This is a genomic window from Methylobacterium longum (assembly GCF_022179385.1).
GTDB classification, from domain to species: Bacteria; Pseudomonadota; Alphaproteobacteria; order Rhizobiales; family Beijerinckiaceae; genus Methylobacterium; species Methylobacterium longum.
Window position 1 is genome coordinate 1 of record NZ_BPQS01000014.1, and the last position, 111,327, is coordinate 111,327.

Annotated in this window: 105 protein-coding genes, 1 tRNA gene and 1 pseudogene (1 of these 107 only partly in view); 53 read left to right on the forward strand and 54 right to left on the reverse strand. The window is 70.0% G+C overall.

Going from position 1 to position 111,327, the window contains the following annotated elements; translation table 11 throughout:
* The 8 genes and pseudogenes from MFF58_RS14340 to MFF58_RS14375 form a co-directional block, all read right to left on the reverse strand.
* Window positions 1–111, reverse strand: a pseudogene (locus tag MFF58_RS14340) (electron transfer flavoprotein subunit beta/FixA family protein); the annotation flags it as partial.
* A 163-nt stretch (window positions 112–274) separates the two neighbouring features.
* Window positions 275–847 carry a cob(I)yrinic acid a,c-diamide adenosyltransferase gene (locus MFF58_RS14345; protein WP_238289069.1) on the reverse strand — a complete coding sequence of 191 codons (573 nt, stop codon included), beginning with the start codon at window positions 845–847 and terminating at the stop codon, window positions 275–277.
* Between the two features lie 11 nt (window positions 848–858).
* Entirely contained in the window at window positions 859–1,485 is a 627-nt protein-coding gene (locus MFF58_RS14350; protein WP_238289071.1) for an acyloxyacyl hydrolase, read from the reverse strand.
* A gap of 139 nt (window positions 1,486–1,624) precedes the next feature.
* On the reverse strand, window positions 1,625–1,810 hold the full coding sequence (locus MFF58_RS14355; protein ID WP_238289073.1) for a twin transmembrane helix small protein: 186 nt from the start codon (window positions 1,808–1,810) through the stop codon (window positions 1,625–1,627).
* A gap of 69 nt (window positions 1,811–1,879) precedes the next feature.
* Window positions 1,880–4,510: a TIGR02302 family protein gene (locus MFF58_RS14360; RefSeq protein WP_373323344.1), complete on the reverse strand. Its 2,631-nt coding sequence runs from the start codon at window positions 4,508–4,510 to the stop codon at window positions 1,880–1,882.
* Between the two features lie 124 nt (window positions 4,511–4,634).
* The gene (locus tag MFF58_RS14365; protein WP_238289076.1) at window positions 4,635–5,843 is read right to left on the reverse strand and encodes a polyhydroxyalkanoate depolymerase; all 1,209 of its coding nucleotides are present in this window, start codon (window positions 5,841–5,843) and stop codon (window positions 4,635–4,637) included.
* A 323-nt stretch (window positions 5,844–6,166) separates the two neighbouring features.
* A complete protein-coding gene (locus MFF58_RS14370; RefSeq protein ID WP_238289078.1) occupies window positions 6,167–6,412 on the reverse strand; it encodes a hypothetical protein in 246 nt (81 codons plus the stop codon).
* Between the two features lie 170 nt (window positions 6,413–6,582).
* Window positions 6,583–6,792, reverse strand: coding sequence for a hypothetical protein (locus MFF58_RS14375; RefSeq protein WP_238289079.1), 210 nt, complete (start codon window positions 6,790–6,792; stop codon window positions 6,583–6,585).
* A gap of 365 nt (window positions 6,793–7,157) precedes the next feature.
* Between MFF58_RS14375 and MFF58_RS14380 the strand changes: the two genes are divergently transcribed.
* From MFF58_RS14380 to MFF58_RS14390, 3 genes are all read left to right on the forward strand, one after another.
* Window positions 7,158–7,811 (forward strand): Maf-like protein, encoded by a 654-nt coding sequence (locus MFF58_RS14380; protein WP_238289081.1) that lies wholly within the window; start codon window positions 7,158–7,160, stop codon window positions 7,809–7,811.
* Between the two features lie 8 nt (window positions 7,812–7,819).
* Window positions 7,820–7,990 carry a DNA gyrase inhibitor YacG gene (locus MFF58_RS14385; protein ID WP_238289278.1) on the forward strand — a complete coding sequence of 57 codons (171 nt, stop codon included), beginning with the start codon at window positions 7,820–7,822 and terminating at the stop codon, window positions 7,988–7,990.
* A 107-nt stretch (window positions 7,991–8,097) separates the two neighbouring features.
* Window positions 8,098–8,173 (forward strand) — tRNA-Phe (locus MFF58_RS14390).
* A 368-nt stretch (window positions 8,174–8,541) separates the two neighbouring features.
* Here the strand turns inward: MFF58_RS14390 and MFF58_RS14395 are convergent.
* A complete protein-coding gene (locus MFF58_RS14395; RefSeq protein WP_238289083.1) occupies window positions 8,542–9,045 on the reverse strand; it encodes a cache domain-containing protein in 504 nt (167 codons plus the stop codon).
* 10 nt (window positions 9,046–9,055) lie between these two features.
* On the reverse strand, window positions 9,056–9,424 hold the full coding sequence (locus tag MFF58_RS14400; RefSeq protein ID WP_238289085.1) for a hypothetical protein: 369 nt from the start codon (window positions 9,422–9,424) through the stop codon (window positions 9,056–9,058).
* Between the two features lie 280 nt (window positions 9,425–9,704).
* On the opposite strand from MFF58_RS14400, the gene MFF58_RS14405 reads away from it, so the two are divergent.
* A complete protein-coding gene (locus MFF58_RS14405) occupies window positions 9,705–10,319 on the forward strand; it encodes a PAS domain-containing protein (protein ID WP_238289087.1) in 615 nt (204 codons plus the stop codon).
* A gap of 34 nt (window positions 10,320–10,353) precedes the next feature.
* Here the strand turns inward: MFF58_RS14405 and MFF58_RS14410 are convergent, their stop codons facing one another.
* Entirely contained in the window at window positions 10,354–11,106 is a 753-nt protein-coding gene (locus MFF58_RS14410) for a Crp/Fnr family transcriptional regulator (RefSeq protein ID WP_238289089.1), read from the reverse strand.
* A 354-nt stretch (window positions 11,107–11,460) separates the two neighbouring features.
* On the opposite strand from MFF58_RS14410, the gene MFF58_RS14415 reads away from it, so the two are divergent.
* Window positions 11,461–12,450 (forward strand): phosphoribosylaminoimidazolesuccinocarboxamide synthase, encoded by a 990-nt coding sequence (locus MFF58_RS14415; protein ID WP_238289090.1) that lies wholly within the window; start codon window positions 11,461–11,463, stop codon window positions 12,448–12,450.
* A gap of 84 nt (window positions 12,451–12,534) precedes the next feature.
* Here the strand turns inward: MFF58_RS14415 and MFF58_RS14420 are convergent, their stop codons facing one another.
* The 3 genes from MFF58_RS14420 to MFF58_RS14430 form a co-directional block, all read right to left on the reverse strand.
* A complete protein-coding gene (locus MFF58_RS14420; protein ID WP_238289092.1) occupies window positions 12,535–12,816 on the reverse strand; it encodes a DUF2312 domain-containing protein in 282 nt (93 codons plus the stop codon).
* Window positions 12,817–12,912: 96 nt separating this feature from the next.
* Window positions 12,913–14,067, reverse strand: a complete 1,155-nt coding sequence (locus tag MFF58_RS14425) for an alpha/beta hydrolase (protein ID WP_238289094.1) — start codon at window positions 14,065–14,067, stop codon at window positions 12,913–12,915.
* Window positions 14,068–14,166: 99 nt separating this feature from the next.
* A complete protein-coding gene (locus MFF58_RS14430) occupies window positions 14,167–15,531 on the reverse strand; it encodes an MFS family transporter (RefSeq protein WP_238289095.1) in 1,365 nt (454 codons plus the stop codon).
* Window positions 15,532–15,764: 233 nt separating this feature from the next.
* Between MFF58_RS14430 and MFF58_RS14435 the strand changes: the two genes are divergently transcribed.
* Window positions 15,765–16,538, forward strand: a complete 774-nt coding sequence (locus MFF58_RS14435; RefSeq protein WP_238289098.1) for a DUF1236 domain-containing protein — start codon at window positions 15,765–15,767, stop codon at window positions 16,536–16,538.
* A gap of 48 nt (window positions 16,539–16,586) precedes the next feature.
* Here the strand turns inward: MFF58_RS14435 and hrcA are convergent, their stop codons facing one another.
* On the reverse strand, window positions 16,587–17,642 hold the full coding sequence (gene hrcA, locus MFF58_RS14440; protein WP_238289280.1) for a heat-inducible transcriptional repressor HrcA: 1,056 nt from the start codon (window positions 17,640–17,642) through the stop codon (window positions 16,587–16,589).
* A gap of 167 nt (window positions 17,643–17,809) precedes the next feature.
* Here hrcA and rph point away from each other — a divergent pair, with 167 nt between their 5' ends.
* From rph to hemW, 3 genes are read left to right on the forward strand one after another with little or no spacing between them, the layout of a single operon-like run.
* Window positions 17,810–18,523: a ribonuclease PH gene (gene rph, locus MFF58_RS14445; RefSeq protein ID WP_238289100.1), complete on the forward strand. Its 714-nt coding sequence runs from the start codon at window positions 17,810–17,812 to the stop codon at window positions 18,521–18,523.
* A complete protein-coding gene (rdgB, locus tag MFF58_RS14450) occupies window positions 18,520–19,149 on the forward strand; it encodes an RdgB/HAM1 family non-canonical purine NTP pyrophosphatase (protein WP_238289101.1) in 630 nt (209 codons plus the stop codon). Before rph ends, rdgB begins: the two co-directional genes overlap by 4 nt.
* Window positions 19,150–19,187: 38 nt before the next feature.
* The gene (hemW, locus tag MFF58_RS14455; protein WP_238289104.1) at window positions 19,188–20,363 is read left to right on the forward strand and encodes a radical SAM family heme chaperone HemW; all 1,176 of its coding nucleotides are present in this window, start codon (window positions 19,188–19,190) and stop codon (window positions 20,361–20,363) included.
* A 39-nt stretch (window positions 20,364–20,402) separates the two neighbouring features.
* Here hemW and MFF58_RS14460 read toward each other — a convergent pair whose 3' ends face one another.
* Entirely contained in the window at window positions 20,403–21,674 is a 1,272-nt protein-coding gene (locus MFF58_RS14460) for a penicillin-binding protein activator (protein ID WP_238289106.1), read from the reverse strand.
* A gap of 136 nt (window positions 21,675–21,810) precedes the next feature.
* On the opposite strand from MFF58_RS14460, the gene rsmI reads away from it, so the two are divergent.
* Window positions 21,811–22,782, forward strand: coding sequence for a 16S rRNA (cytidine(1402)-2'-O)-methyltransferase (rsmI, locus tag MFF58_RS14465; RefSeq protein WP_238289108.1), 972 nt, complete (start codon window positions 21,811–21,813; stop codon window positions 22,780–22,782).
* Window positions 22,779–23,168: a YraN family protein gene (locus MFF58_RS14470; RefSeq protein WP_238289110.1), complete on the forward strand. Its 390-nt coding sequence runs from the start codon at window positions 22,779–22,781 to the stop codon at window positions 23,166–23,168. Before rsmI ends, MFF58_RS14470 begins: the two co-directional genes overlap by 4 nt.
* 34 nt (window positions 23,169–23,202) lie before the next feature.
* On the opposite strand, the gene MFF58_RS14475 is transcribed toward MFF58_RS14470, so the two are convergent.
* The 3 genes from MFF58_RS14475 to MFF58_RS14485 all read right to left on the reverse strand — a co-directional run bounded on the left by MFF58_RS14475 (window position 23,203) and on the right by MFF58_RS14485 (window position 25,909).
* Window positions 23,203–23,592: a response regulator gene (locus tag MFF58_RS14475; protein ID WP_238289112.1), complete on the reverse strand. Its 390-nt coding sequence runs from the start codon at window positions 23,590–23,592 to the stop codon at window positions 23,203–23,205.
* Window positions 23,593–23,842: 250 nt separating this feature from the next.
* Complete coding sequence (locus tag MFF58_RS14480) at window positions 23,843–24,952, reverse strand: L,D-transpeptidase family protein (protein ID WP_238289114.1); 1,110 nt, start codon at window positions 24,950–24,952, stop codon at window positions 23,843–23,845.
* Window positions 24,953–25,027: 75 nt separating this feature from the next.
* Complete coding sequence (locus tag MFF58_RS14485) at window positions 25,028–25,909, reverse strand: extensin-like domain-containing protein (protein ID WP_238289119.1); 882 nt, start codon at window positions 25,907–25,909, stop codon at window positions 25,028–25,030.
* Between the two features lie 181 nt (window positions 25,910–26,090).
* On the opposite strand from MFF58_RS14485, the gene MFF58_RS14490 reads away from it, so the two are divergent.
* The gene (locus MFF58_RS14490; protein ID WP_238289120.1) at window positions 26,091–28,160 is read left to right on the forward strand and encodes a M3 family metallopeptidase; all 2,070 of its coding nucleotides are present in this window, start codon (window positions 26,091–26,093) and stop codon (window positions 28,158–28,160) included.
* A gap of 84 nt (window positions 28,161–28,244) precedes the next feature.
* Complete coding sequence (locus MFF58_RS14495; RefSeq protein ID WP_238289122.1) at window positions 28,245–29,252, forward strand: hypothetical protein; 1,008 nt, start codon at window positions 28,245–28,247, stop codon at window positions 29,250–29,252.
* Window positions 29,253–29,280: 28 nt separating this feature from the next.
* Here the strand turns inward: MFF58_RS14495 and MFF58_RS14500 are convergent, their stop codons facing one another.
* Window positions 29,281–29,499: a hypothetical protein gene (locus MFF58_RS14500; protein WP_238289124.1), complete on the reverse strand. Its 219-nt coding sequence runs from the start codon at window positions 29,497–29,499 to the stop codon at window positions 29,281–29,283.
* Window positions 29,500–29,675: 176 nt separating this feature from the next.
* The gene (locus MFF58_RS14505; protein WP_238289126.1) at window positions 29,676–30,068 is read right to left on the reverse strand and encodes a DUF2267 domain-containing protein; all 393 of its coding nucleotides are present in this window, start codon (window positions 30,066–30,068) and stop codon (window positions 29,676–29,678) included.
* A gap of 135 nt (window positions 30,069–30,203) precedes the next feature.
* On the opposite strand from MFF58_RS14505, the gene MFF58_RS14510 reads away from it, so the two are divergent.
* From MFF58_RS14510 to MFF58_RS14555, 10 genes are all read left to right on the forward strand, one after another.
* Window positions 30,204–31,730, forward strand: coding sequence for a helicase HerA-like domain-containing protein (locus MFF58_RS14510; RefSeq protein WP_238289129.1), 1,527 nt, complete (start codon window positions 30,204–30,206; stop codon window positions 31,728–31,730).
* 401 nt (window positions 31,731–32,131) lie between these two features.
* On the forward strand, window positions 32,132–33,862 hold the full coding sequence (gene poxB, locus MFF58_RS14515; RefSeq protein WP_238289130.1) for a ubiquinone-dependent pyruvate dehydrogenase: 1,731 nt from the start codon (window positions 32,132–32,134) through the stop codon (window positions 33,860–33,862).
* A gap of 65 nt (window positions 33,863–33,927) precedes the next feature.
* Window positions 33,928–34,671 (forward strand): (Fe-S)-binding protein, encoded by a 744-nt coding sequence (locus MFF58_RS14520; protein WP_238289132.1) that lies wholly within the window; start codon window positions 33,928–33,930, stop codon window positions 34,669–34,671.
* The gene (locus MFF58_RS14525) at window positions 34,668–36,239 is read left to right on the forward strand and encodes a lactate utilization protein B (protein WP_238289134.1); all 1,572 of its coding nucleotides are present in this window, start codon (window positions 34,668–34,670) and stop codon (window positions 36,237–36,239) included. Before MFF58_RS14520 ends, MFF58_RS14525 begins: the two co-directional genes overlap by 4 nt.
* Window positions 36,236–36,829, forward strand: a complete 594-nt coding sequence (locus tag MFF58_RS14530; RefSeq protein ID WP_238289137.1) for a LutC/YkgG family protein — start codon at window positions 36,236–36,238, stop codon at window positions 36,827–36,829. The genes MFF58_RS14525 and MFF58_RS14530 overlap by 4 nt, the downstream gene beginning before the upstream one ends.
* 70 nt (window positions 36,830–36,899) lie before the next feature.
* Window positions 36,900–37,760, forward strand: coding sequence for a transglutaminase-like domain-containing protein (locus MFF58_RS14535; protein ID WP_238289139.1), 861 nt, complete (start codon window positions 36,900–36,902; stop codon window positions 37,758–37,760).
* Window positions 37,761–37,823: 63 nt separating this feature from the next.
* A complete protein-coding gene (locus tag MFF58_RS14540) occupies window positions 37,824–39,203 on the forward strand; it encodes an ethanolamine ammonia-lyase subunit EutB (protein WP_238289141.1) in 1,380 nt (459 codons plus the stop codon).
* Window positions 39,200–40,003: an ethanolamine ammonia-lyase subunit EutC gene (eutC, locus tag MFF58_RS14545; RefSeq protein ID WP_238289142.1), complete on the forward strand. Its 804-nt coding sequence runs from the start codon at window positions 39,200–39,202 to the stop codon at window positions 40,001–40,003. The genes MFF58_RS14540 and eutC overlap by 4 nt, the downstream gene beginning before the upstream one ends.
* Window positions 40,004–40,500: 497 nt before the next feature.
* The gene (gene ilvD, locus MFF58_RS14550; protein ID WP_238289144.1) at window positions 40,501–42,231 is read left to right on the forward strand and encodes a dihydroxy-acid dehydratase; all 1,731 of its coding nucleotides are present in this window, start codon (window positions 40,501–40,503) and stop codon (window positions 42,229–42,231) included.
* A complete protein-coding gene (locus MFF58_RS14555; RefSeq protein ID WP_238289146.1) occupies window positions 42,218–43,138 on the forward strand; it encodes a tetratricopeptide repeat protein in 921 nt (306 codons plus the stop codon). Before ilvD ends, MFF58_RS14555 begins: the two co-directional genes overlap by 14 nt.
* A 21-nt stretch (window positions 43,139–43,159) precedes the next feature.
* Here the strand turns inward: MFF58_RS14555 and MFF58_RS14560 are convergent, their stop codons facing one another.
* Window positions 43,160–43,783 carry a glutathione S-transferase family protein gene (locus tag MFF58_RS14560; protein ID WP_238289148.1) on the reverse strand — a complete coding sequence of 208 codons (624 nt, stop codon included), beginning with the start codon at window positions 43,781–43,783 and terminating at the stop codon, window positions 43,160–43,162.
* A gap of 71 nt (window positions 43,784–43,854) precedes the next feature.
* Complete coding sequence (gene xth, locus MFF58_RS14565; RefSeq protein ID WP_238289150.1) at window positions 43,855–44,655, reverse strand: exodeoxyribonuclease III; 801 nt, start codon at window positions 44,653–44,655, stop codon at window positions 43,855–43,857.
* Between the two features lie 95 nt (window positions 44,656–44,750).
* On the opposite strand from xth, the gene MFF58_RS14570 reads away from it, so the two are divergent.
* The 3 genes from MFF58_RS14570 (at window position 44,751) to glpX (ending at window position 47,987) form a co-directional block, all read left to right on the forward strand.
* Window positions 44,751–45,437 carry a ceramidase domain-containing protein gene (locus MFF58_RS14570; protein WP_238289152.1) on the forward strand — a complete coding sequence of 229 codons (687 nt, stop codon included), beginning with the start codon at window positions 44,751–44,753 and terminating at the stop codon, window positions 45,435–45,437.
* Between the two features lie 109 nt (window positions 45,438–45,546).
* A complete protein-coding gene (locus MFF58_RS14575; protein ID WP_238289154.1) occupies window positions 45,547–46,863 on the forward strand; it encodes a homoserine dehydrogenase in 1,317 nt (438 codons plus the stop codon).
* A gap of 140 nt (window positions 46,864–47,003) precedes the next feature.
* Window positions 47,004–47,987 carry a class II fructose-bisphosphatase gene (gene glpX / locus MFF58_RS14580; RefSeq protein WP_238289155.1) on the forward strand — a complete coding sequence of 328 codons (984 nt, stop codon included), beginning with the start codon at window positions 47,004–47,006 and terminating at the stop codon, window positions 47,985–47,987.
* 28 nt (window positions 47,988–48,015) lie between these two features.
* Here glpX and MFF58_RS14585 read toward each other — a convergent pair whose 3' ends face one another.
* Complete coding sequence (locus MFF58_RS14585) at window positions 48,016–48,951, reverse strand: L,D-transpeptidase (RefSeq protein WP_238289157.1); 936 nt, start codon at window positions 48,949–48,951, stop codon at window positions 48,016–48,018.
* Window positions 48,952–49,419: 468 nt separating this feature from the next.
* On the opposite strand from MFF58_RS14585, the gene MFF58_RS14590 reads away from it, so the two are divergent.
* The 4 genes from MFF58_RS14590 (at window position 49,420) to MFF58_RS14605 (ending at window position 54,243) form a co-directional block, all read left to right on the forward strand.
* Window positions 49,420–50,670, forward strand: coding sequence for a nitrate/nitrite transporter (locus MFF58_RS14590; RefSeq protein WP_238289159.1), 1,251 nt, complete (start codon window positions 49,420–49,422; stop codon window positions 50,668–50,670).
* Window positions 50,671–50,888: 218 nt separating this feature from the next.
* Window positions 50,889–52,181, forward strand: a complete 1,293-nt coding sequence (locus MFF58_RS14595; protein ID WP_238289161.1) for an MFS transporter — start codon at window positions 50,889–50,891, stop codon at window positions 52,179–52,181.
* A gap of 5 nt (window positions 52,182–52,186) precedes the next feature.
* Window positions 52,187–53,407 (forward strand): CaiB/BaiF CoA transferase family protein, encoded by a 1,221-nt coding sequence (locus MFF58_RS14600; protein WP_238289163.1) that lies wholly within the window; start codon window positions 52,187–52,189, stop codon window positions 53,405–53,407.
* Between the two features lie 23 nt (window positions 53,408–53,430).
* Window positions 53,431–54,243 carry an enoyl-CoA hydratase/isomerase family protein gene (locus MFF58_RS14605; protein WP_238289164.1) on the forward strand — a complete coding sequence of 271 codons (813 nt, stop codon included), beginning with the start codon at window positions 53,431–53,433 and terminating at the stop codon, window positions 54,241–54,243.
* 9 nt (window positions 54,244–54,252) lie between these two features.
* Here MFF58_RS14605 and MFF58_RS14610 read toward each other — a convergent pair whose 3' ends face one another.
* From MFF58_RS14610 to dctP, 4 genes are all read right to left on the reverse strand, one after another.
* Window positions 54,253–54,720: a YbaK/EbsC family protein gene (locus MFF58_RS14610; RefSeq protein ID WP_238289167.1), complete on the reverse strand. Its 468-nt coding sequence runs from the start codon at window positions 54,718–54,720 to the stop codon at window positions 54,253–54,255.
* A gap of 359 nt (window positions 54,721–55,079) precedes the next feature.
* On the reverse strand, window positions 55,080–56,432 hold the full coding sequence (locus MFF58_RS14615) for a TRAP transporter large permease (protein WP_238289169.1): 1,353 nt from the start codon (window positions 56,430–56,432) through the stop codon (window positions 55,080–55,082).
* Window positions 56,429–57,103 carry a TRAP transporter small permease gene (locus tag MFF58_RS14620; protein ID WP_238289170.1) on the reverse strand — a complete coding sequence of 225 codons (675 nt, stop codon included), beginning with the start codon at window positions 57,101–57,103 and terminating at the stop codon, window positions 56,429–56,431. Before MFF58_RS14620 ends, MFF58_RS14615 begins: the two co-directional genes overlap by 4 nt.
* Window positions 57,100–58,122: a TRAP transporter substrate-binding protein DctP gene (dctP, locus tag MFF58_RS14625; protein ID WP_238289172.1), complete on the reverse strand. Its 1,023-nt coding sequence runs from the start codon at window positions 58,120–58,122 to the stop codon at window positions 57,100–57,102. Before dctP ends, MFF58_RS14620 begins: the two co-directional genes overlap by 4 nt.
* Window positions 58,123–58,316: 194 nt before the next feature.
* Between dctP and MFF58_RS14630 the strand changes: the two genes are divergently transcribed.
* Complete coding sequence (locus MFF58_RS14630) at window positions 58,317–58,970, forward strand: GntR family transcriptional regulator (RefSeq protein ID WP_238289174.1); 654 nt, start codon at window positions 58,317–58,319, stop codon at window positions 58,968–58,970.
* A 21-nt stretch (window positions 58,971–58,991) separates the two neighbouring features.
* Here MFF58_RS14630 and MFF58_RS14635 read toward each other — a convergent pair whose 3' ends face one another.
* The 5 genes from MFF58_RS14635 to MFF58_RS14655 form a co-directional block, all read right to left on the reverse strand.
* On the reverse strand, window positions 58,992–59,672 hold the full coding sequence (locus tag MFF58_RS14635) for a GntR family transcriptional regulator (protein WP_238289176.1): 681 nt from the start codon (window positions 59,670–59,672) through the stop codon (window positions 58,992–58,994).
* 60 nt (window positions 59,673–59,732) lie between these two features.
* On the reverse strand, window positions 59,733–62,681 hold the full coding sequence (locus tag MFF58_RS14640) for an FAD-binding and (Fe-S)-binding domain-containing protein (protein ID WP_238289178.1): 2,949 nt from the start codon (window positions 62,679–62,681) through the stop codon (window positions 59,733–59,735).
* 180 nt (window positions 62,682–62,861) lie between these two features.
* Window positions 62,862–64,667 carry an IlvD/Edd family dehydratase gene (locus MFF58_RS14645; protein ID WP_238289180.1) on the reverse strand — a complete coding sequence of 602 codons (1,806 nt, stop codon included), beginning with the start codon at window positions 64,665–64,667 and terminating at the stop codon, window positions 62,862–62,864.
* Window positions 64,668–64,801: 134 nt separating this feature from the next.
* A complete protein-coding gene (locus MFF58_RS14650; RefSeq protein WP_238289182.1) occupies window positions 64,802–65,569 on the reverse strand; it encodes an SDR family oxidoreductase in 768 nt (255 codons plus the stop codon).
* Between the two features lie 14 nt (window positions 65,570–65,583).
* The gene (locus MFF58_RS14655) at window positions 65,584–66,285 is read right to left on the reverse strand and encodes a GntR family transcriptional regulator (RefSeq protein ID WP_238289184.1); all 702 of its coding nucleotides are present in this window, start codon (window positions 66,283–66,285) and stop codon (window positions 65,584–65,586) included.
* A gap of 119 nt (window positions 66,286–66,404) precedes the next feature.
* Here MFF58_RS14655 and MFF58_RS14660 point away from each other — a divergent pair, with 119 nt between their 5' ends.
* Genes MFF58_RS14660 through kce form a run of 5 tightly spaced genes read left to right on the forward strand, consistent with a single transcriptional unit; the run spans window position 66,405 to window position 72,972 of the window.
* Window positions 66,405–67,664 carry an ABC transporter substrate-binding protein gene (locus MFF58_RS14660; RefSeq protein ID WP_238289185.1) on the forward strand — a complete coding sequence of 420 codons (1,260 nt, stop codon included), beginning with the start codon at window positions 66,405–66,407 and terminating at the stop codon, window positions 67,662–67,664.
* A 7-nt stretch (window positions 67,665–67,671) separates the two neighbouring features.
* Window positions 67,672–68,547 carry a branched-chain amino acid ABC transporter permease gene (locus tag MFF58_RS14665; protein ID WP_238289187.1) on the forward strand — a complete coding sequence of 292 codons (876 nt, stop codon included), beginning with the start codon at window positions 67,672–67,674 and terminating at the stop codon, window positions 68,545–68,547.
* Window positions 68,548–68,561: 14 nt separating this feature from the next.
* Window positions 68,562–71,120: a branched-chain amino acid ABC transporter ATP-binding protein/permease gene (locus MFF58_RS14670; protein ID WP_238289189.1), complete on the forward strand. Its 2,559-nt coding sequence runs from the start codon at window positions 68,562–68,564 to the stop codon at window positions 71,118–71,120.
* Window positions 71,117–72,040, forward strand: a complete 924-nt coding sequence (locus MFF58_RS14675; protein WP_238289191.1) for a 3-hydroxyacyl-CoA dehydrogenase — start codon at window positions 71,117–71,119, stop codon at window positions 72,038–72,040. Before MFF58_RS14670 ends, MFF58_RS14675 begins: the two co-directional genes overlap by 4 nt.
* A gap of 2 nt (window positions 72,041–72,042) precedes the next feature.
* Window positions 72,043–72,972, forward strand: coding sequence for a 3,5-dioxohexanoate:acetyl-CoA acetone transferase (kce, locus tag MFF58_RS14680; RefSeq protein WP_238289193.1), 930 nt, complete (start codon window positions 72,043–72,045; stop codon window positions 72,970–72,972).
* A gap of 195 nt (window positions 72,973–73,167) precedes the next feature.
* Here kce and MFF58_RS14685 read toward each other — a convergent pair whose 3' ends face one another.
* From MFF58_RS14685 to MFF58_RS14695, 3 genes are read right to left on the reverse strand one after another with little or no spacing between them, the layout of a single operon-like run.
* Window positions 73,168–73,449, reverse strand: coding sequence for a DUF167 family protein (locus MFF58_RS14685; RefSeq protein WP_238289195.1), 282 nt, complete (start codon window positions 73,447–73,449; stop codon window positions 73,168–73,170).
* A gap of 11 nt (window positions 73,450–73,460) precedes the next feature.
* Window positions 73,461–74,828, reverse strand: a complete 1,368-nt coding sequence (locus MFF58_RS14690; RefSeq protein WP_238289197.1) for an FAD-binding oxidoreductase — start codon at window positions 74,826–74,828, stop codon at window positions 73,461–73,463.
* A gap of 60 nt (window positions 74,829–74,888) precedes the next feature.
* Window positions 74,889–76,082 (reverse strand): fumarylacetoacetate hydrolase family protein, encoded by a 1,194-nt coding sequence (locus MFF58_RS14695; protein ID WP_238289199.1) that lies wholly within the window; start codon window positions 76,080–76,082, stop codon window positions 74,889–74,891.
* Between the two features lie 317 nt (window positions 76,083–76,399).
* On the opposite strand from MFF58_RS14695, the gene MFF58_RS14700 reads away from it, so the two are divergent.
* The 6 genes from MFF58_RS14700 (at window position 76,400) to MFF58_RS14725 (ending at window position 83,829) form a co-directional block, all read left to right on the forward strand.
* Window positions 76,400–77,461 carry an ABC transporter ATP-binding protein gene (locus MFF58_RS14700; RefSeq protein ID WP_238289201.1) on the forward strand — a complete coding sequence of 354 codons (1,062 nt, stop codon included), beginning with the start codon at window positions 76,400–76,402 and terminating at the stop codon, window positions 77,459–77,461.
* A 69-nt stretch (window positions 77,462–77,530) separates the two neighbouring features.
* Window positions 77,531–78,841, forward strand: coding sequence for an ABC transporter substrate-binding protein (locus MFF58_RS14705; protein WP_149308077.1), 1,311 nt, complete (start codon window positions 77,531–77,533; stop codon window positions 78,839–78,841).
* A gap of 23 nt (window positions 78,842–78,864) precedes the next feature.
* The gene (locus tag MFF58_RS14710) at window positions 78,865–79,821 is read left to right on the forward strand and encodes a carbohydrate ABC transporter permease (RefSeq protein ID WP_238289204.1); all 957 of its coding nucleotides are present in this window, start codon (window positions 78,865–78,867) and stop codon (window positions 79,819–79,821) included.
* Window positions 79,822–79,868: 47 nt separating this feature from the next.
* Window positions 79,869–80,756, forward strand: coding sequence for a carbohydrate ABC transporter permease (locus MFF58_RS14715; protein ID WP_149308615.1), 888 nt, complete (start codon window positions 79,869–79,871; stop codon window positions 80,754–80,756).
* Between the two features lie 111 nt (window positions 80,757–80,867).
* Window positions 80,868–82,496, forward strand: a complete 1,629-nt coding sequence (locus MFF58_RS14720; protein WP_238289206.1) for a dihydroxyacetone kinase subunit DhaK — start codon at window positions 80,868–80,870, stop codon at window positions 82,494–82,496.
* A gap of 376 nt (window positions 82,497–82,872) precedes the next feature.
* Window positions 82,873–83,829, forward strand: a complete 957-nt coding sequence (locus tag MFF58_RS14725) for a D-2-hydroxyacid dehydrogenase family protein (RefSeq protein WP_238289282.1) — start codon at window positions 82,873–82,875, stop codon at window positions 83,827–83,829.
* 2 nt (window positions 83,830–83,831) lie between these two features.
* On the opposite strand, the gene MFF58_RS14730 is transcribed toward MFF58_RS14725, so the two are convergent.
* The 6 genes from MFF58_RS14730 to MFF58_RS14755 form a co-directional block, all read right to left on the reverse strand.
* Complete coding sequence (locus tag MFF58_RS14730; RefSeq protein ID WP_238289208.1) at window positions 83,832–84,917, reverse strand: ABC transporter permease; 1,086 nt, start codon at window positions 84,915–84,917, stop codon at window positions 83,832–83,834.
* Window positions 84,918–84,931: 14 nt separating this feature from the next.
* Window positions 84,932–85,855: an ABC transporter permease gene (locus MFF58_RS14735; protein WP_238289209.1), complete on the reverse strand. Its 924-nt coding sequence runs from the start codon at window positions 85,853–85,855 to the stop codon at window positions 84,932–84,934.
* Window positions 85,852–87,438 (reverse strand): peptide ABC transporter substrate-binding protein, encoded by a 1,587-nt coding sequence (locus tag MFF58_RS14740; RefSeq protein WP_238289211.1) that lies wholly within the window; start codon window positions 87,436–87,438, stop codon window positions 85,852–85,854. The genes MFF58_RS14735 and MFF58_RS14740 overlap by 4 nt, the downstream gene beginning before the upstream one ends.
* Before the next feature lie 2 nt (window positions 87,439–87,440).
* The gene (locus MFF58_RS14745) at window positions 87,441–87,878 is read right to left on the reverse strand and encodes a GlcG/HbpS family heme-binding protein (protein ID WP_238289213.1); all 438 of its coding nucleotides are present in this window, start codon (window positions 87,876–87,878) and stop codon (window positions 87,441–87,443) included.
* Between the two features lie 294 nt (window positions 87,879–88,172).
* The gene (locus tag MFF58_RS14750) at window positions 88,173–89,201 is read right to left on the reverse strand and encodes an alpha/beta fold hydrolase (protein ID WP_238289215.1); all 1,029 of its coding nucleotides are present in this window, start codon (window positions 89,199–89,201) and stop codon (window positions 88,173–88,175) included.
* Between the two features lie 96 nt (window positions 89,202–89,297).
* The gene (locus MFF58_RS14755; RefSeq protein ID WP_238289217.1) at window positions 89,298–90,362 is read right to left on the reverse strand and encodes a WcbI family polysaccharide biosynthesis putative acetyltransferase; all 1,065 of its coding nucleotides are present in this window, start codon (window positions 90,360–90,362) and stop codon (window positions 89,298–89,300) included.
* An 847-nt stretch (window positions 90,363–91,209) separates the two neighbouring features.
* On the opposite strand from MFF58_RS14755, the gene MFF58_RS14760 reads away from it, so the two are divergent.
* Window positions 91,210–91,872 (forward strand): hypothetical protein, encoded by a 663-nt coding sequence (locus MFF58_RS14760; RefSeq protein ID WP_238289219.1) that lies wholly within the window; start codon window positions 91,210–91,212, stop codon window positions 91,870–91,872.
* Window positions 91,873–91,928: 56 nt separating this feature from the next.
* Here the strand turns inward: MFF58_RS14760 and MFF58_RS14765 are convergent, their stop codons facing one another.
* The gene (locus tag MFF58_RS14765; RefSeq protein WP_238289221.1) at window positions 91,929–92,783 is read right to left on the reverse strand and encodes a LysR family transcriptional regulator; all 855 of its coding nucleotides are present in this window, start codon (window positions 92,781–92,783) and stop codon (window positions 91,929–91,931) included.
* 95 nt (window positions 92,784–92,878) lie between these two features.
* On the opposite strand from MFF58_RS14765, the gene MFF58_RS14770 reads away from it, so the two are divergent.
* Window positions 92,879–94,180 (forward strand): aspartate aminotransferase family protein, encoded by a 1,302-nt coding sequence (locus MFF58_RS14770; protein WP_238289223.1) that lies wholly within the window; start codon window positions 92,879–92,881, stop codon window positions 94,178–94,180.
* A 56-nt stretch (window positions 94,181–94,236) separates the two neighbouring features.
* Here MFF58_RS14770 and MFF58_RS14775 read toward each other — a convergent pair whose 3' ends face one another.
* The gene (locus MFF58_RS14775) at window positions 94,237–96,102 is read right to left on the reverse strand and encodes an ABC-F family ATP-binding cassette domain-containing protein (protein WP_238289225.1); all 1,866 of its coding nucleotides are present in this window, start codon (window positions 96,100–96,102) and stop codon (window positions 94,237–94,239) included.
* Between the two features lie 323 nt (window positions 96,103–96,425).
* On the opposite strand from MFF58_RS14775, the gene MFF58_RS14780 reads away from it, so the two are divergent.
* A complete protein-coding gene (locus MFF58_RS14780) occupies window positions 96,426–97,505 on the forward strand; it encodes an HD-GYP domain-containing protein (protein ID WP_238289227.1) in 1,080 nt (359 codons plus the stop codon).
* 16 nt (window positions 97,506–97,521) lie between these two features.
* Here the strand turns inward: MFF58_RS14780 and MFF58_RS14785 are convergent, their stop codons facing one another.
* The gene (locus MFF58_RS14785; protein ID WP_238289230.1) at window positions 97,522–98,433 is read right to left on the reverse strand and encodes a UDP-3-O-acyl-N-acetylglucosamine deacetylase; all 912 of its coding nucleotides are present in this window, start codon (window positions 98,431–98,433) and stop codon (window positions 97,522–97,524) included.
* A gap of 245 nt (window positions 98,434–98,678) precedes the next feature.
* On the opposite strand from MFF58_RS14785, the gene MFF58_RS14790 reads away from it, so the two are divergent.
* From MFF58_RS14790 to MFF58_RS14810, 5 genes are all read left to right on the forward strand, one after another.
* On the forward strand, window positions 98,679–99,365 hold the full coding sequence (locus MFF58_RS14790; protein WP_238289231.1) for a Crp/Fnr family transcriptional regulator: 687 nt from the start codon (window positions 98,679–98,681) through the stop codon (window positions 99,363–99,365).
* 3 nt (window positions 99,366–99,368) lie between these two features.
* Window positions 99,369–100,427 (forward strand): ABC transporter ATP-binding protein, encoded by a 1,059-nt coding sequence (locus MFF58_RS14795; protein WP_238289233.1) that lies wholly within the window; start codon window positions 99,369–99,371, stop codon window positions 100,425–100,427.
* Between the two features lie 352 nt (window positions 100,428–100,779).
* Complete coding sequence (locus tag MFF58_RS14800; RefSeq protein ID WP_238289236.1) at window positions 100,780–101,700, forward strand: ABC transporter permease; 921 nt, start codon at window positions 100,780–100,782, stop codon at window positions 101,698–101,700.
* The gene (locus tag MFF58_RS14805) at window positions 101,697–102,470 is read left to right on the forward strand and encodes an ABC transporter permease (protein WP_238289238.1); all 774 of its coding nucleotides are present in this window, start codon (window positions 101,697–101,699) and stop codon (window positions 102,468–102,470) included. Before MFF58_RS14800 ends, MFF58_RS14805 begins: the two co-directional genes overlap by 4 nt.
* 106 nt (window positions 102,471–102,576) lie before the next feature.
* Complete coding sequence (locus MFF58_RS14810) at window positions 102,577–102,801, forward strand: hypothetical protein (protein WP_238289240.1); 225 nt, start codon at window positions 102,577–102,579, stop codon at window positions 102,799–102,801.
* Window positions 102,802–102,822: 21 nt separating this feature from the next.
* Here MFF58_RS14810 and ureG read toward each other — a convergent pair whose 3' ends face one another.
* The 6 genes from ureG to MFF58_RS14840 form a co-directional block, all read right to left on the reverse strand.
* The gene (ureG, locus tag MFF58_RS14815) at window positions 102,823–103,440 is read right to left on the reverse strand and encodes an urease accessory protein UreG (RefSeq protein ID WP_238289242.1); all 618 of its coding nucleotides are present in this window, start codon (window positions 103,438–103,440) and stop codon (window positions 102,823–102,825) included.
* A 9-nt stretch (window positions 103,441–103,449) separates the two neighbouring features.
* On the reverse strand, window positions 103,450–104,157 hold the full coding sequence (locus MFF58_RS14820; protein ID WP_238289244.1) for an urease accessory protein UreF: 708 nt from the start codon (window positions 104,155–104,157) through the stop codon (window positions 103,450–103,452).
* Window positions 104,123–104,611 (reverse strand): urease accessory protein UreE, encoded by a 489-nt coding sequence (locus MFF58_RS14825; protein ID WP_238289284.1) that lies wholly within the window; start codon window positions 104,609–104,611, stop codon window positions 104,123–104,125. Before MFF58_RS14825 ends, MFF58_RS14820 begins: the two co-directional genes overlap by 35 nt.
* Window positions 104,612–104,748: 137 nt before the next feature.
* Window positions 104,749–106,476 (reverse strand): urease subunit alpha, encoded by a 1,728-nt coding sequence (ureC, locus tag MFF58_RS14830; protein WP_238289246.1) that lies wholly within the window; start codon window positions 106,474–106,476, stop codon window positions 104,749–104,751.
* Between the two features lie 2 nt (window positions 106,477–106,478).
* Window positions 106,479–107,099 carry an urease subunit gamma gene (locus tag MFF58_RS14835; protein WP_238289248.1) on the reverse strand — a complete coding sequence of 207 codons (621 nt, stop codon included), beginning with the start codon at window positions 107,097–107,099 and terminating at the stop codon, window positions 106,479–106,481.
* 71 nt (window positions 107,100–107,170) lie between these two features.
* Window positions 107,171–108,184 (reverse strand): LysR family transcriptional regulator, encoded by a 1,014-nt coding sequence (locus tag MFF58_RS14840; RefSeq protein WP_238289250.1) that lies wholly within the window; start codon window positions 108,182–108,184, stop codon window positions 107,171–107,173.
* Between the two features lie 95 nt (window positions 108,185–108,279).
* Here MFF58_RS14840 and MFF58_RS32470 point away from each other — a divergent pair, with 95 nt between their 5' ends.
* The 3 genes from MFF58_RS32470 to MFF58_RS14855 are packed head-to-tail and all read left to right on the forward strand — an operon-like array spanning window position 108,280 to window position 110,340.
* Window positions 108,280–109,521 carry a GNAT family N-acetyltransferase gene (locus MFF58_RS32470; protein ID WP_308445447.1) on the forward strand — a complete coding sequence of 414 codons (1,242 nt, stop codon included), beginning with the start codon at window positions 108,280–108,282 and terminating at the stop codon, window positions 109,519–109,521.
* Entirely contained in the window at window positions 109,518–110,132 is a 615-nt protein-coding gene (locus tag MFF58_RS14850; protein ID WP_238289252.1) for a cysteine hydrolase family protein, read from the forward strand. The genes MFF58_RS32470 and MFF58_RS14850 overlap by 4 nt, the downstream gene beginning before the upstream one ends.
* 52 nt (window positions 110,133–110,184) lie before the next feature.
* The gene (locus MFF58_RS14855) at window positions 110,185–110,340 is read left to right on the forward strand and encodes a hypothetical protein (RefSeq protein WP_238289254.1); all 156 of its coding nucleotides are present in this window, start codon (window positions 110,185–110,187) and stop codon (window positions 110,338–110,340) included.
* Here MFF58_RS14855 and MFF58_RS14860 read toward each other — a convergent pair whose 3' ends face one another.
* The 3 genes from MFF58_RS14860 to MFF58_RS14870 form a co-directional block, all read right to left on the reverse strand.
* Window positions 110,341–110,520, reverse strand: coding sequence for a hypothetical protein (locus tag MFF58_RS14860; RefSeq protein ID WP_238289256.1), 180 nt, complete (start codon window positions 110,518–110,520; stop codon window positions 110,341–110,343).
* Window positions 110,521–110,608: 88 nt separating this feature from the next.
* Window positions 110,609–111,004, reverse strand: a complete 396-nt coding sequence (locus tag MFF58_RS14865; RefSeq protein WP_279602686.1) for a MucR family transcriptional regulator — start codon at window positions 111,002–111,004, stop codon at window positions 110,609–110,611.
* A 267-nt stretch (window positions 111,005–111,271) separates the two neighbouring features.
* Window positions 111,272–111,327: the 3' portion of an HOOK family protein gene (locus tag MFF58_RS14870; RefSeq protein WP_238289259.1), read on the reverse strand. It continues 181 nt past the right edge of the window; only the last 56 of its 237 coding nucleotides appear in the window; the start codon falls outside the window, past its right edge; it ends in the stop codon at window positions 111,272–111,274.

A 111,327-nucleotide genomic window follows, 5' to 3' on the forward strand; every position in this document is an offset into this window, starting at 1 on the left:
CGGGTTCATCGACATCTTCACGTTCGCCAGCTCGACCCCGGAGCCGTCCGCCTTCACACGGATCTTGACGTTGTAGTCCACCACCCGCTTCACAGGCACCAGAACCTTCATGGCGGCTTCGATCCTTCCCCGGAGGATTCTTGTCGTCGTGCACGCCTCTCCCGCTGTCACCGGGACTGCGGGGGCGGGGCACGCAAGGTGCCGGACCGTAACGGCCACATTTCCGCCTTGTCAACGCGGCGCGTTGGAGGCCGACGAAAACGGGACGGGTGGATCAGCGGTTGGCGCCGGGCACCCAGAGGACATCGTCGGCGCCGTCGGCGTTGGCCGCGCGGCTGGCGACGAACAGGAAGTCGGACAGCCGGTTCAGGTATCGCAGCGACTCGGGCGACACGCTTTCGTCCGCGCGGGCGGCGAGACTCACCGCCAGACGTTCGGCCCGCCGGCACACGGTGCGGGCGAGGTGAAGGGCCGCGGAGGCCGGGGATCCACCGGGCAGGACGAAGGATTTCAGGGGCGCGATCGGCTCGTTCAGAGCGTCGATGTCGCGCTCCAGGCGCTCGACTTGGCTCGCCACGATCCGCAGCGGCTCGTACGGCAGCGGCTCGGGCGTCGGGGGAGTCGCCAGATCGGCGCCGAGATCGAAGAGGTCGTTCTGGATGGCGCCCAGCATGGCGTCCAGGCGGCCCTCCGTGTGGAGGCGCGCCATGCCGATACAGGCGTTGGTCTCGTCGACAGTGCCGTAGGTCTCGATCCGCAGGTCCGCTTTGGAACGGCGCTGCCCGTCCGCCAGCGCGGTCGTGCCCTTGTCGCCGGTGCGCGTGTAGATGCGGTTGAGCTTGACCACGGGATCCGGTCTCAGAAAGTGTAGCCGATCTTGCCGCCGAAATTGGTCAAACCGCGATTGTTCGCGCAGAGCCCGGCATTCGACATGTGTTCGACCGTCGCCATGATGCTCCAATGCTCGGTGAGGCGATAGCCCAGCGCCGCGGCTTCGCGGAACATCGGAGAGCAGCCGAGCGTGTTGAAGCCGTAGGGCGTCTCGGCCTTCGGGCCGGTATAGCCGTTATGGGCAACCCCGCCGAAGAACCCGTCGAGGAAGATTCGGCGGTTGAAGGTCTCGGGGAAGATCTCCACCGTCCAGGTCGCGCCGAGATAGGCGTAGCTCGTCCGGCCGCCGGTGTTGTAGCTGCCGCCCACCGTGGGGCGCGGCACGAAGGCCTGCCAGAACGGATCGGCGCTGATCTGCGGCTTGGCGAAGAGGATCTCGCCGTTGACGTTCGCCTTGCTGAAGCCGGGGAGCTTGCCCTCGGCGCTGCCCGGATCCTGTACCGCTCCGCCGATCCGCACCTCCGACACGATGCTGAGCGGCTGAGCCGGAGCCGCGTAGGCCGCCGGCAGCGGCGGCGCGTCCGCGGCCGACACGGGCAGGATCGCCGCACCGGTGAGGAGGCCGATAAGGCAGGTACGGAAAGGGGTGGTCATGCGGTCTCGGCCGGGAAGGCTTGGCAGTTCTTCTCTACCGAGCGTAGCACGAGGTCTGCGGGCTCAGGCGCTGAATTCATCCGACGCGGCGGCGAAAGGCACCGGGTGCGGCGGCGCGGTCACACCCGGTCGCGTGCGCTCAGGCCGAGCGCCACCAGACGACGCCCATGATGATCACGATCGCCACGAATTGGAGCAGGACCCGCAGGCGCATCAACTTCTGCGAGATGTTGGCGCTCCCGCCCCGCATCATGTTGGCCAAGCCGAAGAACAGCACGAAGGCCACGGCCAAGCAGGCGAGGAGGACGAGGGTGTTGGACGACATGGGGCGTTGATCCGGGCCGAACCGGTGCCGTGAGCCGGCACCGCGTGGCGTCTTGGGGTTGTCGGGGGTTCAGTTGCGGCGGAGCAGGCGCTCGAAATAATCGAGCTCCTCGCGGGGACGGGTCGGGTCGCCCAGCTTGCGACGCAGCTCTTCCATGATGCGGCGGGCCCGCTGAACCGCCGATTCGTCCGCGGTCGGCACACGTACCCGTCCGTCGCTCATGTCGCGACCGCGCGTCGGGCGGCCGAGGGGATCGTCGTCCCGGGCGCCGGCCTGACCCTGCTGGCCGGGCTGCTGACCGCCCTCCTGCTGGCCTTCGCCCTGACCCTCCGCCATGTCCTGCATCTGCTGCGCCATGCCCTCGGCGCCGCGCTTGAGGCCATCGAGGGCCCGGCCCTGGGCATCCACCGCCTCGCCGGAATCGCCCTGCTTCAGGGCGTTCTCGGCGTCCCGCATCGCGTTCTCGGCGTCGGCCAGACCCTGCTCGCCGCGCATGCCGTTCTCCTTCATGCGCTGCTCAAGCTCTTCCAGCTTCTGCCGAAGCGCCTGCTGGCGCTCGCCGACATCGCCCTGCTGGCCCTGTCCCCGCTGGCCTTGTTGACCCTGCTGTCCCTGGCCCTGCTGGCCCTGCTGTCCTTGGCCCTGCTGCTTCTGCCCCTGGCCACCCTGCTGTCCCTGCTGCTGCTGGCCGCGGTTCTGCGGCTTCTGGCCGCCGCGCTGCTCCTGCCCATCCTTGAAGGTCTCGTCGCGCAGGCCCTGCTGCTCCTTCGCCATCTCGTCGAGATTGCGCATCTGCTTCTGCATCTCGCGGGCCGCCTGATCGGTGCGGCTGCCCCGCTCCGCGGACTGGAGATTTTCCAGGGTGTTGCGCAACTGCTCCATGAGGCGCTGCGCCTCCGCGGTATCGCCGCGCTTCATGGCCTCGGCCATGTCCTGGATCATCTTGTCGAGATCCTGGGGCGTGACGGTCTTCGATTGCTGATTGCCCTGGCTCCGCTCGCTCTGCTCGCGGGGTTCCCGGCCCTGCTTCTGAGCCATCTCGGAGAGGAACTTGTCGAGGGCCTGCTTCAGGTCCTGGGTCAGGCGCTTGATTTCGTCGTCGGGCGCATTGCGCTCCATGGCCTCCTTCAGCCGGTCCTGCGCCTGGCGCAGCTGCTTCTCGGCATCCGACAGGTCGCCGTCCTCGATCTTGAGCGCCATCTCCCAGAGAAGATCGGCCACTTCGATCAGATCGGGATCGGTCTTGGCGCTGCGCAGCCGTTCCGTGGCGGTCCGGAGACCGAGGAAGATCGCGGGCTGCGGCGTGAACGTGTCGGGCGCGACCAGGAGCGCGTCCAGGGCGCTCTGCACCCAGCGGCGATCCGTGTCCGGTGCCGTGACAAGGCGGCGGCGTCCCTCAGCCAGCGCTCGCGCCAGGGGCTCGCGGAACGGCCGCGACGGTAGCGTGATCTCGGTGTCCGGCGTGCGCCCTTCCTGACCGGCCTCGTCCTTCACCACGATATGGTAGCGCACGCGCGCGCCGGACCAGGCATTGTCGGTGAGGTCGACGAGGGTCTTGGTATCGGTCTCGCCCGCGGCGTCGGCCGGCAGGGCGAGACCGATGCGCGGCACGGAGACCAGGGACCGCCCGGGCTTGAGCGGCTCGATCAGTCCCTCGGCTGCGCTGATCCCGTAATCGTCCTTAGCCCTGTAGCTCAGGTTGAAGGTGCCGCGCCCGTTCACCTCGGGCCCGCCGGTCGCGGTCACCTCCGGCGGGCGGTCCGGTATCGCGTCCACGGTCAGACGCTGCCGACCGGCCGGCGTGACGATGACGAGCTCGGCACCGCCGACGATGCGGTAGCGTTCCTCTCGCAGATCCGGCCGCGCCTCCTGGCCGGGCACCGGAACGAGGCCGGCATTGGGCGTCAGCGTCGTGTTTGCCGCGGCCTTGCCCTGGCCGGCGATGCGCACGATCAGCTGCGCGTTGACCGGCGCGCGCAGGTGCTGGTCGCTCCCGTCCATCGCGATCAGCAGCGGTGGCAGGCGGGTGTAGAGTGGCGGATCGATCCAGCCGTCCACGCGGAAGTTCGGACCGGGCGCAGCCGGCTCCTGCCAGTCGAACGCCGCACCGATGCGCTCGCGCCATTCCGGTCCCGCCGCGAACAGGCTCGCCACGGCGGCGACGATCAGACCGGCCCGCAGCGCGAAGGGGTCGAGCCGGGTCATGCCCGGGCGGGGCAAGCCGACGCGCAGGGCAGCCACGGCCCGTGCGGCGCGCCTCTGGTGCAGGTCCCAGAGGGCGCGGCTGCCTGCATCCGCGGCGCCGACAATCAGGGTATCCTGCGCCGCGGAGGCGGGCCCGTGGCGCAGGGACGGATCACGCGACGCGGCTTCGCGATCGATCCGGGCGAGTGCCGCGCGGCGGTCAGGCCGGGCGAGGTGAACGAGCGGCATGAGCGCGGTGACCAGGAGAGCCGCGACCACGCCGAGGCCGATCTGCCGCCCCAGCGGCGGCAGGTCCAGCCACAGGCCCGTCCATGAGAGGACCAGGAACAGGAGGCCGACGCCCAATCCGCGCCACAGAACCGGCCAGGCCTGCTCCCACAGGACGGCCGCCCGCGCCTGGGCCACCAGCCGGTCGAGGCGCGTGGCCGCCACGGGCCGTTTTGATGCGCGGCCGGTCTTGCCGTCGTCGCTGCCGAAACCGTCCCTGTCGATCACGCCGACCGTTCCGCCCCACGCCTATGAGCCCGGCAGGGGCCCGGCTCTGTCCGAAGAGGCTATCATGGTGAGCCGCGGCCGTCGGCGGGTCAAATCGGCGCGACGTCGGCCGTACGATCCGGCGTCAGTTGTGGGACTGGATGAAGTTGCGCACCTGGGGGTAGATCTGGGTTTCCCAGCGCCGTCCCGCGAAAACGCCGTAATGGCCGACCCCGGCCTGCAGATAATGGGTCCGCATGTAAGGCGCGAGACCCGTGCAGAGTTCGTGCGCCGCCATGGTCTGGCCGACGGCGCAGATGTCGTCCCGCTCGCCCTCCACGGTCATCAGGGCGGTCCGCCGGATGGCTCCGAGGTCGATCGGATCGCCGCGATAGCGCACCGCGTTCCTGGCCAGGGCGTGATCCTGGAAGACGGTCTTGACCGTTTCCAGATAGAAATCGGCCGCGAGATCCAGAACGGCGAAGTACTCGTCGTAGAACGTCTCGATGGCCTCCGCCTGCGCGTGTTCGCCGTTCGCCATGTGCCAGAACAGGTCGGTATGGCCCTGGATGTGGCGCTTGGCGTTCATCGCCATGAAGGCCGAGACCTGCACGAAACCCGGATAGACCTTGCGGCCGGCTCCCTTGTGGCGCGCAGGAACGGTGGCGATCAGGTTCTGCTCGAACCATTCGATCGGCTTCGAGGTGGCGAGTTCGTTCACGCCCGTGGGGTTGACGCGGCAATCCACCGGGCCGGCCATCAGGGTCATGCTGCGCGGAGCCGCCGCGTCCTTGGTCTGCGCCATGACGGCCGCAGCCACCAGCGCCTGCACGGCCGGCTGGCAGACCGCCACCATGTGGGCGCCTTCACCGATCGTCTGCAGGAAGTGGACGAGGTGGCCGACATAGTCGTCGAACCCGAACCGACCCTCCGACAGCGGCACGTCGCGGGCGTTGTGCCAATCGGTGATGTAGACGTCGTGGTCCGGCAGCATCGTGCGCACCGTGGCGCGCAGGAGCGTCGCGAAGTGCCCCGACATCGGCGCGACCATGAGCACCTTGGGCTGGTCGGTGTGGATGTCCTTCCGGAAGTGCAGCAGGGTGCCGAACGGTGTGACCGCGACGGGCTCCTCGACGACCGGAACGCTGCGGTTGCCGACCTTCACCGCGTCGATGCCATAGGCCGGTCGGGCGAAGGTCAGCCCCGTGCGCATCATCATCCGGGCGCCGGCGGACATCCACGTGATCGGCTGGCCCCATGCGCGCCACGGTGACCAGACGTCGTTCAGCAGCCGTCCCCAGGCCCGGGTCTGGGCTGCGATGTCGGTCTGCAGGTCGAACGCATGGTAGATCATGGGGTCGGGCACTCGCGGAACCCGGCCCAGCACGGGGCCTTCGGGACGGCTCGGTCGGCAGATGCCGGGATCAGGCTTGCATCAGCGTGGCCAAGCAGGATGGGTCCGGTGCCGTACGGCCGCAACTGTTCTAAAGCCCTAGTGAAGCAGGAATTGTACTGACGTGTCTTTGGTGCACCATTCAATTCTCCTCCGTCGAATCGGGGCAGGTCACGCGGTGGAGTCTCGGCGGATCGCCGGCAGACCTTGCCGAGAATTTCGGCACGCCGGCCAACAACGGCGTCGGCCGGCGGGATTGCGGTGGTGTGCCCGGCATATAGGGCTCACGATGCCCGTCGGATCACCCGGCCGGGATCGCCTTCCAGGCGCCGATGCTCGCAGGCGATCTTGAGATAGCGGTCGCTGCCGCCGGGAAGTCCGGCCTGCGCGGCCATTGTCTGGGCGTGCATCAGGCATTCCATCGGCGAGTGGGCCGGGGCGACGATGACGTCGAGTGCGGTGACGCGGGAGCAATCCTGCGCGAGCAGAGTACCGGCGCAGACAAGGGCGACAGAGAGCAGTTCTGACATGACGGACCTCCACTCCGTGTGAACGAAAGGTCCGCGGGGTGCTCCGGCGTGAGAGCCACCGCGTTGTCGTTGCCTGAGTGCTTCCTCCGGTTATCGATCACTCTTTGACCGCGATCTTTGCATGTCGCGTGCCAAGGGCGGGCACCCGTGACGGTCTGGAAGAAGACGCGTCAGTCGCGGGCGGGCAGCCAGTGCGTCTCAGGCTCGGTCGCGGGCAGCAGCGCCGCGACGGCGTCGAGATCCACGACGTACTGGTCGGTGAGCTTCTGCCAGATCTCAACCGGCGAGCTCACCTTCGGCCGCAATCCGTCGAGGGCACGGGTGAGGAGCGCTGCGGTGACGAGCTTGGGGCGTCGCAGGAGCGGATCGGCGTTGAGCATCGGGGTCCACCTCTTCCGATGTCTGCATTCTCCGCCCGTCTTGGTTAACACTCGGTTACGGTTCGGTGCGACGTCTGCGGCTTGACTTGCCGAATATTAAAACCGGTCCCGACGCCCGAATTTTGATCATGAACGTGTCTTCAATCGGGAATGCCGGGCACCAGGGCAGGCTGGGAACGTCTTCGTGCCAGCACGTCGCGGGCGGCGATCGGAGATCGAGGATCCATTGCCGCCCGCTGCCGGCTCCGGTTCACAACCCGGACCCCTTCGCTTATCAGGCTGCCGGATCAAGGCTGTCCTGGCCGATGATGGCGCTCTGGATCAGGAGCCCCGTCGCCCCCGGCCGCCCGTGCGAGTGGAACACCATGGACGCCACACCTGAAGCGGTCGGTGCGACGCAGGGAGCGAAGACCCGCCTCGTGCTGGCTTCCGCCTCGCCTCGACGCCTCGCGCTCCTGCAGCAGATCGGGATCGAGCCGGACGCGCTGCTGCCCGCCGAGGTCGACGAGACGCCGCGCAAGGCCGAGCCCCCGCGTGAACTCGCTCGGCGCCTCGCTCGGACAAAGCTCGCGACCGCCGAGGCGGCGCTGCACCTGGACGCCACGACGACGCCGACTTGGCTGGTATCGGCCGACACGGTCGTGGCGGTCGGACGGCGCGTCCTTCCGAAGGCCGAGGTCCCGGACGAGGCGGCGGATTGCCTGCGTCTGCTGTCCGGGCGCCAGCACCGGGTCTTCACGGCCGTCTGCGTGCTCTCGCCGCGCGGGCGGCGGGAGCGGATCGTGGAGAGCCGCGTGCGGTTCAAGCGCCTTTCGGGCCGGGACATCCAAGGCTACCTCGCCTCCGGCGAGTGGCGTGGTAAGGCCGGCGGCTACGCCATCCAGGGGCTGGCGGGCGCGTTCGTGGTGAAACTCGTGGGGTCCTACAGCGCGGTGGTCGGCCTCCCGCTCTACGAGACGATGAGCCTGCTCGACGGCGAGGGGTATCCGATCCGGGCCGGGTGGGGCGGCCTCGCGTGAGCCGCGCGATGCGTCCCGCCTGTCCGATCTGCCGACGGCCCGAGTCGGCGGAATTCCGGCCGTTCTGCTCTCAGCGCTGCGCTGACGTCGACCTGGGGCGCTGGTTGAACGAGCGTTACGCCATACCCGAGGAGCTCGACTCCGATGAGCCGCCCCGCGAGCCGGATCCGGACGCCTGACGATTTTTCCGGCCGTTCGGTCACGCCGGTGTCACGGCAAGGCTGGACAGGCCGCGCAGCCTTCACTATACCCCGCGGCGTCCGAGGCCGACAGCGGCGCGGGCGACGCCCAGGTAGCTCAGTTGGTAGAGCATGCGACTGAAAATCGCAGTGTCGGCGGTTCGACTCCGTCCCTGGGCACCATCCGCCTCCTGACAGCGGACCGAGGCCTAGCGCCTCTCCAATCCGCGGTATCGGGTTCGCTGTGTCGCGTCCAGCGCGGCTCCGTCCCCCGAGGGCTTGTCGTCTGATCGACCCCGCTGGCCCGCACCCAGCTTCCCGGCTGAGATCATCGGCGGTACCGACCGTCCATGGAACCGCGCGGGCGGCGCGATGCGGCGGCGAATGGAAAACCGCTTCCGTGCCTGCGTTGCTACGATCCGATACTGTTCGTGGCGCGAGCATGACGCTTTCGACGCGGCGCTCGTCGAACCAGATGCAGAGAACAAGCCATCGGTGAGAAGGCTCGCCGTCCTGGCGGGTACCGCCTGCCGCGGTCGTGCACGGCGGTCTCAGCGCCCATCGACGTAGACGCCGGCGCCCACCAGCGCCTCGACGCCGTCGACGCGCGTGCCGCAAACGTAACTCCACTTCACGGCTGCGGCAGCCTCGCCAGGCTTGGGAAACATGTAGTCGACCCAGCCGGATCCGAAGCGTATGACCACGTCGACGAAGTCCCTGTGAAACCGTTTTCCATCGGCGTCGCGCTCGTCGAGCAGATCCCGTCCTTCGCGGTTCGGGCGGGCGGCATTGAGAAGCACGATGCCCTGCATGTCGACGACGAACAGGTAGACATCGCCGTAGCGCCACCCGCTGCCTTTCCTCCGGAAGGCCGAGAAGGCCGCGGAACCCTGTTGCTCCAGAGCCTCGGCCGCCCGGTTGACCAAGGCTTCGATCTCGGCGGCTTGGTGGGAGGGCGGGGGGTGTCGCTCGCCAAACGCATTGAAGGGCGCGCAGAAGAGCAGCGGCGCGACTAGCCAAGTTGCGAGCCTGACGTTGCCGCGCCCCGAGGGCATCACGGCACCATCACCGGCCCGATCGGAGCGTAGTCTCGGCTCCGCCGGTTTGTCCGCCAACGGGGAGATCCGACGGGCGGGATGTCCAGTTGCCTGAATACCCCCGTCCTGGCCGCAACGGCACGATCCACCAGACGCGCTTGCGGGCAGCCGGCCGGCCCGCCGTCGCGGGCAGGGGCAGCGTCGCGCGCTCGGGGTGATGGCAGTGGTGCTCGATGATGCGGCTCAGATGCCTGACCGCCGCCAGGATCTGCGCGGCCATCAACAGATGACCCTCGCGCGCGCCGTCCCGCTCGAGGCGGAGCATGTCGGTCTCGGCGCGTGACACGATGTCCCGGGCCTCCCAATAGAAGAGTTCGAGCTGCGCGAGATTTGTCATCCACGCCTCCGCGTCAACACGGTTCTCGCATTCAGGAGACGTTGAATAGCGCTTCGATCAGTCGAAGCGCATCATCCATTTAGAGGTTTTGCCACGATCCTTTGCGTGGAGCGCCGAACCTCTGCCGGCTGAGATTCGACGGTGGGCGACGGTCTCGTGTCGGGGCGTAGAATGGTACCGGTCGCGCGGCCACCGCAGCGATCTCAATCCGAATCTTTCTTGCGGAGACCTGATTTCACTATAACGTGGATCAGCTTTTGTTCAACCGGCTCGACATCCCATGCCGAAACTGAACGCGCCCGGCGGCTGGCACCTCGGTAACACGCTCCGGTATGCGCGCGACTCCCGCGACGAGATCGGAGCGTGGTCGTGGGACGCCGCGTCCGATCGCGCGTTCGCCGATACCTATGTGGCGCATCTTTTCAATGTCGATCCGGTCGACGCCGAGGTCGGTCTGCCGGTCGCCGCGTACGTCGCCAGCATCCACCCGGCGGATCGACGGCAGGTGCTGGCGGCGTTCCGGAAGGACGCCCAGGAGGGCAGACCCTATCTTTTCGAGTACCGCGTCCGCTCCGCGGACGGCGTCACGCGCTGGGTGCTCACCCGCGGCCGGTTCTTCTGTAATCACCGCGGCCAACCGGTCAGCGGCCGCGGCATCATCGTGGACATCACCCGCCTTCGTGCGAACCGCGACGGCGACGGACTCTCCGACACGGGGTCGGATCGCTCTACCTCGTCGCTGGATCAGGCCGCCGCGGCGGCGATCGCGGCCTATCAGACGCTGGGCGCACTGAACGACCGTGAGCTGACGTCGCGTGCCGAGGCACTCCTGAACCAGATCGGGCGCAGGCTCGCCGCGCAGGAACTCACGGAGCGGCGCCGCCGGCTGAGCTGACGGTCGACGCGGATGACGCCGCGACGCGGACCGGCTACGGCGCATCCTGGTCGCGAAGATGCAGATACGTCGGATCGAACTCGGCGGCCGATTTCAGGCCGTCCCAGTCGTCGACGGAGAGGCGCCGGCTGCGCAGGGTGATCAGGCCCGCGGCCTTCAGATCCCGGATGGTCCGGTTGACGTGAACCGGTGTAATCCCGAGGGCGTCCGCGAGCTCCGGCTGCGTCATCGGCAACTCGCAGCTCCGGTCCGGCGCGAGCCCGACCGCGCCGAGGCGCGTCACCAGCTCGCAGAACAGATGGGCCATGCGGGCATACGCGTCGCGCCGGCCCGTATTGAGCATCCACTCCCGCACGATGGCGGCGTCGATCAGGGTCCCCCGCCAGAAGAGGTCGTTGAGCCGCGGGTGCGCCCGGAGCAATGCGCGCGCCGCCTCGTGCTGCACGAAGCCGAGGCGGCACGGACTGATGGTGGCGATGCTGACGTCCAGGACTTCCAGGTGGAGGCTCTGGAAGTCCGGGATGTCGCCGGGAACGTGGTAGCTCATGACCTGCCGCTTGCCGGCCCGGGTCGATTTGTACGTGCAGGCTATACCGTCCAGCAGGGCGAAGCACCGGGACGGACGGTCACCCTCACGCACGATGTCCTGGTAGGCCTCGACGGTCGCCATCTGCATGGGCAGGGCGTGCAGGGCCGCGCGCTCCTCGTCGGTCGGTTTGAACAGGGCGATGCTGTCGAGCTTGCGCAGGAATGGATGCCTGCCCGGCTGGTGCGTGGATTCGATCATCGCGCCTCGGCTGTCCGGCGGCGTCGCGCGTCCTCGCGGCCACCAACACCCTCACCACACGCTCTGGCGGACTAGGATAGGGCCGGCGATCGATCGCGACCAGAGCCATCGCCCGCGGCCGAGGTCGATATCCGGCCGGTCGCCGGCCCCGGCGCGGCGGCCGCGTCGTCGCTCGACGCGGTGCGCCGTGGTCCGACGGCAGGTGAGGATGGATCGGGCCGGTCGCCGAGCTGCGGGCGGTAAGCCCGGCCCCGCGCGCGGGCGAGGCCGGGGGCCTGGGACTGGAAATCTCCCGTCCGTCCGCGCACACAGGGATCGCGGCGGGATCGCCGCGCAGCCTGACGGGAAGCTCCGATGAACCCGGCCGACCTCGCTCCGCACGCGCACCAAGTCCTGAGCGAGGCGACTTTGCCCGAGTTGCCGAACCATTATCGCGGCAAGGTCCGGGACAATTACGACCTGCCGGACGGACGGCGCGTGCTGATCACCTCCGACCGGATCAGCGCCTTCGATCGCGCCCTCGCGGCGATCCCCTTCAAGGGACAGGTCCTCACGCAGACGGCGCGCTACTGGTTCGAGAGGACGGCCGACATCTGCCCGAACCACGTGATCGCCTATCCCGACCCGAACGTCGTCGTCGGCCAGCGCCTGGAGATCCTCCCCGTCGAGGTCGTGGTGCGGGGCTACCTCGCGGGCACGACCTCCACGTCGATCCTGACGCGCTACCGCGCCGGCGAGCGGGCGATGTACGGACACCGCTTCCCGGATGGATTGCAGCCGAATGCGCGCCTGCCGCAGGCCATCATCACGCCGACCACGAAGGCGTTCGACGGCGGCCATGACGAGCCCCTGACCGAGGGCGAGATCCTGGAGCGCGGTCTGCTCACGCCGGATCAGTGGCGGACGGTTTCCGAGGCGGCGCTGGCGCTCTTCGCCCGCGGCCAGTCGCTGGCCGCCGAGCGCGGGCTGATCCTGGCGGACACGAAATACGAGTTCGGCACCGACGGTCAGGGCCGCATCGTCCTCGCCGACGAGATCCACACGCCCGACAGCAGCCGCTACTGGTTCGCCCAGAGCTTCCCCGAGCGCTTTGCCGCCGGGGCGGCGCCGGAGAGCTTCGACAAGGATTTCGTGCGCAATTGGGTGGTGGCCCGGTGCGATCCCTATACGGATCCGATCCCCGAGATCCCGGCCGAAATCGTGCTGGAGACGGCGGCCGTCTATATCCGCGCCTACGAGACCATCACCGGTGAACGCTTCGTGCTGCCGGATCCCGCCGAGGATCCCCTCGACCGGATCCGGCGCAACATCGCCGCCTACCTGGGCGCGGACGCGCGACGCTGAGGATCGGGGCGGCCCCGCGGGGGAGGGACCTGGGTCTCTCCTCCGCCGAAGTTCGGCTGCGCGATCGTCACCGCGATCGGGCCCTCAGGCGGCCGCGGCCATCGGGGCCGGGGTGGGGGCATCCATCGCGCGCAGGTACACGTCGAGCAGCGTCTCCTGCTCGTCCCGCTCGTCCTTGTCCTGCTTGCGGATCTTCAGGATCTCCTTGAGAACCTTGACGTCCAGGCCCTCGCCCTTCGCCTCGGCGAGGACCTCCTTCTTGGCCTCCATCAGGTCCTTGATCTCTTCCTCCAGCCGCTCCACGCGCTCGATGATCGAGCGGATGCGATCGCCCGCGATGCCCACGGTATCGGTCATGTCCGTCATGCAAACCCTCGCTGCAAACCCTCGCTGGATGACCGGCGGACCCTCGCCGGGACGGGGTTAGCGGCGGGTTAAACGCGGCGCGCGCGTCGCGGCCGGTCAGCGCGTCCGCTGCTCGATCCAGCCGATGATCGCGTCAGCCACCTGATCGCTGTTCGATTCCAGCATCATCATGTGGCCGTTGCCGCGGATGCCGTGCTCGGCGAGGGCCAGCCGGTCCGGCTTTGCCCCGGCCTGCGTGAGGAAGGCGGCCGTGCAGTCGTCCATCGTCGCGCGGAACGATGCCTCCGCGGTCACGATCACGGCCGGCACCTTGGCGAGGTTCGGGAGCGTCCGGGCCGGGGCCGCCTGGAGCCAGCAGCGGATCTGGTCCGGCCGGGCCGGGGTGTCGGCCTGGACGACGGTGAGGTCGGCGGGGCTGCTCACGGGCGGCTCGAAATGCAGGGGAACCCGGGTGATGCCGTAAGGCCGTGCGCGGGCCTCGCTCACGCGCTCGTACCAGTCCGTCCCGCCCTTGAATCGGATGTCGTAGAAGGTCGGACCGTTGGGCTCGACCGCGACGTGGGCCTTCACTAGGTCGGGCCTCTGGTCCGACACGGCCCAGCCGAAGACGCCGGCCTGGGAATGGGTGAGCAGGATCGCGGGCCCGATCTTTTCCAGGAGCGCGATCAGCGCCGGATCGACCAGTTCCTCGCTCTTCAGGGCGCTCGCGATGTAGGGGACCTGCGACAGGTAGAACTGGTCGAAGGCGGCGTTGCCGCGCACGCCCGGTCCGCCCGGCCACTGCGTGTGCAGCTTGGCCTGCGGATACAGCGTGGACCGCTCCTGCCCGGTGAAGACGGTCTCGAGATCCTCGACCGGAAGGCGGGCATAGGGACCGTAGGCCTCCGCGTCTCCGCCCGCGCGACCGCGTCCCACCTGATCGATCACGTAGGTGGCGAAACCCTTGGCCGCGAAGCGGTCCGCCCAACCCGGCCGGCCGTCGGGCGTACCGAGGAAGTTGGTCCCGGTCTGCGCGGTGCCGTGGACGAGGACGATCGGGTAGGGTTGCGTGATCTGCGCGGGCGCGCGGTATTCGACGAACATCTGCCCGGCCGCGACGGTCTTGTCCTTGGCCGCCTGGTAGTGCCCGCCGACGAAGAAGTAGCCGGCGGGCTGCGTCGGTCTGAACGGCGCGGTGTCGTCCGCGTGTCCGGGGCAGGCCGCAGCGAGACCCAGGAGAGCCAGGGCTCCGGCAGCAGCGAACGTGCGCATCGTGTCCTCCCGGGCGTGGGTTCCCCGCGGACGTCCGGCGCCCGGCGGAATGTCAGTTGGCGGAAGGAGCCGGACCGCTCCGGACGTCCGGCTCCCCGATCAGGCGTGGGCGAGGCGCGGCTTCTTGCCGAGCGCCTCCTCGACGGTGCCGGCGCCGTCGAGATAGCCGTGGACCTTGGGGTTCGGCATGATCAGCGAGGCCACGAAGGCGATCGCCATCAGCACGGTCACGTACCAGAAGAACGTGCTCTCCATGCCGTTGTCCTTGAACCACAGGGCCACGAACTCCGCGGTGCCGCCGAAGGTGGCGTTGGCCAGCGCGTAGGACAGGCCGACGCCCAGGGCGCGCACGTTGGTGGGGAACAGCTCGGCTTTCACGATGCCGCTGATGCCCGTGTAGAACGACACCACGGCGAGCCCCAGCGTGATCAGCGCGAAGGCGAGGTAGGGGTCCTTGTTGGTCCCCAGCGCGGTCATCAGCGGCACGACCATGAGCGTGCCGAGCCCGCTGTAGAGCAGCATGTTGGCCTTGCGGCCGATCCTGTCGGAGAGCGCGCCGAAGAGCGGCTGGATGATCATGTAGACGAACAGCACCACCGTCATCGTCTGGGATGCCGAGGTCTTCGGCATGCCGGCGGTGTTGACGAGGTACTTCTGCATGTAGGTCGTAAAGGTGTAGAAGCTGAGCGAGCCCCCGGCCGTGTAGGCGATCACGACCAGGAACGCCCGCCAGTGCTTGGCCAGCGCGGAGAAGGTTCCGGCGGTCTCCTTGTCGCTGCTGTCTCGGGTCTCCGCCAGCGAGCGCCGGAGGTAGAGCGCGACGATCGCCAGGCCGGCGCCGATGAAGAACGGAATGCGCCAGCCCCAGGCCGTCAGCTCCGGACCGGTCATCACCGTCTGCAGCAGCACCAGGACCAGGGACGCGAGGAGCTGGCCGCCAATCAGCGTGACGTACTGGAACGAGGCGAAGAAGCCGCGCTGCCCTTTGATCGCCACCTCGCTCATGTAGGTCGCGGAGGTGCCGTACTCGCCGCCCACCGACAGGCCCTGGAGCATGCGGGCCAGCAGCAACAGCACCGGTGCCAGGGTGCCGACATGCTCGTAGGTCGGCAGGATGCCGATCAGCAGCGAACCGAAGCACATCATCAGCACCGAGATGACCATCGAGGTCCGGCGTCCGACCCGGTCGGCGATGCGCCCGAACAGCCAGCCACCGATCGGCCGCATGAAGAAGCCCACCGCGAAGATGCCGGCGGTCTGGAGAAGCTGGCTGGTGGAATCGCCCTTCGGGAAGAACGCGGGCGCGAAGTACAGGGCGAAGAAGGCGTAGCAGTAGAAGTCGTACCACTCGACGAGGTTGCCCGAGGACGAGCCGACGATCGCCCAGATGCGGCGCTTCCGGTCCGCGGCGTCGTCGAGGGCGCCCGGTGCGATACCGATGGTATCGTCTCTCGAAGCGGACATGGCGTCTCCGTCGATCAATCTTTGTGCCGGCCCGCGCCGGACTCTTCTTCGTGCGGCGCGACGTTACAGGTGACGATCCTGATCGCAAGTCCGTGATGGGTCTTTGCCGAGGACAGGGCGATGCCGTGTCACGTCCCGCCTGTCCCGCACCGGAAGGAACGGTTTGGCACGAGGGGTCGTTGCGGCCGGACGCGGGCGTCGACGGCGCGCCCTCAGCGGCGGGAGGACAGGCCATGAAGCGGATTCTGAGGGACACGGTGGCGGCCGTGATCGTGGTGGCCGGGGCGGCGACGGCGTTCGCGCAGGGCGGACCCGGCGGCGGCGCGGGCGGCGCAGGAGGCGGCCCCGGCGGCGGAGCGGGCGGTGCCGGGCCGGCCGCCGGCGGCGGCGCGGGAGTGGGCGGCGCGGGACCGGGTGGTGCTGGCGGCGGCATGCGGGGCGGCGCCGGCGGTGCCGAAGGCGGCGGTGCGATGCGGGGACCGGGCGGCGCCGAGCCGGGAGCCCCGGCCGGCCGCGGAGCCGAAGGGCCCGGCCGTCCCGGCGGCGCAGCCGAGCGCAATGGGGCCCCGGAACGTCCGGGCGCGGGCGCCAATCCCGGAGCCGGCGACCGTGGCGACCGGGGTGACCGGGGCGACCGGGGGGATCGTGGCGGCCGGGATGGCGCCGGTCCGAACCAGGGTGGCCGCGGTCCGGCCGGCGAGCGGGGCGGTCGTGGGGGTGTCCGCGAGGGCGGTTCCGTCCGCGGCGCGGTCGGCAGGCTCGACACCCGGCAGCGCACCGAGTTTCGCAGCTCAGTCACCCGCCTGGGCGTCTCGCCCCTGAGGGACGTGGCCTTCGGGCTGGCGGTCGGCACCGCGATCCCGCGCTCGGTGACGCTGCACCGGCTGCCGCCGGCCATCGTGTCGATCGTCCCGGAATACGAGGGCTACGAGTTCATCCTCGTGCGCGACGACATCGTGATCATCGATCCCGACACCTACGAGATCGTGGATGTGATCCCCGCCTGAGCGTTCCCCTCGGTCAAGCCGGGCAGGTTCGCGCCTGCCCGGCGCCTCTCACCGGCCTCCGTCGAGGAGCTTCGACACGACGCGGGCCGTATAATCGACCATCGGCACGATGCGCGCGTAGTTCAGGCGGGTCGGCCCGATCACGCCGACGACGCCGACGATGGTCTGCGACCCGTCGCGGAAGGGGGCCGCAATCAGCGACGAGCCCGAGAGCGAGAACAGCTTGTTCTCCGAACCGATGAAGATCCGCACGCCCTCGCCGCCCTCGGCGCGCGCGAGCAGGTCGATGACGTCCTTCTGGGTCTCCAGGTCGTTGAACAGCAGCCGGATGCGTTCGAGATCCTCCACGGCGCGCAGGTCGTCGAGCAGGTTGGCCTGACCGCGCACGATCAGCTGCCGCGCTTCCGTCGGTCCGACCGGGGTGGCCAGCCCGGCATCCACCAGCCGCTCGGTGATCGCGTCGAGCTCGCGCTTCATCGCCTTGCGGCCGGCTTCGATCTCCGCGCGAAGCGAGCCGAGGGTGCGGCCATGAAGCCGGGAGTTGAGGAAGTTCGTGGCCTCCTGGAGCGCTCCGGCCGGCAGGCCCGGCGGCAGGTCCACCAGCCGGTTCTCCACGGAGCCGTCGTCCGAGACCAGGATCACCAGGGCGCGGGCCGCATCGAGGCGGACGAACTCGATGTGCTTCAGGTTGACGTTCGCCTTGGTGGTCAGCACCACGCCGGCGCCGCGGGAGACGCCCGACAGCATCGTCGACGCCTCGGCGAGCGCCGACTCGAAGGTGTGGCCGGACGCGGCGGCGCGCATCTGCGCCTCGATGCGACCCTGCTCGTCCTGGCTGACGTCTCCGAGCTCGAGCATCGCGTCCACGAAGAACCGCAGGCCCAGCTCGGTGGGCAGCCGCCCCGCCGAGGTGTGGGGCGCGAAGATCAGGCCGGAATGCTCGAGATCCGCCATCACGTTGCGGATCGAGGCCGGCGACAGCGCCATCGGCAGAATGCGGGCGAGGTTTCGCGAGCCGACGGGCTCCCCCGTCGTGAGGTAGCTCTCGACGATCTGCCGGAAGATCTCGCGCGCCCGCTCGTTGAGCGCGGCGAGGGCCTGCATGGACTGGCCGTTGGTCACTCGAAGGTTCGGGTCTGTCACGCGGTCATCCTGTGGTCCGATCATGGCTAACCGACCCGCGCGGATCAATCCGCACGGAGATGCTTGCTCGCCGTGGCGCGGCGGCCTAAGAGCCCGGCCCTCGACTTCCTCGACAGAAAGGGCCCGCGATGCGGCCTTCCAAGCGTGCCGCCGACGAGTTGCGGCCCGTGAGCCTGGAGCGCGCGGTCTCGCGCTACGCGGAGGGCTCGTGCCTCGTGAGCTTCGGCAACACCCGGGTGCTCTGTACCGCATCCCTGGAAGAGCGCGGGCCCCCCTGGCTGCGCGGTTCGGGCAAGGGCTGGGTCACGGCCGAGTACGCCATGCTGCCGCGTGCGACGCACGAACGCACCCGGCGCGAGGTCGGTTCCGGCAAGCCCTCGGGGCGGACGCAGGAGATCCAGCGGCTGATCGGCCGCTCGCTCCGCGCCGTCACCAACCTGCCGGCGATCGGCGAGCGGCAGATCACGGTCGACTGCGACGTGATCCAGGCCGACGGCGGCACCCGGACCGCCGCCATCACCGGCGCCTGGGTGGCGCTGCACGACTGCTTCGCCTGGATGCGCACGCGCTCGATCATCTCGGTCGACCCGCTGCGCGACCACGTCGCGGCGGTCTCGTGCGGGCTCTACAAGGGGACGGCCGTCCTCGACCTCGACTACGCCGAGGACTCGGCCGCCGAGACCGACGCCAACTTCGTGCTCACCGGCCGGGGCGGCATCGTCGAGGTCCAGGGCACCGCCGAGATGGAGCCGTTCTCGGAGGGACAGCTCCTGGAGCTGCTGCGGCTCGCCCGCGCCGGTACCGACCGGCTGGTCGCCCTGCAGAAGGAGGCGATCGCGTGAGCCGCCGCCTCACCGGCAAGGTGGTGATCGCCACCCACAACGCCGGCAAGCTCACCGAGATGCGCGAATTGCTGGCACCCTTCGGGATCGAGGCGGTCTCCGCCGGGGAACTCGGCCTGCCGGAGCCGGAGGAGACCGGCACGATGTTCGCCGAGAACGCCGCCATCAAGGCGCGGGCCGCCGCCGACGCCACCGGCCTGCCGGCCTTCGCGGACGATTCCGGCCTGTGCGTGGACGCGCTGGACGGCGCGCCCGGCATCTTCTCGGCCCGCTGGGCCGGTCCGGCCAAGGATTTCGACGGCGCCATGGCGCGCATCTTCCACGAGCTGGAGCGGCGCGGGGCCCACAGCCGCCGGGCGCACTTCGTCTCGGCGCTGGTGCTCGCCTGGCCGGACGGCCACACGGAGCTGTTCGAGGGCCGGGTGTTCGGCGACCTCGTGGCGGCGAGGGGCTCGGCCGGCTTCGGCTACGACCCGATCTTCCGCCCCGAGGGACACGAGCGGACCTTCGGCGAGATGAGCGCGGACGAGAAGCACGGCGTCGACTGGCAGAAGGGCGAGGGGCTGTCGCACCGGGCGCGCGCCTTCGTGGATCTGAGCCGGGCCTGCCTCCCGCCCGGCGCCTGATTGCCAAACCGGCCGCGCGGCCTCACATCCGACCCATCATGAGCTTGCCCGGCCCCGACCATCCCACCCGCGACGCGGGCTTCGGGGTCTACCTGCACTGGCCCTTCTGCGCCGCGAAGTGCCCGTACTGCGACTTCAACAGCCACGTCCGGCACGGAGGCATCGACGAGCCGCGCTTCCTCGACGCCTTCCGGTCCGAGATCGCGCATTTCGCCGGCCGGACCCCCGGGCGGATCGTCACCAGCATCTTCCTCGGGGGCGGCACCCCGTCGCTGATGCGGCCGGCGACGGTCGCGGGCCTGCTCGACGCGGTGGCGGACCGGTGGAGCGTGGCGCCGGATGCGGAGATCACGCTGGAGGCCAACCCGTCCAGCGTCGAGGCCGGTCGTTTCCACGGTTACCGCGCCGCCGGGGTCAACCGGGTCTCCCTCGGCGTGCAGGCCCTCGACGACGCGTCGCTGAGGGCGTTGGGCCGGCTGCACGACGTCGCCCAGGCACTCGATGCCATCCGCGTCGCGCAGGCCGTCTTCGCGCGAACGTCCTTCGACCTGATCTACGCGCGGTCGGGGCAGACCCCCGAGATGTGGCGGGCGGAACTCGGCGCGGCGCTGACGCATGCCGCGGAACACCTCTCCCTGTACCAGCTCACGATCGAGCCCGGCACGCCGTTCCACGGGCTGGCGGCCGCCGGCAAGCTGGTGATCCCCGACGACGATACCGGTCGCGCCCTCTACGACGTGACGCAGGAGCTGTGCGGGCGCGCCGGCCTGCCGGCCTACGAGATATCGAACCACGCGCGGCCCGGGGCGGAGTCGCGCCACAACCTCCTGTACTGGCGCTACGGCGAGTATGCCGGGATCGGTCCCGGCGCGCATGGGCGGCTCGTCACCGCGGCCGGCCGGATCGGCACCGTCGTCGAGCGGTCGCCGGAGGCATGGCTCGCCCGGGTCGAGCGCGACGGTCACGGCATCGTCGAGACCGAAGCGCTGTCGGCGCCCGATCAGGCCGACGAATTCCTCGTGATGGGCCTGCGCCTCATGGAGGGCATCGATCCGGCACGGTACGCGGCCCTGAAGGGACGTCCGCTGAACGGCAACCGCATCGGCGTGCTGGTGGCCGACGGCCTGCTGGAGCGGCGGCCCGGCGGCCGCATCGCCGCGACGCCACGGGGGGCGCCGGTCCTCAATGCCCTCGTGGCCGAGCTGGCCGCCTGATCGGATCGCGGGCTCGGAGCGCGGGCTCGGATCGCGTCCTCAGATCGCGGGTTTCGACAGGAGCCGCGGAGCCGCGCTCGCCACGGTCGCGGCGTTGTTGCGGATCTCGTAGACGGCCAGATTCCGCTCGCTCTGCCCGTCCGACCGGAACCGGAAGGTGCCGTCGATACCGGCGAATCCCGATCCGTTCGTCAGGGTTGCCTCGACGAATCGCTGTGAGCCGTATTGCCGCGCCAGCGCGGCGGTGAGCATCACGGCGTCGTAGGCGAGGGAGGCCACGCGCGGCGGGACGCTGCCGAAGCGGGCTTGGTAGCGCCCGCTGAAATTCGAGAACCCGCTCCGGTCCGGTGCCGCGAACCGGCCCCCCTGGAGGACCGGCAGCGCGAACAGGGCGGGCTCGTTCCACAGCGCCGTCCCGATCGGGCGGACCCGGTCCGGCGAGAAGCCGGCCCGGGTCAGGGCCGTGGCGACGGCCGGCAGGCCCTCCGCGGTCTCCGGGATGAACAGCGCGTCGGCGGTCGCCCCGGGACCGGTGATGACCCGCGACAGCCGCTCCACGGCGGGACCCGGCGCACCGGCCGGATACCGCTCGACGGCCGCGACCCGGGCGCCCCGCCGCGCCACGACCTCGCGGAACTCCGCCTCGACCGCGTTGCCGTAGGCCGTGTCCGGGATCAGTGCCGCGAAGGAGCGCTTGCCTGCGGCAACGGATTCCTCGACCACCCGGTTGACCTCCGCCTGCGGCAGGAAGCTCAGGAGGTAGACGTTGCGGGCCGCCACGGTCGCATCCGTGGAGAAGCCGATGACCGGCTTGCCCGCCGTCCTCGCCACCGTGGAGGCAGCCTGCACGTTGCCGGCGAAGACGGGGCCGAGAATGATCTCGGCTCCCTGCCGCACGGCCTCCTGCGCGGCATCCCGGGCGCCGTCCGGGCTGCTCCGGTCATCCTCCACCAGGATGGTCAGGTCCGGCTGCTGCGCCTCCTCGAATGCGAGTTCGGCCGCGTTGCGCATGGCGGCGCCGACCGCGGCTCCCTGTCCGCTCAGCGGCAGCACCAGGGCGACCTTCACCGCGCCGGCACCGATGCGCCGCTGCGCACCGGAGGCGGCCGGCGTCGGGGCCTCGGCGGGCGACGCCGCCTGGGGCGCCTGCGGCACCTCGGCGGGCGGCGTGAGCGCGGCCTGCGGTGCCGTACGGCGTCGGCCGATATCGGTGCCGAGGCAGCCGCCGAGGAGCGGCAGCGCGACGCAGAGCGCGACGGTCAGGGCAGTGACGCGCGGGCGACCATCCCGCGCGCCGATCGGACGCGCCATCGCGCGGACTCCCTCGTGCAGGCGGGGCGAGCCTGACCGCGGCCCTCGGAAATGTAAACGCGCCGACCGGGACTTGCCCACGTTCGGGTACGTCTCGCCGCGACGAAGGGCGGCCAGTGTGGCAACATGGTCGACGATGACCCGACGATTCGATGCTCCGGGGGCCGCTTCCCCGACGAAAGCCCCATCCCACAGGCCGAGCGGCGACCGGCCCAGGACCCAGACGTTCACGGCCTTCGGGCTGGCGAGCGAGGCCGAGCCGCTCCCGCCCGGCCTGCACATCGTGGCGACGCCGATCGGCAACCTGCGCGACATCACCATCCGCGCGCTGGCGACCCTCGCGGCGGCGGACGCGGTGCTCGCCGAGGACACGCGCGTGACCCGCACGCTTCTGGCGCATTACGGCATCACGACGCCGCTGCTGGCCTACCATGAGCATTCCAACGACGCGGTGCGCGAGCGCATGGTCGGCCGCCTGCGCGCCGGCGAGGCCCTGGCCCTGGTTTCGGATGCCGGCACGCCGCTGGTCTCCGATCCCGGCTACAAGCTCGTTCAGGCCGCCATCGAAGCCGGCATCGCGATCACGCCGGTCCCCGGTCCGTCCGCCGTCATGACCGCCCTGGTCGCCGCGGGTCTGCCGACGGACCGCTTCTTCTTCGAAGGGTTCCTGCCCCAGAAGGCGGGGGCGCGGCGCAACCGGCTGGAGGCGCTGGTGCCGGTCCCGGGCACGCTGGTCCTGTTCGAGTCGCCGCATCGTCTCCCGGAGATGCTGGCGGACGCCGCCGCCGTCCTCGGCGCCGACCGTCCCGCTGCCGTGACCCGCGAACTGACGAAGTTCTACGAGACCGTCCGCCGGGACACGCTGGGGTCGCTGAGCGCGCGCTTCGCCGAGGAGGGCCCGCCGAAGGGCGAGATCGTCGTCATCATCGGTGCGGCCACGACGCCGGAGCGCACCGCCGACAGCGACGCCACCCTGGACGCCCTGGTCCGGACCGCCCTCGAACGCCACTCCATCAAGGATGCCGCCAGCCTCGTGGCCGACGAGACCGGGCAGCCGCGCCGCCTCGTCTATGCGCGGGCGCTGGTGCTGGCGCGGGGCGACGCTTGACCGGCCCGCTGCCCGACCGGGTTGCGCGGCGCAGGGCGGCCTACCGGCGCGGTCATCGCGCCGAGTGGCTGGCGCTGGCGGCGCTGATGCTCAAGGGTTACTGGCCGATCGGCCGTCGCGTCAGCATCGCCGGTGGCGAGATCGACCTGATCGTCCGGCGCTGGAGCACGATCGCGTTCGTGGAGGTGAAGGCGCGGCCCCGGCGGGAGGATGCCCGGGAGGCCATCGACGCCGCCAAGCGGCGCCGCTTCTCCCGTGCCGTCCGGGCCTGGATCGGTCGCAACGCCTGGTGCGCGGGCATGACGTTTCGGGCGGATGCCGTGTTCGTCGGCCTGCGGGAATGGCCGGCCCACGTCGCCGACGCCTTCGTGATCGAAGGGCTGTGACGGTGCCGGGCGTTCCGCGCGGCCCCGGCGTCCGTCAGGTGCGCACGGCTCGGATGGCACCGATCAGCGTCCGCTTCAGGTCGGCCTGACTGAAGGGCTTCTGGACGACCGGCCTGTCGCGGAACGGCTCACGGATGCCCGCGCCGCCGTAGCCCGTCGAGAAGACCAAGGGCAGGTCGCGCTTGGCGATCGCCTCGGCCACCGGGTAGATCGGTTCGCCCGCGACGTTCACGTCCAGGATCGCGACCTCGAAAGCCTCCTGCGACGCCATCTCGAGAGCCGACGACAGGCGCGCGGCCGGTCCCACGACGGCGCAGCCGAAATCGAGGAGCATGTCCTCGAGGAGCATCGAGATCGCTGCCTCATCCTCCACGACGAGTACGCGGATGCCGTTGAGGACGTCATCGTTGGGGTCAGCAGTCACGCCGGGCCGTCTTCCCTTCGAACGCCCCCGTCGCCGGGGATCTTGCCGTGCAGTTGGTCGCGCCGCGCGGGCCGCATGAGCCGCGCCCGGAAATACCGGTTCAGCCTCGACGGGTGGCCCGCGAGATGACCTTTGGCGTCGCCCGTAATGCGCAACGTGTCAAGCGTTCTCGGGTCGTTCCGCGGCCTTTCGAGCCCGGGATGTTAACCGATGATACATTTTTGACCGTGTCGCATCCCGACGCGGCCGGTCAGTCGTCCTTGAAGCTGACCTTGGCCCCGCGGGCCACGTGCATCGCGAGGTCGCGCACGTTCCAGTTGGTCAGGCGGATGCAGCCGTGGGACTCGGTCTTCCCCACCTTCTCGGGCTCCGGGGTGCCGTGGATGCCGTAGCTCGGGATGGCGAGATCGATCCAGACGAGACCGACGGGATTGTTCGGCCCCGCCTGAATCGAGAATTTGTGCTGCGCTTTCACGCCCTTGAATGCGTATTTGGGATTGTAGGTGTAGTCCGGGTCGAAGGCGATGCCCTTGACCTTGGTGTCGCCGCTCGGCGCGGGTTTCTCGGAACTCCCGATCGAGGCGGGGTAGTAGCTGATCAGCTTGTCATCGGCGCCGTAGGCACGCACGTCGCGGCTGCCCTTGTCGACCTCGATCCGCTCCACCTTGGGATCCTGCGGAAGCTCCTTGCCCTTGGGCTTGTCCAGGGTCATCGGATCGACCGCGGCCACGGCAATCGTGGTTCCGGCCTTGTCGAGCGGCTTGCCGGGATTGAGCGCGCTGACGAGGTCGCGGCTCATGTGGAACCGCTCGGCCAGCATCTCCCGGGGATTGGTGTAGCTGAGCGCCTTGAGCTCGGCCTGCTCCTCCATCTTGGGCGGGATCTGGTCGACGTAGGGGCCCGAGGCGTCCGCGTCCGTGAGCGTGTAGTCCGTCATGACCGGCTTGTCGCTCGTGGCCTGGAGCTTGTCCCAGACCTCCTGGGTGAGGTCCGTCGTCGCCGGAAGGCCCTGCGCCACCGCGAAGGCCGACAGGGCGTGCTGGTAGTTCTCGCCTTTCCGGCCGTCGATGGCACCGGGATAGAAGCGGGCCCGGTCGAGCAGCACCTGCGCCTTCAGGATCAGCGGATCGGTCTTCGCGGCCCGGTTCTTAGCGTCCCGCGACTTGGACCTGCGCGTCTTCGCATCGGCCTTGCCCGATTGCGGGGGCGTGAAGGTCGCGGCGTTGACGGCGTCCGCCGTCAAGGCCTCGGACTTGGCCGTGTCCCGGGGCGCGGATCTGTCGGGTGCCGCCAGGGCCTGCGCCGAGATGCCGCCCGCCAGGAGCGCCACGCTTGCCAGCCGCCAGGGTGTCGGGTTCATCGACGTCGTCGCCTCCGGGAGCGGTCGCACTCCGGTCGCAAAAGCATCGAGCCGCCCGGAACGTTCCACGTCGGCTCATTCGCAGAGGCGGTGCCCCGCCGTACGCTCGCGCTCGTCGAGGTGGAGGTGATTGGCGTGCGCGGCGTTCGTGCCCGGACCCAGCACCGTGCGGAAGAAACCGCAGGCCTTCGATCGCACCGAACCGAGGAACTGCGCCTCGTCGGACTGCTCCGGGAACACCTTGACCGGCATGCTCGCCCGGCCGCCGAACGCGAAGCCCATGACGTCGATGGCGTTCGCGAAGGCGTGCTCGCTGAGCTTGGCATCGATATCGTGGTTCTGGCCCCGGCACACGTAGGTGCCGCCGAGTTCCAGCCCGGTCAGGGGGTGCTTGAGCACCCGCTCGGCCTCGACCTGAGCCTCGGTGACCCAGCGCGCCAGGGCCTCGGCCGCCCGGCAGGTGAGCGTCGCCCCCTGGGGCAGCGCGATGCCGTCCGCGAGCTTCGTGACCTTCAGGGGGAGGGGCGCGGTGCACTGGCCCTCGGCGATCGGAGACAGCTCTTCGAACTCCGCACCGAGGCGTTTGAGCCGGATCCGGCAGGCGGTGTCGTCGGGGGGCACGACCTTGAGCGCCAGCGCGCCTGGACCGGACAATTCGGCGGGCCGGCCGGGTGGAACCGGGGGCGGCGTCGGCATCTCCGGCTTGCCCTGTTCCACGACGCCGTCCGCCCCCGATCCCTTGCCGGGCGCGGCCGGTGCCGCGGGCGCGGGTTCCGCGACGGCCGGGGGCTTCAGCGCGTCCGGCCGCACGGGCGGCACCGGCGGCGGAACCGGCACGGTGGCGACCGGCGCTTCCGCCGCGCTCGACGTGCGCGACGGCACCGTGCAGCCGAGGGCCAGCGCACCGCAGGCGAGCGCCGTCAACGGACGAAGGTAGGGCAGGCGACATCCCGGCATGGAGCCTCGAAGCGTGGGCGTTGGCCCTAGCTAACGGCCGAGACGCCGTTCGGATCGACGCCGAGCGGTTGACGGACGCGCCGAACCAACCACTGTCTCTCGGATCGCGGCCATCGACGCCTGGGCGTCGGGCCCTCTGCGGACGGCAATGGCCGTCGTACGAACGAATGTCGAGGATCGCATGCCGGATTCAGCGGATGCAGGGCTCCAGAGCCTGCCGCAGGACAATCCCTTCCACGAGGCACAGTGGACGACGCCGTTCGGCCTGCCGCCGTTCGAGCGGATCAGGCCCGCGCATTACGGGCCGGCCTTCGACGCGGCGCTCGCGGCACACGCTGCGGAGATCCGGGCCATCGCGGCCGATCCGGCCCCCGCGACCTTCGACAACACGGTGGCCGCGATGGAGCGGGCCGGCATCGCCCTCGATCGGGTGGCCGGCGTCTTCTACAACCTGACCGGCAGCCACACGAACCCTGACCTGCAGGCGATCGAGCGGGAGATCGGCCCGAAGCTCGCCCGGCACGGCAGCGCCATCTATCTCAACCCGCAACTCTGGGCGCGCATCTCGGCCGTCGAGGCCGAGGGACTGGACCCGGAGCAGCGGCGGGTCCTCGACCGCTACCGCATCCGCTTTCGTCGCTCCGGGGCCGATCTGGGCGCGGACGACAAGGCCCGCATCGCCGAGATCGCCGCGCGGATGTCGGAACTCGGCACCCGCTTCAGCCAGAACCTGCTGGCCGATGAGAGCAGCTTCACGCTGCCGCTCGAATCCGAGGACGACCTCGCCGGCCTGCCGCCGTTCCTGCGCGCCGCCGCGGCCAGCGCCGCGCGGGAGCGCGGGCTCGACGGCCACGTGATCACCCTGTCGCGCTCCCTGATCGAGCCGTTCCTGGTCTTCTCCACCCGCCGCGACCTGCGTGCGCGCGCCTACGCGGCCTGGACGCGCCGCGGCGAGACCGGGGGCGAGACCGACAACCGCGCCGTCAGCGCCGAGATCGTCAGCCTCCGCGCCGAGCGGGCGCGGCTCCTCGGCTACGAGAGCTTCGCGCATTTCGCCCTGGACGACACGATGGCGGCGAGCCCCGAGGCCGCCACCGGATTGCTGCGCGACGTCTGGACGCCGGCCCGCGCGCGCGCGGCCGACGAGCGCGACCGCCTCCAGGCGACGATCCGGGCGGAGGGCCACGACTTCGACCTCCAGGCCCATGACTGGCGGCACTACGCCGAGAAGGTCCGGCGCGCCGAGCACGACCTCGACGAGAGCGAGATCAAGGCGTACCTGCTCTTGGAGCGGATGATCCAGGCGGCCTTCGACACGGCCACGCGGCTGTTCGGGCTGACCTTCGAGGAGCTGTCCGACGTCCCCCGCTACCACCCCGACGTGCGGGTCTGGCGTGTCGCCAATCCGGACGGGTCCGAGATCGGGCTGTTCCTCGGCGACTACTTCGCCCGCGCCTCGAAGCGGTCGGGCGCCTGGATGAGCGCGTTCCGCTCGCAGGAACGCCTGAACGGGCCGATCACCCCGATCATCGTCAACGTGATGAACTTCGCCAAGGCGCCCGCCGGCGAGAGCACGCTGCTGTCGTTCGACGACGCCCGGACCCTCTTCCACGAGTTCGGCCACGCCCTGCACGGCCTCCTGTCGGACGTGACCTACCCGATCCTGTCGGGCACGGCCGTCTCGCGCGACTTCGTGGAATTGCCGTCGCAGCTCTACGAGCACTGGCTCGAGCAGCCGGAGGTCCTGCGCACGCACGCGCGGCACCACCAGACCGGCGCGGCGATGCCCGACGCGCTCCTGCACAAGCTCCTGGCGGCGCGCACCTTCAACCAGGGCTTCGCGACCGTGGAGTACACCGCCTCGGCGATTGTCGACATGACGCTGCATCTGTCCGCCGAGGGTGAGGCCGGCCTCGACGTGCCGGCCTTCGAGGCCGAAGCGCTGCGGCGGATCAGCATGCCGGCCGAGATCAGCATGCGGCACCGGACCCCGCACTTCGCCCACATCTTCTCGGGCGATGGCTACGCGGCCGGCTATTACAGCTATCTCTGGTCCGAGGTGCTCGACGCCGACGCGTTCGACGCCTTCCGCGAGGCCGGCGACATCTTCGATCCGGAGACGGCCAAGCGCCTGCGCACCTTCGTGTACGGCGCCGGGAACCTGCGCGACGCCCGGGAGGCCTACACGGCCTTCCGCGGGCGGATGCCGAGCCTCGCGCCGCTGCTCAAGAAGCGGGGCCTGGCGGCTTGAGCGGCGAACCCGCGGTAAGGGTTTCGTAAACAAACGTCCTTAACGAACGCTTGCAGCGACATCCTGCGTGCGGAGTTCGGGGCGATGACGAAGATCGAAGCCAAGCAGGCCGTATCCGCGGTCGACCTGCTGAAGGCTGCGGTGACCGGTACGACGGATCCGAAGCCCGCGACCGACACCGCGGCGAAGGCCTCGCCGGCCGCGAGGCGCTTCGCGCTCCCGCCGCTTCCGCGTCTCGACCGGCACCGTCTCGCCATCCCGGGCGCGGCCCTGGCAGTCGGCGCCCTGCTGGGCGGCGGCGTCATGGCGCTCACCAGATCGGCGCCGTCCAACGACGCTGTCATGGCCCTCACCACCACGCTCGATGCCGGCCGGACCGAGACCGCCCGCCTCGGCAGCGACATCGCGCAGCTTCATCAGGTCCTCGCCGACCTGAGGGCGTCCACCGACACGGCGCGCAAGGAGGCCGGCACCCGCAGCAGCGCCCTCGGTGAGCGCCTCGCCCAGCTCGACAAGACTCTGAACGCCAAGACCGCCGCCCTCGGCGAGCGCTTCGAGCAGGTCGAGCGCGAACAGAATGCGCGGATCGCCACCCTCGCCGCCCAGCTCGACCGCCGCGCCCCGGCGGCCGCCACGCAAGCCGCCCGCGGGGAGCCCACGCAGACGGGGAGCCTCGCCGACGCGACCCGGAATGCCGAAGCGAAGAGCATCGACGCCAAGGTCTCTGAAGCCAGGGTTCCGGACGCCAAGCTGCAGGAAGCCAGAATCTCCGAGGCCAAGGGCCCCGAGATCAAGGGCCCCGAGACCAAGTCCAGCGAATTCCGGGCGAGCGACGTGAAGATGGCCGACGCCAAGCCGGCCGACGTGCGACCGAAATCCGCCGCAGCGGAGAAGGCGCCGGTGATCGACGGTTGGGCGCTGCGCGACATCTTCGAGGGCGCGGCGATCCTGGAGAACCGGCGGCATCGTCTCGTCGAGGTCGGTCCAGGCGACGTCGTGCCGGGCGTCGGCCGCGTCGAGTCCGTCGAGCGGCGCGGACGTGAGTGGGTGGTGGTGACCCGTCAGGGCCTCGTCACGCCGCAACCCTGGTAGCCGGGCTCTCCAGCGGCGGACGACGCCGTCAGCGGGTCGAGCAGGCCGTCTGCGCGAGCACGTCGGGGGTGAGCGGGAAGCGCGACTCGATCGTCATGGGATCGGCCATCGCGGCTGCGCGCTCGGCGCGACGCCGCCCGTGCCGCAGGGCGCGGGTCTGGGCCGCCCGGGTCGGGTGGAGTATCGACGCCAGGAGCGCCTGCCCCTCGAACGCGCAGTCCAGATTCTTGGAGTCGAAGACGGGCATGGCCGGCCTGCTTGAGTGCGGTCCCGGATACCGCCGAAGGCAGCGTTCCGTACCACATCCTGAATAACGGGCATCGCGTGGACAGGTTCCGCCAAGCTTTCGCCGCGAAACCACTTTTTTACGATTGTCCAGGCGCTGCCCGAATGCGGTGCGCCGGCGCACACCGCAGCGGTGGATCAGACGAACTGGTTGAGCCCCGGGATCGAGCCGATGATCGGGCCCATCGCGTCCTCGCCGACCTTCTCGCGACCGTAGGCGAACAGCTCCTGACCGAGGGGCTGCATCTGGCCCATCGGCACGCCGGCCGACATCAGCTTCTGGCCGAGCGCCATGACGCCGCCGCCGCCCATCATGCCGCCGAGCATGCCCATCAGGCCGCCACCGCCGCCGTCGCCGGCATTCGCGTCGGTGATCAGCGTCTCGGAACCCGGCAGCGCGGCGAGCAGCTGACCGACTTCCGTCGCCGGCCCCTCCTTCTGCAGGAAGGCCAGGATGTGTCCGACTGCGGTCTGTGCCGTCGCGGCATCGAGCCCGGTGCGGGCGGTGACGCGGGCAAGCAATTCTTCCATGGTGATGATCTCTTCGGAACGCTTCGGGACGTCCTTCGACTCTGAGGCGCCGGAAATCAAGCGGCCGGGCGCGTCCCTGGAAAAGTCGGGACGCCTTGTCCATAACGGAACCCTGGCGCCTCGGGGGCAACGGCGATGGGCGACGGTTTGATCCTGGTCGGCAAGAGCGTTCAGCCCGCGGGCCCGGGCAAGCCGGAGGTGCTGGCCCTGCGCCTCGCCAACCGGCACGGGCTGGTTGCCGGTGCCACCGGGACCGGAAAGACCGTTACCCTCCAGGTTCTGGCGGAGGGCTTCTCCAATGCCGGCGTCCCGGTCTTCGCGGCCGACATCAAGGGCGATCTGTCGGGCATCGCGGCTGCGGGGGAAGCCAAGCCCGCCTTCGTCAAGCGTGCCGAGGAACTCGGCCTCACCTACGAGCCGGACCGCTTCCCCACGGTGTTCTGGGATCTGTTCGGCGAGCAGGGCCATCCCATCCGCTGCACGGTGACCGAGATGGGGCCGTTGCTGCTCGGCCGCCTCCTCGAACTCAACGACACGCAGGAGGGCGTGCTCAACATCGCCTTCCGGGTTGCGGACGAGAACCAGTGGCCGGTCATCGACCTGAAGGATCTGCGCGCGCTGCTGACCTTCTGCGCGGAGAACCTGAAGGACATTTCCGGCCGCTACGGCAACGTGTCGTCGGCCTCGGTGGGGGCGATCCAGCGCCAGTTGCTGGTCCTGGAGAACCAGGGTGCCGACGCGTTCTTCGGCGAACCGGCGCTGGACCTCGCCGATTTCATGCGCACTGACCGCGACGGTCGGGGCTTCGTGAACATCCTGGCCGCCGACAAGCTGATGCAGCGGCCGAAGCTCTACGCCTCTTTCCTGCTCTGGATGCTCTCGGAACTGTTCGAGCAGCTGCCGGAGGTCGGGGACCTCGACAAGCCGAAGCTCGTCTTCTTCTTCGACGAGGCGCACCTGCTGTTCAACGACGCGCCGAAGTCCCTCCTCGCGGCGGTGGAACAGGTGGTCCGCCTGATCCGCTCGAAGGGCGTCGGCGTCTACTTCGTGACGCAGAATCCCCTCGACGTGCCCGAGACCGTGCTCGGGCAACTCGGTAACCGCGTCCAGCACGCGCTGCGGGCGTTCACGCCGCGGGATCAGCGCGCCGTCCGTGCCGCGGCCGAGACGTTCCGGAAGAACCCGGCCTTCGACGTGGCCACGGCCATCACCGAGCTGGGGGTCGGAGAGGCGCTGGTGAGCTTCCTGGAGCCGAAGGGCACGCCATCCCTGGTCGAGCGGGCGCTGATCGCGCCGCCGCAGGGACGTGTCGGCCCGCTGACACCGCAGGAACGGGCGGTGCTGATCGCGCAGAGCCCCGTGCGGGGCAAGTACGACACCAGCGTCGACAACGAGAGCGCCTACGAGATGCTCGCCAGACGCAAGAACCTCGACGCGTCGCCGGACGGCGACGCCTCCGTGGGCGGGCTCGGTGGGATGCTCGGCGGTCTGTTCGGAAGCGTGTTCGGGACGCCCGCGAAGGCCAAGGGCGGCCGGCGTCCGCCGCAGAGCCTCGCCGAGCAGGTGGTCGGCAACGCGGCCCGGTCCATGGCCCGCAGCGTCGGGCGGGAGGTCGGCAACGCCATCCTGCGCAACGTGCTCGGCGGCCTGACCAAGCGCTAGGACGCGCCTCGGCCGCACGGTCTTGGCGGGGCGCCGGCGCCGCGGCCGTCAGAGGGACGGCTTGGCCCCGGGTCGGGGTCTCGCTCGGAGGCGGAAACCGATCCGCTCCTTGAACGACCTGCGACGGCCCGCGGAGCGGGCCGGAAGAGTGATCCGCCCTGCGTGGCGCCGCCCGCCGGCCATCGCCTCAGTGCGTCCGAAGCCGGGTCGCGCCGCGCAGCTTGCCGAACCGGCGCCGCTGCCCGCGCGCCGACCCGGCGGAACATCCCCCCGCGTCTTCAGTTCGGCCCCGGGAGCGGCGGTCCGGCATCGCCATCGCGGTCCGGTCTCCGGCGGCACGGGGTGACATCCGTGATCCCGGTGCCACATCCCTGCATCATGCCCGAACGCGGAGCCGGACCATGCGCATCAGCAACGTCGCCGACGTCGTCGCCGAAACCCTTCAGGAGGCCGGTGTCTCCCGCGTCTACGGCGTCGTCGGGGACAGCCTGAACGGCATCACCGAGGCGCTGCGGGCCCGCGGACGGATCAGCTGGGTCCATACGCGTCACGAGGAAGCCGCGGCCTTCGCGGCGGCCGGCGAGGCGCAGGTCACCGGGCAGCTCGCCGTCTGCGCCGGTTCCTGTGGTCCGGGCAACCTGCACCTGATCAACGGCCTCTACGACGCGCATCGCAGCCGCAGCCCGGTCCTGGCGATCGCCGCCCATATCCCGTCGGCGGAGATCGGCTCCGGCTACTTCCAGGAGACGAAGCCCACCGAGCTGTTCCGCGATTGCAGCCATTACTGCGAGATGGTCTCGGACCCGGCGCAGATGCCCTTCGTGCTGGAGAATGCGATCCGCGCCGCCGTGGGGGAAGGGGGCGTCGCGGTCATCGTCATCCCGGGCGACGTCGCGCTCCGCGAGGCGCCCAAGCGCTCCCTGGCGCCCCGCGCCGGGTTGATCCCGGCCAAGCCGGTGGTCCGGCCCGCGGATCCGGAACTCGACGCCCTGGCTGCCATGCTCAACGCCGGGAAGCGGATCACCCTGCTCTGCGGCCGTGGCTGCGCGGGCGCCCATTCCGAGCTGCTTCAGGTCGCCGAGGCGCTGAAGAGCCCGATCGTGCACGCGCTGGGCGGCAAGGAGTTCGTCGAGTTCGACAACCCCTACGACGTCGGCATGACCGGCCTGATCGGTTTCCCGTCGGGCTACGCGGCCATGATGGCCTGCGACACCCTGCTGATGCTCGGCACCGGCTTCCCCTACAAGCAGTTCTATCCGCAGGACGCCACGGTCGCACAGGTCGATCTGCGCCCGTCCGAGCTGGGCCGGCGCTGTCGGATCGATCTCGGCCTCGTGGGCGATGTCGGCGCCACGCTCCGGGCGCTGCTGCCGCGGCTCAAGCCGAAGGCCGAACGCGCCTTCCTGGATGCCAGCCTGAAGCACTACGCCAAGGCCCGCGCCGGCCTGGACGAGCTGGCGACCGGCAAGCCGGGTGGTCCGCTGCACCCGCAATACCTCGCCCGCACCATCAGCGAGGCGGCGGCGGACGATGCCGTGTTCACCGCGGATGTCGGCACGCCGACGATCTGGGCGGCGCGCTACCTCGCGATGAACGGCCGGCGGCGACTCCTCGGCTCGTGGGTGCACGGATCGATGGCCAATGCCCTCTCGCAGGGCATCGGCGCGCAGGCGTCCCAGCGCGACCGGCAGGTGATCGCGCTTTGCGGCGATGGCGGCTTCGCCATGCTCATGGGCGACTTCCTGACCCTGCGCCAGCACCGCCTGCCCCTCAAGGTGGTGGTGTTCAACAACGGCACGCTCGGCTTCGTCGAGCTGGAGATGAAGGCGGCCGGGTACCTTGAGACCGGGGTCGCCCTCGACAACCCGGACTTCGCCGCCCTGTCGCGCGCCGCCGGGATCTTCGCCCTGCGGGTCGAGGATCCGGCCGACCTGCCGGGCGCCATGCGCGAGTTCCTGGACTTCGACGGCCCCTCGCTCCTCGACGTCCGCACGGCCCGCAACGAGCTGTCGATGCCGCCCAAGATCGACGGGCAGCAGATGAAGGGGTTCAGCCTCTACGTGCTGCGGGCGGTGATGGATGGACGCGGTGACGCGGTCCTCGACCTCGCCAAGACCAACCTCATCCGGTAGACCCGTCCGATCAGTCTCGAACCGTTCCAGACCAGCGGAATGGCAATCCAGGGAGATGCCGGACCATGCGGGTCGGCCTGTTCGTGCCGTGCTACGTCGATGCCTTCGAACCCGAGGTCGGGATCGCCACCCTCGAGCTGCTGGAGCGGCTCGGCTGCACGGTGGAGTATCCTTTCGACCAGACCTGCTGCGGGCAGCCGATGACCAATACCGGCTGCCACGCCGAGGCGGCGGCCACGGAGGCGCTGTTCGTCAAGAACTTCTCCGGGTTCGACTACGTGGTCGCGCCCTCGGGATCCTGCGTGCATCAGGTGCGCGAGCACCTGACCGCGATCCCGCAGACCGAGGCGGTGCGGCATGTCCGCGCCAGCACCTACGAGCTGGTGGAGTTCCTGCACGACGTGCTGAAGGTCGAGGCGCTGCCCTGGGCGAACTTCCCCCATAAGGTCGCCTATCACGGCAACTGCAATGCCCTGCGCGGCATCCACCATGCGCGCCCGTCGGAGCTGGTGAAGCCGTACTTCTCCAAGCCGCTCGACCTGCTGCGCCTCGTGAACGGCGTCGAGCTGGTCGATCTCGCCCGGCCGGACGAGTGCTGCGGCTTCGGCGGCACCTTCTCGGTGTTCGAGCCGGCGGTCTCGGCCAAGATGGGCTACGACAAGGTGGCCGATCAGAACCGGGCCGGTGCCCAGTACGTCGTGTCGGCGGATTCCTCGTGCCTGATGCACCAGAAGGGTTGCGCCGAGCGCCTGGGCTTGCCGCTCAAGTACATCCACATCGCGCAGGTGCTGAACGGAGCCGCCGCATGAGCGTCGAGGATCTGAACCCGCGCGAGCGCGAGGGCGTCATCCACCCGGAAGTGCGGGCCCGCGACGACGAGAGCGAGCGTTCGCAGGACGGCGGCCGCCTCCAGCACGCCGAGGCCGCCTCGAAGCCGATCCGCGCGCCGAAGGTCCGCGAGCCCCAACCGCGGGGCGCCAAGATCCGCGGCGACCGGCCGATCGATCAGGCCGAGGCGGCCGAGCGCTTCCTCGCCGCGCCGCTGCATCAGGCCGCCCACGACGAGCGCCTCTGGGATCTGCGCAAGAAGCGCGACGTCTCCGCGCACGGCATCCCCGAATGGGAGGCGCTGCGGGACCTCGCGTCGCAGATCAAGACCCACACGCTCAGCCATCTCGACCGCTATCTCGAGCAGTTCGAGGCGGCCGCGAAGGCGAACGGCGTCCAGGTCCACTGGGCCCGGGACGGCGCCGACCACAACCGCATCGTCCTGGAAATCCTGCGCAGCCGCGGCGCCAGGACCCTGGTCAAGTCCAAGTCGATGCTCACAGAGGAGTGCGGCTTCCGCCACCACATGGCGGCCAACGGCATCGAGGTCATCGAGACCGATCTCGGCGAGCGCATTCAGCAGCTCGACAACGAGGAGCCGAGCCACGTCGTGGCTCCGGCGGTCCACAAGACCCGGATGGACGTGGCCGAGGTCTTCGCCAAGACGTTGGGCACCGATCCGGACAACGACGACGCCCACTACCTCGCCGAGAGCCAGCGCGAGACGACGCGGCCCTACATCCTGAAGGCCGATGCCGGCATGACCGGGTGCAACTTCGCCATCGCGGAGACCGGTTCGGTCGTCACCTGCACCAACGAGGGCAACGCCGACCTCTCCGGCAACGTGCCGCCGCTGCAGATCCACTCGATCGGCATCGAGAAGATCATCCCGAAGGTCGAGCATCTCGGCGTCTTCATCCGCCTGCTGTCGCGCTCGGCGCTGGGTTCGCCGATCACGCAGTACACATCGCATTTCCGCGGTCCCCGCGCGGGGACCGAGATGCACATGGTGCTGGTCGATAACGGCCGCTCGGAGCGGCTCGGCATGGAGGAGTTCTGGACCTCCCTGAAGTGCATCCGCTGCGGCGCCTGCATGAACACGTGCCCGGTCTACCGGCGCTCCGGCGGCCTCTCGTACGGGGCGACCTATTCCGGGCCGATCGGCCTGATCATCGACCCGACCTTCAACAAGCGGAAATATTCAACGCTGCCGTTCTCCTCGACGATGAACGGCTCCTGCACCAACGTCTGCCCGGTGAAGATCAACATTCACGAGCAGATCTTCGCGTGGCGCAAGGTGCTGGTGGAGGAGCACCAGATCCCCGCCCTCAAGCAGGGCATGATGAAGGCCGCGGGCGCGGTGCTGTCCCGGCCGGCGGCCTACCGGGCGGCGATTGGCGCCGCGGACTCCGCCCTCAAGGTTCTGCCGCGCTTCGCGGTCTACAATCCGCTGAACACCTGGGGGAAGAAGCGCGAGATGCCGGACGCGCCGCGCCAGACCTTCCACGCGTGGTACAAGCAGAACCGGATGAAGGACACGGCCCGATGAGCGCCCGCGACGCGATCCTGGCCGACATCCGCCGGAACCGCCCGGCGGGCGACTTCCCCCTCCCGGAGGTGCCGCTGTTCGCCCCGCTGGTCGGCGACGACCTCGTGGTCGAGTTCGGCGACCGGCTGAAGCGCATGGGTGGCCGGGTGGCCGAGCCCGGCACCGATGACGTCTTCGCGGGCGTGCGCGAGCGGCTCGATGCGGCGACGGTCATCGCGTCCGCGGTCCCGGAACTCGCCGGCAATCGCGACCTCCGGGCGGTGCGCTCTCCACAGGAGGTCGAGGACGTCGATGTGGCGGTGGTCCGGGCGGTGTTCGGCATCGCCGAGACGGGCTCGGTCCTGTTCACGGAAGATCAGCTGATCGTGAACGCGGTGGCCTATCTCGCGCAGCACCTCGTTGTGTTGCTCGACCCGGCCGACATACTGCCGAACGTGCAGGCGGCCTACCGGCGTCCGGAATTCGGTCGCTCCGCCTACGCCGTGCTGCATACCGGCCCGTCCGCCACCGCCGACATCGAGGGCGTGCTGATCCACGGCGCCCAGGGCGTCCGCTCGCTGACGGTGCTGATGCTGCCGCGAGCGGCCTGAGCCGGAACCGACGATCGGGCGCATCCCTTGCTTGGACGATGGCGAAGCCGTCGTCCGGCAAGGAGATCCGATGCGCTACATCCTGGGTTGCAGCCTGTCCTACAACATCCTGTCGGACACCACCTTCATCTTCAATCTGGAGGTGGCGAAGCTGAAGAGCGTCGAGATCCTGAGCGAGAGCTTGGTCCTGACACCGAACCTGAAGCGCGACCTGTACACGACGCCCGACCTTCAGAACCGCTATCTCGCGGTCAATGTGCCGACCGGCCAGTTCGCGCTGGAGTACAATGCCGAGGTCAATCTCACGGTCCACCGCGCCGACCCCGAAACCATCAACGAGACGCCGATCGGGCAACTGCCCCTCGATATCCTGCCGTTCCTCCTGCCGAGCCGGTTCGTCTCCTCGGACCGGCTCACGCCGTTCGCGCTGGCGGAGTTCGGGGCGCTGCCCAAGGGCTACGCCCGGGTGAACCAGATCTGCAACTGGATCCACGACCATATCGCCTATCAGCCCGGGACCAGCGACGGTGAGACGACGGCGGACGAATCCCTGCTCAAGCGGGCGGGCGTCTGCCGCGACTTCGCGCATATCGGCGCCGCCTTCTGCCGGGCGCTCGGCATCCCGGCCCGGTTCGTGAGCTGCTACGCCCACGGCCTCGTGCCCAGCGACTTCCACGCGGTCTTCGAGGCCTATCTCGACGGCCGCTGGTGGCTGTTCGACGCCACCCGGCAGGCCGACCTCGACGGTCTGGTGCGCATCGGCGTCGGGCGCGATGCCGCCGAGATCGCCTTCTCGACGCCGTTCGGCAACATGCAGCCGGTCAACCAGCAGGTGCGGATCCAGCGGGCGGACGGGCAGGGCAGCCCGATGCCCCGCACGGTGGACGCGATCTCCACGGAGATCCCGGCGCCGCATGCGGGGGCGGCCTGAGCGGACATCCGCATCGGATCGCCCTATCCTGTGATCGGGTGATCCTGTCCCCGGGGAGTCCGCATGGCCTACCGTCACGTCGTCGGCCCACGTACCCACGCCTTCGCCGACCTCGCCACGCTGATGGCGAAGGCGACGCCGGTCCGGTCCGGCGACCGGCTCGCCGGCATCGCGGCCGGATCCGCGGAGGAGAACGCGGCGGCCCGCTGGTGCCTCGCCGAGGTGCCCCTCGCCGAGATCCTGGCGCGGCCCCTGATCCCCTACGAGGCCGACGACGTCACCCGCCTCATCCTGGACACCCACGACGCAGCCGCCTTCGCGGAGATCAGCCACCTGACGGTCGGCGATTTCCGCGAGTTCCTGCTTACCGCCGCGCCCGAGACGCTGGCGCGGATCGCACCCGGCATCACCCCCGAGATCGCCGCCGCGGTCTCCAAGATCATGCGCAATCAGGACCTGATCTCGGTGGCGCGGAAGTGCCGGGTGGTGACCCGCTTCCGCAACACGATCGGCTTGCCGGGCACCCTGGCCGTGCGGCTGCAGCCGAACCACCCGACCGACGATGCGCAAGGCATCACGGCGGCGATCCTCGACGGGCTCGCGTATGGCTGCGGCGACGCGGTCATCGGCATCAACCCGGCATCGGATTCCGTCCAGGCGATCGGCGACCTCCTGCAACTCCTCGACGCGGTGATCCAGCGCCACGCGATCCCCACGCAGGCCTGCGTGCTCACCCACGTCACGACCACGCTCGCCGCCATGGAGCGGGGCCTGCCGGTGGATCTCGTCTTCCAGTCGATCGCCGGCACCGAGAAGGCCAATGCCAGTTTCGGGGTAACACTCTCGATGTTGAAGGAAGCCCATGCGGCGGCATCGGCGCTCAAGCGCGGCACGATTGGCGACAACTGCATGTACTTCGAGACCGGCCAGGGCTCGGCGCTGTCGGCGGATGCGCATCACGGCATCGACCAGCAGACCCTGGAGGCACGGGCCTACGCGGTGGCCCGCCCCTTCCGACCGCTGCTGGTGAACACGGTCGTGGGCTTCATCGGCCCCGAATACCTCTATGACGGCAAGGAGATCATCCGGGCCGGACTGGAAGACCATTTCTGCGGCAAGCTGATGGGCGTCCCCCTGGGCGTCGATGTCTGCTACACCAATCACGCCGAGGCCGATCAGGACGACATGGACACCCTGCTGACGCTGCTCGGCGCGGCCGGCTGCACCTACATCATGGGCGTACCGGGGGCCGATGACGTGATGCTGAACTATCAATCCACGTCGTTCCACGATTCGCTCTACCTGCGCGAGGTGCTCGGCCTCAGGCGCGCCCCGGAATTCGAGGCGTGGCTGCACGGGCTCGGGCTCACGGACGGCGCGGGAGCCCTGATCCAGGGCGCGGAGACGCCCCTCCTGTCCTCGGCGCCCGGTCTCGCCGCATGACAGACGGCGTGGGCGACAACCGCGCGATCTGGGCACGTCTCGCCGGACTGACACCGGCCCGGATCGGGCTCGGCCGCGCGGGCAGCGGGCTGCCCACCCGCGCGGTGCTGCGCTTCGGCCTCGATCACGCCCAGGCCCGCGACGCCGTGCACGCGCCGCTCGAGGCCGCGGCCCTCGCGGGCAGGATCGCGGATCTCGGTTTCCCCACGCTGACGGTCGCCTCGCAGGCGCCCGACCGGGCGACCTACCTGCGCAGGCCCGATCTCGGACGCCGGCTCGCGGCGGAGGATCGTGTCGCGCTCCAGGGTGAGGCCGACGGCGCCGATCTCGCCGTAGTGGTCGCGGACGGTCTGTCGGCCCGGGCGGTGCACGAGAACGCCGCGCCGGTCCTGGCGGCATTCGGGACCCATGCCGGGAAGGCGGGGTGGACGCTGGCGCCCGTCGTCATCGCCCGGCAGGCGCGGGTGGCCCTCGGGGACGATATCGGACAGGCGCTCGGCGTGCGCGCCGTCGCCGTCCTGATCGGCGAGCGACCCGGCCTGTCGTCACCCGACAGCCTGGGCATCTACCTCACCGTCGGCCCACGGCCGGGTCGCTCGGACGCCGAGCGCAACTGCATCTCGAACGTGCGGAGCGCCGGCCTCGCGCCCGATCTCGCGGCATTTAAGCTCGCTTGGCTGCTGGCGCGCGCGCTCTCCCTCGGTCTCACCGGCGTGACACTCAAGGACGAGAGCGACCGCGCCCTGGCGGCCCGGGGACCTGCGCGCCCGCTTCCCGACGCGGACGGAACGTCGGACTGAGTTCGGAGCGGGGCCGGCGTCGCTGGAGCCGGCCCGGACATGCTCCGGCGCGAGCCCCGTCCCGACATTTGCCTCAGGCTGCGGACCCGCGCACTGATCGGGGCGGCACGATCCCGGACCGGCCGCCATGGACGCCCGGCACCGGCTCCGGCCGAACGCGAACGCCGTGCCGCGGCCACCATGCGGTCTGTCCCAGCGTGATTGACCTTGGCCATTTCTGATCTCGCGAAATGGCCCCAAGCGTGGCTGTGGCGGGGTCGCAACACCGTAAAACGATCCCGGCTCCGCCCCGAGACCTGCCCGTAAACGCCGCGATCCCGCCATAGTCCGGGCCCACCTCAAGATCCGCGGTAAACGGCAATTTCGACAACGCTTTACCGTTCGGAAAAGAGGACTTCCCGAGCAGGCGGACGACCCATCCGGCGCATCGCGAACGGCGAGGCGCCACGGTCCTGCGCACCTTCGGGATTGGCTGTGCGAAGGCTTGGTCTGAAGTCATGGTGACGCGTTTGAACGACAAGTCGAAGCTGCCGAGCCGCCACGTCACGGAGGGGCCCGACCGCGCCCCGCACCGCTCCTACCTCTACGCCATGGGCCTGACCCGTGAGCAGATCCACCAGCCGCTCGTCGGCGTCGCCTCCTGCTGGAACGAGGCCGCGCCCTGCAACATCTCGCTGATGCGCCAGGCACAGGCGGTGAAGAAGGGGGTCGCCGCCGCCAACGGCACGCCGCGCGAGTTCTGCACCATCACGGTGACCGACGGCATCGCCATGGGCCATGGCGGCATGCGCGCCTCGCTGCCGTCCCGCGAAGTCATCGCGGATTCGGTCGAGCTGACCATGCGCGGCCACGCCTACGACGCCCTGGTGGGCCTCGCCGGATGCGACAAGTCGCTGCCGGGCATGATGATGGCGATGGTCCGGCTCAATGTGCCGTCGATCTTCATCTACGGCGGCTCGATCCTGCCGGGCTCGTTCCGCGGCAAGCCCGTGACCGTGCAGGATTTGTTCGAGGCGGTCGGCAAGGTCGCGGTCGGCGACATGAGCCTGGAGGATTTGGACGAGCTGGAGCAGGTCGCCTGCCCGTCGGCCGGCGCCTGCGGCGCGCAATTCACCGCCAACACCATGGCGACCGTCTCCGAGGCCATCGGCCTCGCGCTGCCCTACTCGGCCGGTGCCCCGGCGCCCTACGAGATCCGCGACAAGTTCTGCGCCACCGCCGGCGAGAAGGTGATGGAGCTGCTCGCCAAGCAGATCCGCCCGCGCGACATCGTCACCCGCAAGGCGCTGGAGAACGCCGCCACCGTGGTCGCCGCCTCCGGCGGCTCGACCAACGCGGCCCTGCACCTGCCGGCCATCGCCCACGAGTGCGGCATCGAGTTCACGCTGTTCGACGTCGCCGAGATCTTCCGGCGCACGCCCTACATCGCCGACCTGAAGCCCGGTGGCCGCTACGTCGCGAAGGACATGTTCGAGGTCGGCGGCATCCCACTGCTGATGAAGACGCTGCTCGATCACGGCTTCATGCACGGCGACTGCCTGACGGTCACCGGCCGCACCATCGCGGAGAACATGGACCGCGTGACCTGGAATCCCGACCAGGACGTCGTCTACCCCGCCAACAAGCCGATCACGGCGACCGGGGGCGTCGTCGGCCTGAAGGGCAACCTCGCGCCCGAGGGCGCGATCGTGAAGGTCGCCGGCATGGCCGCCGAGAAGCAGGTCTTCACCGGCCCGGCCCGCGTGTTCGACGGCGAGGAGGCCTGTTTCGAGGCCGTGCAGGCGCGCACCTACAAGGAAGGCGAGGTTCTGGTCATCCGCTACGAGGGGCCGCGCGGCGGTCCGGGGATGCGCGAGATGCTGTCCACCACTGCGGCCCTCTACGGTCAGGGCATGGGCGACAAGGTCGCGCTGATCACGGACGGGCGCTTCTCCGGCGCCACCCGCGGGTTCTGCGTGGGCCATGTCGGGCCGGAGGCTGCCGTCGGCGGTCCGATCGGCCTGATCCGCGACGGCGACATGATCACCCTCGATGCGATCCAGGGCACGCTCGACGTCGCTCTCTCGGACGAGGAACTCGCCGAACGTCGGAAAGCCTGGACGCCGCGGACCAACGCCGCGACCTCCGGCTATCTCTGGAAATACGCGCAGGGCGTCGGGCCGGCCTTGTACGGCGCCGTCACCCATCCGGGAGGGGCCAAGGAGACGCAGAGCTATGCGGACGTCTAGGACTGACCTCAGCCGGCGTCAGGCGCCGGCCGGGGTCGATCCCGGTCGGATCCGACTCAGGCGCGCGGGCAGGATCGCCGCCGGGGCCTGGGCATTGGCCCTGCTCGTCGTGCCGACGGCCGCGCCCCGGGCCCTCGATGCCAGCATCCGCACGCCGGTCCAGGTCCCGGCTCAGGTGCCCGTGGCCGACAAGGGCTACCGGTCGGCCAAGGACGCGCTCCGGGCGGGCGTGCGCGAGTACAATGCCGGCGACAAGCAGGGCGCCGCACGGGCGCTGGAATACGCCGCGGGCCAGGGTCATGCCCTGGCGCTGTGGAAGCTCGGCCGGATGTACGCCGAGGGCGACGGCGTGCCCCACGACGACCTGAAGGCGTTCGAGTTCTTCTCCCGGATCGCCGACGCCAGCACCGATGACGGCCCCGATCCGCAGAATTCCGCGGTCCTCGGCAGCGCCTTCACGGCGCTCGGCACCTACTTCCTGGAGGGGATCAAGGGCAGCTACGTGCGCCCTAACCCCGAGCGCGCCTACGACATGTTCAACTACGCGGCGTCGTATTACGGCGACCCCAACGCGCAGTACAATCTGGCCCGGCTCTACCTCGACGGCACCGGCGTCGAGTCCGATCCGCGGCAGGCGGCGCGCTGGTTCAACCTTGCGGCCGAGAAGGGGCATCACCCCGCGCAGGCGCTGCTCGGCGACATGCTGGTCAACGGCCTCGGCGGGATCCCCATCCAGCGCGTGAAGGGCCTGATGTGGCTGTCGCTGGCCCGCGAGGGCGCGGAGAGCCGCAAGGACGATTGGATCGTCGGGCTCTACGACAAGAACTGGGCGGCCGCCAACGACGACGACCGCGCCGAGGCGCAGACGCAGCTGCAGACCGTGGGTTCGATCAGGCGGCGGCGCTGACCGCCGCCTGATCCGCGATCCTCAGCCCTTCTTGGCGGCCTGCGCGGCCTGGAAGGACGGGCGTGCCAGGGTTTCGGCGACGTAGCCGGCGAGCTTGGGCCAGCGGCCCGCGTCGACCTGCGCGTCGGCCACGTGGAAATTGTAGAAGCCGGTGGCGATCGAGATGTCGGCGATGCTGAACGCGTCGCCCACGAGGTACGGGCCCGAGATCTGCCGTTCCAGGTAGTCGAACAGCGGCGGCAGGTCCTTGTCGAGGGCCTTGGTGACGGCGGCCTCGTCGGTGGGCTGACCCATCATGTTGGGCTTCAGCACCCGCTCGACGAACGGCACGATCAGCTTCCCGAACAATTCGGTATCGCCGAACTTGTCGAACCAGACCGCGCGGCCGAGGGCCTGCGGATCGGTCGGCACCAGGGCCGGCGTCGGGTGCCTGCGCTCGAGGTACCAGAGGATGGCCGACGAATCCGCGAGCCTGAACCCGTCGACCTCGACGGCCGGGATCTTGCCCAGGGGGCTCGCCGCCTGGAAGTCGGGATCCGGCGCGTGAAACATCACCGGCCGGTGCTCGTAGGCGACGCCCTTCTCGGTGAGCGAGACCAGAACCTTGCGGACGTAGGGCGAATAGCCGGTACCATAGACGATCAAGCGGAACTCCCAGGATTGAAGGGCACGGCCGCGACCTTGCGCCGGCCCGTCCCGGCAATCTAGGGCAGGACTCAGCCGGCGGAGAGTTCGACCGTCACCGGCACGTGGTCGGAGGGCTTGTCGAGACCGCGCAGGTGCTTCTGCACCGAGGCCGAGATCAGCCGGTCGGCCGCCTGGGGCGACAGCAGCAGGTGGTCGATGCGGATGCCGGCATTCCGCTGCCAGCAGCCGGCCTGATAGTCCCAGAACGTGTAGAGCCCGTCGCGCGGATCGCAGGCGCGCAGGGCGTCGGTGTAGCCCTCGGCTAGAAGGACCCGGAACGCGGCCCGGCTCTGGGGAAGGAAGAGGGCGTCGCCGCGCCAAGCCTCGGGATCGGCTGCGTCGGCGGGCTCGGGGATGACGTTGTAGTCGCCCGCCAGGACCACCGCGATCTCGTCCGCCATGATCGCCCGGGCGTGAAGCCGGAGACGCTCCAGGAAGGCGAGCTTGTACGGATATTTCGGACTGTCCACCGGGTTGCCGTTGGGCAGGTAGATCGACGCGACCCGCACCGGCCGCGTCTCCGTGCCGGTCACCAGCACCTCGATGTAGCGGGCCTGCTCGTCGGACGCGTCGCCGGGCAGGCCGCGCCGGAGGGAATCCGGCGCGATCTCGAGGGGCTTCCGGACCAGGAGCGCGACGCCGTTATAGGCCTTCTGACCCAGCGTCTCGACCGCGTAGCCGGCGGCTTCAACCTCGGCGCGCGGGAAGGCTTCGTCTTGGCACTTCAACTCCTGCAGGCAGACCACGTCGGGCCGCGCCTCCTCCAGGAAGGCGAGGAGATGCGGCAGCCGCTGCTTGATCGAATTGACGTTCCAGGTGGTGATCCGCATCGCCTCGCTTCCGGTCGCCGCCGCGCCGTCATCCGCGCTTCGCCGCGCCCTGACAAGGCCATCCCGGCGCAAGATCGGAATACTAGGGTCGCGGGATGGATTGGTTCGAGCCGATCAAGGCCTATTGCGAGCGGAACGACCCGGGCTTCTGGGCCGAACCGGCCAACGCCCTCTCGAACGGCGCCTTCCTGCTCGCGGCGGCCGCCTCGGCGCGGCGCGCCTTCAGGGCCGAGCCGCCGGACCGCGCCTGTCTCGCCCTCGCGGGCCTGATCGCCGTGGTCGGCCTCGGCTCGTTCCTGTTCCACACGCTGGCGATCTACGCGGCGCTGCTCGCCGACGTGATCCCGATCGCGCTCTTCATCTACGCCTACCTGACGCTGGCGCTGCGTCGATTCCTGAGGCTCAGTCCGACGCGCGTCGCCGCGGCAACCGCCGGTTTCGTCCTGTTCGGCTTCGCGCTGACACCGATGCTCGACGGGCTGGCCGGTGCCGACGTTTCGAGCCTGACGAACGGCTCGATCGATTACCTGCCGGCCCTGCTCGCGCTGTTCGGCATGGCCGCGGCCGTGCTAGGCCGGCCCGAGGCGCGCATCCTCAACACCGGGTGGCGGCTCGCCGGCATCGGCGTACTGTTCCTGGTCTCGCTGGTTGCCCGCACCGCCGATCAGGCAGTCTGTGCCGCGTGGCCGACGGGCACGCACGCGCTCTGGCACCTCATGAACGCGGCCGTCCTCTACGCGCTGGTGGCGACCGCCATCCGTCATCGCGAGGCCGCCGGATGAGCCGGTCCCGGGCGCCCGGCGGTTTCCTTGCGGCCCGTGCGGAATTCTTGCAGAAGTGCGCCGCATCGGGCGCCCGGTCCATCGCGGCTGCCCGGGCACGGAAAGGGTGATGACAGTGAGCTTTCGCCTCGGGATCGCCGGGCTCGGCACCGTCGGTGCGTCCGTGGTCCGGATGGTCGAGCGCCGCCGTGCGGCGCTCGCTGCGGCCGGCCTCGACATCCGCGTCGCCGCGGTCTCCTCGCGCGACCGCAGCCGCGACCGCGGCCTGGATCTCACCGACGTGGCGTGGTTCGACGATCCCGTGGCGCTGGCGCGATCCGGCGACGTCGACTGCGTCGTCGAGCTGATCGGCGGCGCGGAGGGCCCGGCCAAGGCGGTCGTCGAGGCCGCGCTCGGAGTCGGCAAGCCGGTGGTCACCGCCAACAAGGCCCTTCTGGCGCGTCACGGCGCGGCCCTGGCCGCGCTCGCCGAGGAGAACGGCGTGGCCCTCGCCTTCGAGGCGGCGGTGGCCGGCGGCATCCCGGTGATCAAGACCCTGCGGGAGGGGCTGCCCGGCAACACGATCTTGCGCATCTACGGGATCCTGAACGGCACCTGCAATTACATCCTCAGCCGCATGGAGCGCGAGGGCCTCACCTTCGAGGCCTGCCTCAAGGACGCACAGGCGCTGGGCTACGCCGAGGCGGACCCGACCTTCGATGTCGAGGGCTTCGATACCGCGCACAAGCTCGCGCTCCTGACGAGCCTCGCCTTCGGCACGGCCGTCGATGCCGACGGCGTGTCGGTGGAGGGAATCTCTCGGGTTCAGCCCCTGGATCTGCGTATGGCGGACGAGCTCGGCTACCGGATCAAACTGCTCGGCGTGGCGCAGGCGGCCGAGGCCGGGATCGAGCAGCGCGTTCACCCGACGATGGTGCCGAAATCCTCCGCGATCGCGCAGGTCATGGGCGTGACCAACGCCGTGACCATCGATGCCGACGCGGTCGGCGAATTGACCCTCATCGGGCCCGGCGCCGGCGGCGAGGCCACGGCCTCCGCGGTTCTGGCCGACATCGCCGACGTCGCCCGCGGCATCGTGCGCGCCACCTTCGGAATCCCGGCCTCGGCGATGAGCGCCAGCGAGCGGGTCGAGATGCAGCGCCACGAAGGCGGCTACTACATCCGCCTGACTGTCCACGATCGTCCCGGTGTCGCGGCCGGTGTCGCCCAGCGCATGGCCGAGCGGGAGATCTCCCTGGAGAGCATCCTGCAGCGTCGGACCGAGAGTGCCGACACCGATCCACGCGGGCGGTCCGGGCGGCCCGTGCCTCTCGTGCTGATCACCTACGCGGCGACCGAGGGCAACATCCGGGCTGCGCTCGACGCCATCGGCGACGACGGGCTGCTGGCCGAGCCCCCGCAGGTCATCCGGATCGAGCGGGAGTAAAACAACCTGTGAGTGCTATTCGCAGGTTGATGCATGTTATTCGACCACGGTAAGCGGGCCTTAGACTGAACGCCCGACGCCCGGCGGCGTTCAAACCGGGATCCGACTTCAAGATCGGGCCCGGACAGAGGCAGGAAACGATGGCTGACGCCCCCAGGTCCGCGCAACGCGGCGTGCCGCGCACGCTCGCCCTCGAACTCGCCCGCGTGACCGAGCGCGCCGCCATCGCGGCCGCACGCCTGCGCGGCAAAGGCGACGAGAAGGCCGCGGATCAGGCGGCCGTCGACGCGATGCGGGACGAACTCAACCTGCTGCCGATCCGCGGGACCGTCGTGATCGGGGAGGGCGAGCGCGATCAGGCGCCGATGTTGTTCATCGGGGAGACGTTGGGTCGGGGCGACGGGCCCGAGGTCGACATCGCGGTCGATCCGCTGGAGGGCACGACGCTCTGCGCCAAGGACATGCCGGGCGCGATCGCGGTGATGGCGATGGCCGAGCGCGGCTCGCTGCTCGCTGCCCCGGACGTCTACATGCAGAAGATCGCCATCGGTCCGGGCTATCCCGCGGGCCTCGTCGATCTCGACGCCAGCCCCACCGAGAACATCGCGGCGCTCGCCCGTGCCAAGGGTGTCGACCCGCAGCAGATCACCGCGCTGATCCTCGACCGGCCGCGGCATGCCGCCCTGGTCGCGGAGGTGCGGGCGGCGGGCGCGGCGGTCCGCCTGATCTCGGACGGCGACATCGCCGGCATCATTTTCACCGCGAGCCCCGAGGATACCGGCATCGACCTGTATCTCGGGACGGGTGCCGCCCCCGAGGGCGTGCTGGCGGCGGCCGCCATGCGGTGCATCGGCGGCCAGATGCAGGGGCGCCTGATCCTCGACACGTCCGAGCGCCGTCGCCGCGCGGCGGAGATGGGCATCGCCGATCTCGACCGGAAGTACGACCTCACCGATCTGGTCAGCGGCGACGTGATCGTGGCCGCCACCGGCGTCACCGACGGGGCGCTCCTGCGGGGCGTGCGGTTCCGGCCCGACCGGATCCAGACGGAAACGCTGGTTTACCGGTCGGAAGCCGGTACCGTCCGGCGGATCCTCGGGGAGCACCGGCGCGGGCTCAGCTGAAGCGTCGCGCGGCCGCTGCCGCGCGGCCTCAGTTCAGGACGACGACCTTGCTGCCGACGTTGACGCGGCTGAACAGGTCGATGGCGTCCTGGTTGATCATCCGGATGCAGCCGGAGGAAACGCTCTTGCCGATGGAGAACGGCTCGAGCGTGCCATGAATGCGGAACAGCGTGTCCTTGTTGCCCTGCCAGAGGTACATGGCCCGTGCCCCGAGCGGATTGCGCAGGCCGCCCGCGACGCCCAGGCCGCTCTGAAGCTTGTCGACCTCGCCGGCGAGCTTCGGGCTGCGCGCGATCATCTCCTTGGGGGGGTACCAGTCCGGCCAGGCCTGCTTGGAATTGACCGTGGCGCTGCCGGACCACGAGAAGCCCTGCTTGCCCACGCCGACACCGTAGCGCCGGGCCCGGCCGTTCTCCTCGACCAGCGTCAGCTGGTGCGCCCGCGGGTCGACGATGATCGTGCCCGGCTCGTAGGGCCCGCGGTAAGCGATCTCCTGCCGGAGGTAGGCGGGGTTCATCTTCTTATAATTGAAGGCCTGGACCGGGAACACGTCGTCGGCGATCGGCCCATAGGCCTTGGCGTAGTCGATCGGCTCGTTGTCGGGTGCGCGAAGCACCGCCTTGGCCTTGGCGGCCTCAAGCGGTGACAATCCCTGGGCGCCCGGTGCCGCGCCTGGACGGGCCGGCTCCGACAGGGGAGCGTCCAGACCCGCGGCCGGCGGGGGGGCGGCCGGGGGCGCGCCCGGGGTCGGGCGGACGAAGTCGGTGCGCCCCGTGTAGGGCAGGTAACGATCGCCGCGCCGGACGTAATACGCGCCGTTCTGATCCCGGTAGAGCTGTCCGTCGTCGCCGAACCCGTCGATCCCGGATTCTCCGACCGGTCCACGGCCCTGGGCCTCGGCGGTCGAGGCGAGGGCGAGAACGGCGAAGCCGGCCAGGAGAAGGCGGCGGATTGGAACGGACATCGTACGGATTTCCCTGGATGGCGACACCGGCTTCTGCGACGGCGCGCGATCGAGCCGGCACGCACGAAGTCGTGGGGCAGCTCAATCCGCGGCTTAGCAAATATCGCGCATCGCCGCCAAGTTGCAGGAGGGACTATCGGGGCGTTCGCCGGGACTCTCGATCGCTTTCTCCCCATGGGTGTTGCTGCTGCGCCTCAATGGTCTGAGGCCCGCTGCGCGGTGCGCCGCCCGTTTGCTCGGCAACGCCTGCCCGGATTGCGGGCACCGGCTGATCCGGCGCCGGCCAGACGCCGCGTCGCCGCGGTGCCGGCTCCGCAGACCGGAAGCTTGGCACGCTTGCTGCAATGACGGAGGGGCCGCGCCTGATGCGGCCGGGAGCAACGACGCTCCAACAGCGGACGGTGTGAGTCCGGTTCCCCGGCATGAGCGACCGCGTGACGGTTCGCCCACTCAAGACGAGCACCAGCTATGGCCAGCTTCAAGACAGTGATGAAGTCGGGTCACCCCCCGACGCTGTTCGCGGCGTTCCTCTACTTCGATTTCTGCTTCGCCATCTGGGTCCTGAACGGGGCCATGGGTCCGTTCATCACCGAGACCTACAAGCTCACGCCGGCCCAGACCGGCTTCATGATCTCGCTGCCGATCCTGGCCGGCGCGCTGATGCGCTTCCCGCTCGGAATTTTGGCCCAGTATATCGGCCGCAAGAACGCCGCGATCACTGAGATGGGCGTGATCATGCTGGCGATGGCCTACGGCTACCTGTTCGTCTCCTCGTACAACGACGTGCTCGCCATGGGCGTGCTGCTCGGCATCGCCGGCGCGTCCTTCGGCGTGGCGCTGTCGCTCGGCTCGGGCTGGTATCCGCCCGAGCACAAGGGGCTGGCCATGGGCATCGCGGGGGCCGGGAATTCCGGTACCGTGCTGGCGGTGCTGTTCGCTCCGCCGCTGGCCCAGGCCTACGGCTGGCAGACCACCTACGCCTTCGCGGGCGTCGTGATGCTGCTGCCGCTCGTCGTCATGATCGTCCTGGCGAAGGAACCGCCGGATGCCGAGCACCAGTCGTTCAAGGAGCACGTCTCCTGCCTGTTCACGAAGGACGGCTGGGCCTTCTCGCTGATCTACGTCATCACCTTCGGCGGCTTCGTCGGCCTCTCCAACTTCCTTCCGACCTTCTTCTACGAGCAGTTCGCCGTGACGAAGGTCGAAGCCGGGCGCCTGACCATGCTGGCGGCCTTCATGGGGTCGGGCATCCGGATCGTCGGCGGCTACTTCGCCGACCGGATGGGCGGCATCGCGGTCCTGTCGGTCGTGCTGCTCGCGGCGATCGCCACGTTCCTGTCGCTGACCGCGACCCCGTCCCTCGCCCTCACGACGCTCCTGTTCATGCTGTGCTTCGCGGCTCTCGGGGCGGGCAACGGCGCGCTGTTCCAGCTCGTCCCCCTGCGCTGGCCCAACAACACGGCGGTGGCCGGCTCGATGATCGGCGAGGTCGGTGCCCTCGGCGGCGCGATCCTGCCGAACGTCATGGGCCTGTCCAAGCAATATACCGGATCGTTCTCGTACGGCTTCATCGGCTACGCGGCCTTCGCGGCGATCGTGCTCGGCTGCCTGGCGCTGTGGCAGCGCAAGTGGGTCGGAAGCTGGGTCGGTCCGCGCGGCAAGGCGCTCGGCACCGCGGCCGAGGCGGAGCAGGGCCAGCTTCGCCCCGCCACAGCCTGAGCGGATCGCGTCCCGCCGCTAGAGGAGCACCTGGAACGGGGACCCTCGCGGTCCCCGTTTCCCGTTGCGGTGCCCGACCAATTCGCGCGTCGCGGTCAGTTCAACGGTTGCCTTCTGCCTCGCGACGCGTTTGAATAATGCATTACGAGAGAGCGCCCGACCGCGTGGTCGAGGCGCCGGGCGACCCTGCGCGGTGCCCACCCTGGGAGGAACGGTCGATGTCGAAGCGCTTCAGCGCCACGAACGGCGTGCTCGGCCTGCTCTGCGTGATGTACTTCATCACCTACCTGGACCGGGTGAACATTGCGACGGCCGGCGCGGAGATCATGCGCGAGTTCGGCATGTCGAAGACCGATTTCGGCCTGATCCTGTCGGCCTTCGCGTACCCTTACGCGATCTTCCAGGTGATCGGCGGCTCCGTCGGCGACAAGTTCGGCGCGCGGCGGACGCTGCTCGCCTGCGGCGTGATCTGGGCGACGGCCACGATCCTGACCGGCATGGTCGGCGGCCTCGTGAGCCTGTTCATGGCCCGCGTGCTCCTGGGCTTCGGCGAGGGCGCGACTTTCCCGACGGCCACCCGGGCCATGCAGAACTGGACGGCGCCCGGTCGGCGCGGCTTCGCACAGGGGATCACCCACGCCTTCGCGCGGCTGGGCAACGCGGTGGCGCCGCCGATCGTCGCCTTCCTGATCTATCATTTCGGCTGGCGCACCAGCTTCGTGATCCTCGGCGCCGTCAGCTTCTTCTGGGTGGTGGCCTGGTGGCTCTACTTCCGTGACGACCCGTCCGACCATCCGGCGATCACCCGCGCCGAACTCGAGACGCTGCCGGAGCCCCGCAAGGTCGGCGCGAAGCAGAGCGTGCCGTGGGGCGCCCTGACCAAGCGGATGCTGCCGGTGAGCATCACCTACTTCTGCTACGGCTGGACGCTGTGGCTGTTCCTCGGGTGGCTGCCCAGCTTCTTCAAGGAGAACTACAGCCTCGATCTGAAGAACTCGGCCCTGTTCGCCTCCGGCGTCTTCTTCGCCGGCGTGGTGGGCGACACGGTTGGCGGCTTGATGAGCGACTCCATCCTGCACCGGACCGGCAACGTGAAGCTCGCCCGCCTGTCGGTGATCGTCGTCGGCTTCCTGGGCGCGGCAGCCAGCCTCGCGGGCGTGTTCATGACCCGCGACCTGACCCTGGTGGCGCTGCTCCTGTCCTCCGGCTTCTTCTTCGCCGAGCTGGTGATCGGGCCGATCTGGTCCGTGCCCATGGACATCGCGCCGAAATATGCCGGCACCGCCAGCGGCCTGATGAACACCGGCTCGGCCCTCGCGGCGATCGTCTCGCCGATCGTCTTCGGCGTCATCGTCGACCTGACGGGGAGCTGGACGCTGCCGTTCGTCGGTTCCATCGGCCTGTGCCTGCTCGGGGCCGGGCTCGCCTTCACGATGCATCCCGAGCGGGAGTTCGTGGATCCCGTCACGCCGCCGGTCGGTCCCGCAGCCACCGTCCCGGCCGGGGAGTAGGCGCCATGGCGGGGGCGACGAAGCGGTCCGGTCCGCTCGCGGGGATGCGGGTGATCGAACTCGCCCACATCATGGCCGGCCCGGTCTGCGGGCTGATGCTCGCCGACATGGGCGCGGAGGTCATCAAGGTTGAGAAGATGGACGGCGACGACACCCGTCGTACGGTTCCGCCCGCCCTGGAGGGTGAGAGCGCCGCTTACATGATGATGAACCGCGGCAAGCGCGGGATCAGTCTCGACCTGAAGGATCCGGACGGCGTGGCCGTGCTGCGGCGCCTGCTCGGCGGGGCCGATGCGCTGATCGAGAATTACCGGGGCGGCACAATGGAGCGCCTCGGGATCGGCTACGAGACCCTGCGCCAGGAGTTCCCGGAACTCGTGTACTGCTCGCTGTCGGGCTTCGGCCGCACCGGGCCCTACGCTGATCGCGCCGGTTTCGATCTCGTCGCGCAGGGCATGAGCGGGCTCATGTCGGTGACCGGGGAGGGGCCCGGCCGGCCGCCGATGAAGTGCGGACCGCCCGTGACCGACATCACCGCCGGCATCCTGGCGGCCATGGGCATCCTGGCGGCCTACGCGAACCGGCTCCGGACGGGACAGGGCCAGGCCGTCGACACCTCGCTGTTCGAGGCGGGGATCACCCACACCTACTGGCAGTCGGCCATCGCCATGGCGACCGGGATCGCGCCCGGGCCGATGGGCTCGGCCCACCCGCTCAACGCGCCCTACGAGGCGGTCGAGACCGCCGATGGCTGGATCACCATCGGGGCGGCCAACCAGACCAACTGGCTGCGGCTCCTGAAGGCGATCGGCGCCGAGGCGCTCGGTGAGGATCCCCGGTTCGCGCTGAACCGGGACCGGATGGCCAACCGGCACGAACTCGCCGCGACCCTCGCCCCGGTCTTCCGCGCCCACGGTTCGGCGGAGTGGCTGGCGCGCCTGGAGGCCGGCGGTGTGCCGGCCGGCCCGGTGCTCGACGTCAACGCCATGCACCGGGATCCGCAGACGCTGGCCCGCGAGATGGTGGTCGAGGTCGATCATCCCCGCGTCGGCCGGATGAAGACGCTGGGGCTGCCTGTGAAATTCTCCGCCACGCCCGGTCGCGTGCACGGGCCTGCCCCGTTGCTCGGCGAGCATTCCCGGGCGATCCTCGCGGAGGCCGGTTACGCGGCCGCCGAGATCGACGGCCTGATCGCACGGGGTGTGGTCCGCGAGACCGTCGCCTGACCCCGCCGAACGGAGACCGTGCCATGCAAGCCGCGCCCGCGACAGACGAGCTGCTGTTCACGACGGACGAAGCCGGCATCGCCCGGATCGTCCTCAACCGGCCCCAGGCCCGCAACGCGATGACCTTCGCGATGTATCAGGGCCTGATCACCTGCTGCGAAGCGATCACCGACGACCCGGCCGTGAAGGCGCTGATCATCACGGGTGCCGGCGACAAGGCCTTCGCGGCCGGAACCGACATCGCCCAGTTCCGCAGCTTCAACACCGCCGAGGACGCGCTGGGCTACGAGCGCTTCATGGACCGGGTGCTGGGCTCCCTGGAGCGACTCCGGGTGCCAACCATCGCGGCGATCGCGGGCGCCTGCACGGGCGGCGGCGCGGCCATCGCGGCCGCCTGCGACCTGCGCGTCGCCACCCGCGACGCACGCTTCGGTTTCCCGATCGCGCGGACGCTGGGCAATTGTTTGAGCCAGGGCAACCTCAAGCGGCTGTCCGACCTCATAGGCCCGGCCCGGGTCAAGGACATCATCTTCACCGCGCGGCTCGTCGGAGCCGAGGAGGCCCTGTCGATCGGGCTGATCGGCGAGGTCGTCGAAGATCGCGCCGCGCTTACCGAGCGGGTCGATGCGCTGGCGCAGCTCCTGGCCGGGCACGCGCCGCTCACCATGCAGGCCACCAAGGAGGGGCTGCGGCGCCTCGCCGAGGAGGAGGCGCCGGAAGAGGGCGCGTCGCATCCGGGCGATGACCTCATCCTGATGTGCTACATGAGCCAGGACTTCCGCGAGGGGATGGAGGCGTTCCTCGGTAAGCGCCCGCCCAATTGGACCGGGCGCTGAGCGCAGCGCTCAGCCCGGTGCCTGACAGACATCGACCCAGGTGGCGCCCGTGAGCGCGGCCATGCGCTCCGGCGCGATGCGGACGGCGCTGCAGGCGCTGCCCGCGGCCGGAACCACCGCGTCGAACGCCTTGAGCGAGACGTCGCAGTAGATGCGTAGCGGAGCGGCGAGCCCGAACGGGCAGACACCGCCGACCGGGTGGCCCGTGATCGCCTCGACCGCGTCGAGATCGAGCATCCGGACCTTGCCGCCGAGCACTGCCTTCGCCTTCCTGTTGTCGAGGCGGACATCCCCGCGGGTCACCACCAGGACGACCTGATCGCCGACCCGGAGCGAAAGCGTCTTGGCGATCTGCGCCGGGTCCACGCCGTGGGCGACCGCGGCTTCCGCGACGGTGGCGGTCCGGGTGTCCAGTTCCACGACCGCGATGTCGGGCGACCTCTCGGCGAAGAAGGCCCGGACCGATGCGAGACTCATGAACGATCCTGATACGGCGAATACGATAGCCCGCAGCGAGGCCGGGGTGCGGGTCTTGGCGCGGTGCGCGGCGACCTGGGCATCCGTTCCCGCGGACGCGACCGTGACGATCGCACGAGGACGCACCTCGCCGCCGCCGGCCGACCAGTCCTTCATCCTACGACGCTTCGAGGACGCTTCGAGGACGCTTCGCGAGGGACGGAGCGGCTCGCCGATCGCTCCGCGCGATGACGAAGCGGTGATCTCGCCGGCCGGCGCATGGACCTCGCATCATCGCCGCCAAGGTCGAGGCGCCGCGGAAGGGCGCTCTCTCTCTCCCACGGAGGGCAGAGGGAGATCCGCGGCGGACGCTCGGGATCCTACCGCGTCGAGGCCAGCAGCAGGTCCGGCAGCCACATGGCGATCCCCGGCACGAGGCAGAGGATGAAAATCGCCACCGCCATCAGCAGCACGAAGGGCAGGGTGCCCCAGATGATGTCCGACAGCGGGATGTCCGGCGCGATGTTCTTGATGACGAAGATGTTGAGGCCGACCGGCGGGTGGATCAGGCCCATCTCCATGGTGATGGTCATCACCACGCCGAACCAGACGAGGTCGAATCCGGCGGCCTTCAGCGGCGGCAGGATGATCGGCGCGGTCATCAGGATGATCGAGACGGGGGGCAGGAAGAAGCCCAGCACGATCACCAGCGCCAGGATCGTCAGCAGAAGCAGCCAGGGCGAGAGCTGCATCGCCACGATCGCCTGCGCGGCCGCCTGCGAGATGTGCAGGTAGCTCATCACGTAGGCGTAGAGCAGCGACATGCCGATGATCAGCATCAGCATGGTCGATTCCCGCAGCGTCGCCGTCAGGATCGGGCTGACGTCGCGGAACCGCCACACGCCGTAGATGGCGGCGATTAGCCCGAGGGCCAGCAGGCCGCCGAGGCCGGCGGTCTCCGAGGGCGTGGCATAGCCGCCGTAGAGCGCCACCATCACGCCGGTGAGCAGGACCACGAAGGGCAGGACCCGCGGCAGCGTCGAGAAGCGCTGCGCCATGCTGTACTGGTCATCGGTGAGGATCGGCGAGGTCGGGCCGCCGTTCTCCAGGATCGCCTTCGCGGTGGCGTATTCGGACCGGAACCGGATCATCGACCAAGTCGCGAACAGACCGACGAGCAGCAGCCCCGGCCCGATCCCCGCGAGGAACAGGCGCCCGAGCGACTGCTCCGCCGCCACCGCGTAGAGGATCATCGTGATCGAGGGCGGCAGCAGGATGCCCAGCGTACCGCCGGCCGCGATGATCCCGGCTGCGAAACCCGGCGAGTAGCCGCGCTTGCGCATTTCCGGGATTCCGGCCGAGCCGATCGCCGAGCAGGTCGCCGGGCTCGATCCGGCCATCGCGGCGAACAGCGCGCAGGCGAAGACGTTGGCGATGCCGAGCCCGCCGGGGATCCGGTGCATCCAGGCGTGCATGGCCGAGTAGAGGTCTTGGCCCGCCCGGGACCGCCCGATCGCTGCGCCCTTCAGGATGAACAGCGGGATCGACAGCAGGGTGATGGAGGCCATCTCCTCGTAGACGTTCTGCGCCACCGTATCGAGCGAGGCGCCGGGCATGAACGCCACCATGAAGGCCAGCGCCACGAAGCCCAGCGCGAACGCGATGGGGATGCCCGAGAGCATCGCGCCGAGGGTCGCGCCCGCATAGAGGAAGCCGATCGCCGCGGTGCTCATCGTTTTCCCTTCGCGGCCACGGTCTGTCCCATCGGATCCGGGCCCTCGGGCTCGAGGTTGCGGTTCAGATCGGCACCGAGCCCGATCTTCGGCTTCGCCCAGCCCGCGGCGCGGGGTCCGTAGGCCAGCGCCTCCGCGATCTGGAGGACGAATTGCAGGCAGAGGAGGCTCATGCCCAACGACATGAGCGTGTAGGGGATCCAGAGCGGCGGTCCCCAGGTCGATTGCGAGACCTGGCCGTCGACCCAGGCCTCGTGGTCGAGGGACCAGCTCTTCCATGCGAAGAACAGGCAGAAGGTGAGGCTGATCACGTCCGCGAGGAGGAGCCGGATCCGGTTCACCGTCGGCGACAGCAGCCCTGTCAGGGCCTCGATCGCCACGTGGCCGCGCTTGGCCTGCACGCCCGCGGCCGACAGGAAGGTGGCCCCGATGATCAGGAACACCGCCATCTCGTCCTGCCAGTCCGTCGGCTCCTTCAGGACGTAGCGGACGACCACGCTGTGGGTCAGCACCAGGCAGGCGGAGACGAGGCAGAGGCCGCCGAGCGCCAGGATCACCCGGTTGAGGAGGCGCATCGCCCGGTCGAAGTGGCCGAGCAGCCCGGGCAGGCGGGGTTCGTCGGCGGCCTGCCCATCGGGGGCCGCGGTAGCCGCGTCGAAGCCGTGGCTCACGCGACCTGCTCCGCGAGCTTGAGCAACTCGGCGCAGGTGGCGTTCTTGCCGGCGTAATCCTTCCAGGCGGTATTCCGGGCGAGATCGCGCCACTGCCCGAGCGACTTTTCATCCAGCTGCGAGACCTTGGCACCCGCCTTGGTGAAGATCTCCTCGACCCGGGTGTCATCCTCCTTCGCGCCGGCCTGCCCGAACGATTCGAGCTCGGTGCCCACCGCCATGATCAGATCCTGCTGGTCCTTCGGCAGCCCGGAGAACACGGTCTTGGACATCATGATCGGCTCGAGCATGAACCAGTACGACCGCTCCCGCCCGGAGGTCAGCGCCTTGGCCAGCTCCTCCAGGCGGAACGAGATCAGGCTGGTGGACGAGGTGATCACCGCGTCGCACGCGCCGGTCTGCATCGCGGCGTAGGATTCGTTCGACGGGATCGACAGGGTCGCGGCGCCCGCCTCCTTCATCATCATGTCCATCTCGCGCGAGCCGCCGCGGACCTTCATGCCTTTGGCGTCCGCCGGAGCGACGAGCGGGCGCTCGCGGCTGGCGACCCCGCCCGCCTGCCAGACCCACGAGACCAGGATGATGCCCTTCGCGTCGAGGATCTCGGCCAGCTTGCGTCCCACCGGGGCGCTCTTCCACGCCACAGCCTGGGCGTAGGAGGTCACCAGGGCCGGCATCAACCCGATGTTGAGCTCCGGCACCTCGCCGCCCGCGTACGGGCTCGGATACAGCGACATGTCGAGCGCGCCCTTGCGCATGGCGCCGAACTGGGCGTTCGTCTTCATCAGCGAGGAGCCGGGATAGACCTGAACCTCCAGGGCGCCCTTGGAGCGCTCGTTCACGATCTTGGCGAACTTCCGGCACATGCGGTCGCGGAAGTCGCCTTCCTCGATCGTGCCGCCGGGGAACTGGTGGGACAGCTTCAGCGTCGTGGCCGCCTGCGCCGATCCGAGGCCGAACTTCAGGACCACGGGTGCCGCGAGGGTGGCTGCGACAAGCGAACGACGAGTCGGCGTCATCATACTCTCCCGCACCGCAAACACAGCGGCTTAGTATTGTGCGCTGCAATATTGCGGCGGCTTCGTTGTATGCATGAATGACTGGCTTGTATATTTTGTCAACGCTTCAGCATAATGCATCGACGTGTCAGCGGCCTGACAGCGCTGAGTCGCGTCAGGTGCGTCGTCCGGATCCTGAGGGAGGTTGCCGGAGAATGAACCATACCCAGCGTCTGAGACAGCGGATCGAGGACGAGATCGTCTCGGGCGAGCTCGCGCTGGGCTCGCGGCTCGACGAGAACCAGCTCGCGGCGCGGTTCGGGGTCTCGCGCACGCCGATCCGCGAGGCGCTCCTCCAACTGGCCGTCACCGGGCTGGTGCAGACCAAGCCCAGGCGCGGCGCGATCGTCAGCGCCCCCGAGCCCCATCTCCTGCTCGCGATGTTCGAGGCCATGGCGGAGATCGAGGCGGCCTGCGGCCGGCTCGCGGCGCGGCGGCTTGTGCCCGACGACGCGGCGGCTCTGCGCGCCGCCCTCGACGGGTGCCGGGCCGCGCTCGCGCTGTCCGACACCGAGGCGTATTACGCCGAGAATTACGTGTTCCACACCGTCGTCTACAGGGCGAGCCGCAACGCGTTCCTGGCCGAGCAGGCGCTGTCCCTCCACCGCCGCCTGGCGCCCTACCGCCGCCTTCAGCTGCGCGTCCGCCAGCGCCTGCCGCAATCGCTGGCCGAGCACGAAGCGATCGTCGCCGCGATCCTCGCCGGCGACGAGACCAAGGCCGCCGAGGCGCTGCGAACCCACGTCGTCGTGCAAGGCGACCGCTTCACCGACCTCGTCGCGGGCCTGCGGGCACCGAGCGCCGCCTGACCCGCGGTCGTCCCGGGGCGCTCAGACGTCCTCGGCCACCCCGTAATTGGCGGCGATCACGGACTTCTTCCCGCGGATATGCTCGCGCATCAGCACGGCGAGCGCCGCCCCGTCCCGGGCACGCAGCAGCTCGATCATCCGCTCGTGCTCGGCCACCGCCCGGGCCCACTGCGCCGCCGTCTGGTGCGCCGAGTAGCGCGAGCGCTGGATCCGGCCCGACAGGCCTTCGTAGATGTTCGCCAGGATCGTGTTGCGGCTCGCCGCCATGATGCCTTCGTGGATCCGGCGGTTGTGGCTGAAGTAGCCGGCCTCGTCGCTCGCCTTCCAGGCGGCGACCATGGCCTCGTGGTCGACGAGCAGCGCGTCGATCTCGGCGTCGGAGATCGTGCGGCAGGCGAGGTCCCCGGCGGTCGCCTCAAGGCCGGCGATGACCTCCATCATCTCCTCGAGTTCGGCATCCGAGATGCTCGCGACCCGCGCTCCCCGGTTCGGCAGCAGCTCCAGCAGCCCTTCCGTGGCCAGGATCTTGATCGCCTCCCGCAGCGGTGTGCGGGAGATCCCGAAGCGCTCCGTCAACTCGCTCTCGTTGATCCGCGCCTTCGGCTCCATCTCGCCGGATCGGATCAGTTCGCGCATCCGCTCCGCGACCTCGTCGTGGAGGTAACGGCGGCTGATACCGATCCCGGGCTCGATTTTGTTCATGGTCCCCCGACACACGGCAGGTCGCAACGACCTGTGCTCCATGTGTATGGGGCCGGCAATTCAGTGTCGAGGCACAAGGGCTTGATCCAGAACGCGAGCCACATGTTCCGCGCGGATGCCGAGGCCGTCGTGGATCTGATGACGACAGCTCGTGCCGTCGGCCACCACGAGATCGTCGGGCCCCGCGGCGCGCAGCGCCGGAAACAGCGACAGCTCGGCCATGGCGAACGAGGTGTCGATCGATTCCGGCCGGTAGCCGAAGGCACCCGCCATGCCGCAGCAGCTCGACTCGATCACGCGCAGATCGAGCCCCGGCACGCTCCGCAGGACCGTCTCCACCGAACCCATCAGTCCGAAGGACTTCTGGTGGCAGTGGCCGTGCAGATGGGCGACGCGGCCGCCCTGATCGGCCAGCTTCAGCTCGATCCGGCCCGCCGCGAGATCGGCGGCCAGCAGTTCCTCGAACAGGACCGATTGCCGGCCCAGGAGCTTTGCATCCTCGCCCGGCAGCAGAGCGCCGAACTCATCACGGAAGGTGAGCAGGCAGGACGGCTCCAGGCCGACCACGCGCGCGCCGGCGCGGATGAAGGGCAGCAGGGTGTCGAGGGTCCGCCGCGCCTCTTGGCGGGCCCGGTCGGTCTGGCCGGAGGCGAGCCAGGTCCGGCCGCAGCAGAGCGGCCGCCGCCCACGGGGCGGGTCGACCCGGTGCAGGCGATAGCCGGCAGCCCGGAGCACGCGCTCGGCGGCCTCCAGGTTCTCGCGCTCGAAGGCGCGGTTGAAGGTGTCGCCGAACAGGATCACGTCGCGGAAGTCGCCCGCCACGTCGCCCGGATGGGCGGCCTCGCCCTGCTCGCTCCAGGGCCGCCGCCAGCGCGGGAGGGTGCGCCGCGCCGAGAGTCCGGCCATTCGCTCCGACAGGGCCGCGAGCACCGGGTACCGGTCGCGCAGGTTCAGGAGCGGCGCGAGCTTCGCCGCGGCTCCGGCGTAGAGCGGCATCTGGGCGATCAGCCGCTCCCGCAGCGGCAGCCCGTGCCGGGCGTGGTAGTGGTGCAGGAACTCGATCTTCATCTTGGCCATGTCGACGCCGGTAGGACATTCCCGGCGGCAGGCCTTGCAGGAGACGCAGAGATCCAGGGTCCGCTTCATCTCCGGGCTGGTGAAGGCGTCCTTGCCGAGCTGGCCCGAGATGGCGAGCCGCAGGGAATTGGCGCGGCCGCGGGTGAGATGCTGCTCGTCGCGGGTGGCGCGATAGGACGGGCACATCGCCCCGCCCACGAGCTTCCGGCAGGTCCCGTTGTTGTTGCACATCTCGACGGCCGCGCCGAAGCCGCCCCAATCCGACCAGTCGAGAGCGGTCTTCGGCGGCGCCGTCACCGCATAGTCCGGCTTGAAGCGGAACAGGTCGCGGTCGTCCATCTTGAGCGGCCGGACGATCTTGTTGGGATTGAGCCGGTTCTCGGGATCGAAATCGTCCTTCACCGCCTCGAAGGCGCGGGTCAGGACCGGCCCGAACAGGGGCTCGATGTATTCCGAGCGCGAGATGCCGTCGCCGTGCTCGCCGGAATAGGAGCCCTTGTAGCGGCGCACCAGCTCGGAGGTTTCCTCCGCGATCAGGCGCATCCGGCGCACGTCGCCCGCCTCCTTCATGTCGAGGATCGGGCGGACGTGAAGGCAGCCCACCGAGGCATGGGCGTACCACGTGCCGCGCGTGCCGTGCTTGGTGAAGACCGCGGTGACCGCATCGGTGTAGTCGGCGAGGTGCTCCAGCGGCACCGCGCAATCCTCGATGAAGGAGACCGGTTTCGCGTCGCCCTTCATCGACATCATGATGTTGAGGCAGGCTTCGCGCACCTCCCAGACCGCCCTCTGCCGGGGCGGATCGACCACTTCGACGACGGCGTTCGGAAAGCCGTGATCGGCCATGCAGGCATCGAGGCGCTTGAGGCCGCGCTTCAGGGCGGCGAGGTCGTCACCGGCGAACTCGGTGAGCAGCAGGCAGTTCGGCTTGCCCCGGGTGATGTCCGCGAGCGTCGTGCGGAACAGCGGGATGTCGGCCCCGAGCACCAGCACGTTGTTGTCGACCAGTTCCACGGCCACAGGGTCAAGGTCGACGATGTGCCGCGTCGTCTCCATGGCGTCGCGGAACGACGGGAAGTGGCAGACCCCCATCACCCGGTGCGCCGGCAGGCGGGACAGCCGCAGCGTCACCGACGTGGTGGCGGCAAGCGTCCCCTCGGAGCCCACCAGCAGGTGTGCGAGGTTCGGCCGGGCCTCGATCAGCGCATCGAGGTTGTAGCCGCCCACCCGGCGCTGGACCGTCGGATAGCGGGACACGATCTCGTCCCGGTGGCGCTCCGCGAGGGCGCACATGCGACCGGCGAGCGCCTCCGCTCGCGCCGAGCCGGTAACCCCCGCCGCATCGCCGCGGAGGCCGAAGGCGAAGCCCTCTCCGTCGTGGAACAGCGCCTCCATCGCCAGCACGTTGTCGCTCATCTTCCCGTAGCGCAGCGACCGGGCACCGCAGGAATTGTTGCCCGCCATGCCCCCGATGGTGCAGCGGGTTGCCGTCGAGGGCTCGACCGGGAAGAACCAGCCGTCGGCCTTCACCCGCGCGTTGAGCCGCTCCAGCACCATTCCGGGCTCGACCGTGATGGTGCCGGCCTCCGGATCGTAGGCCAGGACGCCGTTGAAATGGCGCGCGCAGTCGACGACGAGTCCCCGGCCGATCGGCTGGCCGTTCTGCGAGGTGCCGCCGCCGCGCATGATCACGGGGGCGCCGTGATCGGCGGCGATCCGCAGCGTCGCGGCGATGTCGGCGGCCGAGCGCGGCAGCACGACGCCCGCCGGCATGATCTGATAGATCGAGGCGTCCGTGCTGTAGCGCCCGCGCGTGAAGGCATCGAAGCGCGCTTCGCCCTGGAGCTGTTCCGCCAGCCTGCGCGCCAACCCGGCATCCAGGCGTGCTGCGGCGCGCGGCGCCGTCGCGGTCTCAGCCCTCGCGTCCGTCACGACTCAATCCTCCGGCGGCGGATGGCGTCCGCCGGAATTGGTTGTATTCAAAATTCACCGGATCGGAAATCGCCGGCCGGCGACCTGCGCGCTTCCGGCGCAACGACCGGAACGTCCGGCCGCGACACCGTCCCGGCCGAGCGGCGAGGGACAGCCGTCGCGGCGGCGCTCCCGTCCGTCTCAGTGATTGTCCCGCGGCACACCCGAGACCTGGGCGACCTTCTGGAACTTCACCGCACCCTTCAGCACCATGCCCTGGTCGAGCTGGCCCACCTGATCGCGGTAGATCTCCTGCCACGGCGTCTGTGTCGCTGGATAGGGGAAGCCGCCCCGTCCCGCGAGATCCGTCCGCCTGCGCTCCAGCTCCTCGGGTGGGAGCAGGATGTCGGCGCTGCGCCGGTTGAGGTCGACGCGTACGCGGTCGCCGGTCTGCAGCAGCGCGAGACCGCCGCCCGCCGCCGCCTCCGGCGAGGCGTTGAGGATGGCGGGGGTGCCGGAGGTGCCGGATTGCCGTCCGTCGCCGATACAGGCCAGCGACGTCACGCCGCGCCGGATGAGGGCGCCGGGCGGCTGCATGTTCACCACCTCGGCGGCACCCGGATAGCCGATGGGCCCGGCGCCGCGCATGATCAGGATGGTGTTCTCGTCGATGTCGAGGGCCGGATCGTCGATGCGGGTGTGGTAATCCTCCGGCCCGTCGAACACGACCACGCGGCCCTCGAAGGCCATCGGGTCCGCGGGGTTGCGCAGGTAACGCGCCGCGAACTCCTCGGAGATGACGCAGGTCTTCATGATCGCCGAATCGAACAGGCTGCCCTTCAGGTTGAGGAAGCCCGCCCGCTCCATCAGGGGCTCCCCGTAGGTGCGGATCACGTCGCGGTTCCAGCTGTGCCGGCCGCTGTAGTTCTCGCCCACGGTGCGGCCGTTGCAGGTCAGCGCGCCCTCGTGAACCTTGCCGGCATCGATCAGCTCGGCGAACACGGCCGGCAACCCGCCGGCGCGGAAGTATTCCTCGCCGAGCCAGCGGCCGGCGGGCTGCATGTCCACCAGCAGCGGAATCTCGAAGCCGACGCGCTCCCAGTCGTCGCAGCTCAGCGGCACGCCGATGTGCTTGGCGATGGCGTTGATGTGGATCGGGGCGTTGGTCGAACCGCCGATGGCCGCGTTGGCCACGATGGCGTTCTCGAATGCCTCGCGGGTCAGGATGTCGGAGGGCTTCAGGTCCTCCCAGACCATCTCGACGATCCGCTGGCCGGTGGCGTAGGCCGCCTGCCCGCGCTCCCGGTAGGGGGCCGGGATCGCGGCCGAGCCGGGCAGGGCGAGCCCGAGCGCTTCGGCGAGCGCGTTCATCGTCGAGGCCGTGCCCATCGTGTTGCAATGACCCGTGGAGGGCGCCGACGAGCCGACGATGTCCATGAATTGCTGGTAGTCGATATCGCCGGCCGCATGGCGCTCGCGGGTCTTCCAGACGATCGTGCCGGACCCGGTCAGCTCCTTCTGGAAGTAGCCGTTCAGCATCGGGCCGACGTTCAGCGAGATCGCCGGGATGTTCACGGTGGCGGCGGCCATCAGGCAGGCCGGCATGGTCTTGTCGCAGCCCGTCAGCAGCACGACGCCGTCGAGGGGGTAGCCGTACAGGACCTCCACCAGCGACAGGTAGGCGAGGTTGCGGTCGAGGGAGGCGGTGGGCCGCTTGCCCGTCTCCTGGATCGGGTGGCACGGGAACTCGAAGGCGACGCCGCCGGCGGCCGTGATGCCCTCGCGCACCCGCTTGGCCAGTTCGAGATGGTGCCGGTTGCACGGCGACAGGTCCGATCCGGTCTGCGCGATGCCGATCAGCGGCTTGCCCGAGCGCAGTTCCTCCGGCGTCAGACCGTAATTGAGGTATCGCTCCAGGTAGAGCGCGGTCATGCCGGGGTTGTGCGGGTTGTCGAACCAGGCCTTCGAGCGCAGGTCGGCGGGGGACACGCGGCGTTTATCGCTCATGGTCGGCTCCTCACATCGTCCGGGGGCAGGCGTACGCCGGTCGGTCACGCACGCCGCGGGCTTCGCCCTCTCGATCGGCCCAGTACCTAGCCTGCCGCGAGGCAACTCGCAGCAGGATCGACGCTGAGTTGATTTCAAGACAGCATGCGGGTGTCACCGTCGATCGAGATGGCCTGCCCCGAGATGGTGCGGCCGCGGGGCGAGCAGAGCAGCAGGACCTGATCGGCGAGCTGACGGGCGGTGACGTATTCCTTGACCGAGACGAACGAGAAGGCGCGGGTCTCCATCTCGGCGAAGCTGACGCCCTGCTGCTGCGCCTTGGATTCCAGCACCCGCCGCTGGCGGTCGCCCGCCACGAGGCCGGGCAGGATCGCGTTCACGCGGATGCCGGCGCCGCCGAGTTCGATCGCCAGGGACTTGGTGAAGCCGATGACGCCCCACTTGGCCGCCGCGTAGGGGCTGCGCAGGGCGAAGCCGAACTTGCCCGCGGCCGAGGACAGGTTGACGATCGAGGCGTTCTCGCTCTGGCGCAGGTGCGGCACCGCCAGCCGCGCGCAGTTGAACTGGCTCGTCAGGCAGACGGTGAGACAGCGATCCCACTCCTCCGGGGCGATCTCCTCCACCCGGCCGGTGGGGCCGGCGATGCCGGCGTTGTTCACCAGCACGTCGAGGCCACCGAGGAACTCGACGGCTTGGTTCATCATCGCGTCGACCGCATCGCGGTCGGCCACGTCGGTGCGGCAGCGCCCGACCGAGTCCGGCATCGCCGCCAGGGCGTCCGCGTCGACATCGCAGGCGAAGACCCGCGCGCCTTCCTCCAGGAAGGCGTCCACGATGGCACGCCCGATACCGGCCGCACCCGCCGTCACCACGACCCGCAGGCCGGCGATCCCGAGATCCATGGTCAATCCTTCCCTTACGCGTCCCGCAACCCGCCGCGGGACATGATGAACTCTGCAGCTTCCCGAATGTCGGCCGCAATGGCGGCGGAGGCCGCCGCGCTGTCTTGGGCCTCGATCGCCGCGAGCGCCTCGGCGTGCCGCCGAAGCGCGAAGCCCTGGAGCAGGCGCTCCGGATGGGCGCGCAGGTCCAGGTTGATCACCGGACCGGCCTTCAGCCACAGCCGGGCGATGATTTCCTGAAGCGGGGGCAGACCGCAGGCGTCGTAGATCGCGAAGTGCAGGTCACGGTTGAGCTGTACCGCCCGCGCACGATCGGGACGCGCCGCCTCCGCCTCCGCACGGAAGGCGGCTTCGGCTCGCCGGATGGCCGCGAGATCGACCTCGGTCCGGCGCTCCGCCGCCCTCGCCACCGCAATCCCCTCGACGGCGATCCGGGTTTCGGCCAGCGCCCGGAAGGCCGCCGCACTCATGAACGGCACGCGGATCATGCGATTCGGGGCCACCTCCAGCACCCCGTCCGCCGCCAGACGGCTGACCGCCTCGCGGACCGGCATCACCGAGACCCCCAACGCCGCCGCACTCTGACGGAGCGACAGCCGGTCCCCCGGCGCCAGCCGGCCGGAGGCGAGGAGGTCCGAGAGCGCCTCGTAGACGGTGTCGGACAAGGTCCGCCGTTCGAGCTGGGGCAGTTCGGCGAGGGCCGCGGTGGAATTCATGTGCCGACACTAGACGGATCCGGCACTATCGCGCTAGTGATCTGTGATCACAGTTCGGGTGAGGGCCGCCAGAGCCCGTTCAAAGAACCCGACTGGAGGACACGCACGGGAGCGGAACGATGACGGACCGGTTCGGGGATTCCCTTTCTCGCCGCAGCCTTCTGAGAGCCGGCGGCGCAGCGCTCCTCGCGCCCGCCCTGGCCAGTCCGGCCTTGTCGCAGGCGCAGTCGGATGTGATCCGCATCGGCCATCTGACGCCGCGCACGGGCTTCCTCGGCCCGCTCGGCGAGTTCGCCATGCAGGCGGCCCAACTGGCCGTCGAGGAGATCAACGCCGCCGGCGGCATCGCCGGGCGGAAGGTCGAGCTGCTGTCGGAGGACAGCGTCAACCCGCAGACCGCGTCGGCCAAGGCCGAGCGCATGATCCAGCGCGACCGGGTCGCCTGCCTGGTTGGCGAGATCAACTCCGCCTCGGCGCTGGCGATCAGCCAGGTGGCCCAGCGCGAGAAGATCCTGTTCATCAACACCGGCGCCAATTCGGACGCGCTGCGCGGCTCCGACTGCAAGCGCTTCATGTTCCACGTGGAGGCGCAGAACACCATGATGGTGCGCGCCTGCGGGCGCGCCCTGCTCGATCGTGGGCTGATCAAGGGCCGGAAGGTCTACGCGCTCACCGCCGACTACGCCTTCGGCCACGATCTCCTGAAGCAGGCCAAGAAGTACTTTGCGTCCCACGACGCGACCCTGGTCGGCGAGGATCTGATCCCGACGGAGCTGACCGACTTCTCGCCCTTCCTGCTGAAGCTGCGCCAGGCCAAGCCCGACCTCGTGATCTGCAACCTCGCGGGAGCGCAGATCACCAACTTCCTCAAGCAGTTCAGCGAGTTCGGCCTGCCGTTCCCGGTCGCCGGCTTCGGCTTCGACACGGCGCTCGCCTGGGGCGCCGGACCGGGCAACTTCCTCGGCACGTGGCCGGTGATCTGGCATCACCAGATTGACTCGCCCTCGGCCAAGAAGTTCGTGGCGGCCTTCAAGGCCAAGTACAAGAAGCCGCCGGAGAACCAGGGCTGGGGCGACTACACGGCGATGAAGATCGTCGCGCAGTCGATGAACGAGCTGAAGTCGACCGAGTCGATCAAGGTGGTGGAGCACCTGGAATCGGGGGCGAAGTTCGACATCGCCAAGGTGCGCGAGGGTTACTTCCGCCCCTGGGACCACGAGCTGATGCAGGAGATGTTCGCCATCACCGCCCTGCCGGCCGATCAGGTCAAGAACACCTACGACATCTTCTCCTCGACCGGGCCGCTGCCCGGTCCGGGCGAGAGCCTGGAAGTGCTCGCCACGACCCGCGACGAGAACGCCTGCACCTTCCCGGCGTGAGGCGGCGATGCAGCTCGTCTTCATCCTGGAGCAGGTGCTCAACGGCCTGCTGATCGGCGTCCAGTACCTGCTGATCGCCCTCGGCCTGTCGCTGATCTTCAGCCTCGGCGGGATCGTGAATCTCGCCCACGGCGCGTTCTACGCGATCGGTGCCTACCTGACGGTGCTGCTGACGCCGACGATCGGCTTCGGCGGCGCCCTCGTCGCGTCGCCCCTGGTGGTCGGCCTGCTCGGCCTCGTGATCGAGCGCTTCCTGCTGCGGCGCTTCTACCGCGGAGACCCGACGCTCGGCCTGCTCCTCACCTTCGGGCTCGCCATGGTGGCCGAGCAGGCGCTGCGGATGGCCTTCGGCGCCGCGCCGGTGCCGTTCGGGATCCCCCTATGGCTGCGCGGGCAGGTCTTTATCGGCGACCTGATCTATTCGCGCTATCGGCTCTCGATCCTGGTGGTCGCGCTCGCCTGCGTGGCCGGCCTGTGGCTGCTCCTGACCCGCACCAGCTTCGGGCGCGTGGTCCGCGCCGGCGTGCAGAACCCCGACATGGTGGCGGCGCTCGGCATCTCGCTCCGGCCCTACATGACCGCGGTGGTGACGATCGCAGTCGGGCTCGCCGCGCTCGCCGGGACCATGATGGCGCCGGTGACCGGCGTCCATCCCGCCATGGGCGCCGAGATCCTCACCTTCGCCTTCGTGGTGGTGGTGATCGGCGGCCTCGGCTCCTTCTGGGGCGTGGTGCTCGCCGCGTTGATCGTCGGCGTGGTCCGGGGCCTGACCGCCTACGCCTATCCCCCGGCCACGGAGGCCGCCGTCTACGCCCTCATGGTGCTGGTCCTGCTGCTGCGCCCGCGCGGCCTGTTCGGCGAGCACATCGCCCGGTTCGAGTGAGCGGAGAGCGTCCCATGTCCGGAACCGCCGAGCCGCTGCCGCTCGCCCTGCCGCAGCGCGGTCCGATCCTGCGCGAGAGCCGCCAGCTCTGGGCGGCACTCGCCGCCCTGATCGTCCTGCCCTTCGCCCTCGACGCGATCGGGCTGACGCTGATCACCGCCACCGACGTGGTGATCTTCGCCCTGGCGGTGCTCGGCCTCAACATCCTGGTCGGCTGGACCGGCCTGACCTCGTTCGGCCACGGGGCGTGGTTCGGCGTCGGCGCCTACGCGGTGGCGATCCTGCAGACCCGGCTGTTCCCCGGCGACATGGCGCTGCCGTTGCTGGGGGCGCTGGCGATCACCGCGCTCGCGGCCGTGGCGGCGGGCGGCCTGATCCTGCGGCGGCGCGGCGTCTACTTCTCGCTCCTCACCCTCGCCTTCACGGCGATGCTCTACGCCATCGCGTTCCGTTGGACGGACCTGACCGGCGGCGAGAACGGCATCGGCAACCTGCACCGCTGGGCGGCGCTTCAGGAGCCGGGCGCCTACTACGCCGCGGTGTCGGCCATCGCCTTCGTGGTGCTCGTCGGATTGTGGCGCTTCCGCCGCTCGCCCATGGGCAGCGTGCTCGTGGCGATCCGCGAGAACGAGCAGCGCGCCGGCTTCCTCGGCTACGCCACCAACCGCTACAAGCTCGCGGCCTTCGTGATCTCGGCGACGATCACCGGGCTCGCCGGGGCGCTCTCGGCCTACAGCCACCGCTTCACCTCCGCGGACCCAATCTCCATCGCCTTCTCGGGCGAACTGCTCGCCATGGTGGTGATCGGCGGGATGCGCTCGTTCCTCGGGCCCGCGCTCGGCGCCCTGTTCTACATCCTGTTCCGCGAGTTCCTGTCGATCTACACCGCCGACTGGCTGCTCTATTTCGGCCTTCTGTTCGTCGCCTTCATCGTGTTCTCCCCGGACGGGCTGGTCGGCATCGCGGCGCGGCTTCTGAAGCCCTTCCGGCGCGTGCCCGCCGAGGGCGCCGCCATGTCGGCGCGCCGGACCGGCGCGTCGGGGCGGGTCCCGGCGCGCTTCATCGCGGAGGGGCGTACCGAGGGGCCGGTCCTCGTCGCCGACGACATCAGGAAGAGCTTCGGCCCCGTGGCGGCGGTGCGCGGCGTGTCCTTCGCGGTGGCCGACCGGACGCTGCACGCCCTGATCGGCCCGAACGGCGCCGGCAAGACCACGGCCTTCAACCTGCTCTCCGGGATGTTCCGGCCGAGCGGCGGCAGCATCCGCCTCGACGGGCGCGAGATCGCGGGCCTGGAGCCGCACGCGATCACGCGGGCCGGCCTCGGCCGCTCGTTCCAGATCACCAACCTGTTCCCGGGCCTGTCGGTGGAGGAGAACATCCGTCTCGCGGTCCAGGCGCGGCACGCGGCGCATTTCAGCCTGTGGCGGGATGCCCTTTCGATCCGCGAGGTCGCCGACGACACCGCCGAACTGCTGCGCTGGACCGGCCTCGCCGGAATCGAGCGGGCCGAGGCCGGCAGCCTCTCCTACGGCGGCCAGCGCCTCCTCGACATGGGGCTGGCGCTGGCGACCCGGCCCCGATTGCTGCTCCTCGACGAGCCGCTGGCCGGCCTCGCGGCGGCCGAACGCGAGCGCGTCGGCGACCTGATCAAGGCGCTCTCGGCCGACATCCCGGTGCTGCTGGTGGAGCACGACATCGACCGCGTGTTCCGCCTCGCGGACCGCGTCACCGTGATGGCCGACGGCGCCGTGCTGGTCGACGGATCGGTCGCGGACGCCCGGGACGACGCCCGGGTGCAGGCGGTCTATCTGGGCTCCGGCACCGCGGCGATCGCCGCCAAGCCGCGGGCGAGCGCCGCCGAGGCCGAGACGCTGCTCGCCATGGAGGGCGTCGACACCTTCTACGGCAAGTCGCATATCCTCAACGGTGTGAACCTCGCGGTGCGCCGGGGCGAGGTCGTAGCCCTGCTGGGCCGCAACGGAGCCGGCAAGTCGACGCTGCTGAAGACTCTGATCGGCACCGCGCCCCCGGCCGCCGGCCGCATCGTGCTCGGCGGCAAGGACATCGCCGGTCTGTCGCCGGACCGGATTGCCCGTCTCGGCATCGGCTACGTGCCGCAGGGCCGGGCGCTGTTCGCCGGCATGAGCGTCGCCGAAAATCTCGGCCTCGGCCGGCTGCGGCGGCTCACCGGCGCCGGCATCCACTGGGACGAAGACAAGGTCCTCGAGTTCTTCCCGCGGCTCAAGGAGCGTTGGAACGTCGATGCCGCCCGCCTGTCGGGGGGCGAGCAGCAGATGGTGGCGGTGGCGCGCGCCCTGTCTGGCGACACGCGGCTCCTGCTCCTCGACGAGCCGTTCGAGGGCCTATCGCCAGCGGTGACGGAGGAGCTGTTCGAGGCCTTCGACCGCCTGCGCCGGGAGATCGCGATCATTCTGGTGGATCATCACCTCGACCTGGCGCTGGCACTCTCCGACCGGACGGTGGCGCTGGAACGGGGCAGCGTGCAGTGGACGGGTGAATCGCGCCTCCTGCGCGAGGATCAGGATCTGAGGCGGAAGGTGCTGTGGCTATGACCGAGAGCGTCGCGATCGTCGGCAGCGGCCTGATCGGCCGGGCCTGGGCGATGATCTTCGCCCGCGCCGGCTGGGACGTGCGCCTGTTCGATGCCGCCGCGGGCGTCGCCGAGGCCGCCGTCCCGCTCTGCGCGGGGGGGCTGCGGACGCTGGCGGAAAACGGCCTCTGCCCCGATCCGGAGGGCGCAGCGCGCCGCATCCGGGCCGCGGCGACTCTCGCCGTTGCTCTCCAGGGCGTGACGTTCGTGCAGGAGAACGGGCCGGAGCGGCTCGACGTGAAGCGAAGCCTCTTCGCTGAACTCGATGCCCAGGCGCCGCAGGACGCCATCATCGCGTCCTCCTCCTCGGCGATCCGCTGCTCCCTGTTCACCGAGAACCTCCCTGGCCGGGCGCGCTGCCTGATCGGCCATCCGGTGAATCCGCCCCACCTGATCCCGCTGGTGGAGATCTCCGGCGCCTCCTGGACCGCGCCGGACGTCCTGACGCGGGCGCGGGCGGTCTACGAGCGGATCGGCCAGGTGCCGATCACCGTGCTCAAGGAGATCGAGGGCTTCATCCTCAACCGGCTGCAGGGCGCGCTCCTGGCGGAGGCGTTCCGTCTCGCCTCCGAGGGCTACGTGACCCCTCAGGATCTCGACAAGACCGTTTCGGACGGGCTCGGCCTGCGCTGGAGCTTCATGGGCCCGTTCGAGACGATCGAGCTGAATGCGCCGGGCGGCATCGCCGATTACTGCGCCCGCTACACGGGCTTCTACAAGAATCTCGCCGCCGATCCCGCGCCGCCGAGCGTTTACGAGGCGCCGGCCACCGAGGCCATCATGGCGAACTGGCAGGCCCCCGCCGATCTGCCCGCCCGCATGAACCGCCGCGACGCGCGGTTGGCGGCGTTGCGGGCCCACAAGGCTTCACAGAAGGACTGAGCATGGCCTCACAGCGGAAAGTCATCATCACCTGCGCGGTGACGGGCGCGATCCACACGCCGAGCATGTCGCCGCATCTCCCGGTGACCCCCGAGGAGATCGCCGACGCCGCCATCGGCGCCGCCGAGGCGGGAGCCGCCATCGTCCACCTGCACGCCCGCAACCCGGAGAACGGCCAGCCGGACCAGTCGCCCGAGGCCTTCGCCAAATTCCTGCCGGTGATCAAGCAGCGCTCGTCCTGCGTGGTGAACATCACCACCGGCGGCGCGCCCACCATGTCGATCGAGGAGCGGGTGCGCCCGGCGGCGACCTTCCAGCCGGAGGTCGCCTCGCTGAATCTCGGCTCGATGAATTTCGGCCTGTTCGGCATGCTCGACCGCTTCAAGGATCTGAAGCACCAGTGGGAGCGGGACTACCTCGGCAACAAGGACATCATCTTCCGCAACACCTTCGGGCAGATCGAGCACATCCTCACCACCTGCCGCCCGAACGGGACGCGCTTCGAGTTCGAGTGCTACGACACCGCGCATCTCTACAACCTGAAATACTTTTTCGATCGGGGCCTCGTGCAGGCGCCGCTGTTCATCCAGACGGTGTTCGGTCTTCAGGGCGGTATCGGCGCGCATCCTGACGACGTGATGCACATGAAGCGCACCGCCGACCGGCTGTTCGGCGACCAGTACCGCTGGTCGGTGCTGGGGGCCGGCCGCAACCAGATGAACATCGCCGCCATGGCGGCCGCGATGGGCGGCAACGTCCGCGTCGGTCTGGAGGACAGCCTCTGGGACGGGCCCGGCAAGCTCGCCGAGACCAACGCCGCGCAGGTCCGGCGCGTCCGCTCGATCATCGAGGGGCTCGGCCTCGCGGTAGCGTCGCCCGACGAGGCGCGCGAGATCCTGTCGCTGAAGGGCGGCGACAAGGTCGCGTTCTAGAGGCGCCGTCCTTCAGGAGATGGACGATGCGTCGCGATGGCGGGATGCATCGTCCGAGGGCTGCTCGTGTTCACGCAACCCTTCCGTCCCTGCGCGCGGAGCGAAGCAACCCAGTCTGGCGCGACATCGGAGATCTTGCCGCCCCGGGATTGTTTCGCTCAGCACGCAAGGACGGTCGCGATCGCTGTGCCTCCTTCAGGGCTGGCCCAAGATGCGCTCCAGATCCATCCGCGCGACACCCTCGATCTCCAGGATCTTCAACCGAGTCTGATCGCCGGAGGCGATCCGGACCGAGCGGCGGCTGATCTTGAGCGCCTTCGCCATCATCAACACGAGCGCCGCGTTCGCGGACCCGTCCACCGGCGGAGCCGCAACACGGGCCTTCAGGTAGAACTGGCCCTTCTCGTCGCGGGCCCAACCGTCGATCGCGTCACGCCCGCCGCGGGGTGTCAGGCGGACTGCCAGCCGGATCGCCACCGCAAGTAAGCTCAGAAGATCTTGCCGGGGTTCAGCCGGTTGTCGGGATCCAGCGCCCGCTTGACCAGCCGCATGGCGGCGATCTCCTCCGGTGAGCGCGACAGCGGCAGCTTGCCCCGTTTCTCCAGCCCGATCCCGTGTTCCGCGGAGACGGAGCCGTTCAGCTCCGCGAGCGGCGTGTAGATCGCCGCGTCGATGGCGGCGTTGCCGGCCGCGTCGAGGCGGGTCGTGTTCCAGTGCAGGTTGTTGTCGCCGATGTGGCCGTAGACGACGGCGCGGCAGCCCGGGATGGCAGCGAGCCGGTCGAGTGCCCCGCGGACGTAGCCGTCCATCCTGGACAGCGGCACGCTGACGTCGAAGGCCCGCTCGATCCCGTCGGCGTTGAGATGCTCCACGCGGTCGCGGATGCGCCACATGCCCCGGCGCTGCTCCTCCGACGAGGCGATCGCCGCGTCGAGGATCGTGCCGTCGTCCATCAATCCGTCCAGCAGCCCGAGGAAGCGGTCGGCCTCCTCGGTCACGCACTCGATCTCGATGATCGCGTAGAACGGATAATCGTGCCCCAGGGGCGGCGTCGCGCGCCCGGGCGCCGTCATCAGCCGGTAGAAATCCGGCCACAGTCCCTCGAACGACGAGACGCGCCCCTGGAAGGCGCTCTGCGCCGCGCGCAGCACCCGCGCCCCGTCGTCCACCCCCGGGCAGGCGATCAGCGCCGTGGCGTAGCCGGCGGGTTCCGGGCGCAGCCGCAGCACCGCCCGCGTGACGAGGCCCAGCGTCCCCTCGGTCCCGACAAAGAGCTGCTTCAGGTCCAGCCCGGTGTTGTTCTTGATCAGCGGCCGCATGGACGACACCACGGTGCCGTCGGCGAGCACGGCCTCCAGGCCGAGCACCATCTCGCGCATCATGCCGTAGCGCAGGACGCGCAGGCCGCCCGCATTGGTGGAGACGGCGCCGCCGATCGTCGCCGAGCCGCGGGCGCCGAGGTCGAGGGGGAAGAACAGGCCGGCGGCCGCAGCCGCATCCTGAACGCTCTCGATGGTGGCGCCGGTGCCGACCACCACCGTCATGCCCAGCGGGTCCACGGCCTCGATGCCGGTCATGCGCTCCGTCGAGAGGGTGATCTCGTCGGGCGCGCAGAGGGTGCCGTCGACGAGGCCGGTGGCGCCGCCCCGCGGCACGATCGCGACGCCGGCTTCGTGGCACGCCGCCATGACGGCGCTGGTCTCACCGGTGTCGCGCGGCCGGACCAGCGCCAGGGCGGCGCAGGGCTCGGTCGGCCGCGTCCAGTTGGCCGAGCGCCCGCGCAGCTCGTCGCCGGTGACGACGCCGGACGGGCCGACGATCGCGGCGAGGCGGTCGAGGAAGGCGGCGTCGGTCATCGGCATCATCTCAGGAGTGTTCGGGTTGCCGCGTCGGGCGTCGCTCCGCCCGACGCTCTGTCACAGAATCCCGCGCGCCGCGAGGTTGCGCATCAGCGCGCGGGCGCCGAACGTCCAGGGCTCGCAGGCATCGCAGGGACGCATGCGATTGACGAGGCTGCCGAGTTCCGGGCTCGCCACCACCACCCGGTCGCCCTCGGCGTGGGTGAAGCCGAGGCCCGGCCCGTGCCGGTCCTGGATCGGCGCGAACATCGTGCCGAGGAGGAGGAGGGCGCCGTCCGGGTAATTGTGGGTGGTCCCCATCAGCGCCTCCGCCAGATCTTCCGGGTCGCGGCTGATCTCGGCCAGCGGCGAGGCGCCCTCCAGCCGGAAGCCATCCGTGCCGGTGACCTCCAGGGTGACGGTGGTGCGGCGCACGTCGTCGAGGCCGAAGGTGTCGTCGAACAGCCGCAGGAACGGTCCCAGCGCGCAGGAGGCGTTGTTGTCCTTGGCCTTCCCGAGGAGCAGCGCCGACCGGCCCTCGAAATCGCGCAGGTTCACGTCGTTGGCGAGCGTCGCGCCGACGATCCGCTGATCCGAGGCGACGGCGAGCGCCACCTCGGGTTCCGGATTGTTCCAGTGCGATTCCGGATGGAGACCCGCATCCGCCCCGCAACCCACCGCGGAAAGCGGCTGCGCCTTGGTGAAGATCTCGGCGTCCGGACCGATCCCCACCTCCAGGTACTGACTCCAGGCGCCCTGCGCGACCAGCACCTCCTTGAGCGCCATGGCCTCGGCCGAGCCGGGCTTGAGCCGGCGCAGGTCCCGGCCGACCAGACGCTCGACTTCGGCGCGGATCGCCGCCGCGGCGGCGAGATCGCCCCGGGCGCGCTCCTCGATCACGCGCTCCAGCATCGACGTGGCGAAGGTGACGCCCGCCGCCTTCAGGGCCTGCAGGTCCACGGGGGCGAGGAGCCACGGCCGTGCTGGATCGCGCCCGTCGGGCGGCGTGTTCGCCAGGATCGCGTCGAGGCTGCCGAGATCCACGCCCTCAGCACTCCGCAGAGCCGCGCCGGGATCGCGGGCCTCGCACAGGTCGCTGACTGTCGGGAAGGCGGCGCTGATGTCGATGACCCGCGCCGCGCCCGCCGCGTCCGCGCGGATCGCCACGACGCTCGGGCCGGATACGTCCGGCCGCCACACCCGGCCCACGAGGGCTCCGCGACATCCATCCGCGGGCAGGATCTCCCGCGCGGTCAGGCCCGATGACGACATGCGCTCACTTCCCCTGAGATCTCCGCCAGCGGGGCGCCCGGCTCGAACGCCGCAGTCACGAAGAGGCGGTCCCGCGCGGCGGATCCGAATCGTCGCCCCGGCATCGCGGCCGGAGTGCGGTCCCATAGCATCCCGGGCCGCGCCTGATCCCGCCTTGTGTTTCACCGCGGCGGCCTCGTCACCCGTCCGCAACGGATCGCCTGACAAATCGAAGATTATCTGCAGCTTTGCCGTGGAGCCCGCTTGCTTTCCCGCACACCCTCCTTTGTACTGATGTTCTAGAGCCGCCGACAGAGTGGCCTAGATCGGGAGGAAGCATGGCCTCGGTGGGAATCCGCGAGGTTCGCAAGGCTTTTGGATCGACGAACGTCCTGCACGGTGTGTCCGTTGACATCCGTGATGGTGAATTCGTGATTCTGGTCGGCCCATCGGGCTGCGGAAAGTCGACTCTGTTGCGGATGATCGCGGGGCTGGAAAACATCTCCGGCGGCGAGATCCGCATCGGGGAGCGGGTCGTGAACGATGTGCCGCCCAAGGAGCGGGACATCGCGATGGTGTTCCAGAACTACGCGCTCTACCCGCACCTGACGGTCCGCGAGAATATGGCCTTCTCGATGCGGATCCGGAAGGCGCCGACATCCGAGATCGACCTGCGGGTCAACAAGGCCGCGCAGATCCTGGGGCTCACCCACCTCCTCGACCGCTACCCGCGCCAGCTTTCGGGCGGCCAGCGCCAGCGCGTCGCCATGGGCCGGGCGATCGTCCGTGACCCGCAGGTGTTCCTGTTCGACGAGCCGCTCTCGAACCTCGATGCCAAGCTGCGCGTCGCGATGCGGACCGAGATCAAGGAACTGCATCAGCGCCTGAAGACGACGACCATCTACGTCACCCACGATCAGATCGAGGCCATGACCATGGCCGACCGGATCGTCGTGATGCATGACGGGATCGTCGAGCAGATCGGGCCGCCCCTCGAACTCTACGACCGGCCCGATAATCTGTTCGTCGCGGGCTTCATCGGCTCCCCCTCCATGAACTTCGTGCCCGGCAAGGTTCGGACGAACGGGAGCCTCGTCTTCGCCACCGACACGGGACTGACGATCCCGCTGACCGGCGCGCCGGCCGGCGTCGAGGGCAGGCCCCTCATCCTGGGTGTCCGGCCCGAGCATTTCGACCTCGCGCCCGACGGCATCGCCGCCGAGGTGGTCGTCGTGGAGCCGACCGGCTCGGAGACCATGCTGGCGGTGCGTGCCGTCGGCCAGGATCTCACCTGCGTCCTGCGCGAGCGCGTCAGCGAGCGCCCGGGTGAGACCGTCTCCCTGCGGCCGAACCGCGTGCATTTCTTCGACGCCGAGACCGGCCGTCGCTTGGCCAACTGACCTGCACCCCAGCGGATGCAGGAGGCGGGGCGCCCGCCGACACCAGGATCACCGAGGGAGTAGCCTACGATGTCCGTACTCGATCGCCGTTCCCTCCTCGCGGGCGCTGCCGCGACCGGTCTCGCCGCCGGCAGCGACCTCCTGGGCTTCGCCCGGGCCTGGGCGCAGAGCACCGAGTGGAAGCCCGAGCCCGGCGCCAGCCTCTCGCTGCTGCGCTGGAAGCGCTTCGTGCCGAGCGAAGACGAAGCCTTCATGAAGATGGTCGACGCCTTCACCAAGGCGACCGGCGTCAAGGTCACGGTGACCAACGAATCCTTCGACGACATCCAGCCCAAGGCATCGGTGGCTGCCAATACCGGGCAGGGGCCCGACATGGTCTGGGGCCTGTTCTCGTTTCCCGCCCTGTTCCCCGACAAGTGCCTGCCCCTGGAGGACGTGGCCGATTCCCTGGCCAAGAAGTACGGCCCCTGGTTCCCGTCCGCCGAGGCCTACGGCAAGGTCAAGGGCAAGTGGATCGCGATCCCCGTGGCCTTCAACGGCGGCTATCCGAACTACCGCATCTCGGCGATGAAGAAGGCCGGTTTCGACAAGTTCCCGACCGACACGGCGGGCTTCCTCGAGCTGTGCCGCGGCCTGAAGAAGAACAACACGCCGGCCGGCTTCGCCCTCGGCCACGCCACGGGCGACGGCAACACGTGGTGCCACTGGGCCCTTTGGTCCCACGGCGCCAACCTCGTGGACGCCAACGAGAAGATCGTGATCAACTCGCCCGAGACCGCTAAGGCGCTCGAATACGTGAAATCGTTGTACGAGACCTTCGTCCCCGGCACCGTGTCGTGGAACGACTCGTCGAACAACAAGGCGTTCCTGGCGGGCGACCTGTACCTGACCAACAACGGCATCTCGATCTACGCCGCCGCCAAGAAGGACAACCCGAAGCTCGCCGAGGACATGGACCACGCGGTGTGGCCGATCGGACCGGCCGGCAAGCCCACGGAGTTCCAGCTCGCCTTCCCAATCCTGGCCTTCAAGTACTCCAAGGTGCCCAATGCCTGTAAGGCGTTCATCGCCTTCATGATGGAGGCGGCGAACTACAATCCCTGGCTGGAGGCGGCGCAGGGCTACCTGTGCGAGCCGCTATCCAACTATCCCAAGAACCCGATCTGGACCAACGACCCGAAGAATGCGGTCTTCGCCGAGGCGGGCCGCCGCTCCCTGGCCGCAGGCGGCCTCGCCCCGGTGAGCGAGCGCATCGCCGCGGTGCTGGCCGACTTCGTGGTCGTCGACATGTTCGCGTCCCACTGCACCGGCCGGGAGGACGTGAAGGGCGCCATCAAGAACGCCGAGCGCGCCGCCACCCGCATCTTCCGGAACACCTGACCGCACCCGCCGGAGGCGAGACCATGGCGCACACGGCCCTGACGCAGCCCGCCCCGGCCGCAATCCCGACCCGCTCGGCCTGGCAGCGCATGCGCGCGAGCCGCGGCTGGGCGGGCTTCTGGTTCATGCTGCCCACCGCGCTGATCCTCGGCCTGTTCCTGGCCTACCCGCTGCTGAAGGGCATCTGGTTGTCCTTCACCAACACCCGGATCGGCCGGGAAGGGGTCTTCATCGGCCTGGAGAACTACGCGTGGCTCTGGGACGACGACGTCTTCTGGCTGTCGGTGTTCAACACCTGCCTCTACACGGCGGTCGCCTCCGTGGTGAAGTTCGGGGTCGGGCTCTACCTCGCCCTGCTGCTCAACAAGAACATGCCGTTCAAGTCGATCGTCCGGTCGATCGTGCTGATCCCGTTCGTCGTGCCGACCGTGCTCTCGGCCATCGCGTTCTGGTGGATCTTCGACAGCCAGTTCTCGATCATCTCCTGGTCGCTGCGTCATCTCGGGATCATCGACGGGAACATCGACTTCCTCGGTGACCCGGCCATGGCGCGCGCCTGCGTGATCTTCGCCAATATCTGGCGCGGCGTTCCGTTCATCGCCATCACGCTCCTCGCCGGTCTCCAGACGGTCTCGCCCTCGCTCTACGAGGCCGCGACCCTCGACGGCGCCTCCAACTGGCAGATCTTCTCGCGCATCACCCTGCCGCTGCTCACCCCGATCATCGCGGTGGTGATGACCTTCTCGGTGCTGTTCACCTTCACCGATTTCCAGTTGATCTGGGCCATGACCCGCGGCGGGCCGGTCAACGCCACGCACCTGATGGCGACCCTGTCGTACCAGCGCGGCATCCTCTCGGGGACGCTGGGGGAGGGGGCCGCCATCGCCACCGCCATGGTGCCGTTCCTGCTCGCAGCCATCGGCATCTCGTGGTTCGGCCTGCAGCGCCGGGCCTGGCAGTCCGGGGAGTCCGACCGATGAGCGCGCCCGCACCGCCCGCCCATGCCGATCCGCACCTCACGCCCGTCATGGCGGCCCAGCCGGCCGGCATCACCGACAATTCGGAGGGCATGGCCTATCTGGAGCGGCTGCCCCGGCGGCTCGTGACCACCTACCTGCCGCTCCTGATCATCCTCGCGGTGCTGCTGTTCCCGTTCTACTGGATGGCGCTCACCGCCATCAAACCGGACGAGCAGCTGATCGACATGGAGCGGTTCAACCCGTTCTGGGTGGTGGATCCGACGCTCAAGCACATCAACAAGCTCCTCTTCGAGACGCAGTATCCCCGCTGGCTGTGGAACACGATGTACGTGTCGGTGGCGGCGACGGTGCTGTCGCTGTTCGCGAGCGTGCTGGCTGCCTACGCCTGCGTGCGCGTCCGCTATCGGGGCGCGGGCTGGGTGGGGGCGGCGATCTTCCTCGCCTACCTCGTGCCGCCCTCGATCCTGTTCATCCCGCTCGCCACCATCATCCAGGCCTACGGCCTGTTCGACTCCCCGATCGCCCTCATCCTCGCCTACCCGACGATCCTGATCCCGTTCTCCACCTGGCTCCTGATGGGCTACTTCAAGACCATCCCGTACGAGCTCGAGGAATGCGCGCTGATGGACGGCGCCAGCCGGTGGCAGATCCTCACAAAGATCATCCTGCCGCTCGCCTTCCCCGGCCTGATCTCGGCCGGAATCTTCTCCCTGACCCTGTGCTGGAACGAGTTCATCTACGCGCTGACCTTCCTGTCCTCCACCCAGAACAAGACGGTGCCGATCGCCGTGGTCAGCGAATTCGTGGACGGCGACGTCTACAAGTGGGGCTCGCTGATGGCCGGCGCCCTGCTGGGCTCGCTGCCGCTGGTGATCCTCTACTCGTTCTTCGTCGAGTACTACGTCTCGGCGCTGACCGGCGCCGTGAAGGAGTGACGGCGGCCGGTTCGGCGACGGCGGACGTTGCGCGGGTCGCCCAAGTCCGGGAACGATGCCGGCGCCGCCGCCCCTGACGAATCGCGGACTGGCTTCCTCGAAGGTCACGTCATGGCCCACTTCATCGACGCCCGGTCTTCCCTCGTCAACGACGCCCTCGACGGCCTGCTGGCAGGCAGCGGCGGGCGCCTCGCCCGGCTCGACGGCGATCCCGGCATCCGCGTCGTGCTGCGCGCCGAGCGTCGGGCCGGACAGGTCGCGGTGGTGTCCGGCGGCGGCTCCGGCCACGAGCCGGCCCATGCTGGCTTCGTCGGGCCGGGCCTGCTGAGCGCCGCCGTCTGCGGAGACGTCTTCGCGTCGCCGAGCGTCGACGCGGTGCTGGCCGGCATCCTGGCCGCGACGGGCCCGGCGGGATGCCTGCTCGTCGTCAAGAACTACGCGGGCGACCGGCTGAATTTCGGCCTCGCCGCCGAGCGTGCCCGGGCGCTGGGCCACAAGGTCGAGACCGTCATCGTGTCCGACGACATCGCCCTGCCCGGGGCCAGGCAGCCCCGCGGCGTGGCCGGCACGCTGTTCGTGCACAAGGTCGCGGGCCACGCCGCCGAGGCCGGGGCGTCGCTGGAGCGTGTGGCCGCCCTCGCGCGCCGCGCAGCCGCGGCCGCGAAGTCGCTCGGCATCGCCGTCTCGACCTGCACGATCCCGGGCTCGCCCCGCAGCGAGCGCTTGGCCGAGGGGCAGGCCGAGCTCGGCCTCGGCATCCACGGCGAACCCGGCGTCGAGCGCATCGCGTTGCCGCAAGCCAGCGACCTCGCCCGCATGATGGCCGAACGCCTCTCCCGTGCGATCGGCGGGGCCGACCGGCTGGCGCTCCTCGTCAACAATCTCGGTTCGGCCTCGGCACTCGAGATGCAGGTGCTGACCCGGGCGGTGCTCGCCACCGAACTCGGCCGGCGCGTGCGCCTCCTGCTCGGCCCCGCGCCCCTGATGACCGCACTCGACATGCACGGCGCCTCGCTGTCGGTGCTGCCGCTCGACGACGAGTTGGAGGCGGCGCTGGCGGAACCCGTGCCCGTCCACGCCTGGCCGACCGCGGTACGCGTCGCCCCGCCGGTCCTGCGTCCGCTGCCGGAGGGGCTCGCCGGTGAGGCCTTCGCGGCGTCGCGCGACGCGGTCACGGCCGCGCGGATCGCCGCCGTCGCGGAGGCGCTCGTCGCCGCGGAAGGCGCGCTGAACGCCCTCGACGCCAAGGTCGGCGACGGCGATGCGGGCACGACCTTCGCCGGGGCGGCCCGTGCGGTCCGGGCCGATCTCGACCGGCTGCCGCAGGCCGATCCCGCCGCCCTCTGCCGGGCCCTCGCCGAACGGATCGGGCGCGCCGTGGGCGGGTCGAGCGGCGTGCTCGGCTCGATCTTCTTCGCCGCGGCCGCCGCGGCCCTGGCGGACGGCGCCGCGTGGCCGGAGGCCCTGGGGCAGGGCGTCGCACGGGTGCAGGGCTACGGCGGCGCCAACCCCGGCGATCGTACGCTGCTCGACGCCCTGATTCCGGCCGTCGCGGCTCTGAAGGGCGGCGACCTTCGGCAGGCCGCCGCCGCGGCACGTGCAGGCGCCGAGGCCACCGCCCGCATGGACCGGGCGGGGGCCGGCCGGTCCAGCTACCTCGCGGCCGGAGATCTCGCGGGCGTCCAGGATCCGGGCGCCGCCGGCGTCGCGGAGGCTTTCGCGGCACTTGCCGGCGCGTAGGCGCGCGGCTGCTCCCGCGCGGCCCGGGACCGCCGAGCGCGTCCGCGTGAAGGCGCACCCGATCCCCCTGCCTGAGCTGCCCGCGCCGGCGGACCTTCGCGGACGGCTTTAGCAATCGCGTCGCCGGCCGGAGGCTTCGCGGAAGCCTCGGCTGCGCTCCGGCACATCAAGATCGGGATCCGCCTTGGTGAGCCGTCCGCGCCGGGATGGTTCGGCCGCCCGGTCGTGTCCTGTGCGCAGCGCCATGTCGGCGGTCTTGGTTGTCAGGGGCGGCGGCGCCTCGTCCCGGGACGCGTATACCGGCTTCCGGCAGGATGCCGTCCGCCATCGGCAACCGTCGATTGACGCTCCAGGCACCGAGCCCTACGCCATCGCCATGCGGACGTGCCTGATCCTCGACGATTACCAGCAAGCGGCCCTCGCGCTCGCCGACTGGGGGCGCATCGCCGATCGCGTGGCGGTCTCGGCCATCGCCGAGCACATTCCGGATCGCGAGACCCTCCGCGCCCGGATCGATCAGGCCGAGATCCTGGTGATCATGCGGGAGCGCACGCCCTTCCCGGCGGCGCTGCTGGAGCGTCTGCCGCGGCTGAAGCTGCTCGTCACCAGCGGCATGCGCAACCTCGCCATCGACGTGGCGTCCGCCCGCTCCCGCGGCGTGACCGTCTGCGGGACCGAGTCGAGCCCGACGCCGCCGACCGAGCTGACCTGGGCGCTGATCCTCGGGCTCGCCCGGCACGTGGTGCCGGAGAGCCGAAATCTGCGCGACGGCGGACCGTGGCAGAGCACCATCGGCTCCGACCTCGCCGGCGCGACCCTCGGCATCCTCGGGCTCGGCAAGATCGGCACGCGGGTCGCCGAGATCGCCCGCGCCTTCGGCATGCGGGTGATCGCCTGGAGCCCGAACCTGGACGAGGCCCGCGCGGCCGCCGCCGGGGTCGAGCGGGCGGCGTCGAAGGAGGCGCTGCTGGAGGCGAGCGATGTCGTCACGATCCACCTCGTGCTGGGCGAGCGGACGCGCGGCCTGCTGGGCGAGGCCGAGCTGCGCCGGATGCGGCGGGGCGCCGTCCTGGTGAACACCTCCCGCGCGCCGATCGTCGATCAGGTCGCCCTCGTGCGTGCGCTGGAGGCGGGCTGGATCGCCGGGGCCGGCCTCGACGTGTTCGAGACGGAACCGCTGCCCGCCGACAGCCCGTTCCGTCGCTTGCCGAACGTCCTGGCGCTGCCGCATCTCGGCTACGTGTCGCGCAACAACTATCGGACCTTCTTCACCCAGGCGGTGGAGGACATCGAGGCGTGGCTCGCGGGCTCTCCGATCCGCGAACTGGGCTGAGGTCACCCGACGCGCGGATCCAGGGCATCGGCGAGGCCGTCGCCCAGCAGGTTGAGCGCCACCAGCGTGGCGATCAGCAGGACCGCCGGTCCCGCGAGCAGGTGGGGGGCCGCCTCGATGGAGCGGGCACCCTCCGCGATCAGCACGCCCCAGCTCGTCTGCGGCTCCTGCACGCCCAGGCCCAGGAACGACAGGAAGCTTTCCAGCAGGATCACCTGCGGCACCAGCAGCGTGGCCGTCACCGCCACCGGGCCGAGCGTGTTGGGCACGATGTGCCGGAGGATGATGCGGGGCGTGCCGAGCCCGAGGGCGCGGGCCGCCCGGACGAAGTCGCGCTCGCGCAGCGACAGGGTCACGGCGCGCACCACGCGGGCCATGTCGAGCCATTCCACGGCCGCGATCGCCACCAGCATGAGCAGGAGGCTCGGGCGGAAGAACACCAGCAGCAGGATCACGAAGAACACGAAGGGGAGGGCGTAGAGCACGTCGACGAGGCGCATCATCACCGCATCGACGGCCCCGCCCAGGAAACCCGCCGTGGCGCCGTAGGCGACGCCGATGAGCAGCGCCACGAGGCTTGCTGCGAGCCCGATCGCCAGAGAGACCCGGCCGGCGACGAGGCAGCGCGTGAGGAGATCGCGCCCCTGCACGTCGGTGCCGAGGGGGAAATGCAGCTGTCGGATCGGGACCGCGATCGCGAGGCTGCGTCCGGCGTCCCGCTCCTCCAAGACGTCCGGCGGCCCGAACAGCCCTGAGCGCGGCAGGTAGGCGAGGCTGCGCCGGTCGACGCCCGCGTCGGAGCGCAGGGTCAAACGCAGGGTGTCGCCCTCGCGGGCCACCGCCTCCAGCTTGACCCGCATGCGGAAGGCGAGGCGCTCCAGAGCCGGTCCGAGATGCGCTGGATCCGGCTGCGCAGCGAGGCCGGCCGGCAATTGGCGGAGGTCCGGATAGGCGCGTTCGGGCTCGCGACCGGTGACACCCGGACCGATCAGGCAGGCGAGGCCGATCAGGACCAGCACGATGAGAGCCGCCATCGCCGTGCGCGTCCGGCCGAGGCGGCTTAGGGCGCGCCCGGCCGGGCTCGTCATCGCGGGCGCCGCGCTCAAGCGTCGGCCCGCAGGCGCGGGTCGAGCCACGCGCAGGCGAGGTCGGCCGCGAGGTTGAGGGCGATGACGAGCCCGGCGACCAGAAGCACCGTGCCCATCACCAGCGTGTAGTCGCGGTTGAGCGCGCCCTCCACGAAGTAGCGACCGATGCCCGGCAGGCCGAAGATGGTCTCGACGACCACGGATCCGGTCAGCAGCGCCGCGGCCAGCGGCCCGAGATAGGCGACCACCGGCAGCAGCGCCCCCCGCAGGGCATGGCGCGTCACACGGGCCGGCGGCAGGCCGAGGCTGCGCATGGTGCGGATCGGCTGCGTGCGCAGCACCTCTCCCAGAGAAGCCCGCGTCAGCCGGGCCAGGGCGCCGACCTGGGGCAGGGCGAGGGTGACGACCGGCAGGACAAGGTGGCTCGGCGATCCGCCCTCCCAGCCGCCGAGCGGCAGCCAGCGGAGGGTCAACCCGAAGGCGATCTGAAGGAGGGGGGCCACCACGAAGCTCGGCAGCGAGAGCGTCAGGGCCGCACCGACACCCAGGAGCCGGTCGACGGCACCGCCACGCCGGAGGGCCGCCGCGATCCCGAGACCGACACCCAGGAGGGCCGCGAGGCCGAGCGCGAGGGCGCCGAGCGTCGCCGACACCGGCAGCCCCCGGACGATGAGGTCGAGGACGCTCTGATCGCGGAACGAGAAGGATGGCCCGAGATCGCCCCGTGCCAGGGATGCGAGGTAGCTCCCGAACTGCACGATCAGGGGACGGTCGAGGCCGTAGACACGACGCAGGTTCTCCAGGGCGGCGGGCGCCAGCGGGCGTTCCAGGTCGAAGGGCCCGCCGGGCGCCAGACGCATCAGGAAGAAGCTGACGGTGACGACGGCGAGCAGCGTCGGGAGCGCCTGCGCGAGGCGGCGCAGGATGAAGCGGATCACGCGTCGAGCCTCAGGAACCGGGTCGGCGCGGCGTTGCGCAGGTTCGGGTGGTAGCCGTGCAGCCGCGGCGCGATCAACGCCTTGGACCGGTAGTGCATCAGCGGGATCCAGGGCAATTCGCGCAACGCGATCGCCTCCGCTTGGTAGAGCAGATCCGCCCGCCGGGGGATATCGCGCTCGGCTGCGGCCCGGGCCATCAGGTCGTCGTAGGCGGCGTTCGACCAGTGCCCGGCGTTCATTCCGACGTTCCCGCTCTGGAGCAGGAACAGGAAGTTCTGCGGATCGGAATAATCCGCGATCCAGCTGTAGCGTGCCACGTCGAAGTCGCCGCCGTCGCGCAGATAAGCGAAATGCGTCTTGGCATCGGTGTAGACGTAGCGGGTCACGATCCCGAGGTCGCGCCACATGTCGCCGACGGCCAGGGCGACGGTGCGGTTGTTGTCGCTGACGTTGAACCGGTACTCCACGGTGAGGGGGCGGTCGGGCCCGATGCCCGCCTCGGCGAGCAGGCGGCGCGCCTCCGCCTCGTGATCGATCGGCAGGCCGAGCCGCCCCGCGGTCTCGGGAGGCGTCCGGTAATTGTCGAGGCCGGGTGGGCACAGCGAATAGGCGGGGCTCATGGTCCCGCCGTTCAGCCCGTCGGCGAGGTATTCCCGGTCGATGACCAGCGAGAGCGCCTGCCGGACGCGCGGGTCCGAGAACGGCGCCTTGCGGGTGTTGATCACCAGGGCCGCCAGGCCGAGGCCGGGCCCGAGCACCACCTGCGGTCCGAAGCGGCGGCGCAGATCGGCGATCTGATCGACCGGCAGATCGGCGAGGGAGTCGATCTCGCCGGCGGCGTAGCGGCGCACGGCCGAGGCCATGTCCGGCGTGGGCAGGAAGTCGACCCGGCGTATCGCCAGCGTCGCCGCCTCGGGATGGTGCGGGTTGGCGTGCAGGCTGATGGCGCCGCCCGGAACCCGGTCGCGGAGGCGATAGGGTCCGTTGGTCACGAGATTGCCGGGGCGGGTGAAGCTGTCGCCGTGACGCTCCACCGACGCGCGATGCACCGGCAGGGCCGTCTGGTGGGTCAGGAGCTCCAGGATGTACGGGGTCGGCTGCTCCAGCGTGATGGACAGCCGAAGCGGTGCCTCGGCGGCGACCCCGAGGGCGGTGGCGGGCTTCTCGCCCCGGTTGACGGCGGCGGCATTCCGGATCGGGAACAGCACCTCGGCGTATTTCGCCCCCGTGGCCGGGTCGAGGATGCGCCTGAGCGAGTAGGCGAAGTCCGCGGCCGTGACCGCCTCGCCGTTCGACCAGCGGCCGTCCGGCCGCAGGTCGAAGAGCAGGGTAACCCCGTCCTCCGCGACGGTCCAGTGTCGCGCGGCGCCCGGGATGAGCGCGCCGTAGTTGTCGTAGGTGAGCAGGCCGTCGCAGAGATCCCGCAGGATGTGCGCCTCCGCGACCGTGGACGAGCGGTGCGGATCGAGGGTCTCCGGATCGGCGTCGTTGCCGCGGCGATAGACTGCCTCGACCGCCTCGGCCGGACCGACCGATGCCAGGGCGGCGGCGCCGGCCAGCCAGTCGCGGCGGCGCAGACGCATTGTCAGGCGCCGGTCTCCGCCATCAGGCCGGCCGCCTCGATCCCCGCCACCGCGCAGATCTCGTCGTTGTCGGATGTGTCACCGGAGATGCCCACCGCGCCGAGCAGCCGCCCGTCGCCGGCGCGGATGAGGACGCCGCCCGGCACCGGCACGAGGGCAGCGGGGCCGGCGAGGTGGGTCACCGCGGCCACGAAGTAGGGCTGCGCCTCTGCGCGGGCGTGGATCGCCCGGGAGCCGAGGCCCAGCGCCAGTGCTCCGTTGGCCTTGCCGCAGGCGATCTCGGCGCGACGCAGGGAGGTCCCGTCCTCGACGGACACGGATTTCAGCGCGCCGCGGGCGTCGTAGACCACCACGGCGAGCGGCTTCAGGCCACGCGCCCGCGCCTCGCGCAGCGCGGTCTCCACGATGGTGCGGGCGGCCTCGAGGGTCAGGTCGATCATGGGATACCAGGGCGCGGACCGCTTCGGGCGGCCGCCCAGACCTTATGGATCGGGTCGCGGCTGGTCCACTGCTTCCGGGCGCGCCTGGATTCGGATGGCCCGCGACGGCGGATGGATGCGCCGAGCGGCCGGCCGCATCCGTGTCGTCTCAGCGCGACGCGACTCCGTCGCGTTGACCCATCCACGCGGACGCCGGACCACCCGGGTGGCGTCCCCCGGTCGACGAGGGGTGCGGCTGCGGAGACGCCGGGCCCAGGCTGACGCAGGGATCGGCCAGTCCGTCCGCGCGATCCATCACATCGGTCGAGCCGGTGGCAGGCGCGTGATGCCGGCCAGGAACGCGTCGTAGCCGGCGGTCACCGCGTCCGGTTGCTCGAAATGCGGGAAGGCGCCGGTCGGCAGGGTCTCGACGCGCCAGTTCTCCCGGCCTGCGACGCGGGGTACCAGGCGGTAGTCGACGAAGTCGCCGCGCACGCCGTGGACCATCCAGACCGGCAGGCGCAGCCGCTCGTAGAGCCGCGTCGTGTCGGTCGGGAAGAGATGGCCGGCGATGAAGCACCACGGGGCATGCTCGGCGCCGGGCTGGTGCGCCGAGGCGTGATCGTAGTCGAACAGGCCCTCGTCGATCCGCGGCGAGCCGAAGGTCTTCTGAAGGAAGAAGCGCATGCTCGGCCGCGTGACCAGGGCGTCGAACACGGGCCGGCCGAAGGGCGGCCGGTCGAGGGCATCGCGCAGCCAGTCCCGCCCGCGATGGCCATCGGGCGGCCCCTCACCGGAGAGCTTCGCGTCGAAGCCGGTCGGGCTGATCAGGGCGAGGCTCCGGTAGCAGTCCGACCGCTCGAGGCTCGCGCGGGCCAGGAAGGAGGCCGAAAGGGACAGGGCCAGGGCGTCGATCGGCAGGTTGTCGTGGCGGCGCCGGATCTCGTCCGTGGCGGCGTGGATCGCCTCCACCATCAGCCGAGGGGTGTAGCGGCGGCGCGAGCGCTCGGAGAAGCCGAAGCCCGGCAGGTCGAGGGCGTAGACCGGCCGCAGGCCGCGATAGTGCAGGTACAGCGGGCGCACCTCGTACGCGTTGGCCGCGGCGTTGATGGAGTGGATCAGCAGGAGCGGCACGCCCTGCGCATCGGCGGTGCTGTAGAGCGACAGATCGCCGGCTCGCGCTGTCTCGAGCCGCTCGTGCCGGCCGGGCAGCGCCGGCGGAAGCGGCATGCGCCGGTTCACGGCGAGCCGGCTCCAGCCGACGAGGCCGACCGCCGCGCCGGCGAGCGTGAGGGCCGCCGCGGCCGCCGAGCGGCCGGCGCGGTGCCGGAACGGGGACGTCATCGCAACACCTCGCCATCAATCCCGCGCTGTGGGCGGTGGGCGACAACGCCGGTCCTGCCGGGAAGTGCCCGCACGATCGTGCGAAGTCCGGGTTACCTACGAGGCGTGACCGGCGAGGCTCCCGGCTTTGAGTGCCGGCACCTGGGCCGCCGAGCGAAGGGGAGCGTCGCCGCGGCCCGCCGCCTCGCGGAGGAAGTCCACGGTCGGCGGATCGTTGCGCCAGCCCTGCACGCGCTGGGAGACCAGCAGGTTCCGCGCGCGCCGGTCGTAGTTCGCGTACGAGGCCGCCACGAACTCGGCCCGGCTCATGGTGCGGGCGGGACCGGAGCGGCGCGTCTCCGCCTTGAAGAACAGGGCGCTGCCCGGGATGCCGTAGTGCTGGGCGATCTCGGGATAGACCGGCCAGCTGCCCTGGCCGCCGAGATCGTCCGGCAGGAAGGCGTCGAGGTCGCATTCCTCGAAGGGCACGCCGGCTTTGGTCAGGAGGCCCCGGGTGAGATCGCAGACCACGTAGAGCTTGGTGTGGTTGATCGAGTGCATGAAGCAGCCGCGCCGCGCCCAGCGCGTCAGATGCGTGTCGAGGTCATAACCCGCCTGGACGCCCAAACTGCGCAGGTAGGCCACCGACTCGTCCCAGAGATTGTAGTAGCCGAGGCGCTCGAATACCGGCTCGGCGAACAACCGCAGCGCCTGCGCCTGCGACAGACCCGCGAGGTAGGCGTAGAGCGTGACGGCCGAGTGCGAATGTCCCATCGGCCCGGAGATCAGGCCGTTGAGCGTCACGTGATCCTGCACGCCGACATGGACGAGGTCGGGATGGTAGGCGCCGAACACGATGGTCGGAATCAGGCGGACCTTGGGATGGGTGCGCAGCGTGTCGATCGTGCCGCCGCCCTTGAACCGGGGCAGGTAGATGCTGGAGAAAACGTGATCGTAGCCGTCCGCGTGCGCCATCAGGTCGGCGAGTCGCGGGAAGCGTCGCGCCGCCGTGAAGGCGGAGACGAAGTCCACGTGTGCGTCGGGCAGCAGGTAGCGCATCGCCTTGGCGATCGCGCCGGCCTGACACACGCCGATCACGAGGATGCGCGGAGAGCCGGTCCGCTTCTTTCCGAATTGCGCGAGCCGGTGCCGCGCGCGCCAGAGGCTATCGACGGTCAACATCCGGCTTCAATCGCATGTCCGCCGGCCGCGGGCAAACGGCTCTGTCGGCCTGGGGCGCCGTCGATCCAGGATCGGTCCGCCATGGCCACGCCGACACCGGGCATTGGGGGAAAGCCTCCGCCGTCGTCGCTCCCGTCCCCGTCGGAGGACGCCGCGGATGGCTCCCGCACCGTGATTTGTCGACCAGCCGTGTCGACGCCAAAGGGCGCAAATGGCAATGCGGTCGATTTTAAGAGACGGATTGAAGATATTGTAGGGTGATGTTGAGGCGTAATCTAGTAAATCCAGGATGTGGTAATACATACTTTATGCGGATTGGGTTGAGGGATCTTGCCTGGGACAACATTTGAGCTGGGATGATCTGCCATTGACAGGGATATCCTGTGGCGCGCACATTCGACATCGCAGAGCATGAAGCTCAAGAATCGCGCACCTCCGGGCATGACGACCGCCGGGTGCCCGTCGAGCGAGGTGACTCGCCTCCGTCCGCGAAGTGTCGGGGCCTTACAGGTTTCATGTCTGTGCCTACCGGGTTGCGTGTAGACGATCCAGAATCGGCACGTCGGGTCGATGGGTTTCGACCCGTTTGTGACGCTGCATGGGCGTGAGGCGACGGCGGACGCGATCAGAGCGTCCACTGGCCCGATCGTTCTTGTTGGCGATCCGGCCTGGGCAATCGTCGGTATCGGCGTCCCCGCAATTCCAAGGTTCCTGTTTGAGGGGCCGATCGCCAAGAATGCAGCAAGTACAGTTGAGATATCGTCCCATCAGCGATCGTAGTGTTCTGTCAGCGAAGCCGGGGTGGGTTTGGGCAGGAGGAGGGGTCGCAATGGACCACATACCGTCGATGGCCGCGATCTCCGCGGCGACGCAGAAAGCGCAAGCGGCCGACGCGGCTTCACTCACGGTGGCGAAGGAACTCGAAACGCCGGTCGCGGCGGGGCTCGATCCGCGGTCGATCTACACGCTGTCGCCGGTCGCGGCCGACGCCGTGCTGTCACTCGCGCAGAGCAGGACGCAGGCAGTCCAGACTGCGGAATTCGGCACGCGATACGGGCACGGCGCTCAAGCTGCCGACGCGGTGATCGCCACGGCCGTGACGGCGACGCCGATCATCACGACGGAGCCCACGAAGTCGGTCAGCGCCGCGAATCGGAACTGGAACGAGGATGTCCGGCTGCAGCCCGTCGTATTCCGGAAGGTCGGCGCCGATCTGACCGTCCGATACGACAACCCGCGGGTGATGGCGGCGTGGAGCGCGGCGTTCCCGGATATCGCGGGCCGGAAGTTCCGTGGTCTTCAGGTCTCGGACACGCACGTCAAGTCGGCGCTCGCCGAGGCCGCGAAGGAGGCCGGGTTCAACGGACGGCAGACGGATATCTACCTTCTCTGCAACAGTGAGAAGTTCAAGGCTTTCAGCGACGACCATCCGGGTACGAAGATCAACTGGATCAACATCGACGACGATGACATCCTGCTGTTCTGGCCGAAAGAGGCGGACCCGGACTAGGTGATCGTCGTCGCGGGCGCAGCCGCTCTCACGGAGGCGCCCGCTCGCCGTTTGCCTCAGAGTGCCGGAAGCACGGTACGCAGGTGGGCGGCGAAGGCACGCGTCAGCGGCGAGGCGTGGCGCTCGTCCAGACGGAGCGTCAGTCCGATCCGCGGGAGGGACGGCAGCCCGCTCCCACGGCCCTGGATCCGCAGGTCCGGTGGGACCGCCGAGCGGGTCAGCACCGCCACCGCCTGGCCGGAGCGCACCACCGCCAGCAGCCCCGACAGGCTGCCGCTCGCGTAGGCGATCCGGTAGGCCCGCCCGGCCCCGTCCAGCGCGGCGAGGGCGGCACGGTGATCGAGGGTGTCGGGGTCGCCCAAGGCCAGCGGCAGCGGGTCCGGTCGCGTGACCGTCCCGCCCTTAGGTAAGACCCAGACGAGTTCCTCCCGCCGCAGGATCGCGCGCTCCGCCGCGATCGGCACGGAGACGAGGGCGAGGTCGAGGCCGCCGCGCTCGAGCCGTCCCTCCAGGCGCGGTGTCGCGGCGCAGACCACCTCGATCGCCGCGGCCGGATGATGCTGCGCGAAGCCGCGCAGGAGAGTCGGCAGGAATGCTTGGGCGTAATCGTCCGGGCATCCGAACCGGAGGGAGCCGCTCAATGTCCCGCCCGAGAACTCGGCCAGAGCGTCGTCATGCGAAGCGAGGATGCGGCGCGCGTGGACCAGCAGGCGCTCGCCCTGGACGGTGAGGAGGACGCCGCGTCCCGTTCGGGTCAGCAGCGGCCGGCCGACGAGCTCTTCGAGCCGTTTCATCTGCATGCTGAGGGCGGCCTGGCTCCGGCCGACGCGCTCTGCGGCCCGGCTGAGCGCCGCCGTCTCCGCGACGACGGCGAAGCTCCGCAACAGATCGACGTCGAGCGTTCGAGCCATCAGGATCCCTGAACCCTCCGTTCAGAACTATAAGCTTCTCCGGCGATCCGGCCGCTCCTACCATGATCCCGCCGAGCACGAGAGCAGGATCGACCATGACGCGGAACGCCGACCCGGACCTCTGGACCCGGGCCCGCCGGCACTTGGTGCGCTACGGCGGCACCTTCGCACCGGTCATCATCGAGCGGGCCGAAGGCAGCTTCGTCATCGATGCCGACGGACGGAAGATCCTCGACTTCACCTCCGGGCAGATGAGCGCCATCCTGGGCCATGGCCACCCGGAGATCGCCGCCGTGGTGGCCGATCACGCGCGGACGCTCGATCATCTGTTCAGCGGCATGTTGAGCCGACCGGTTGTCGATCTGGCGACGGAGCTGGCCGGGATCGCTCCGGGCGGCCTCGAACGGACGCTGCTGCTCACGACGGGGGCTGAGGCCAACGAGGCCGCCCTGCGCATGGCCAAGCTCGCGACCGGCGGCTGGGAGGTGGTGGGCTTCGCCCAGTCCTGGCATGGCATGACGGCCGGAGCCGCCGCGGCGACCTACAGCGCCGGCCGCAAGGGCTACGGTCCCGCGCAGGTCGGGTCCTTCGCGATCCCGGCGCCGAACGCCTACCGGCCGGCCTTCGAGCGCGACGGCGCGGCCGATTGGCAGGGCGAACTGGACTACGCCTTCGCTTTGGTGGACCGGCAGAGCACCGGCAACCTCGCGGCCTTCCTGGCCGAGCCGATCCTCAGCTCGGGCGGCATCCTCGATCTGCCGCCCGGCTACCTCGCGGCGCTGAAGCGCAAATGCGTGGAGCGCGGCATGCTGCTGATTCTCGACGAGGCGCAGACGGGCATCGGCCGCACCGGCCTCATGTTCGCCTGCGAGCGGGACGGCGTTGTGCCCGACATCCTCACGCTCTCGAAGACCTTGGGTGCGGGGCTGCCCCTGGCGGCGGTCATGACCACCGCGGCGATCGAGGATCTCTGTCACGCCCGCGGGTTCCTGTTCTACACCACGCACGTCTCCGATCCGCTCCCCGCGGCGGTCGGCCTCAAGGTACTGGAAATCGTCGCGCGCGACGGGCTCGTCGCCCGGGCGGCGACGGCGGGCGCGCGGCTCGCGGCGCGGCTTCGCGCGCTCCAGCAGCGCTTCGCCTGCATCGGCGACGTGCGCGGGCGGGGTTTGCTGCAGGGTGTCGAGATCGTCGCCGACCGGGCCACCAAGGTACCCGCCCCGGACCTCGGCGACGCCGTCACCCGCCGCTGCCTCGAACTCGGGCTCAGCATGAACATCGTCCAGCTCCCGGACATGGGCGGCGTGTTCCGCATCGCGCCGCCGTTGACGGCCTCGGACGCGGAACTCGATCTCGGGCTCGACATTCTGGAGCGCGCCCTCGAAAGCTCCGTCTGAGGCGCTGCTGCGCCCGCAACGAGTGCCCGGGCTCGAGGGATCGCGACGCTCCGGCGTTACGCCGCCTCGATCTCCGCGCTCACGGTCAGCCACTCTTCCTCGGCGGCCGCGAGCGCACTCGCCGCATCCGACCGCATCTTGGCGATCTCGCCGGCCTTGGCGGCGTTCTCGCGGAAGGCGGACCCGTCCTCCAGGGCGGCGTCGATCTTCTGGATCGCGGCGGTCAGCTTCGCCATCCGCGCCTCGATCGCTTCCAGCCGCTTCCGGAGCGGCGCCAGGGCCGCGCGCCGCTCGACGCCGGCACGGCGCGCCTCGGCCTTCTGGCCGCCGGAGGATTCGGCGTCGCGCTCCACCTCGCGCTCCGGGCCCGACAGGACGAACCGCCGGTAATCGTCCATATCGCCGTCGAAGGTCTTCACCGTGCCGTCAGCGACCAGCCACAGCCGGTCGGCGCAGGCCTCCACCAGGAAACGGTCGTGGGAGACCAGGATCACCGCACCCTCGTAGTCGTTGATCGCCTCCACGAGGGCCTGCCGGCTCTCGATGTCGAGGTGGTTGGTCGGCTCGTCGAGGATCAGGAGGTGCGGCCCGTGGAAGGCCGCGAGGCCCATCAGCAGCCGCGCCTTCTCGCCGCCCGACAGCTTCTCCACCGGCGTGTCGGACTTGTTGGCGCCGAAGCCCAGCCGGGCGGTGGCCGAGCGCACCTTCGCCTCGGGCACGTCCGGCATCAGGGTCCGGACATGCGCGTAAGCGCTCTCGGCGGGACGCAACTCGTCGAGCTGGTGCTGGGCGAAATACGCCACCTCCATCTTGGACGACCTTTTGACCTCGCCTGCGAGCGGCCCGAGCCGACCGCCGATCAGCTTGCAGAAGGTCGACTTGCCGTTGCCGTTGGCCCCCAGCAGCGCGACCCGGTCGTCGGGGGCGAGGCTCAGATCGAGGCCGGTGAGCACGATCCGGTCACCGTAGCCGGCCTTCACCCGCTCCATGGCGACGATCGGCGGCGATAGCGGCTTCTCCGGGCTCGGCAGATGGATCACCGGCACGTCGTCCTCGATGAGGGCCGCGATCGGCTCCATCTTGGCGAGCCGCTTCATGCGCGACTGCGCCTGGCGCGCCTTGGTGGCCTTGGCCTTGAACCGGTCGATGAAGCTCTGGAGATGCGCCCGTTCGACATCCTGCTTGGCCTTCGCCTTGGCCTGAAGGACGCGCTTCTCGGAGAGCTGCTTGGCGAAGCTCGTGTAGCCGCCGCGATAGATTGTCAGCTTTCCCCGGTCGAGATGGAGGATGTGGTCGACGCTGGTATCCAAAAGGTCGCGGTCGTGGCTGATGATGATCGCGGTGCGCGGGTAACGCTCCAGGTAGTCGTAGAGCCAGAGCGTGCCCTCGATGTCGAGGTAGTTGGTCGGCTCGTCGAGGAGCAGCAGGTCGGGCTCGGAGAAGAGCACCGCGGCGAGCGCCACCCGCATCCGCCAACCGCCGGAGAAGTCCGCGCAGGGCCGCGCCTGGGCGGCCGCGTCGAAGCCCAGCCCGTGCAGGATCGCGGCGGCGCGGGCGGGCGCCGAATGCGCACCGATATCCACGAGCCGGGTCTCGATCTCGGCCCGGCGCAGGCCGTCCGCGTGCTCGGCCTCCGCGATCAGGCGGGTGCGTTCGGTGTCGGCGGCCAGCACGACGGTGTGCAGGGTCTTGGGACCTGCGGGAGCCTCCTGCGCGACGGCGCCGATTCGCATGCCCTTGGGCAGCCCGATCGACTTCGCATCCACCGGCAGATCGCCCAGGATGGCCTTGAACAGCGTGGTCTTGCCCGCGCCGTTCCGGCCGACGAGCCCGACACGGGCTCCCTCCGGGATCGTGAAGTTCGCCGCGTCGAGGATCAGGCGGTCGCCGATGCGGTAGGTGAGGTCGTTGACGCGGAGCATGGCGGCGTTCTGGCGGTCCGGACGCGGCGAGGCAAGCGCCCTGCCGGCGCGCAGGGCCCGCGCGTTCGTCCGCAAGCACAGGAACAGTCCCGGGCCCTATTGCCCGTCCTGAAAGTCGCTCAACCGCCGACATTTTAACGGTTTCGCATCAAAGCTGCGTCAGTATCTGCCGACTAGCCTGCGAATGAAGGCACCGGCCGCTCTGCCGGTACGATCGCGAAGGCAGGCGGATCAGTATTGCGTGGTGACGCGTCGCGCGAGCGGCGCGGCGCAGCCTGCGGTCATCGTACGCTCGGGAGGGAGCGGACGACGGGAGCGAAATCTTGGGCCGGACCCTGATCCTCACCGACGATACCAGCCGCGGCGAGCGCCTCGCGCGCAACCTCGGCGCCGGCGGAAGCGTGACGCTCCACGATCTCTACGGCGATGCCGTGCCGCCCAGCGGATCCTCGCTGATCATCAGCGACGTCAGCGCGCTGACCTCCGAATCCGTGCGTCGCCTGCGCCAGGCGCTCGCCGTCGCGCGGGGCGCCGGCACGCCGTTCCTCGCCCTGATCCACGGCAATCTGGGCCGCGGTGAGATCCAGGCGACGGCCCTCGGGGCGACTCGGGTCCTGCCGGCGTCTGTGGCGGGTGCCATGCTGCTCAACGCGGTCGCCGCTTTGACCGGAAGCCCCGGACCGGCCAGGGCGGCCGGCGTCGCGCGCGGTTCCCTGCTGCGGGATCAGGTCGACGGCGCGCGCCAAGCCTTCGCGGCCATCTTCCGTCCGGATCGGATGCCCGAGCCCGCGATCGTCGAGTCCGGCGCCGTGCTGGTGAACCGCGCCGTCCGCGAGGCGAAGATTCGGGATTGGCTCACCATCGTCGCCAACTTCGATGACGTGACCCACCGGCACTGCCTGAGCGTCGCCGGTCTGGCCGCTGCCTTCGCGCGGCAGCTGGGCCTGAACGAGGTGGATTCGAACCACCTGATCAAGGGCGCGCTGCTCCACGATATCGGCAAGGCCAAGATCTCCCTCGCCATCCTGAACAAGCCGGCGCCGCTGACGCCGGAGGAGCGGGTCGAGATGAGCCGTCACCCGGCGCTCGGGTACGACATGCTCCTCGCAGGCGGCTACGACACGCTGACGCTGGCGGTGGTCCGCTCGCACCACGAATACCTCGACGGCACCGGCTATCCGGACCGGCTCCACGGTCGGGAGATCCCGGACCTCGTCCGTCTGATCACGATCTGCGACATCTTCGCGGCGCTGATCGAGGAGCGGCCCTACAAGAGGCCGAAACCGGCTCATGAAGCCTTCGCGGTCCTGGAGGGGATGGACGCGAAGCTCGACGTCGACCTCGTGCGCGCCTTCGGCGGCGTCGCGACGGCCTGCGAGACGCCCGTGCGGGCATCCGCCTGATCCGGCACGGTTCGTCTCAGGTCAGGTCCCACGCCGCTTCGTCCCGCATCAGCGCCGCCACCAGGGCGTGGTTCAGCTCGTGCCCGGTATGCAGGGCGGTGATCCGTCCCTCGATCGGGTGACCTGCCAGGGCGAGATCGCCGACGAGATCGAGGATGCGGTGGCGCACCGGCTCGCCCGGAACCCGCATCCCGCCGAGGACACGGCCGCGCACCAGCAGCGCCGCCGAGCGCGGCGACACCCCCTGCAGGAAGCTCTTCCGGGTGAGGCACCCGTAGGCACGCCCGGCCATCGCCCGGCCGAATCGGCCGAAGCTGCGCGAAGGCGCGATCTCGCGCTCGAAGGTCTCCGGGCTGAGGCTACCCGACCAGTCGATCGCGCCGAAATACGCGAGGGCGACATGGCCCGTCAGGTGCAGCCCGGGGCCGGGTTCGATCCACAGGCGGCGCTGACCGCACTCGACCGTGACGGCGCGGCGGACCCGGATGACGCGGCAGGGTGCCGCCTGCTCGATCCGCCCGGCGGACCGGATCGCCTGGCACCACGGCGTGGCGCTCCCGTCGAAGATCGGCAGCTCGTCGGCGTCGATCTCGGCCAGCGCGTTGTCGATCCGCAGGGCGCTCAGGGACGCCATCAGGTGTTCGATGGTCCGGACGAAGACGCCCTCGCGCCGGATCGCCGACGAGAGCGGCTGCGGTTCACGGTAGGGCCAGAGCGCGGGCACGTCGACGCAGCGGCCGTCCTTGAGGCGGCGACGGAAGATGATGCCGTGTCCCGAAGGCGCCGGGCTGACACGAACAGTGGCGTGGCGTCCGGAATGGAGACTGTGCCCGGACCGCTCGAACGAAGCCGCGAGGGTGGCCTGTGGGCGACGTGGCGGTGCGGCGGCACAGGAAGCGTCGCGCGGGACTCTGATCTCGTGAAACATCGCTGCCGCGCCCCCACGCGGCGGCGGAAAATAACCCTGGTTCCTGATCCACGCTAATAAACTCCTGTTCAACGGAGCGCGGCTTGACCGCTCTGCCCGCGCCCGTCACGATCGCGCCCGCCCGACCGGTCAAGCAGCGCTGCGGCGCTGGTCAGCTTCACCGTGCGGGCTGCTCCCGTCCCCTGATCCGTTGGCCGGCACCCGTCAGGGCAGGGATGGAGGCCGGAGTTGAGGGAACACGTTCGATGGCGCGGCTGGGCACGATACCGTTCTTCAAGGATCCGGGCATCGAGCTGAGCCCCTACGAGTCCCGCTGCCACTGGCGCCGGGTCGATGAGAATGAAGTCCTCGTCGACTTCGACGACATCTCTACGGACGTCTACTTCATCGCCTCCGGGGAGGTGCGCATCCTGAACCGCACGCAGTCGGGCAAGGAGGTGATCCTCGGCGAGATGCGCGGCGGCGCCTTCTTCGGCGAACTCGCCGCCATCGACGGGATCGGCCGCTCGGCCAACGTTACGGCGCTCACCCGCGGCGAGGTCTGCGTGGTCCCCGCCGCGGTGTTCCGGCAGATCGTCTTCGCGTCCGAGGCGATCGCCGACCGGCTGTTCCGGCTGCTCGCCAAGCGCGTGCGCGAGCTGAACACCCGGTTGATGGAGCACGCGCTGCTCGACCTCAAGCACAGGCTCTACGCCGAGCTCCTGCGCCTGTCGGTGCCGCGCACCGGCGCCTCGGGCGAGCGGGTCGTCTCGCCGCCGCCCTATCATCACGTCCTCGCGGCCCGGATCGGCTGCCGACGTGAGCAGGTCACACGGGAATTCACCGCGATGGCGGCCGAGGGGCTGGTCGACCGCACCCGTGGCGCGCTGGTTCTGCGCCGGCCGGACCTGCTGGAAGCGCGCGTGGCCGAGGCGCTGCGCGAGGATTCCTGATCCTTGCCCGGCACGCCGGCACCGCGCCTGCGGCTTGAGGATCTGACCAAGCTTTACGGCACGCACCGCGCCGTCGACGCGGTGACGCTGGATCTGGAGCCCGACGAGTTCTTCTGCCTGCTGGGACCGTCCGGCTGCGGCAAGAGTACACTCCTGCGCATGATCGCCGGGTTCGAGGTGCCGAGTTCGGGGCACATCCGGCTCGGCGACGAGAACCTCACGGCGCTGCCGCCGCACCGGCGGCCGGTCAACATGATGTTCCAGTCCTACGCCCTGTTCCCCCACATGAGCGTGGCGTCCAATGTCGGCTACGGCCTCAAGGGCATCGGCCGGGTCGCCGCCGCCGCCCGGGTGGCGGACCTCCTGCGGCTGGTCCGCCTCGACGGCTTCGGCGACCGCCGGCCCGACACGCTCTCGGGCGGGCAGCGGCAGCGGGTGGCCCTGGCCCGGGCGCTCGCCCGCGAGCCGAAGCTGCTGCTCCTCGACGAGCCGCTGGGCGCCCTGGATCGTGGCCTGCGGGAGGAGACGCAGGGCGAACTGCGCGCCGTGCAGCGCCGGCTCGGCACCGCCTTCGTGGTCGTCACGCATGATCCCGAGGAAGCGATGATGCTGGCCGACCGGATCGGCGTCATGGAGGGGGGTCGCCTCGTGCAAGTCGGGAAGCCGGAGGTGCTCTACCGGCGTCCGGCCAGCCGCTTCGTGGCCGGGCTGCTCGGCGACGTGAACTTCATCCCCGGCCGCCTGGGATCCGAGGGGTCGGGCGGCGAGCGCCCCGTTCGGACGCCCCACGGCGACGTGCGGGGCGCGGCGGCGACGCAACTGGCCGAGGGTGCCCCGGTCCTGGTCGCGGTGCGTCCGGAGGATCTGGTCCTCGGAGCCGACGGGCTCCCCGTCGTCGTCGCCGACGCGACGTTCCTGGGCGACCGTGTGCGTCGCACCCTGCGGCTGCCCGACGGATCGATCCTGCGCGCGAGCGGTCGACCCGCCGACGCGGACGCGCCCGTGGGGTCCTGGACGCATGTCGGCTTCGCGCCCGAGGCCGCGGTGATCCTGCCGGCATGAGGGCGCTCGCGCCCCGTACGTGTCGCATCGCCCGCGAGCGCATTGCGGATATGAGGTCCGTCGCGCGTGCGGCCCGATCGATCGCAGCGACGCTGGGACCCGTGCCCGTGGGCGCGCGCGCCTCCTCGCCGGTGCGGGAGAAAACCCCGGGGAATGCACGGCCTGTACGCGGCGGGACGGCGCGCCTCATCCCGGGACTCCTCGCCCCTCGACCGGACCCTCATCCCCATCCTCTGCCCGAGGGAAGGGGACGCAGGTCGCACCCCGGTAGCCACACCCTGCCGCAGATCCGCGGACGCCGCGCGACGCGCGGCTCCCCGTCCTTCGGTGTCCCCAAGCCGAACGGTGCTCCATGAGCCGCGCCAGATTCGGCAGAGGCTTCGACCGTCTGGTGCGGCTGCCGCCGTTCGTGTGGCTGTCGGCGTTCTTCTTCGTGCCGTTCGCGATTACGCTGAAGATCAGCCTGTCGGAGCCGGCCACGGCGATCCCGCCCTACCTACCGGTGCTCGATTGGCGCGCCGGCCTGGACGGCTGGTCGGCCTTTCTCGAAGGCCTGGACTTCGACAATTACGCGACGCTCTACGCCGACCCGCTGTACCGCGACGCCGCCCTCGGCTCGCTGACCTACGCGGCCGTGGCAAGCCTCATCCTCGTGGCGCTCGGTACCCCGCTCGCCTACGCCCTGGCCCGGGCGCCGGTTCGCTGGCAGCCGCTCCTCGTCGCCCTCGTCGTCGTGCCGTTCTGGACGAGCTTCCTGATCCGGATCTACGCCTGGATCGCGATCCTGAAGCCCGAGGGACTGCTCAACCTGATCCTGCTGCGGGCCGGCCTGATCTTCGAGCCGCTGACCATCCTCAACACCGAGGCCGCCATCCTCGTCGGCCTCGTCTACGCGTACCTGCCCTTCATGGTGCTTCCGCTCTACGCCGTGATGAGCCGCCTGGATCCGAGCCTGCGGGAGGCGGCGGCCGACCTCGGCGCGTCGCCCACCCGCGTGTTCTGGAGCGTGACCCTCCCCCTCAGCCTGCCCGGGATCCTGGCTGGCGCAGGCCTGTGCTTCATCCCGATGGTCGGCGAGTTCGTGATACCGGACCTGCTCGGAGGCTCGGAGACCCTGATGCTCGGCCGGGTGCTCTGGACCGAGTTCTTCTCGAACCGTGACTGGCCGCTCGCATCGGCGGTCGCCGTCCTGATCCTCGCCATCATCGTCGGGCCGGTGGTGCTGTTCCGCGACAGCCTGCGCGTCGGCGAGGCGGGGGACGGACGGCCGTGACCTGGGTGACCCGCACCGCCCTGGTGGCCGGGCTCGGCTTCCTCTACGCGCCGATCCTCGTGCTGGTCGCCTACTCGTTCAACGCCTCGCCGCTGGTCACGGTCTGGGGCGGGTTCTCGACGCGCTGGTACGGCACGCTGATGTCGGACGCGCCGCTGATGGCCGCCGCCTGGGTCTCGTTCAAGGTGGCCGTGCTGGCGAGCGGCATCGCCACGGTGCTCGGCACGCTGGCAGCGCTGGTGCTGGAGCGGCACGGACGCTTCCGCGGGCGCCCGCTGTTCGCCGGACTGATCCTCGGGCCGATCGTGATGCCGGAGGTGATGATCGGCCTGTCGCTCCTCTTGATGTTCATCGGCGTCGGCCTCGATCGGGGCCTCGTCACCATCGTCATCGCGCACGCCACCTTCTGCACCGGGTTCGTGGCGGTGGTCGTGGCGGCGCGCCTTCGCGGTCTCGATCGCTCCCTTGAAGAGGCGGCGGCCGACCTCGGCGCGCCGCCCTGGCGCGTGCTCACCACCGTGACGCTGCCGCTGCTGGCGCCCGCCGTGGTGGCCGGCGCGCTCCTCGCCTTCAGCCTGTCGCTGGACGACTTGGTGATCGCCAGCTTCGTCTCGGGGCCGGGCTCCACCACGCTGCCGATGCGCCTCTACAGTCAGGTCCGGCTCGGGGTGAATCCCGAGATCAACGCCGCCTCGACCTTGCTGATCGCGCTCGTCAGTGCGGCCGTGCTGCTGGCCTCCTGGCTGACGGCCCGTCGCGGGCCGGGCTGACGCCGGTCCCGCTCTGTGCGGCGACGCACACGGCCAAGCTCAGCGCGGACATAATCTCGCACACGTTTCGCCGGTCGATCCGGCGGATTCGCGAGGGATCGCCGTCATGACACGCTCTCTGACCATCGTCTCCCTGGCGGCGATCCTGGCCGCCTCGGCGGCGGAGGCCCGCTCGGCACGGATGCCGGCCAAGCCGCAGCCGAGCGCTGCCATCCAGGCGCGCCAGAACGCCATGAACGATTTCAGCGCGCGGATGAGCCGCCTCGACCGACTGATGGGAGTGCCGTCGGTTGCGGCCGCGCGGTCGCGGTCCGCCGAAGCCGGGCGCTGACGCCGAGCCCCCCGCGCCGGATCAGCGGCCGAGGCCGCCCGCCTCCTCGACAAAGCGCGCCACATCGTCCGCGCCAGCACCCCCGCGCAGGGATGCGAACACGTAGGGCCGCGCCCCGCGCATCCGCTTCGTGTCCGCCTCCATGACGGACAGGTCGGCGCCGACCAGCGGCGCGAGGTCGGTCTTGTTGACGATCAGCAGGTCCGACCGGGTGATGCCCGGTCCGCCCTTGCGGGGGATCTTCTCGCCCCCGGCCACGTCGATCACGTAGAGCGTGATGTCGGCGAGTTCCGGCGAGAACGTCGCCGCGAGGTTGTCGCCGCCGGATTCGATCAGCACCAAGTCGAGCTTGGGAAAGCGGCGGCTCATCTCCGCCACCGCCGCGAGATTGATGGAAGCGTCCTCTCGGATCGCGGTATGCGGGCAGCCGCCCGTCTCGACCCCCAGGATGCGCTCCTCCGGCAGGGCGCCGGCCACCGTCAGGATCCGCGCATCCTCCTTGGTGTAGATGTCGTTGGTGATCGCGCAGATCTCGTAGCGATCTCGGAAGCGCTTGCAGAGCTGCTCCATGAGGGCTGTCTTGCCGGATCCGACAGGACCGCCGATGCCGACGCGGAGAGGGCCGTTCGAAGAGGTCATGCTGCGGTCTCACGATCGGAAGATGCGGGAATACTGGGTCTCGTGCCGGAAGGAGCCGAGATCCAGGCGGAAGGTGGCGGCTCCCAGGGCGTCGAGACCCGCACCGGCAGCCGCGTCGGCGAGGCGGGCGATGCGCGGGGCGAGGGCGGCGACCACCCGCGTGCCGGCGGCCTGTCCCACCGGCGCCGCCCGCAGCGCCGCAGAGACAAGGTTCTGCAGGAAGGCGAGACCGTAAGCGGCGAGGACGGGTGCCAGCACCATGCGGTGAGCCCCGGCGGCCAGCCCGACCGCGACCGGATAGGCGACGGGGCCCGGAAGGTGCTCGGTCAGGCTTGAGAGCGGCGCGCAGGGCCATGCGCCGAGGGTGGCGTCGAGGAAGCTCCGACCCTGCTGGCTCGTCTCGAGGTGCAACTCGCGCGACGGCGCGAGGGCGAGGGCGAGGTCGTTGACGGCGCGGATCGCGTCGCTGCCGCACATCGCCGCCCGATGGGCCTCGGCCGCCAGGATCAGGTCGTTGCGCAGCGCGCCGCGCTCGCAGACGTCGCCGATCCAGTCCGCGAGGCTCGCCTCGTCGCGCACGTCACCGGCTTCGACCGCCCATTCCAGGCCGTGCGAGTACGCGTAGGCGCCGACCGGATACCCCGGCGACAGCCACGCCATCAGGCGGAGGGCGTCGAGGGCCTCAGTCGGCGACATGGTGATGGTGATGGCCGCCATGCGCGTGCGCTTGCGCCGAACCACCCGCGTAGGCCCCGCCCTCGGGCCGGAACGGGCGAATCACCGGCTCGACCGTGCCACCGAGCCCACGCACCATCTCGGCGAGCACGTGATCGTCCGCGATCCAGACCGCGTCGGCGCCGATCTCAGCCGGGATGTGCCGGTTGCCGATGTGCCAGATCAGGCGCTTAAGCGCGTGCTCGCTCGGCGCGCGGATCTCCAGGAGGCGTTCCGACGCCGCCTCGACCCAGACGAGGCGGCCGTCTTCAAGGACCAGCGCATCGCCATCCTCAAGCACGGCCGGTTCCGGCAGATCGAGCAGGAAGTCCAGTCCGCCGCTCCCGCGCATGGCGACGCGGCGGCGATGACGGTCGCCGTGATCGAGAACGACGCGGTCGACGATCTCGCCGCCCGAGAGCGCGTCCCGGCGAAGGATACGGGTGGCGCGAATCATGATCTGTGCCGTCTGTTCGGTGACCGGGGTCGATCGAACACCGATCGTCTCCGAAGCCTGGGTGAAGAGGTCGCTCGTGTCCGCGCGCTGCGCAGCCTTCGGCATCGCGGCCCTGGCGTCAGCCACCCCATCCCGTTTCAGAACAGGAAGTAGCGCTGCGCCATCGGCAGCACCTCGGCGGGCTCGCAGACCAGAAGCTCCCCGTCGGCGCGGACGTCGTAGGTCTCGGGATCGACCTCGATCACCGGGGTTGCGTCGTTGAGCACCATGCTCTTCTTCGAGATTCCGCCCCGCACGTTCTCCACCGCAACCAGTTCCTTCTGCACGCCCAGCCGGTTCCGCAGCCCGTCCTCGATGGCCGCCCGGGACACGAAGGTGAGGGCGGTGGCGAAGGGCACCCGGCCGTAGGCGCCGAACATCGGACGGTAATGCACCGGCTGCGGCGTCGGGATCGAGGCGTTCGGATCGCCCATAGGCGCGGCCGCGATGCTGCCGCCCTTCAGGATCAGGTCGGGCTTCACCCCGAAGAAGGCCGGCGTCCAGAGCACGAGATCGGCGAGCTTGCCGGGCTCGACGGACCCGACGTGCCGCGAGATCCCGTGCGCGATCGCCGGGTTGATCGTGTACTTGGCGACGTAGCGGCGCGCCCGCAGGTTGTCGGTGCCCGAGGTGTCGCCCGCAAGGGCCCCGCGCTGGCGCTTCATCTTGTCGGCGGTCTGCCAGGTGCGGATCACGACCTCGCCGACCCGGCCCATGGCTTGGCTGTCGGACGACATCATCGAGAGCGCGCCGATATCGTGCAGGATGTCCTCGGCCGCGATGGTCTCGCGGCGGATCCGGCTCTCCGCGAAGGCGAGATCCTCGGGGATCGACGGGTCGAGGTGGTGGCAGACCATGAGCATGTCGAGATGCTCGTCGATCGTGTTGCGCGTGTAGGGCCGGGTCGGGTTCGTGGAGGAGGGCAGGACGTTCGGCAGACCCGCTACCTTGATGATGTCGGGCGCGTGGCCGCCCCCGGCGCCCTCGGTGTGGAACGCGTGGATGGTGCGGCCCTTGAAGGCCGCGATCGTGTCCTCGACGAAGCCCGATTCGTTGAGCGTGTCGGTGTGGATCATGACCTGGATGTCGTGGGCATCCGCCACCGACAGGCAGGTGTCGATCGCCGCGGGCGTCGTACCCCAATCCTCGTGCAGCTTCAGCGCACAGGCGCCGGCCCGCACCATCTCGACGAGGCTCTCGGGCCTCGACGCGTTGCCCTTGCCGGCGAAGGCGAGGTTCATGGGGAAGGCGTCCGCCGCCTCGATCATCCGCGCGATGTGCCAGGGTCCGGGCGTGCAGGTGGTGGCGAAGGTGCCGTGCGCCGGCCCGGTGCCGCCGCCGAGCATCGTTGTGATGCCCGAGCAGAGCGCCTCCTCGATCTGCTGCGGGCAGATGAAGTGAATGTGGCTGTCGAAGCCGCCGGCCGTCAGGATCTTGCCCTCGCCGGCGATGACTTCGGTCCCGGGGCCGACCACGATGTCGACTCCGGGCTGCACGTCCGGATTGCCGGCCTTGCCGAGCTTGAAGATCCGGCCGCGGACGATGCCGACATCGCATTTCACGATGCCCCAATGGTCGAGCACCACGGCGTTGGTGATCACCGTGTCGACGGCCCCCCCGGCATTGGTGACCTGGCTCTGGCCCATCCCGTCGCGGATGACCTTGCCGCCGCCGAACTTCACCTCCTCGCCGTAGCTGGTGAGATCGCGCTCGACCGTGATCTCCAGGCTGGTGTCGGCCAGGCGGATGCGGTCCCCGACCGTCGGTCCGAACATGTCGGCGTAGGCTGCGCGGGGAAGGCTCGCGGGCTTCGGGGCGTTGGACATGGTCAGAGCTTACCCATCACATCGCCTCGGAACCCGTAGACGGTGCGGCCTCCGGCAAGCGGCACGAGCGTGACTGCCCGGGTCGATCCCGGCTCGAAGCGCACCGCGGTGCCGGGCGCGATGTCGAGGCGCTTGCCGCGGGCCTGCTCGCGCTCGAACACAAGGCCCGGATTGACCTCGTAGAAGTGGTAGTGCGAGCCGACCTGGATCGGCCGGTCACCGGTGTTGGCGACCTCGAGGACGGTGCGCTCCGCGTCCGCGTTGAAGACGATCTCGCCGGGCAAGGTCGTCACCGCACCCGGCCTGTCGCGGGAGGCCGCCCCCCGGATCGGGTGGTGAACGGTCACCAGCTTCGTGCCGTCCGGGAAGGTGGCTTCGACCTGGATGTCGGGGATCATCTCGGCCACGCCCTCCATCACCTGATCGGCCGTGAGGACGGTGCCGCCGGCTCGCATCAGTTCGGCGACGGTCCGGCCGTCGCGCGCGCCCTCGACGACGAAGTCGGTGATCAGCGCCACCGCCTCCGGATGGTTGAGCTTCACGCCGCGGGCCAGACGGTTCCGCGCGACCTGCGCGGCCATGGCGATCAGCAGCTTGTCCTTCTCACGGGGCGTCAGCAGCACGGCAAACCTCGTCGTTGCGGCCGCGGGAGCAAGGATCATGCGCGATGCGCGGTCAAGGATGCGGCAGCCCGCTACCGCTCCATCCCGGCGAATCCGGCGAACAGCTCGGGCATGGTCCCGCCCTTCAGCGTCGCCGGGAGGTCCCGGGGATGGATGAAGGCGTCGCGAAACCACGGATAGCGCACCGGATCGAAGCTGGTGCGGATCCAGTTGATCGCCTGGCGGACGCGGTCGATCCGCTCGGCATCCGGGTGATAGGTCAGCCAGATGTCGAGGCCGATCTGGACAAGTCCGTCGATCGGCACCAGCCGCGCGCCGATCGCCGCCGCGTAAGTGGGCAGCCAGCCGATCCCGGCGCCGTTGGCCACCGCCCAGTAATGGGCGCTGCTCACGTTGGTCTTGAGGGTCACGTAACCGGATTGCGGCTTGTCGGGCGTGTGCCGGTCGTACTCCGCCATGCTGACGGTCTGGTTCGAGACCTGAAGCACGATCCGGTGCCGCGCAGCGTCCTCCACGCCGGCCGGCACGCCGTAGATGTCCAGGTAGCTGCGCGCCGCGAACGCCATGGCGTGCAAGCGGCCGAGCTTGACGACCTTCAGGTCGGGATTGGACGGCCGCACCAGCTGCACCGCCACGTCGGCTTCGAGGCGGCCGACATCGGCCGGATCCATCGCGCAGCGCAGATCCACCACGAGCCGGGGATTCGCGCGCTGGAACTCGACGAGGCGCGGCGCCAGCCAGAACGTGCCGAGGCCCTCGGTGACGGCGATCCGCACCTCGCCGGTCGGCGTCGCCGAAGCGGCATCCCGGGCGCGCAGGACTGAGTAGGCGGCACTCTCCATGGTGCGGGCCGCCGCCAGGATCGCCTCGCCCTCCGTGGTCAGGCGGATCCCGGCCGCGTGGCGCGTGAGCAGGGTGACGCCGAGCTGCGCCTCCAGGTCGTCGATCCGCCGCCGCAGCGTGTTGATGGACAATCCGACGACGGCAGACGCCGCTCGGAAGCTGCCCCGGCGATCGAGTTCCAGGAACAGCCGCAGGTCCTGCCAGTCCGGCATGCCGGCTTCGAAGACCGAGGCGTGTTCCATCTGTGAGACTCCCATACTTCAAGTTTTGCACAGACGCGGATCTTCGGCCATGCGAAGCCGGGGGCTCTTCCCAATCATCTGCGGATTTCGACGCGATGACGGTCCACGTATCCCCGCCCGACCACGTGCCCCATCCCTACGGGACGCCGGAGGCGCGGCACGACATCATCGACCTACGTTCGGCGCGTCTCGCCCGCCATCTGGTGCTGTTCACCCCGACCCAGGACGATCTGGAACGCCTGCTCGACGAGACCCGGTCCGCCCTGCCGGGCGTTGCCGACATCGCGGTGGTCCGCCGCGTGATGACCGCCAATCCCGATACCGTATTCGCCATCGCCCGGCGCGAGGGCTACGACGCGCTTTCGCCCCGCGGCGAGGGCTTGACCGCGGTCCTGCCGCTGAACGAGGCCGGGATGGCGGCCCTGCTGACGGGCAGCTTCGACGCGAGCGATCCGGACATACGCTTCATCGCCCGGCAGCACGAGCGCCCGGCCGGCATCTATCTGTGGGTGATCCACGCCCGCCGCCGACTGGCGGCGGCGGTCGCCTTGATGCTGCAGCGGATCTCGACGCCGCTGTGCCGCGACGTCGATCTCTTCGCCCGCGCCGCCACCGCGGAGGGCGCGGACTACCTGGAGGGCATCGGGTTCACGAAGGGCGCGGCCTGGCGCGCCCTGCGCGCGCCCGGCCTGCACATGTTCCACCGCTCGGAGCGCGCCGAGCGCCTGCCGCCCTATGACAGCCACCGGCCCGGCGCCACCGGCACCAGCGTCGCCGTGGCGCGGACCTTCGAGGACCTGTCGCGCGTCATCGCCCTGCGCGCCGCCGTGTACATGGCCGAGCAAGCCTGCCCCTACGAGGAGGAGTTCGACGGGAACGATCTCTCGGCGACCCATCTCATCGGCTACGTCGGGGACGAGCCCGCGGGCTGTCTGCGGATCCGCTTTTTCGCCGATTTCGCCAAAATCGAGCGCCTCGCCGTGCGGGCCGAGCACCGCAACACGCGCATGGCCTTCGCGCTGGTCCGGGCCGGGATCGAACTGGCGCGGGTGAAGGGCTACCGCCGCCTCTACGGCCATGCCCAGAAGCGCCTCGTCGGCTTCTGGAGCCGCTTCGGCTTCCGCGTGTTCGAGGGCGCGCAGGAACTGGTGTTCTCGGATTTCGACTACATCGAAATGCTGCTGGAGGCCGAGCCCCATCCCGAGGCCATCGGCATCGGCATCGATCCCTACGTCATCATCCGGCCCGAAGGCCGCTGGCACCGCGCCGGCACCCTCGACCGCTCCCGGGCCCGGGCCGTCACCCGGCCCTCCGTCGATCAGAAGGCGGCGCGATGATCCGGACCTTCAACCCGGCGCTCTACCGCCGGCCGCGCAGCGTCCCGGTGCTCGTGCTGGTGGACATGCAGCAGGAATACGAGGTTGCGGGGCGTCCGCTCGCCCTTACGGGGATCGCCCCGGCCCTGGCGAATTGCCGGTTGGCCCTCGGCCACGCCCGCGAGAGCGGCATCCAGGTCGCCTACGTGCGCTGGATCGGTGCGCCCCTGTTCCAGGCGGGTACCCGCTTCGCCCGATGGATCGAGGGCTTCGAGCCGCATGGCTGCGACATGATCTTCGACCGGGATCGTCCTTCCTGCTACGCGAGCCCGGCCTTCGCCGACGCCATGGAGCGCGGCTGCCCGCCTCTCGTTATCGCGGGCTTCGCCGGCGAGGCGGCCTGCCTCGCCACGGCGGTCGACGGCTTCCACCGTGGCCAGGAGGTGACGTTCCTTGCGGACGCCTCCGCCAGCCACGGCCTGGAGGGGATCGCCGCCAGCGACATTCATCGCACGGTGAGTGCGGTGATGCGCGCGTTCGGTGATGTCACGGACACGCAGTCCTGGATCTCCGGCTCCGCACCGTTCCGGCCCACGACGGCCGCTTCAAGCCAGACGCACGCGAATGACTGATCGAGGCCAACACGACCGGGCCCGTGGCCACGCCGGAATCGACGACGACGAGGTGCTCCAGCGCCTCGGCCGGCACGCGATCGCGCTGCTTCAGGCGGCGCGGGATGCGGGTGATCCCGCGCTGATCGCCCAGGCGGAAGCCATGGCGATGGCAGTGGGCTTCGCGCTGGCGGCGCATCTTCCGTTGAGCGCGCACACCGCGGATTGATCAGGCGGCCTCGTCCTCGCCCGCGATCAGGCGCATCGCGCGGAGGCGCGCCGTGCGCTCATCCCGCGCACGGTAATCGGCATCGAGAGCCGACCAGAGGGCCATAAGCTCGCTCTTGTCCCGCGGCTCGACCGTTACGGTCGTGTCACACGAAGAATCGCCGTGTTCGAAGGCGTCCATGCCCGGATCCCCGCGCGTCGAGATGCTGTCCGCTAACAGGACATCCTGGCGAGCGTCCACCCCGACATTGTACATCCCGCGCCGATCGTTACGCGGTGACTTCGGCGCGCTCGTCGGGCTGCGTTCCAACCATCGCGTGATCTGGTCCGAGACGCCGGGCCCGCTCGACCCGGGCCGACGGCCTGGCCAGTGCGGAACGCTGCCCGGCATGCCATGGCACGACCACCCGATAGTCCGCCGGAAGCCCGGAGTGATCACGGTAGCTTCGCGGGTCGAGGCCGCGGCTCGCCAAGTGGCTCTTGAGCGACGTGTGGCTCTTCCCGTCGGGGAAACTGACCATCCCGTCGCCCTGGATCGACTTGCCGATCTGAGCTCGCGTCGGCTTCTCCACGGAAACGTCCGGAGCGCGCTCCGCCTCCGGCGACCCGATTTGCGTCAGTGCCGCGCTCAAGCGCGCCATGATGTCCGGCAGAGCGGCGGGCATACTGTACTGATGTAACGGCGTGCGAACCGATCCGCCGGAAGTAAGTTTCGCTTCAAAGGTTTTTATGTCTTGGTTAGATACAGTATGATACCCATGATTTGATGAGACCGCGCCGGAACCTCAAGATCGGCCGGCTGGCCCGAGGAAGCGCCGGCAACGGAAGTCATCGGGAAACCCAGAAACATATCGGACACCGGGGCGCGCTACGGCTCCGGAGCGCCTCACCCGTCCCCCGCAGGCCTGCGCCGATCTGCTGGCGACGGCCGGTCAGACATCGTGGGCTTCGGACGCCATCAGGGTGGCGATGATGGATTCGACGACTG

Bases quoted from the DNA above. Each gene is read 5' to 3' on its own strand.
- MFF58_RS14490 (WP_238289120.1), top strand. From the start codon at position 26,091: ATGCCGGATTCAGCGGATGCAGGGCTCCAGAGCCTGCCGCAGGACAAT.
- MFF58_RS14705 (WP_149308077.1), top strand. From the start codon at position 77,531: ATGTCCGTACTCGATCGCCGTTCCCTCCTCGCGGGCGCTGCCGCGACC.
- MFF58_RS14825 (WP_238289284.1), bottom strand. From the start codon at position 104,611: ATGATTCGCGCCACCCGTATCCTTCGCCGGGACGCGCTCTCGGGCGGC.
- MFF58_RS14385 (WP_238289278.1), top strand. From the start codon at position 7,820: ATGCGTCCCGCCTGTCCGATCTGCCGACGGCCCGAGTCGGCGGAATTC.
- hemW (WP_238289104.1), top strand. From the start codon at position 19,188: ATGAGCTTGCCCGGCCCCGACCATCCCACCCGCGACGCGGGCTTCGGG.
- MFF58_RS14675 (WP_238289191.1), top strand. From the start codon at position 71,117: ATGACCGAGAGCGTCGCGATCGTCGGCAGCGGCCTGATCGGCCGGGCC.
- MFF58_RS14585 (WP_238289157.1), bottom strand. From the start codon at position 48,951: ATGTCCGTTCCAATCCGCCGCCTTCTCCTGGCCGGCTTCGCCGTTCTC.
- MFF58_RS14635 (WP_238289176.1), bottom strand. From the start codon at position 59,672: ATGAACAAAATCGAGCCCGGGATCGGTATCAGCCGCCGTTACCTCCAC.
- MFF58_RS14810 (WP_238289240.1), top strand. From the start codon at position 102,577: ATGACACGCTCTCTGACCATCGTCTCCCTGGCGGCGATCCTGGCCGCC.
- MFF58_RS14720 (WP_238289206.1), top strand. From the start codon at position 80,868: ATGGCCCACTTCATCGACGCCCGGTCTTCCCTCGTCAACGACGCCCTC.
- MFF58_RS14420 (WP_238289092.1), bottom strand. From the start codon at position 12,816: ATGACGGACATGACCGATACCGTGGGCATCGCGGGCGATCGCATCCGC.
- MFF58_RS14400 (WP_238289085.1), bottom strand. From the start codon at position 9,424: ATGACAAATCTCGCGCAGCTCGAACTCTTCTATTGGGAGGCCCGGGAC.
- MFF58_RS14715 (WP_149308615.1), top strand. From the start codon at position 79,869: ATGGCGGCCCAGCCGGCCGGCATCACCGACAATTCGGAGGGCATGGCC.
- MFF58_RS14860 (WP_238289256.1), bottom strand. From the start codon at position 110,520: ATGGACGCCTTCGAACACGGCGATTCTTCGTGTGACACGACCGTAACG.
- MFF58_RS14520 (WP_238289132.1), top strand. From the start codon at position 33,928: ATGCGGGTCGGCCTGTTCGTGCCGTGCTACGTCGATGCCTTCGAACCC.
- MFF58_RS14480 (WP_238289114.1), bottom strand. From the start codon at position 24,952: ATGAACCCGACACCCTGGCGGCTGGCAAGCGTGGCGCTCCTGGCGGGC.
- MFF58_RS14850 (WP_238289252.1), top strand. From the start codon at position 109,518: ATGATCCGGACCTTCAACCCGGCGCTCTACCGCCGGCCGCGCAGCGTC.
- MFF58_RS14655 (WP_238289184.1), bottom strand. From the start codon at position 66,285: ATGAATTCCACCGCGGCCCTCGCCGAACTGCCCCAGCTCGAACGGCGG.
- MFF58_RS14840 (WP_238289250.1), bottom strand. From the start codon at position 108,184: ATGGAACACGCCTCGGTCTTCGAAGCCGGCATGCCGGACTGGCAGGAC.
- kce (WP_238289193.1), top strand. From the start codon at position 72,043: ATGGCCTCACAGCGGAAAGTCATCATCACCTGCGCGGTGACGGGCGCG.
- MFF58_RS14790 (WP_238289231.1), top strand. From the start codon at position 98,679: ATGGCGCGGCTGGGCACGATACCGTTCTTCAAGGATCCGGGCATCGAG.
- ureG (WP_238289242.1), bottom strand. From the start codon at position 103,440: ATGACCTCTTCGAACGGCCCTCTCCGCGTCGGCATCGGCGGTCCTGTC.
- xth (WP_238289150.1), bottom strand. From the start codon at position 44,655: ATGCGGATCACCACCTGGAACGTCAATTCGATCAAGCAGCGGCTGCCG.
- MFF58_RS14710 (WP_238289204.1), top strand. From the start codon at position 78,865: ATGGCGCACACGGCCCTGACGCAGCCCGCCCCGGCCGCAATCCCGACC.
- MFF58_RS14430 (WP_238289095.1), bottom strand. From the start codon at position 15,531: ATGTCCGCTTCGAGAGACGATACCATCGGTATCGCACCGGGCGCCCTC.
- MFF58_RS14785 (WP_238289230.1), bottom strand. From the start codon at position 98,433: ATGTTTCACGAGATCAGAGTCCCGCGCGACGCTTCCTGTGCCGCCGCA.
- MFF58_RS14765 (WP_238289221.1), bottom strand. From the start codon at position 92,783: ATGGCTCGAACGCTCGACGTCGATCTGTTGCGGAGCTTCGCCGTCGTC.
- MFF58_RS14770 (WP_238289223.1), top strand. From the start codon at position 92,879: ATGACGCGGAACGCCGACCCGGACCTCTGGACCCGGGCCCGCCGGCAC.
- eutC (WP_238289142.1), top strand. From the start codon at position 39,200: ATGACAGACGGCGTGGGCGACAACCGCGCGATCTGGGCACGTCTCGCC.
- MFF58_RS14510 (WP_238289129.1), top strand. From the start codon at position 30,204: ATGGGCGACGGTTTGATCCTGGTCGGCAAGAGCGTTCAGCCCGCGGGC.
- MFF58_RS14415 (WP_238289090.1), top strand. From the start codon at position 11,461: ATGAACCCGGCCGACCTCGCTCCGCACGCGCACCAAGTCCTGAGCGAG.
- MFF58_RS14605 (WP_238289164.1), top strand. From the start codon at position 53,431: ATGCAAGCCGCGCCCGCGACAGACGAGCTGCTGTTCACGACGGACGAA.
- MFF58_RS32470 (WP_308445447.1), top strand. From the start codon at position 108,280: ATGACGGTCCACGTATCCCCGCCCGACCACGTGCCCCATCCCTACGGG.
- MFF58_RS14755 (WP_238289217.1), bottom strand. From the start codon at position 90,362: ATGTTGACCGTCGATAGCCTCTGGCGCGCGCGGCACCGGCTCGCGCAA.
- MFF58_RS14435 (WP_238289098.1), top strand. From the start codon at position 15,765: ATGAAGCGGATTCTGAGGGACACGGTGGCGGCCGTGATCGTGGTGGCC.
- MFF58_RS14725 (WP_238289282.1), top strand. From the start codon at position 82,873: ATGCGGACGTGCCTGATCCTCGACGATTACCAGCAAGCGGCCCTCGCG.
- rph (WP_238289100.1), top strand. From the start codon at position 17,810: ATGCGGCCTTCCAAGCGTGCCGCCGACGAGTTGCGGCCCGTGAGCCTG.
- MFF58_RS14590 (WP_238289159.1), top strand. From the start codon at position 49,420: ATGGCCAGCTTCAAGACAGTGATGAAGTCGGGTCACCCCCCGACGCTG.
- MFF58_RS14350 (WP_238289071.1), bottom strand. From the start codon at position 1,485: ATGACCACCCCTTTCCGTACCTGCCTTATCGGCCTCCTCACCGGTGCG.
- MFF58_RS14695 (WP_238289199.1), bottom strand. From the start codon at position 76,082: ATGTCGTCATCGGGCCTGACCGCGCGGGAGATCCTGCCCGCGGATGGA.
- MFF58_RS14375 (WP_238289079.1), bottom strand. From the start codon at position 6,792: ATGCTCAACGCCGATCCGCTCCTGCGACGCCCCAAGCTCGTCACCGCA.
- MFF58_RS14495 (WP_238289122.1), top strand. From the start codon at position 28,245: ATGACGAAGATCGAAGCCAAGCAGGCCGTATCCGCGGTCGACCTGCTG.
- MFF58_RS14525 (WP_238289134.1), top strand. From the start codon at position 34,668: ATGAGCGTCGAGGATCTGAACCCGCGCGAGCGCGAGGGCGTCATCCAC.
- MFF58_RS14460 (WP_238289106.1), bottom strand. From the start codon at position 21,674: ATGGCGCGTCCGATCGGCGCGCGGGATGGTCGCCCGCGCGTCACTGCC.
- MFF58_RS14660 (WP_238289185.1), top strand. From the start codon at position 66,405: ATGACGGACCGGTTCGGGGATTCCCTTTCTCGCCGCAGCCTTCTGAGA.
- MFF58_RS14615 (WP_238289169.1), bottom strand. From the start codon at position 56,432: ATGAGCACCGCGGCGATCGGCTTCCTCTATGCGGGCGCGACCCTCGGC.
- MFF58_RS14500 (WP_238289124.1), bottom strand. From the start codon at position 29,499: ATGCCCGTCTTCGACTCCAAGAATCTGGACTGCGCGTTCGAGGGGCAG.
- MFF58_RS14485 (WP_238289119.1), bottom strand. From the start codon at position 25,909: ATGCCGGGATGTCGCCTGCCCTACCTTCGTCCGTTGACGGCGCTCGCC.
- MFF58_RS14595 (WP_238289161.1), top strand. From the start codon at position 50,889: ATGTCGAAGCGCTTCAGCGCCACGAACGGCGTGCTCGGCCTGCTCTGC.
- MFF58_RS14610 (WP_238289167.1), bottom strand. From the start codon at position 54,720: ATGAGTCTCGCATCGGTCCGGGCCTTCTTCGCCGAGAGGTCGCCCGAC.
- MFF58_RS14540 (WP_238289141.1), top strand. From the start codon at position 37,824: ATGGCCTACCGTCACGTCGTCGGCCCACGTACCCACGCCTTCGCCGAC.
- MFF58_RS14690 (WP_238289197.1), bottom strand. From the start codon at position 74,828: ATGACCGACGCCGCCTTCCTCGACCGCCTCGCCGCGATCGTCGGCCCG.
- MFF58_RS14775 (WP_238289225.1), bottom strand. From the start codon at position 96,102: ATGCTCCGCGTCAACGACCTCACCTACCGCATCGGCGACCGCCTGATC.
- glpX (WP_238289155.1), top strand. From the start codon at position 47,004: ATGGCTGACGCCCCCAGGTCCGCGCAACGCGGCGTGCCGCGCACGCTC.
- MFF58_RS14600 (WP_238289163.1), top strand. From the start codon at position 52,187: ATGGCGGGGGCGACGAAGCGGTCCGGTCCGCTCGCGGGGATGCGGGTG.
- MFF58_RS14670 (WP_238289189.1), top strand. From the start codon at position 68,562: ATGTCCGGAACCGCCGAGCCGCTGCCGCTCGCCCTGCCGCAGCGCGGT.
- MFF58_RS14740 (WP_238289211.1), bottom strand. From the start codon at position 87,438: ATGCGTCTGCGCCGCCGCGACTGGCTGGCCGGCGCCGCCGCCCTGGCA.
- MFF58_RS14745 (WP_238289213.1), bottom strand. From the start codon at position 87,878: ATGATCGACCTGACCCTCGAGGCCGCCCGCACCATCGTGGAGACCGCG.
- ilvD (WP_238289144.1), top strand. From the start codon at position 40,501: ATGGTGACGCGTTTGAACGACAAGTCGAAGCTGCCGAGCCGCCACGTC.
- MFF58_RS14530 (WP_238289137.1), top strand. From the start codon at position 36,236: ATGAGCGCCCGCGACGCGATCCTGGCCGACATCCGCCGGAACCGCCCG.
- MFF58_RS14630 (WP_238289174.1), top strand. From the start codon at position 58,317: ATGAACCATACCCAGCGTCTGAGACAGCGGATCGAGGACGAGATCGTC.
- MFF58_RS14570 (WP_238289152.1), top strand. From the start codon at position 44,751: ATGGATTGGTTCGAGCCGATCAAGGCCTATTGCGAGCGGAACGACCCG.
- MFF58_RS14535 (WP_238289139.1), top strand. From the start codon at position 36,900: ATGCGCTACATCCTGGGTTGCAGCCTGTCCTACAACATCCTGTCGGAC.
- MFF58_RS14555 (WP_238289146.1), top strand. From the start codon at position 42,218: ATGCGGACGTCTAGGACTGACCTCAGCCGGCGTCAGGCGCCGGCCGGG.
- MFF58_RS14410 (WP_238289089.1), bottom strand. From the start codon at position 11,106: ATGATCGAATCCACGCACCAGCCGGGCAGGCATCCATTCCTGCGCAAG.
- MFF58_RS14700 (WP_238289201.1), top strand. From the start codon at position 76,400: ATGGCCTCGGTGGGAATCCGCGAGGTTCGCAAGGCTTTTGGATCGACG.
- poxB (WP_238289130.1), top strand. From the start codon at position 32,132: ATGCGCATCAGCAACGTCGCCGACGTCGTCGCCGAAACCCTTCAGGAG.
- MFF58_RS14380 (WP_238289081.1), top strand. From the start codon at position 7,158: ATGGACGCCACACCTGAAGCGGTCGGTGCGACGCAGGGAGCGAAGACC.
- MFF58_RS14395 (WP_238289083.1), bottom strand. From the start codon at position 9,045: ATGCCCTCGGGGCGCGGCAACGTCAGGCTCGCAACTTGGCTAGTCGCG.
- MFF58_RS14575 (WP_238289154.1), top strand. From the start codon at position 45,547: ATGACAGTGAGCTTTCGCCTCGGGATCGCCGGGCTCGGCACCGTCGGT.
- MFF58_RS14665 (WP_238289187.1), top strand. From the start codon at position 67,672: ATGCAGCTCGTCTTCATCCTGGAGCAGGTGCTCAACGGCCTGCTGATC.
- MFF58_RS14370 (WP_238289078.1), bottom strand. From the start codon at position 6,412: ATGTCAGAACTGCTCTCTGTCGCCCTTGTCTGCGCCGGTACTCTGCTC.
- MFF58_RS14650 (WP_238289182.1), bottom strand. From the start codon at position 65,569: ATGGATCTCGGGATCGCCGGCCTGCGGGTCGTGGTGACGGCGGGTGCG.
- MFF58_RS14365 (WP_238289076.1), bottom strand. From the start codon at position 5,843: ATGATCTACCATGCGTTCGACCTGCAGACCGACATCGCAGCCCAGACC.
- MFF58_RS14760 (WP_238289219.1), top strand. From the start codon at position 91,210: ATGGCCGCGATCTCCGCGGCGACGCAGAAAGCGCAAGCGGCCGACGCG.
- MFF58_RS14425 (WP_238289094.1), bottom strand. From the start codon at position 14,067: ATGCGCACGTTCGCTGCTGCCGGAGCCCTGGCTCTCCTGGGTCTCGCT.
- hrcA (WP_238289280.1), bottom strand. From the start codon at position 17,642: ATGCAGGCCCTCGCCGCGCTCAACGAGCGGGCGCGCGAGATCTTCCGG.
- MFF58_RS14355 (WP_238289073.1), bottom strand. From the start codon at position 1,810: ATGTCGTCCAACACCCTCGTCCTCCTCGCCTGCTTGGCCGTGGCCTTC.
- ureC (WP_238289246.1), bottom strand. From the start codon at position 106,476: ATGTCCAACGCCCCGAAGCCCGCGAGCCTTCCCCGCGCAGCCTACGCC.
- MFF58_RS14505 (WP_238289126.1), bottom strand. From the start codon at position 30,068: ATGGAAGAATTGCTTGCCCGCGTCACCGCCCGCACCGGGCTCGATGCC.
- MFF58_RS14865 (WP_279602686.1), bottom strand. From the start codon at position 111,004: ATGCCCGCCGCTCTGCCGGACATCATGGCGCGCTTGAGCGCGGCACTG.
- dctP (WP_238289172.1), bottom strand. From the start codon at position 58,122: ATGACGCCGACTCGTCGTTCGCTTGTCGCAGCCACCCTCGCGGCACCC.
- MFF58_RS14730 (WP_238289208.1), bottom strand. From the start codon at position 84,917: ATGACGAGCCCGGCCGGGCGCGCCCTAAGCCGCCTCGGCCGGACGCGC.
- MFF58_RS14405 (WP_238289087.1), top strand. From the start codon at position 9,705: ATGCCGAAACTGAACGCGCCCGGCGGCTGGCACCTCGGTAACACGCTC.
- MFF58_RS14800 (WP_238289236.1), top strand. From the start codon at position 100,780: ATGAGCCGCGCCAGATTCGGCAGAGGCTTCGACCGTCTGGTGCGGCTG.
- MFF58_RS14750 (WP_238289215.1), bottom strand. From the start codon at position 89,201: ATGACGTCCCCGTTCCGGCACCGCGCCGGCCGCTCGGCGGCCGCGGCG.
- rsmI (WP_238289108.1), top strand. From the start codon at position 21,811: ATGACCCGACGATTCGATGCTCCGGGGGCCGCTTCCCCGACGAAAGCC.
- MFF58_RS14645 (WP_238289180.1), bottom strand. From the start codon at position 64,667: ATGAGCGATAAACGCCGCGTGTCCCCCGCCGACCTGCGCTCGAAGGCC.
- MFF58_RS14820 (WP_238289244.1), bottom strand. From the start codon at position 104,157: ATGGCGGCCATCACCATCACCATGTCGCCGACTGAGGCCCTCGACGCC.